This is a genomic window from Gracilimonas tropica DSM 19535 (assembly GCF_000375425.1).
Taxonomy (GTDB): Bacteria; Bacteroidota; Rhodothermia; order Balneolales; family Balneolaceae; genus Gracilimonas; species Gracilimonas tropica.
Map to the genome: position 1 here is coordinate 57,672 of NZ_AQXG01000007.1, position 113,449 is coordinate 171,120.

Here is a 113,449-nt window from a genome sequence, read left to right on the forward strand (position 1 = left end):
TTGTTTGTTTTCTTGCGGGGAAAGCGTGGGACGGCCGAGGTCTTTTCGAGCTCCCGTCCTGGTCATAATCTCCAGGAGTACAGGGCCTTCTGTGCTTATAAACTCATCGAGCGTTTTACCTAATGATTCAGGATCCTCAACACGCATAGTCTTTTTGTACCCACATCCTTCCGCAATTTTTCTGAAATCAATGTTGAAACCGGCTGTTGGCTGTCCTCCTACCGATTCATGCGCCCCATTGTTGACCAAAATATGTCTGAAATTTTTAGGCTTTTGATCGCCAATGATCGCCAAAGCGCCCATGTGCATGATCATCGCCCCATCTCCGTCAATGCAATAGACCGGGCGGCCTTTCTTTTCCATGGCAATTCCCAGGGCAATTTGAGAGGCATGCCCCATACTGCCAACCGTCAGAAAATCACGCTGATGTCCATGGCCATATTTTTCGCGCAACTCGAAAAGCTCACGGGAGGTCTTGCCGGTTGTAGAAACAATGATATCCTTCTCGCCCAGTTTTTGAATGATTTGCTCAAGGGCTTCTTCTCTTTTCAAAGAATAGGAGGCAATCTCTTTTCCCTCAAAACTATACTCCTCAAATGTTTTCGGCGGAACGAGCAGCACATAAGGGGCCGGGTTTGTATTCATTACTTCAAATGCTGTATCTATTTGTTTCTGAGCGAGGGCTTCATCTCCACTTAAAATCGCATAAGGCAACTGCAGCGCCTTCAGTTGTTCTTCCTGCGTTTTTCCCGGTTTGATATGCTGAGGCTCATCTTGTGCGTCAGGATGTCCTCTCCAGCCCACCATGATCAACACCGGAATGGAGTACACTTCTTCATCCACCAGCGATGTAAGTGGATTCACGATATTTCCAAAACCCGAATTTTGAAGATAGATCATCGGGATTTTACCGCTTGCAAGGTGATAACCGGCCGCAATGGCCAATGCGCCACCTTCGTTTGCTGCGATCAGATCGTTGCCTTTATCAAACGCAAAGGAGCCGAAATGCTTGAGCAGGGAATCAGGAACTCCCAGCATGAATTCAACGCCCTTACGTTCCAATAATTCATAAAAAAAAGCAGGTTTCAGCATTTCGATCAGTTTGGAAGTATTTCCAGGATATCTTTGATGGACATGCAGTATTCGTCTGCTTCCAGCGAGCGCTTGTTGGTGAGAATAGACTCAGCGGTTCTTTTCATCGCCGGAAATGCACTTCTCAACAAATGGTTGGCATAGATCACCACATTGAAGCCGGCATCTATCAGCTCTTGTTCCGTAAACTGGTTATATGATGACGGAACAGAGACAACCGGGACTTTGTAATCAAAGTTTTGATATTCTTTCATGAATTCAAGGATCTCTTCCCCGTCTTTTTTCCGGCTGTGGATCATAATGCCATCAGTTCCGGCTTCTATATAAGCCTTGGCGCGTTTCAAAGCCTCTTCCATCCCCACGTTGGCGATCAGGCTCTCAATTCTTGAGATGATCATAAAATCGGAGGTCACCTGGGCTTTCTTGGCACGGGAGATCTTTTCACAAAAAACGGCCACATCTTCCAGTTGCTGCTTTACTTCTGTTCCAAACAGGGAATTTCTCTTCAGGCCTGATTTGTCCTCAATAATTACGGCAGAAACTCCCAGCCTTTCCATATTTCGAACCAAAAGCTCAAAGTGCTCAACCGGCCCTCCGGTATCACCATCCAGGATAATAGGTTTCGTGGTTACATCCAGAATGTCGTTTATAGTCTGAATTCTGGACGTTCTGTCTACGTATTCGGTATCCGGCTTTCCTTTGGCTGTAGAATCTGTGAGGCTGCTTACCCAGATCGCATCAAATTCTCTGAGCTCTCCTTCGGCCTCAACTTTGGTTTCTTCCACAATCAGGCTTGAGATACCGTTGTGCGCTTCCATTACCCGAACAATTGGTTTTGCGGAAATCAAACGGCGTAACATTTTTCTGCGGATGTCAGGCGTAGTCCCAATTTCCCGCAAAGCTTTCCGCAAGCCTGATGAAGATATGCCCTCGGTATAATCCGGTTCAACAAGCTCGCCTCCCCATTCATCCAGAATCCGAATCACTTTCTGGCGAATATGTTTTTGAGGGCCCACTCTCCAATCGGTTCCATGTACCACGTAATCGGGTTTAATTTTTCTGAGGTTCTCTTCATAGTCCAGCGTTTTTTGAAGGACCACCTCACTGACTCCCTTAATATTCTCTAAAATACGTTTGCGTTCTTCATACTCCAGAAATGGGATTCGGCTGAATTTTGTAACTGCTTCATCAGATAGTAAGCCTACGGTGACCTCACCTAACTCCCTTGCTTTTTCAATGATATTGATATGCCCATGATGAATGAGATCCGTTCCCATTCCGACGTAAACTTTCTTCATTTAGTAAGTGATTTAGCTTTTTTTTGATTCGATCCAAAATAAGGGAAGAATGTGTTAATTCGCAGTCTCTTTTTGGGTTTTGATCTCAGTTCGGTTTTAAGCTTTTCGGCTCACCGGGTTGGCCAACAAATGTATTATAAATTCACCTCAAAACACTTATTGATAGAACTTAGGTTTATAAAAACTACCGGTCTTCGGCAAACATCAGAGTATAATTACAGCAATACACTCTCAGGAATCTTGACTAACCCTCATTTATAGCTCAGAAACGACATCCCGAATTTGGTTAGCATTGTATGCTCCCTCTATCGCATTGTGATTAAAAACCATGAAGTAGTGATAATTTTCACCAGATAACTCAGCCCACTTCTTACCTAACTTATTTTTGGCGATGCTATCCGAATTATCACGATCATCTCCTTTGGTCTCAATGATTACCACATTTCCTTTTTCTGTATAAATCAAGAAATCAGGATAGTGATTGCTTTTAAAACCATTGATGGCAAAACCTTTACCTCTTTCAAGATTTCTATGCCAAAATTTTACGTTATCAAGATTGTGGATTTTTAGCAGGATCTCTTCCTCAAACTTATTAATTGAAGCTTCCCTTTCATAAAGGGATCTGCTTATACTGGGGGCTAAATTTCCCGGAGTGAGCTGTTCTTTCAGCTTAAAGTTTGGATGTGCTTTAATCTTTTTCGTATCCACCTTCTTTTGAAATTCTTTCTCAGCGTGTTCATCTGCTAAAGCTCGAATCTTTCGTTTAATTATATCTTTGTATGTGTATTTATTCTGTATGCAATGGATCAGCTGTTCACTGTTCATATCACTCAAAATCCTTTGCACATACACTTTAATGTCCTCCTCAGGGATAGGATATATGCTGCCAATAAGCTCAATTAATGTGTGAGCAACACTCTTTACCTGATTTTCTTTTGGCTGAGACCGGATGTATTCCACCAATGGTTCTCGCACTCGATCATTTTCAATCCTTGCAAAAGATGGAGTAGATTGGTTGTTGCCCGTTTCTTCCAGATCCACTTTATAAAGCTCCGATTCTAACTCAGAAAAATTGATTTCTGCATTTTGGTTACTGAGCCGAAAATCCCCTAACAAATAATTCTGATCCAATGGCACCAATTCAGATTCGGTTCCAAACAATTCATTACCGGCCCCTTTGATCTCAATAAAAAACTGGGGAAGCTCAAGACTCAGGGCTTCTTCCTTAAAGTGGTCTTTCATTCTATACATAGTCACCTTCGCATGTTTGAGGTCGTTGTATTTTTCCGCTTCCGAATCCCCTGTATCCTGAATTTTGCGCTCAAATTCTTCGCTTTCTTTCACGGCTGTTTCCTCAATATCTGAAACAATCTCGTCTTCAATCTCTGTGTCTTCAGCGTTCTCCGAACTGAACCGGATTCTATTCGTTTCTATCGGTTCGTCTTCTTCTGCTACTGGTTTTTGTTCAGACTCACCTAAAACCAATTGCTCCAGTGGATCAGATGATTTTTCCTGTGATTCTTCCTTCCGATCTTTCTGCCGATAGTCTCGTTTACTAAAGCCAGATTCTTGTAAAGCATCAACGATATTATCGAGTGTTTCTGCAAATTGGTTGGAAGCCGTTAGGACATAAGAAAGATTCAGTAGCGGAGAGTTATGTTTAATCACACCAGGCTGCCGTAGAACCCTTCCTAATATCTGCTCCACATCTACAGCAGATGAACGGTTGGCTAATGAAGCTAAGATATAAGCAAACGGACAATCCCAGCCTTCTTTCAGTGCGTTAATGGTAATGATATACCTAATCGGACAGTCCTTTGACATCAAGTCTATGCCATCAAGATCGTTGATATTTGCTGTTTTAATAGCAATCTGTTCCTCGGGAATCTGAAGCTCTAAAAGCTGTTCTTTGATTTTGGTGAAGGTCGTAGAATCATCGTCCCGGTCTGCCTGGGCCTGAAAGAGCACAATTGGCCGAATGTATTTTCCGCCATCTTCATGTTCTTTTTTGGCTAACCGCTCTAATTTACTCTGCAGATGAAGGGCACTGTTTACCACTTCTGTTTTATCATGATGGTTATACACAATCACCGGCAACTTAACCATGTGCTCTCTTTTAAGCGCCATAGCCGAAGCCGTAGAGATGATATTGCTGTTACTTTTTGGAGTTGCTGTGAGATCCAGAATGAAACTTGGCCGCAGATCCTTAAGCATTTCTACACTTAAATCGGTTTCCGCATTATGGCTTTCATCCAAAACAACCACGGGATTTAGCTTTCTGATCACATTAATAAGAGCGGTCTCATCGGTGTCTTCCAACACATGATCGGTTGTTTCAAAAGAATCTGCAAAGCTTGCAAGCTGACCGTTTTCCTCGAATACTTTTCGGTCTTCTTTCCTTCTGGCCCGCAGACTGGCAAAACTCATCACAAAAATACTGAGTTGCTCTTCAACTACTGTAGGGTTGAAATTAGCTCCCTGTAAAAGATCCTCTTTTTTATATACGCCAACCCGATGATTGAATAGTGAATTTAATTTCTGCCGATACGGATGATCCGGGTCCGAAAGTGCTTCATAGGCTTGATCTAATAAATTCCTCCAGGGTACCAGCCAAACTACCGCTTTGGGTTTGTTGACATCAAAAGCATTGAAAATAGTGCGCAGGGCATTTACGGCAATGAAGGTTTTACCACCGGCTGTGGGGACTTTGACACAGGCATGAACCGCGCCGGGTACATTGTTTTTATAGGGACGCATCCCATCACCGGTAACAGGATTGTAAGCTCCAATCTTATCTTCCCAAAACCGGTTGAACGCTTTAGCATAGTCATGATCTTCCTGAACGTATTCTAAGTACAATTCCAGGTCATCCAGCACATCTTGTTGGTAGGGTTTAAGCTCCATTATTCGTCCTTATCTTTTCCCTTTTTGAGCATTTTCTTCACTTCTTTATCGAAATCAGACTCAAATTCCTGGTCCTGAACCACACGGAATTTTGAATACTCTTTTGCTGCTAATTGCTTTGCCACCTTGGAAGAAACCTTGCCCGGATTATCCAATACTTCATAATCATTGAATTTCAAAAAAGCATCCAATCGCTCTATCCAATCCCGCATTTTCATGGGAATCTGTCGCTTGGCTTGGTTTTCTGCATAGTCCAAATACATGGATACAATTCGGTTTAACTCGCTGATCTCATCTTCATCTAAATAGTTTTTGGCTACTTCTGTATCCGATTTCAGGACTTTTCCATCCGGCGCATTTTTCCAGGTTTTCAACCCCATGTTCTTCTTTTTAGCATCTGCCCGATCCTTGATGATTTCGGCTGCGGTTTGATTAGTGATAGCCCAGTGCAATTTATTCTGCACTTTCTGAAAGAAGGTTCGGGTAATTTTAGCATTGGGATCGTAATCAATACTACAGTCTTTATAGATATCCGTAATTTTTTGGTAAAATCTCCGCTCGGAAGCTCTGATCTCCCGAATGCGCTCCAGTAATTCATCAAAATAGTCTTTACCGAAAATTCGGTTGCCTTGCTTCAGTCGCTCATCGTCCAGAGCAAAGCCTTTGAGGATATATTCCCGAAGAACCCGTGTAGCCCAAATGCGAAACTGTGTAGCTTCAGAAGAATTCACCCGATAGCCAACTGATATAATGGCATCCAGATTGTAGAATTCAACATTTCGGGTTACTTCCCGATCTCCCTCCATCCGAACTTGTGCAAATTTTGCACTAGTTGCTTTTTTAAGTAATTCACCTTCTTCATAAATCTTTTTTAAGTGCTGAGTAATATTTTGTGGTGTTGTCCCAAATAATCGCCCCATAGACCTTTGGGTTAACCAAACAGTTTCATCTTCTATAACAACTTCTACATTGATGTCTCCTTCGGGAGAAGTGTATAGTATAAAATCCGAATGGCCTTTTGATATTTCACTCATAACTAATTGAATTTTTTATTCTTCGAACTTGTAAGTAATTCTTACAAGTTGAACAAGTTCTTGTACAATAATCCATAACTAAAACCTCGAAATATCTCGTGGGATTTTCTTGAAGATGATGTTCCGGCTCTGCAAAAATTCTTTGCTTAGCAGACAATTATCGGCATAAATCACATACTGATCGGCCTTTTGTTTTATAGTTGCCAGAAAATCGTGATTGAGTGTGGTGATAGCTTCCTTCTCGTAAAAGAAGTAATAATCGGTTTCATCTTTGGTGCCCAGTAAATGCTTATGGGTATCTTTTGCACGTTCTTTGGGGAAAGCCGTTTTGGTTTCGCTGTACCACACGTATTCCCGAATGCGGGATTCTTCGACTTCTTCATTGAGCTGTTCGTTTTCATCAAACAGGGGTTGGCCTAATTGGTAATAATCGAAACCGCCGCCGGTGCCTTCGGTTTTCTTTTTGCCTTTGCCGTAGCCTTTCATCACCCGCTTTACCCGTTCGGCGGTTATGGAATCAGCATAGTCCTCCATTTCTACTAAAATGAATTTGCGGTTTCCGCCATCTTCTGCATTCAGGTTCTGGACGGCGTGGGCGGTTGTGCCAGAGCCGGCGAAAGAGTCTAATACTACATCATTCTTATCAGTTATTGCTCTTAAAATCTCATTAATAAATTGAATGGGTTTAGGATAATTGAAAGCTTTTTTACCAAAAATCTCATTTATCTTTCCAGTCCCTTTTACAGTAAAAAAATCTTTTTCTGACCATATCGTAGGTACTTGTCCTCCAACCGTTTTATTATCTCCAAAAACTAAAGTTGGTGAGCCATCTTCTGTACCAATAACTTCTAATTCATTATTCTCTAATTTTTCAATGACTCCACTTGGAAGGTATTGAACGCTAAATTTATTTGGATTCTTTTTATATCTGTTTTCCCCAATTTTTATATAACCTTCTCTCCAATCATCTTTTAACCTGTCTGCAATAAGTCTCCAGACACATTTATCTCCTTTACTTGTAATAGGCCATAATGCAACTGTGCCTTCTGGTGCTTCATTAAAGTCAAATTCAAACTCTTTTAGGTCGCCACTATATTCACCCTTATCAATTCTTTCTTGCAATGAAAGCCCAGTACTGTGCAAGGTTCCATCTTTATTATTAACGAAAATTGGATATGTCTGATTGGGCCTCTGTGTTTGGTCAAAAGTTGCCAGTGTAAGTCCTTCAAATGGAGACCTTACTTTACCACCTGAGTATTTTGACCTGCTTGAAGAAAAGTCTTTGGAAACTATAAAGACTATATACTCATGTTGATAATTGAAACCACCAGAAGGTTTTCCTCCAGAAGTCTGGACTGTAACTGGAACTATCTGTTTACTTCCAAAAATTTCTTTGCAAACAAGTAACAAGTTTTGGATTTCATGATGTCCAATACTTATCACAATACTTCCAGATCTCTTTAAAAGCTTATTAAGTAAAACCAATCTCGGATACATCATACAAAGCCACTTATCATGACGAGTCAAATCGTCCCCTTCCTTACCTACAACCTCACCTAACCATTTTTTAATCTTAGGATGATTCACATTATCATTATAAACCCATTCTTCATTTCCTGTGTTATAGGGTGGATCTATATAGATACAATCAATTCTAGCTTCGTATTCCGGCAGCAGACTTTTCAGGGCCTCCAGGTTATCCCCGTGAATAATCTTATTTCCGCTTTCGGTAGGTTCCTGGTGTTCTCCCTTTTCCGCATCAAAACCATATTGGTGTTCCAACACACGGTACGGCACATCCTGATGATGATTTACGACTTTTTCTTTGCCAATCCAGTGCAGTGTAGGCATCTACAAAATTTCCTTTTTTATCTGTTGCAATATCAGTGGATTATAGGGAATGAGGGATTCATTAGAAAGAATTGAATGATAATAATGTGATGAGTTACTGTATTCCTCACCTCTTTATCACGAAAGAAAGAAAAAATAAGATTGAACACCGCTTCCAAAGCCCGTATCTTCAAAGCTCACTGATCGGGACGTGGCTCAGTCAGGTAGAGCACTCGGCTGGGGGTCGAGGGCAGCTTAGACAATAATCCATTCTCAGCTTCTCTAAAGCCCGATTTCCTCATCTTTTCAATTTTCTGGATAGCAATACGATAGTAGTTACTATGGTTTTGGTTTGATTTCTGAAAAATTAAACATTCTGAAAACAAGAAATAATAACAAATTCATCAAGTAAGCGCTTCCATTTATTTCAAATAATCATTATATTGAAGATAGACAACTGCCCTTCATAAGGCGCTACAGCTACACAACAGCGCAACTGACAACTACTTAAGAAAACTCACCTTACAAAGTAGACAACTAAGAAAACTTAATTTAAATCATTAGCCCTATATCTGGCTGTATTTAGGGCTATATTAAATTGAGATAATTATGTCTTATAAAATTATAGATACCCTCCGTTGTCTTGGGGTTAAAATTCAAGAGAAAGACGCAAATGAAGAAGGATGGTTATTAACTAATGCTGTGTACCGAAAAGATGTACACCCATCCATGGGAGTTAACCTAAACAACGGTTCTTATGTCGATTTTGCAGGGAAAGCACCTGGTGGCAGCATCATTGACCTAGTAGTTCTAACAAAAAATTGTAGTCGCCAAGAGGCCTACGAATTCGTAAATAGTAAAGGTAGCTCAAAAGGAATAGCACTTCCTAAAACTGACAGCTTTTGGACTGATGAGAAAAAAGAATGGCTTAAAGAATGCCAGCAAATGCTTAAAACATCTCCAAGCGCCGATGTTGTACAGAAGGCGAAACATGCAGATGCCTTGGAATTCGAAATTCTGGTGAAGTTTAACTGCGGTTTAACTAACCGTTATATAGACGGAGAAAACCAACAGGTAATCGTATTCCCTTATGAAACAGGAGTACAGTATTATACTCGTAATAAAACCGGCAAGCTCATAAGTATGGAAAAAGGCTCTAAACCAAAAGAGTCATTCTTTGGCAAAGAGTTGGTAGCAGGTCGAAAAAAGCTGATCATTGCAAAATCTCCTCGAGAGACTATGCTTTACTATCAAACTCTTGGAGATTCCTACGATGTAATCGGTATAGCCAGTGGTGAAGTGGCCAATCTTTCAGAATTACAAAGAATAAATCTGAAATATCTGCTTCAACGAGTTAGTAAAGTCTTTGTAAGCTTTGACCGAGACACCAATGAAGCTGAAAAAATTGCTTTTGGGTTTGCCAGAGCTGTACGTGATATCGATAATAATTATGGGCTAGATGTAGAGCTACTTAATATCTCTGGAATCACTGGTGGAAAGTGTAAAGACTTTACGGACTTTATAAAGTGTAATGCTAAGGGTAAATTAGATCAACTCTTTTCTCCCGGATTTGAAAACTCTGACTATATTTGGAATTCAACTGCTAAAGAGAATAAGATTTGGCATTCTAACCTAAAAGGCAAAGTAAGCATATCTCAAGTGGGGCTCGCCCAGCAATTAAAAAAGAATGGTTTTGGCAAAATCTACTATAAGGAAAGTAGTGAACCCATAATGGTTCGTAAGGTTGAGAATATTCTTAGCCAACCGAGTAACAATCAGTTAAATGATTTTATCCGAACCAATTGGATTAAAAAGTATTCAAAAATTGTAGACTGCGTTGAGACCGATAAAGGTCAGAAATACTTATATGCATCACAAGTAGAGGATAAATACTTTAGTTATGACTATAAAATTCTCAATCCAAACTATGTAGCTAAACTGGATATTCTGAACGTAAATTTTATGAAGGATACAAAGGATACATCCTACCTATATTACAGTGACAAAGTGGTGAAAATCACAAAAAACACCGTAGAAGAAATGGAATATTCAGATTTGAGTGGTGTGATTTGGGAGAATCAGATTATAGATCGCCCTTTTACATACCAGAATAGAAGTTCAGAAAAAAGTGAATTTGCAACATTCGTATCCAATATTTCTGGTGGGAACCCAAAACGTATTAAATCCTTAGAATCTCATATTGGGTACTATCTACATGCGTACAAGCATCCTGCTCGTACTAAAGCAGCAATTTTTACTGATGAGAAAATGGGGCCGAAAGGATCTGCAAACGGTGGTACAGGAAAAAGCCTTGTAGGTCGTGCTATTCAAAGAATGCGGAAAGTTACCTTTATTGGCGGCAAACAATTCGATCCTTCAAGCCGCTTTGCATTTATGGATGTTGAAATAGGTGATCAATTGGTCATTATTGATGATGTAAAAGAGGACTTCAAATTTGAGGCCCTATTCACTGTCATTACCAATGACATGAACATAGAGGCTAAAGGGGCAGATAGGTACACTATACCTTTTGAGTACTCCCCAAAATTCTTGATCACTTCCAATACTCCTATTGCTGGCAGTGGTAATAGCCATAAACGACGCCAAAGCATTGTAGAGTTTGCTGATTATTACAGTCTAAACTTTACTCCTGAACATGATTTTGGCCATTCTTTATTTTACGATTGGGATAAAGAGGAATGGAATAAATTCGACAACTATATGATCCATTGCTTGCAGATGTATTTGTCAGAGGGATTGGTTACATATAGCATTAATTATGACCGCAAGCAGTTTGGGATGAACACTGCAACTGAATTTGTACAATGGGCGGAAGCAAATCTTGAAGCGGAGATAGAATATGATCTCAGAGAACTTTTTAAGGGTAGTAATATGTTCCCAGATTCAAATGAAGAAAATAGTCTCCTAGATAATGACAATGATCAGGCCGTTGCGTCATTTTATAAATCATATCCTCATGTGTTGGATTATAATCAAGCCCGGACATTTAATAACTGGATAGAACAATTTGGCGAATTCAAAGGCTGGAAGCCGCATCGCAGATCATCCAATGGCAGGGAACTCATAATTTATAAAGAGAAGTAACGATATTTAACCACTTGACCACTGAACCCTGAGTAATATTACTCGGGGTTTTTTATTATCAGGGATATAGCCTAATACACGTAGGAAAAAACAAGATTGTATAATGAGCTGGTATTGATATCAGACACTGCTCATTTCAGTCAACTATTTTTAAAGAAAAGATGCATTAAATTTATTTCGGTGGTATCAAGACTAAAAAAAAACGGCCTTGTATAATTCTCGCACAAAAAGAGATCTTTCACCTATTCTTCAGATTCGCAAAGTCTTGTCAACTGTACACTTGACAGGTTTTTTAAGATGTAGCCAACAAATGTCAGATTCGTTTAAAAGCAATAAAGACGTTTTTTAGAATTTATGTCATTCTTAAACGGACTTGAGGACTCTATAAAATTTATTTTATAAGTTTTTTATTAATGAACTTTTTAACTGGATCTTGAAAACGGAAATGTACATTTAGAAAGCCCTAAGCCTGGGTTAAATGCTAATATTATATTTAATATTATATAATGCATTTCATTTATTAATAAAATTGTTGAGTAGCACTCCCTCTCTCATCTAAAGAAAATCACAAAACGTTAAATAACAGTTACTTAAGTTTTTTAATGCCTTTCTTACACAAAAGATAACAACTACTCGGTTTTTGCACAACTTGTCTCTAACAAAACCGAAGAACATTTTTATTCAATTGAATATTCAGTTCTTCTTCATTTAAAATAAATAAAATGCAAAAACCACACCTTAAGGGTGATACTCACCCATACATATTTTTGAACCTCGATATTGATCCTGATCTTTGTGAACATGACGAGACTTTTGAAGCCATATACAACAAGCTCAAAAAAATTGAGGTCGCCAATCAGTCTGGGCATTTAAACCTAGGACCTGAACTGTATGGGTTGATACTGTACGCATGCAACAGTTTACAGATAACCCACTGCCTTTACTTTTACGAAACCAACACCTGGATACTATTATCCCTACTTAATCAGCTAAAACAGTTCTGCTTTGAAAGCCAACTCATTACTGGAAACTTTAGATATGGCAAAGTAGATACTAACACTATCAATAACCTATCTAAGTATGCCGCTTTTTGTTTTTCGAAAGATGCTTTAAAACTCTCCAATGCTATTCAGCTTAGTAATGAACTTGGTGACATCGAACAGAAAAAAAGGTTGTCAAACCAACTTACTCAACTCTACCGGGATGCTAAATCAGTCGGATTAGAAAATGAGATGGTTGATAAAGAATCCTTAGCTGAGTCTACTTTTCTACCCTCTTTGCAAGAGTGCATATATGGTTCAAAACTTGAAGATGATCCAACCTTAAAATTCTCTGACATCGATGAGTTAATACGGGATTGGGAAATTGATGAGAACCCTCTCTTTCACACCTTATGCACCACACATCAGAATAGGAAAGTTACATTTTCTACTGATTATTTGGAAGCAGATTTTATCGAAGTAGAACAAGCTATATTCCCATACATAAAACTACTACATAAGCAAATTGATGTCATGTTTGCAGCTTTTAATGTATGGAATTGGCCGAAGGTAATTTAACATCTCCTCTTACTATCCAGCAAATTTAAACCTCAAATAAAATTTTATGCACAATTATAAATACGACTTTAATCAAGGACAGAGAATATGCAAATCGTTCAATCATGAAACGGAAACAGAAGACCTACTATTTCAATGTCATAGTTATCTTATAACAGCTAATAAAGTTGTACTAGAAGCATATAACATAGAACCAACCTTGATTTACAGTCGAGGAATGGGGCTATTTGAAAAGCTGAAGAAACATTTTCAAAATCCCCGATTGGACTACAGTAATATTGACCATATAGTGTTCTTTCTCGATTCTTTAAAGAATTGTACAGAGCATCTTGAGAAACATATACAGCAGCTTAATTAGCACAATTCAAGCTCGGAAATGGCATATTTCTGGGCTTGGTTAATTTCAATCTTGCCGATTTAGGTTCCATATCCTACCCCCGGGCCTTCTACCCAGTCTCCCTGCTTTGGGAGTTAATTTTTTCATAGGGTTCTTAGCGTTTTCGCAGGGAAAATCGGATTCTGAAATATTTTTTCCCAAAATTATAAAATCGATCTTATAGGATTACATGAATGAATAGTTCTTATGTCAATTAGTAATTAGGTCAAGTCTTCTATTTCAGCTCTTGGTGCATCTCTTTTAACAGCTGCTTTTCCATTATCTCGAGCAGAAGCGGTTGTATACATTTCACTGGTGCCAATGATCTCATAATTAGAAGCTTTCAAGTTGAAGTAGTGTTGGCCATTTACTGATGTCTTATCTTCATAACGATAATCGTACTGCGAATTTGTCTTAACAGATTCAATCCCGTTTAAACATGATTGCTTGGTCGTATATCCTTCACCGCTCAAAATATTTTCGCCATTTCTTGCTTTGAGTCGATAATAATATTCTCGATTTGATGTGCTTCTGAATACTTGAAACTTAGGATTTTGCATTTTGCTCCATGGTTTAGTTAGTAGTTACTAATAGTTAGAGCGATCTCAAAGCAATCCCTTACAGTTTATTTTAGATTCTAATGTAAAAAGAGAGCAATTGCCCTCCTTTACATCAGTCCTTCATTTCTCAGAGAGGTAAAACCTGAACGGTAGATAATGAGATGATCATCAATATGGATAGAAAGCAATTTTCCCGCTTCTACCGCTCGTTTAGATAGCTGTACATCCGCCGAACTAGGCTTGGGGTTTGAGCTGGGGTGATTATGCGCCAAAATTAGCGACTTGGCTTTGCCCAGCAGCGCAACCTGAAAGATGGAAGCCATATCAACGATAGTAGCTGTGGCACCACCGGAGCTAACAAGATTCCATCCGAGAACTTGCTTCTGATTGTCGAGCAAAATTATTACGAACTCCTCTTTCAATTCCAAGTGATCATCATTCCATATTGATCTCAGGTATGCAGCTGCTTCATCTGGAGAGGTAATAGTAGGCAAGCTATCAATGGGAACAGTTGACTTGTATGAAAGGGATACTTCAGCGATTTTAGGCATGGGTATAAGATTTGGTTGCGGTTTATGAAGGCAGTGCCTTCACTGTTCTTATACCTGAATTCATGGTGCTTTTTTGCGCTATTTATAGCTTCTGTCGTTTTCTCAAACAACTCTAGGAATATTGACATTGCTTTTATGTAGTTGATTTAATTGATGAAGATACTATCTTTCGAAAAGCTGTGATCAAGTTGTTTATAAAAGGGTAACAGAAATTATACTTAGTCTTATATGATGTATCTGGTCGCAGGTTTATGAATTTATGTTTTAAAAATCATGAGTCGTTCAATGAAAATATACAATGATCATAATCTCTATATCTTAGGTGCTGGCTTCTCTTACGAAGCCAATATGCCATTAATGTCTACTTTTATTACTGAGCTTAAAAAAGCATACAATTGGTATCCAAAAGACTCCTATGCAAGGGATTCAATTGAAGCAATATTAAAATTTCGTCAGCTATCAACTTCTTCTGCCTATAGAGTAAATCTAGATTTAGATAATATTGAAGACTTATTTAGCCTGGCAGCTACTGATGGTTATGAAAGTATTAAGTTACTTAGAACGGGTTTATGTGCAACTCTTGAATACTGTAAAAAAACAGCCAAGAGACCAACTTATAGTGTTAATATTCGTGATGATGTTCCTTACTTGAATGCAAAGTTAGAAGGTCTGGATGACGGTATGGGGGGTAGAAAAAAAATAAATATCGACTCCTATGATTATATCTCTTCAGTATTAAGCGGTATTGGCCAACAAAAAAATGACCAGATTAGCTCTATCATTTCATTTAATTATGACACAATCCTAGAAGATTCTTTAGAATCGATCGGTCAAGATTACACATACTGCCTAAAAGAGAAAGTTAGGGACATTGGAAAGCTAGATAAGACACCTCTTGTAAAATTGCACGGTTCCATGAATTGGTTAAATAATGGAAAAGAAATCAGAATTAAATCATTTGATAAGATATTAGAAGACAAAAATACACCCTTTATTATACCACCGATTTGGACTAAAAGCTCTAGCGATGTTACTAATACATTATGGGGCAATGCTTTAGAATTAATTTCTAGTGCTACAAGAATTATTATAATTGGGTTTTCTTTACCGAAGACAGACCTCTTTTTTAGATATTTATTAGCATCTGGTCTTCAGGAAAATATATCATTACAGCACATTTATATTGTCAACCCTAATTACTCAGAAATTGAAGATGATGTAAATGATCTTTTTGCGAATAATAAAACTAAAGAGCTTGTTCATTCAATACCAAATGATACTACGAGGATATTTATTGGGTCAAAATTTAACGATTTAATTAATAGGCCATTCGATGAGCGAATTGATTCATTTACACGATAAAATATACAAAACGTTTTAAATAAGTCGCGGACATGGTGTGATGAAGAATTGTTTCTAAGGAATTTATTTTGCTACTTCAAAAGAAATCTTAATTATTGCTTCCATTATGTGCTAGACGGGTATAAACAATAACTTTAGTAAGAATGTTTAGACTAAATAATTCTTAAAACTATTTCTTTGCTATAATTAATAGTGTATGACAATAAACTAATTTAGAATAAATATGAACAGCATAAATACTATGGTCATTTGGGTAGCCTTTCGAAAGACAGAGATTGTGTATAAAGTCGATCCCATGATTAGAGATGTAATTTCTAGTAATCTAAATATTAAGACTCCTAAATCTTTAAAAGTTTCAATCGATACAAAATCTGATTTAGAGCTTTATTATGGTAAAAATTTTCTTGAATCTCAGATTCCTACTTTACTTTTGGGCTTTCCTGCAAAGGAAATTTTTAAAAAATTTCATACCCAAAAAATTGAGTTTCGGAATTCAGCAGATAATGAATTAATCCATTCTATCAATAAAGATGGGTAAAATAAAGAACTTATATACTGGCTTGGCTGGTGAACTTTCAGTTAGGGCTGAATTTGTACTATTAGGTTGGAATGTGGCTGTTCCAGAAATTGATACAGGTACTGATACATTTGTAATAGATGATGAAAATGATAAATCAGAGAGAGTTCAAGTTAAAACAACATTTATCAATAATTCATCAAGAGGTTGGTCTTGTGGCGTAAATTTCAAGCGTTCTAAACTTCGACCAGGATTATATGATGTGGATTACGCAATTTTTGCGTTGCGAGATGAACAAAATAATGAATGGAAGGCTCATATAGTTTTTAAAATAGATGACTTGTATTCTACTGTTATGGAAGCTGGTTATGACATTTTTGAAAATGACAAAAATCTACGAATCCCAATAAGATATTCAACTAAAGAAAATACCTACTACATTAAAAGTGTAGATATATCATCCAAGATAGATGATTGGTCACATTGGCCTAAAATAGATCATTAGCAGCTTTTTATACGACAATGGTTTTATTGCGGATTTGACGGCTGTTTACTGATTTAAAGTGTGAATACTAAAATTAAATTCTATGCTTTAATTACATTTACAAGCAATAAGCCCAAGCCAGTTGAACCATAAACCGTCAGACTAGCTGAATCAACAATTAAGTTTTCTATACATTAATATATAGATCTACAAAACAAATGGGATTGAATGGCTGAAAATTATCAATCTGATATAAGAGACATTATTCGTCAAATAATTGCCACTGTTCTTGGAGCAGGGGTGATTGCAATGATTGCTTTTCTTTGGACCCCATTCCGCTCAATTCTTTTGGAAACTGTATCAGCTCCGATATATCTATTTCTAATAATACTTGTAGTAATTATCTCTACAATATCTATAACCTATTCATACAGAAAAAAATCTTTTTTTCGGAACTATGAGGCCCGGATCAAAGAATTAAAAGCAAAAGCAGCAACCGATAATTTGACTGATTTACCTGATCCTGAATCATTTCATCAACAACTTCGGGAAGAATACGATATTGCTGTCGAAAAATTTAAGAATGGTCATTCTTATGATCTTACTTTAATTATCGTAGATATCGATAACTTTAAAGAGATTAATGACAATATAAGTTATGATGCAGGTGATGAAATATTGACAAGTTTTGCATCTCTTCTTAAAACAAATCTAAGAGGGGCAAATGATTATGTAGGCAAATACCGAAAAGGCGATGAATTTGGTATTATTTTACCTGATACTACCTTAATCCAAGCTAGAGAAGGTGTCGCCGAAAGACTTAGAGGAAAAGTGATTGAGCCCCATAAGTTTGAAGTACGCAACAATGGAGAACCTATCCCTTGGAGTCTAACAATGAGTGCTGGGTTAACAAATTTAAAACCTAAAGAGTCGCTTGATTCTTTCATTAATCGAGCTGAAGAAGCTTTGCGTTCAGCCAAAAAATCGGGTAAAAATACGGTAAGGCGCTTACCTTAACGCTACATAACTAGAGAACACATTAAGAGGGAAGGCCTCACTTAGTGATGCCAACTATTTAATTTAGTTCCTCTTCTTTAATTGTTTAATAACGCGAGACTCTGCCCAGGAATCGGCGTCTTTTTTTTGATTAAACATTACTTGTTGAAGTGGTAAAGTGATAAACTTTTTAAGAATTAAGTTCTGAGCATACCTTTTGCGTCACCCCTTCCATAGTACACTGTGTGTGATCCTATTCAGAATTAAAAGCATCAAATCCTAACCACTTTACCACTCTCAATTTCCGGTTTTCGCAAAAAATTGACATTTCTTGGCATAAGAATAGTGTTCATATAAACACTAATTCTTAACCCAATCACAATGACTACTCAACTACTCACACAATGCGGTTCCCGACGCTGTTCGCTTGAACAACTTCTTACCATACCGGAGCCCGAAAAAACCAAATCATATACACCGCTAAATCATTATGATTTTGCAGTCAACATACTCACCATTGCCTCTGACCTGCTAAAGGGCTATCGCTTTGATCGGGACTCCTATGCCCTCAGCTCAGACGGGCAAAAAATGTTCGGTGTGATCACATTTCGAAAAATCAATCCAGGCCCTGACGAAGAACTCAAAGTCGCTATTGGATTGCGTAATAGTTACAACAAAACAATGTCTGCCGGGCTAGTTATCGGAAGTACCGTTTTGGTATGTGATAACCTGGTCTTTTCTGGCGATATCAAAGTCATGCGTAAGCATCAAGGCGAAGACATGCACGAAGATCTCCATGATCAGATCGTAACGGCCATCTACAAAAGCCAGCATAACTTCCATCAGATCAGTGAGGATGTTCAGGCCATGAAAAACCGAACCATGACCCAGAAGCAGAAGTACGAGTTCATAGGTCTGCTTACTGGAGAAGGTGTTCTGTCTGCCACTCAGTCCTCAGCAGCTTATAAAGAACTCTGGAAACCCTCTCATGAAGAGTTCAAAGTAGATACCCTTTGGGCGGGCTATAATTGTGCAACGGAAGCTCTGAAGAGCTCACCAGTGCATCAAATCATTCAACGCCACAGCGCCCTTCACAAAATCACAAAGGGGCTGTATCTCAACTAATCATGGCACGAATAGACCGGCTCATTCTCATACTGGGTGAGCTATCTAAAGAGGCAGCTTTATTGCTATTTGCCGCTTGGGTAGAGCACAGGAAAAAGAAAAAATCAAACGACAACAACAAGCCTTCAGACTAAAAACTGGAGGCTTTTTTATATGAGTAAACTTTCACCACTTAACCACTGAATTATGAATCTACAAGAACTAAAGCCACCAGCGGACTTCTCGATACAGAGAAGATCCTACATCGGAGGAAGCGACTGTGCCGCGATTTTGCAAGAGTCTCAGTATTCCACTCCCCTACAAATCTGGATGCGTAAGAAAGGCATCCTGCCACCAATCAAAGATAATCCCATCATGGATTTTGGGCATTACTTTGAACCTCAGCTTGCAGCGCATTTCGAGCAGGTTACAGGCTTAAAAACGCGACAGGTAAATCAGCCATTTACAAGTGAAAAACACAGCTTTTTAAAAGCCAACATAGACAGGCAAGTGTTAGCTGGCAAAGGCTTAGATAGTACAGCTGTGCTTGAGCTAAAAACTTCAACAAGCCAGAGATATAAAACCTTAGAAGGTGGCATCGACAGAGCTTGGTATATGCAAATTCAGCACTATTTAGGAATCACCTTTTATAAAAAATGCTTCCTCCAAGTGTACCTTCGTGATACGTGCGAGTTCTTAGAGCCACAGATCATTGAGCCCGACTACGAGCTAATTGAAGACATGACAGCTAAGCTGGTCGATTGGTGGCAAACCTATATGGAAGGCGACCAAAGGCCGGAACCGATAAATGGCGATGATGCACTTTATCTATACCCGGAAAGCACCCCTGAAAAGGTCGTAGAAATTACACCTGCTGGCTATGCGCTATATCAGGAGCTTACTGAGATCAGAGATCGCAAGGTCGACCTTATCAAACAGGAAGAATACCTGAAGACCAAGCTCAAGGATAAGCTCGGTAAAGCAGAACGGTTGGTCTGTGGTGGCAAGACGCTTGTCTCCTGGAAGAGCCAGTCTACCACCCGGCTTGACTCCAAAGCCATCCGGCGCGAGAAACCAGAATTATTCAAACAATACTCTAAAACCACAAAGACAAGGAGGTTCCTATGTCATTAATAGTTAAACACGACCCCAATCAATACAGCCTATGTCCGGAAGGGTTGCATAAGGCACAGATTACCACCATCGAACCACTCAATGAGGTGGAAACTCCATTCGGAGTTAAAAATCAAATAAGCATTATTGTAGAGACTGAAATCACCGATGAAGAGGGCAAGCCGTACACGCTTGCAACTCGCTTCAATCGGAGTTTGCATGAAAAGGCAAGTTTGAGACAAACCTTAGAACGCTTAAACGGGCGGAGGTTTACTCCCGAGCAGCTTCATGAGGGGATTGATCTCGAAGCTTTTCTGGGAAGGCATTGTAATATACTTGTGGTGCACAACCCAACTGAAGATCGCGTGTATGCCAACATAGACGTGTTTATGCCTTACAACGAAGCCAGTAGCCAAGTGGCGAAGAATGCTAAAAACTCTTCTGGAGAAATGATGAGGTTGAATAACCGGCCTGATTCTATAGAATCAGAAGAGTACTCAGAATTGATGAACAGTCAATAAAAACCAGCTAGCCTAAAAATGCAATGAAGGAGAAGGAGTTTACTCTCCTTCTTTCTTTTCTAGTTCTTTTTCGATGAGACTCACAATAGCAGATGCTTTCGTTTTAAGGGCAGGAGCTAATTTGAGCAATACATCCAATGATGGAAGTCTTTCTCTTCGTTCAGTTCGATCAATCATGCTTCTGCTCAATCCAGATTGGGCTGCCAACTCCTCCTGAGAGAATCCTTTCTCTTCCCGAAGTCTCCGAATGACTATAGAAGTCGCTTCCAATAACTCTGCATCGTATTTCATAAAAGAAAGATGCAGGGAAAACAAACTTGCATTTGCTGTCAACTGTCAGCAAATTAATTCCAAACCAATACTTAACACTATGTCTATACTTAAAATACATTACTCACATTTATTACTTTGTACGGTCTTATTCTTTCAAGCATGTAGCCCATCTGAGGAAGATGTCCAAGCCATGATTACCGGTGAGGACTACCAATCCCTTTACGAATACATAGCTGATGAAGTTGAGAGTGGCTCCGCCAAACTCAGTATCTATGGTTATGAGGAACCTACGATATTTGAGAAGGCAACCCTTACTATGCTAACCACCTCTAATTCTTGGAACGAGGAGGTAGCGAACCTGGTACGAAAGAATCGAAGAGCAATAGCTAATAGCTCCTCATTCCCTGTAGCTATTTGGACAACTATCTTAAACCAAGAGAATGAAATACCCTCCGGACTTCATGAATATTACTACACATGGTATGAATCTAGTGAATCTTCCTTTAAGGGTGGTCTTAAAAATAGAGTTGAAGACAGATTAAAAACAGATTCTGGGTTTCACTCCTCAATAAGAACCAAAAGAGATGAAATTTTATCCGAGGAGAACTTAGGGGTTCCGGAATATCGTGAAATATTTAAGCTTTCGAAGATCATCAACGATACAGAAAAGACTGCCATTCTTGAAAAGGCATTTTCATTACATCAACGAAAGGAAGAATTAGATGATCTTCGCCGTGACATCGATGATGATAAGTTTTCCCTGAACTATGAGACGGAGAAAAAAATACGAGAAGCCGAGGATCAAATTGAAAACATCACGTCAGAGCTTGAAGATTTTGAAGAGTACCAAGATGCTTACATCTTTTCAGGGCTAATGGTCCAGCGGTTAGGTTCTACTGGATTTCATGAAGTATATGAGGTAAAGGATTACAACGGCACTACATACATCTTGGGGACTTCTGAAACCTACTTCTCCTCGCGTGGCACATTTCGCTTACGAGTTGTTGATGGAGGCAGAACTATTGTACGCCTTAAAGAAGATTATGGTGGGTTTGTACAAGGTGTCTCCATAATAAGGGAAGTAACAGATAAGCAATGGAATCAATACAATTCAATTCTTAACGAATTAGGGCATGCAAGAAACCTTCAACGAACCGCCCAGAACTCCATAAAACCTACCGGAGAATACGATTCGAAAATTGCTGAACTGGAAACACAAATAGAAGAGCTTGAGGGACAAATATCGAACCTCTTTGGTCAGATAAAATAAGAGAAGCTTCGGCTTCTCTTTTTACCCTAAATTTTAACCACTTCAGCTATGTTCAAATTCAGAAAGAAAGATACCAAGGCAAAGAAAATTCGTAAGAGCCGGTTCTTTAAAAGCGCAAAATCCAAGGCCAAGGATTACTTAAATTCTCCTGACAAAATTCACAGGTTCATTGATAAGGCCAAGCAGAAAGCAAACAGAACCCAAAATGAATGATAAAAATACCCTACGAGAACAGCTAATGACATCACTAAGAGTCTTTCTCTTTTTGGACACTTACGCGCCCCGGGATCTGGACATGAACCAACCCATTTGTGAAATCAAGATGACTTCCGAAGAGTACCTTGAGGAAGCATTGGTTGGCATTGCTATAAACCGGTGGCAAATCCACCATGCTTATCACATTAAGCAGCCCAATATTACTCGCTTCAGTATTGCTGAATTAGCCGATCTCACACTTGCTTCTGAAAGGCTAAGTGGAAAAGAGTACCAGCGCTTTGTAGATGATAAAATGGATGAGATCTCCGTAATGCTAAGAGAATATTTACAAGATTCTTATCGTGAACAAGGCGTTATTGAAGAAGCTGAATACTTGATGAATTTGAATTAGCTGAATATGTAATACCAATGTAGAATATAGTTGCAGGCTAGTAGCATACATCGAACAAAAATTTGTTTAGAGCAAAGGACAAGCCAGATTTTTTGAGAGGTATATTCAGTGAACTCATAGAAATTGTATTAAAGAATAATTTTGGCTTTCTTTTTGGACAAATCATAGTACAATATTTACGTTATTCTTTTCATCATTTTGGGGGTATTATTGAATGGGCTTGTTAGTTTTTTTAATCATAATTGTAATAGCAGTGATACTAATCAATGCTAATGCAGACACGAAAAATCAGATCCAGCCAAGACAAAATTATAGAAGCTTAGATCAAAGAAATGAACGGGAGAACAACAGTAGATTTATTTCATCTTATGATCATCAAAATGTTGATCTGAGTGATAAACCAGATAAGTTTTGGAGACCTAAAAGCGAACAGGTTGAGGTAAATGGTTACTCTTTTCCGAAAGGATTTGTTTATGTGGGTAACAATCTGTCTTCAGTTAGTAAGAACTACTATGGAAGTAACATTGAGCCTGCTTTAATTGATACAACAAAAAGAATTGACAAAATAAACCCTGACTTAGAAGGGGATAGCCTGTCATACTGGCCATCTTACCAGTCAATTACTCCACAAGCTCGTGCTGCATATTTACATTGGTTAGAGCAAGGTCTAGATACAGCAGATGTACCAATAGGTTATGTGTTTTTATACTTCTATGGCATTGAAAGAAGAATATTAAATGACTCTCAGATATCAGAACTAGCAAAGTCTGAAATACCAGAGCTAGTTGCAGAAGTAAAAAGACTTCTTTCAATCTATGGTGGTAATAACTCATTCAGCAGGTATGCAAATAGTTTAGTGGAGTTTGTTGAACTATCGCAAAATGCAAAGCAATCATTTTTAGAATCATTGTCCAAAGAAGATCTTGATTATGAGAACTATGTTCATCAGTATGAATACTCATTAAACTTCAAAATGGGTTTAGCATATTTTGCTTTGAAAGACATTCCTCTACCAGCTGAGTGGGCACTAAAGTGGGGTATTATAAACAATCATTCAATAAGAACACCTGCAAGACGGTGTAAAGATAAGTTTCAAATACTTTTTAAGAAGAAGTACAAAGACCTATATGAAGAGGGTATTAAACTCAAGCCGAACAAAACATATATTAAAACATCTTATCGGACGGCAAGTCGTAGTTTTGGTAATAATAACTTTAATGCCAAAACTAATATTCCAGATATTACAGCGCTAAGTAGCCCTTTAAACAAAATTAGGGCCCTAATAGATGAATGTACTGAGTTGTTAGATCCATATAGTCGGCATTTAGGTAGAAACCCAGATGATAAGAATAGTATTGACGCATTATCAAAACTGCCAGATGTTCTCATTAATGAAGTAAATGATAGTAAGGTTGAGACTATTATTAATAAGTTGGATAGTGCTTTAGAAGAGAATGAATATACTTTGATTGAGTCCTCTTTTTTTACAGACTTATGGGAGATTGACGGAGTAAATAAGTTTAGAAAAAAGGAGGCTATAAGTATAGCCCAGATAATGCAAGGTTTTGGTTTTGGTATAGAACCAGATATCAGGTTTGGTTATCACAAGATTGATAAAGAGGGAAAGATAGCTGTATTTAATATTGATAAAGAGAATACTCCTAAGAAGCCTACTAAAGAGTATAAGTTAGTATTACCTATCATACATATGACGGCATTGGTAGGCTTGGCAGATGGAATTTTTAAACCTGAAGAGGAAAAGCACTTTGAAGAGTATATAGAATCATTATTGTACCTAAGTGATCAAGAGAAGAAGAGAATCAATGGTTATCTATATTGGCTAAAAAGTGCTGAAGTAAATGTAGCACACTTGAAGAGTAAAATAGAAAGGTTGGCTGATTCTGATAAGACAAAGATCATTGAATACCTTATCTCACTAGCTTGGGCTGATCACCATATTCATCCAGATGAAGTTTCAATGTTACAAAAGGTGGCTGATATGTTTGGAATAGACGAATCCAAAGTACTCAAAAAGTTATATGATCTACAACACGGAGAAGAGGATGAATTAGTAGAGGTAACAACAAAGTCTAATTCAAATGGACATAAAATACCTAAAGAGAAACAAAGTTCTGGTCTACTCAACGAAGAACTATTGCAAGCCAGAATTGACCAAACAAACGAAGTACAGAGTATTTTATCAGATGTATTTGAGGAAGAGGACGATGAAAGTACAAAGAATATTGAATCTAGTAACGAAGAAGACGATTTCACTTCCTATCTAGGTCTTGATAAGCAACATAGCCAGTTGGTAGGAAAATTAATTTCTAAGGAAGTTTGGACACAAGACGAATTCGATAGATTATGCAGTGAAATTGGTCTTATGCCGAATGGAGCTATCGAGATTATAAATGAGAAATCATTTGATAAACATGAGGACGATCTGTTGCTCTTGTACGAAGAACTTGAAATCAATGAATACATATCTGATAAACTATGACTAAGAGAATTAGAGCCAGAGAAAAAGATACAATACTTCAATCATTAAGGGCGGGTGTAGTGCCTAACATCGGTCTTCAGCATATACAAGTTGGCAGGTCTAGTGAAGTCGAGGCATTATTGAATGACATAGAAAGAGTCAAAGATGATGGTGCTTTTATAAGATTCATAATTGGTGAATACGGATCAGGAAAAACGTTCTTCTTACATCTTATAAGAACAATTTCTCATCAGAAAGGGCTGGTCACTATACACGGTGATCTTTCCCCCGATAGAAGGTTGCAAGCTTCAGGTGGGCAGGCCAGATCATTGTATTCTGAACTTATAAAAAACATGTCAACAAAGACCTCGCCAAATGGCGGGGCTATTAAGAACGTGGTTGAGAAGTTTATTGGAAAGCTTTTGTCTGAATCAAGTGATGACAATTCAGTTGATGATCTAATACATAGTACTCTTACTCCAATCAGAGATATGGTTGGTGGATACGACTTTGTTGAAGTGATTAAATGCTATTGGGAAGGACATGATACTGGCAATGAAGAGCTTAAAAGTGATGCAATCAGATGGTTAAGAGCTGAATATAGTACCAAAACTGATGCTAAAAATGCATTAGGTGTGCGGACAATAATTAACGATGATAATTTCTATGACCAGATTAAACTACTGGCCAGGTTCGTAAAAGTTGCAGGCTATCAAGGCTTAATAGTAGGAATTGATGAGATGGTTAACTTATATAAGCTGCATAGTACCATTGCTAGAAATAATAACTATGAGCAGATACTGAGAATTCTTAATGACTGTTTGCAAGGAAATGTTGAAGGATTTGGGTTTTTAATGAATGGTACACCTGAGTTTTTAATGGATTCTCGAAAAGGACTGTATAGCTATGATGCTTTACAAACCAGGTTATCTCAAAACAGCTTTGCTGAAAAAGAAGGTCTGAAGGACTTTAGTGGACCTATTATAAAATTAGATAATCTTCAGCCAGAAGACATTTATGTACTTTTAGTTAATATTCGAAATGTTTTCGCATCATATGATGAAAATAAATACCTCATTTCTGATGAGGGAATTAAGTCCTTTATGCATCATTGCCAGAATAAAATTGGGGCATCTTACTTTCAGACTCCCAGGAATACTATCAAAGAGTTCGTTCACTTGCTGTCAACTTTAGAGCAAAACAAAGATGTAAGTTGGGAAATGCTTATTGATAAAATTGATATCAAAGAGGATGTAGAAAGTGTCCTTGAGGGGGATGAAGAAACCGAAGCTGATGATGATTTGTCAAGCTTTTCACTTTAATGCAAGGACAGGATCAAAACATATCAAGTGCTTTTAATAAGTTAGATGATGGAATAAAAAAGTGGATTTATAAAAGTGGTTGGACTGAGTTAAGAGATATACAAGAAAAGGCAATAAATCATATCATAGATGGAAATGGAGATATGATCATTGCTTCCGCAACAGCAAGCGGGAAAACAGAAGCTGCTTTCTTACCTGTTATTTCTAAGGCTCTAAGTAATGATGTTCATGGTTTATTTTGTATATATATAGCGCCTCTTAAAGCTCTGATAAATGATCAGTTTAGCAGATTAGAAGACCTCTCAAAATATATCGATGTAGATATTGTGCCTTGGCATGGTGATGTTAGTTCATCTGATAAAAAACGACTTTATGGAAGTAAAGATCGTATTCTTCTAATAACACCAGAGTCACTAGAATCACAGTTAATTAATAAAACTGGAGAGTTTGCTGAGCTATGTAATTCTGTTGAACATGTAATTATTGATGAGCTTCACACTTTTATTGGGAATGAGAGGGGCATTCAATTAATGTCTCAGCTTCATCGAATTGATACATTAAGATCAAAGAGAATTAGAAGGATCGGACTTAGTGCTACACTCAACGATAAGAAACTCACATCACGTTTTTTAAGCGCAAAAGTTGATTGTGAATACATAGAGTCTAATGAGTTCACTAAAGGCCTCAAAATGAAATTATACACAGTTATTCGTTATGAAGAGGCCGAGAAGATTCCTGAGAGGCAAATTGCTGAAAATATATATTCAAAATTAAGAGGAAAGAACAACTTAATCTTTGCAAACTCTCGGGCTAATGTCGAATCATATTCAGATTCACTAAGAGAGCGATGTGAAGAACATAAAGTTCCAAATGAATTTTTCCCTCACCATGGTAACTTATCTAAGTCTCATAGAGAGCATGTTGAGTCAAGGTTAAAAGAAGGACAAAGGCCATCAACTGCGGTTTGTACTACAACGCTTGAAATGGGTATTGATATTGGTAGTGTTTCAACAATTGGACAGATAGGATGTCCACCAAGCGTTTCAAGCCTCGTACAAAGAATTGGGAGGTCAGGAAGAAGAGATGAGGACGCAAAATTGAGGTTCTACCTAATAGAAGATGATATCAAGAAAGCTGAGGATATAGAAGACTATATTTACCCACAGCTTGTACAGTCAATAGCAATGATTGATTTAATGTTAGAGAAATGGGTGGAACCTCCTTCTGTTGGGTCATTACATTTATCAACCCTGGTGCAACAAATACTTAGTTTGATTTGCCAGTATGGTAGTATCAGTGCTTTAGATTTATATAAACTGTTGATTGAAAAAGGTGTATTCAAGAACGTTGATCTAGATTCGTTTAAAGAAATACTAACTAGTTTAGGTGAAAAAGATGCTATCCAGCAATTAAATGATGGAACATTGATGCTAGGAATTAAAGGTGAGGTTATTACCAATAACTATAAATTTTATGCGGCCTTTGAAACTCCTGAGGAATTCAAGGTCTTTTATGACAATAAACATTTAGGTCAATTACCAGTGACATTTCCATTGATAGTGGGAGCTGATATAGTTTTTGCCGGGCAGAGATGGTCTATAAAATCTGTTGATAAAGAAAAAAATATAGTAGAGCTAAACAGATCATCTGGTAAAAAAATACCAATGTTTAGTTCCGGGGGAATTTTTGTTCATGATAGAGTAAGAGAAAAAATGTATGAGATTTATCAAGACTCAGATGAAAAGTTATATGCAGATTCATCAAGCTCGAAGTTACTATCCATAGCAAGGCAAAATTTTAAAAAATTTAAGCTTAATAGTTCCCCAATTTATGAGCAAGGTAATTCATTAATAATACTACCCTGGAAAGGAAGTAAGATCATGAATGCATTGTATATGATATTATTAAGTCTAGAATTTAAAGTATCAAATAGAGGTGTGAGTCTAGAGGTGCGAGATTGTTCGGCAAGCAAATTCACTACCAAATTGAATTCTACTGATATACAGAATCTCGATCCAATAATGATGGCCAAAAGAATCCAGAATAAAGCAAATAATAAGTTCGACTATCTTTTATCTGATTCCCTATTGGATCAGGAATATATATCATCTTATATAGATATTAATGGGGCATTCAGGTTTTTGAATCTAATAACCTAAGACATGTTCTCAATTCATAGGTATATATGTATTAAACTGCATGAGGCTACACATATTTGTGTGTCCTTTTTTATTCGTTTTTGCTATTTGTAATTTTTTCAGATACTTCTAATGTGACTGCTCTATAAGATGAGGGCTTTTAGAAATGCTCTTCTTACTAGTTAGAAAGAATTGAATAACATTTCGTCATGTTGCTGCATAAGTGTACCTAACTTATGAATATATGTTATATATATGTAAAACGGCATAGTGTTTGCAGTCGCAAGATCAACATATAATTAACTTAAGAGAAACATTATGAAAGATCTAGCAAAACAACTTGAAAAAGAAGCTCTGAAAGAAGTAAAGAAACTTGAGAAATCATTCACGAAAGAGTTTAATAAATGGATTAATGAATTTGCTGATAAGCACGAGATTGATTCAGAAAAACTTGAAGTAAGTCAGCAAAACCAGAATAGATTTGCAGAGGTATTACACAAAGGTAAGTTGGTTGCATACGTCAATATCAAAAATGACAGACTTAAATTTCATGAACTGATTTAGGGTCTTACAGTGATCAAGTGACTAAATATTCATATTTAATTAAACGAGAGGTTATTATGGCAAAACGAAATAGATACCACATAACAAAAACCAAAGATGGCTGGAAAGGAGCCACAGAAAACGCTAAAAGAGCATCTGTAACCGGGGATACCAAAAGAGAAGTCCAAGAAAAGACCATTAATATTGCTAAGAATAAAGGCAACTCATCAGTTGTAATTCATGGTAGAAATGGTCGAATTCAGGAAGAAAGAACATATCCTAAAGGAAGCGATCCATATCCCCCAAAAGGATAAAGCCTATGTCTAATAAGCCATTTAAAATATTATCAATCGATGGTGGGGGTATAAGAGGTATTTATCCTGCAAAAATATTGTCGAATTTGGAGGAAAAGCTCAAATCATCTGGAAAAGACATAACTGACCTAAACAAATACTTCGATTTGATTTGTGGGACTTCAACGGGCGGTATCATTGCATTAGGCCTGGCTTTGGGAATGTCAAGTGAAAGGATTCTCAAGCTATACTCAGAAAATGCTAATCTTATATTCGGCAAAAAGAGTAGTTGGATTGAAGCTATTTTTAAACCATTCTATAAATCTACAAGTCTTGAAGGGCTTCTTAGAAAAGAATTTTCGAAGTTTACACAAAATGGGGATACAAGACTAGGACATTCTAAAACTAGAGTCTGTATTCCAGTCTATGATGGATACAATGGTAAAGTAAGTGTTCTTAAAACATCTCACCACAAAGACTTGAAACGAGACTATCAATACCCAGCACATGATGTTGCCCTCTCCACTTCCTCAGCACCATTATTTTTCAAACCTCATTCATTCACATATAGAGTTAACAATGAAGCTATTGATATAGAGAAACTTAACTTTATTGACGGTGGAGTGTTTGCAAATAACCCAACACTTATTGGAATTTTGGAAGCTCTAGGAACACTCAATATCTCTTTAAACGATTTAAAGATTCTTTCAATAGGAACTGGAACTCACATGTATAAAGAGGAATCTACAAGAAATACATGGGGTGCATGGTATTGGGGAAATCCAATTAATAAGCAAATTATAGATTTAATGTTTTCGTCTCAAGCTGACGACATCGCTAATACAGTTAAGTTTTTAAATCAAGGTGTTGGTGATTCTGGGAAAGAGCAATTTTACTACAAAAGACTTCAATTTGAGTTTACCGAACATGATGAACCTATAGGTCTTGATGAAACAGATCCAAAAAAACTAAAAAAATTAATGCATAAAGCTGATTTAGAGTTTAAAAAAACAGGACCTGAAATATTCAGAGAATTTTGTTCAACTCTAATTACACCATATAAGCCAGTATATAATTTATAATTAAGAAAACAAGAGTTATGGCAAATTGTAATAAGCTGTTTTTAGATTTTAATAAAGATCTCAGGCCATCCAAAACGAAACGGGGCAGAATGAAAATCTCAAGAGAAAATCTGCGAGATAAGATTCGAGATCATTTTAATGAGAACCACCCTGAATATTCTCCCCATTTCTATATACAAGGGTCAGCAAATAGACTGATAAATACTCAAATTCTATATAAGGATAACACCTGTGATTTAGACGATGGTATTTATTTTTTCAGGGACCCAGATGTTGAAGCTAAGACATTACAAGGTTGGGTAAAGGAAGCTGTGAAAGATGCTACCGATACAGCGCCCCAACATCGACGAAAATGTATTCGAGTAATTTACCAAGACGATTATCACATTGACTTGCCAGTGTACTGTAAGAAAGATAAAGATGATGATTCTACTCCCCCGGAATTAGCCGATAAGGATAATGGATTTTCACCTAGCGATCCGAAAGAGTTTGTGGAATGGTTTCATGATGAGAAGGATGATGACAAACAATTGGTACGAATTGTCAAATATCTTAAGGCCTGGGGAGACAAAATCAGAAATAAAATGCCCACTGGATTAGCTCTTTCTGTTTTAACTGCAGAATGTATTTCATGCAATGAAAGGGATGATATAGCCCTTAAGGAGACACTTGTTTCTATCAAATCAAAATTAGATCGTAGTTGGAAACTAGAGATGCCAACTGTGCCCCATGATGATTTATTTTCAGGATATGATGATGACAAGAAAGATTATATCATTGAAAAGTTAGATGCTTTTATTGATGATGCAAATAAAGCACTGGACGAACCAAATCAATTAAAAGCAAGCAATCTATGGCGTAAACATCTCGGTGACCGATTCCCGAAAGGTAAAGATGAAGACACGGATACAAAGGAAGAAGCATTAAAAAAGAAGGCAGCTATTTTATCCTCAAATGCTTTTGTAGGTAGAGATGGGAAGGTAACCGATGATTCTAAAGCTGGGAAACCAGTACCAGATACGAAGAATTATGGCGGCAAAATATGACAAATCAAGACCTGATTATTTTGCAAGGGTCTACAGACAAAAAGTATTAATTGAACGGAGTTTTGACTGTTTTAGGTGTACTATCAAAGGTCGGGGGTTAAACTCATCCTTAGTTTGTACTGGTAAAATTCAGCCAACTGAACATAGTGAGGTTTATAAAATTCGCTTAAAATATGATGGAGCTAGTTCTCCAAAAGTTTATGTAGTTGATCCTGAATTACCGTTAGATATCAATGCCCATATGTATTCTGATAAAAGATTGTGCTTGTATTACCCTAAAGAAAATCCATGGAAGCATACTAAAAGTATATCAGACACAATAATTCCATGGACAGCAGAATGGTTGGTGTATTATGAACTTTATCAAATAGACGGAAAGTGGCATGGTCCTTTTGTACCACATAAAGGAAGTAAATCTTAAAATTACTCAACCGTTATTTAAGTAATACTGTGAGAATACCTCTCCTACCTGCTCACTAATATCCATATTTATCAATTCCGCGTATTAAAAGTGGCGAAGTGGTCAAATATTCAATAAACTCATTTATAAGTTAAACGGTAAAAACATAATGGGTAAAAAAGCCAGATATAGTAAGACACTTATAGATCTTTGGAGGATATATAGAAAGGGGTATGCCAAACTTAGGTTAGATCCAGATGAGCTCTATCAGCGAATGAAAAGCGATTTATATCAACTTTATCCTCCGCATCAATTTCCAGATAAACATAGTAGTGCTATTGCTGGATTTGAAATGTGGTTTAAAGACTTCTCTCAAGAGACAACGCATTTATATTTCGTAGATAGAGATTTGAAGTACATTCTTCGAGAAATGAAATTGACTGACTTAGAAGGTATCAAGGAATATTTACTTTCAGTTGGGGAGGAAAAAGATGTATTAATAGCTAGAATTAATACCGAAATGACTGTTGTGAGTTATGACTTTGCACTTCATATCCCTTTTGAGAAGTATGGATATTCATTTTCAATGACTCTAACTGAAGAACTTGAATTAGTGCTTCAACTTAATGATGGCAATCAAACTGGCGCAATACCCGAGGATCGCTATTATAGGCTTTACAAAAGCAGCGACCGAGATGAAAAGTATCTAGCATCAGTTTTCAGATTAGCTATCAATACACTAGCCTATATGCAATGCTACCCTGAGTTAATTAAAGATGGTGTGCCAAGCAATATACCCGAAGAAAATGTCGATAGATCATTTCAAGTAGGTTTAGCTGAAAGTCTAAAGGACTCTTCTAGTGATACTGGTAGAAAAAACACACCTCATTTTCGTAAAGCTCATTTTAGAAGACTTAAATCCGATTATTTCACTAATAAGAAGGGGCAGCTTGTATTAATCCAGGAGACTATGGTAAATGGGAAGGCTAGAACGGTTCATACAGCAAGCGATTTATCTAAATTAGAAACTGAAGAAAAAGTCTGAAATTACGCCACTGCACCACTGATCTACTTCAGCACCTTACCCACCTGCTCCGAAATATCCATATTCAGCAAATCCGCATACCGCTGAGTGGTCTTCACATCTGAGTGCCGTAGCCAGCGCTGCACGGTATAAATAGGAACACCGGCACGTAGCAACTCAATACAGCATGTATGCCTAAGGCTGTGAATATTCAGATGAGTTTTCTTTGGCAGAGCTTTCTTTAAATACCGATTGAATAACCGGTTTGTGTGTCTTCTACAGGAGTGACCAAATAGGCGATCATCTTCTGAGCTACATTCAGCAAGTTTGCTTCGGGCAATCCCCTTCAAGGGCTCCACGCTTTCAATAGGTAGTACCTGCTTCTTTTTACTCTTAGTGACGAAGTGAGCATTCCCGATAGTTATTTCCCAGGTCTCCGTGTTAATATCCTCGGCACGCAAATTAAGCGTTTCAGATAGCCGCATTCCAGACAGTCGCTGCCAATGAATGAAATCAACCAGCCATAGCGCGTTCTTTTTTTCTGACTGAAAACCTTTTTGCAGATCTTTGGCCACTTTGCCACTGATATAGCTTGTCAGTGTTTCTATGTCTTCTTTGGTGAAGTAATTGATGGATTCTTCCTGTTCTGCTCCATCATTGTTTACATGTAGTTTCTTTGAGCTAAGCTTTGCGAGGTTATTTTCATCTAACCAGATCAGGAAGGTCTTCAGCTTCTTCTTATGAGATCGCTTGGTCTCATACTTGATATCACTCCTATTTAGAAACTTGTTGAAGTGTTTCACAGTAACTCCACCAACTGGGTGATCATTACCCATCCGGCGCACAAAGTCCTCTAGTACATACTTTGCATTCTGAGCCGTCTTAGGCCGCCAGTCTTTCTTTGATTTCACTTTGATGTACTGATCCAGTGCTTCCTTGATCGTGGAATCCTTGCTTAGCTCTTCACCCTCAATGGCTACAGTGTCATCCAGCCAGGGATCGAAAGCGCCGGTAGCAAACTCATCCTCTAATTTGCGCTTAAGCTTTAAGGCTGTTTGTTTGGTTCTGGTTTTTAGTGGAACACGTTTCTGCTTCGGTCTTCTTTTGCTGTTGTAGAATTGAACATAATAGAGTCCATGTTGCTTGATAAGTGATGCCATCTCGATAGTAATATGATAGTAGTCTACTATCAAAGTGCTCGGAGAAAAGAAAAATTAAGATTGAACACCGTTTTCAAAGCCCGTATCTTAGTTTTCAATTGATCGGGACGTGGCTCAGTCAGGTAGAGCACTCGGCTGGGGGTCGAGGGGTCGCTGGTTCAAATCCAGTCGTCCCGACAAAGTTTAAGGGACGTCATATTTTGACGTCCCTTTTTATTTTTAGCATTTTGTGATGGGAACATTTACAGGCTACAACGGTACCATTTGTAAAGCGAGACGCCATGTATATCATAGACAATAAAAAACAGATCCAGCGCATCAATGAAATGGTGACGCTGCGCAAAAACATGGAAACGTTTGAGGTCTATTACCATGATCCTTCAACCGGAGAATTATGGAAAAGTTTTTTCCCGCGTGGCTACAAAAGTCATGAGGGACCCAAGCTACTCCGAGTAGACCCACTTCCCAAAAAATTAGAATTACAGTTGGAAATGTGTCTCAACAGCCCGGATGATTCGGATGCTATCGGCTTGGGAATTGAATGCTCGGTCAAGCCACAGCAATGGAAAGATATCCTGGAAGTTCTCAATAAAAACCGAAAGCAATATCTTCGTGGCAATCTTAACACGTTCATCAAACATTTAGGGGTTTTAACGCCCAAGGAATCCCTTCATGAAATTGAGACCGACCCTAACGAAGTTGGCCTTTCAGACGAAGATCTGCATCAGCTTACCAAGAAAGCAAAGCGTATAAAACTGAAACGCTTCTTCCGTATTTAATATACTTTTCCACCGATAACTTGCCCTTCTTTTACCTAAAGGATCATAAATATTAAAATCCTTTAATTTCTAATCATTGTAAAAAACACCTTTGATTGGATTATGTATAACTTTTTTGATTGAGTAGTAGGAATTATAGCGTTATTCAAAACATTAAAATTTTTTAATGTTAGAAGATTTTAATAATTTGGTCTCGGTTAATCAAACAGAGAACCATGAGAGCAATAAAATTCATATCCATTCTTGCTTTGGGACTTTTTCTCAGCAATACCTCCTACGCACAGGTCACCGCGGTAATGCAGGCTAAGGTCAAGGTTATTAGCGGCTCGGCGTTAACGGCTCCAAGTCAGTCTCAGATTGCATTAAATTCTTCTACTTCTGAATTCAATGCCCTGAATTTTTCATTAACTGCAGCTCCTTATACCGATGTCGAGATCTCCGTAGACCAAAACACTGCTTTGGAAAACGAGTTTGGGGAAGTGATTGACTTAAAAGATGTATTGGTGAAAAGAGATGAGGAAAATAACGGGAGTTACAGTATTTCGGTGCAGGGGAAAGTAGAAAACGGGCAGACCCTCAAAGGTAAATATCAAGGCACATTCACTGCGGTTGTAGAGTATTTGTAACGTTTATTTTCGAGCCCTGAAAAGGAAAAACTTCCACCAGCCGAACCACCATTCTTTCCTTTCTACGACGTTAAATCCCGCATTCCTAAGCATCACTTCAACATCTGCCGCCGATTTTGTTTTGATGAATTCGGAAGTAAAGAGATCGATGATATAATTGATGAGTTTAAATGGCCCGGAATGGTTCCAATCCAAAATGAGCAATTCTGCCCCGGGTTTCAGCACGCGAGAGAACTCTTTTACTGCTTCTTGCTGGCTTTTATAATTATGAAAAGCATTCAAGGAAATAACGTGATCAAAAGCCTCATTTGGAAACTCAAGTGCGGCTACATCCTGGTGTGTAAATTCAAACCGTGAATCTTCGGAAAACCGTTCTATTGCAAACTCCATCATCCCTTCTGAAAGATCATTCAAGATCATTTTCCGAAAGGAAACCCCATGTTCCACCATATATTGCTGAAACAATCCGGTGCCTGCGCTAACATCTAAAACGACCTCATCGCCTTGCAAATCCAGGTTTTTCAGGGCCGTTGCGTGCGTATGTTGCAGATATCGTTTCCAGGTGCGCTCATAGTCGGCCGCTTGTTGAGAATAGCTTTCCTTTGTGGCTTTATCTGACACGCTTTAGGGCTGAACCGGGAGTTTTTTCTGAACTTTTCCTGCCCGGGCCCATACCATTTCGAGCTGCACCGAATCGCCCTCTGCCAAGGATTTTTCTACATTTATCAGCATAACATGTAATCCACCCTGCTCAAACGTGACCACTTCCCCCGCTTCAACAACTACCGTTTTCCGCTCGCGCATACCCATCATGCCGTCATCTGTTTTATAAGTTTCATGAACCTGAACCAAGTCAGAAACATTCGAGGTAATGGAAAGCAGGGTATCGGGGTTCATCAATTCATTTTCGTATAAAAAATACGCCGCAGATGTCCCACTCTGCTCCACAGGCCGAACACGTTCTATGAATTCATTCTCCTGAACAGAAGCTTGATCTTTGTCAGTGCATGTTGAAAAAATCAACATTCCTAAGATCACCAATAAAAATAAGCTTGGTTTTATATTCATCGGACTTTATTTAGATCTTCAACTACCAACGAAGGAATCATTGGCAAGCTTCCGCCGTATTCAAAAATCACTTCGGCTTGTTTATTGAGTACCATGATCTTGTCAGAATGATTAATAAAATACAGTGCACGCCCGTCCGAGGTGGTATCCCGCATAGAAACCTGACTTCTTACACGTGCGCTATCCATCAATGCAAAAACCTGGGTTGAATCTCCGGTCAAAAACGTAAAGTTCTCATCCACTTTAAAGGGTTTTCCATATTGCTTGAGCCGGGGGGGGGTATCACGCACGGGATCAAAAGTTGCGGCAACGAACTGAACATCTTCCGGGTAATTCAATTCCTTTTGAATTTTGACGAGGTTTTGCGTGATCAATGAACAGATATCCGGGCAGTTGGTATAGATAAAACCCATCACTATATAGTCTCCTTCAAAATCATCAGGAAAAATAACTTCCGTGCTATCCTGATCCAGCAACCGGAAGGAAGCATCTCCCATGTCTTCAATGACTTCAGGGTTATTTCCGCAGGAGATCATCAACAAAGGAAGAAAAAGCGTTATCATGTATTTCATAACTAAAATATATGGATTTTGAAGACAGTTTTTTTGGATTAACACGTACCCAAAAGATCAATGTTCGTGATGATGGTGATGGTGAACGACTTCATGATCCGGTGACCTGCATGGTTCCGTTTCAAACTCAAGAGTGCTGTGATTGATATTAAACCGTTCACGCAAAAGTGTTTTCAGTGATCTCTTGATCTCCTCTATTTGGGAAAGGTCTTCTTTCTCAATAACCACATGACTTTCCAGCAGGTTGCTGTTTTCATCCAGCCGCCACACGTGGATATGGTGAATTTCGCGTACTTTTTCGACATTTTGCATTGCCTCTGCCAGCTCATCAAGATCAATATTATCGGGAGTTGCCTCCATAAGAATCTCAATGGTTTCCCTGAGCATATGATAGCAGTGCCATAAAATGTAGGACCCGATTATAAGGGTTAGGATAGTATCCACAATGTACCACTCATATTTAATAATGAGCCATCCGCCAATAATCACCCCGACGGATGACAGGGTATCGGAAACAATATGAATAAATGCCGCCCTCATGTTGAGATCATCGCGGGCATTCTTCCAAAGCAGGGCTGCCGTTATAAAATTGGCTGTAAGCCCGATCATAGCTACCCAGAACATAGTAAAACCATCGATGGGCTGAGGGGTGATAAAGCGTTCAATACCTTCTTTGATAAGAAAAAGTGCTACGATCACCAAGGTCACAAGATTTGCAAATGCACCGATGATCTCAGCCCGCTTATACCCAAACGTTTTGGAAGAAGTCGCTCCCTTTTTAGCAATCTTCTTGGTTACAAGGGTTGTCACCAGCGACATTGAGTCATTGAAGTTATGTACAGCATCTGATAGCAAAGACAAACTGTTAGCTACAATTCCCCCGACCACCTGCGCCAGTGTGATTACAAGGTTCAAAAACACGGAAACCCAAAGCTTCCAAATTGAGGAATCATCTACATTATGGTGATGATGGTGTTCGTGACTCATAAATTGTGTTGCTTTAGAAAATTATCAACGGGTGATTCCTCCTGCATTTATCGACCGCAAGTGCTGTAAATATCTGCTATAAACAGCACAAATACGTGCACAATTTTGAGGGATCCTTGTAAAATTCAGATGAGTTAGTGATTCCACGGAAATCTGTTATTTTCCATGATTCAACTAAAATAATTTCATATGAATAACGAGACTATTCGTTCTGCTTCCGGCCAGCCATCCATTGAGATCTTTGACATCACCATCATGGAGCCAATGGTGACTTTCACAGACCTTTGGATCACTTCGGTATGTATATATGCTCTCATAAAGTTGAAAAAACTGAACAAGCGGGGCAAAGTACACCAGTATATGCGCTGGTATTTTGGGGTCATGGCCTTAGCTACTTTTTTGGGAGGAGTACTCGGGCATGCGTTTCAATATGCGGTTGGTTTGGAGTGGAAACTTCCGGGATGGCTCATAAGTATGCTGGCGGTGATGGCGGTAGAACGGGCATCGATCATGCACGCACAACCGGTTATCAATGAGAAATTCGGTAAATTTCTGGAGGTGGCTAATGTGGTAGAGTTGCTCACTTTTGCGGTGATCACATTCTCTACCCTCAACTTCTTCTTTATCCAGGTACACTCAGCCTATGGCCTGGGGCTTATTGTACTGCCTCTCCATTTTTTAGTGTATTGGCGAACCCGCAACGAAGGCAGCAGAATCTTTTTTCTGACCGTTATATTTGCTACGCTTGCCGCTTTCTTTTATACCAGTGAAATTGGACTGCACAAATGGTTTAATCATCTCGACCTGGCTCATACCGTGATGGCTATCAGCATGTACTGTTTTTACCGGGGTGCGCGCAAACTGGAAGTACTTAAACCGGAAGATATTCGCGAAGAAAAAGGCTCCTTTGGAGATGCCGTTCGGGATGCTTTAAGCGGATTAAAAAATTGAACGGTCAATCTTTAGATAACAGCTAAGCGTCTGCCCAAAAACAAGTAGTGACTTCGTTTAGTTATTCAGGAATTCCTGTACTTTGTTTTCGATCTGTTCGGTTACCCCGCTTTTTATCGCCTCAGCTATCGCTTTCTCGAGTAACGGCTCCATGACCTCCTGAAGACTTTGCTGAACGGTATTATTGTCCTCTCTGCCCACTCCATTCAGCTCAAACGATTCTATGGAAACGGAAGTCGTACGTTCTTTGTCAATTTCGGTGTGCACCGCTACTTGACCGTTTTCGATCAGCAAATGCTCTATGAGCAACCTTTTTTCTGATGATTCTTCAGATTGCAGATCCATATTATCATTCAGTGTTTTGAGGTTTGCCCCAAAGCCTTGCTGTTCAAAATACAACTCGGGATTTTTCACGATGAGCTCTTCCACGACTATTTGATCAGAAAATAAACTGCTCATCTTTATTTTCACAGATGCTTCCTGAATAGCTATTGCATTCCTCTCACTAAACTTCCCGGGGTTCGCTACTTTGAATCCTTCTATACTCCCTGCCCCATCAAAAAGAGAAAGACTAACATTATCAACCGTTACCTGAGTTTTTAACAGATCTGACCCATTCTTCTCTATTCCATTTTTCACTATGCCATCCAGAGAAAGGGTAAGTATGATGAAGCCAGTTATAAGTATGGCTATAATTCCGCCAAAAACTTTTAATCCAATATGTTTCATTGTGTTATTTCAATTTGTCTTCACGTCTTTTAAGGCTGAGCTACAGAAAAATGTTCCATTTTCTACTTTTTACGAAGCCCGGCTTTACTCCGGCCTCTTTTTTTATAAATTGAGCTCACTAATTTTAACTAACTACTATTCTTATGCAAAAGCTGATACGAAGCTCAGTGCTCGCATTGGTTTGTGTGCTTTTTATTGGGGTGAATGGATTTTCGCAATCCAAACCGCAAGTATTTACGGGCGCACAGATCATCCCCATCTCCGGCGAGCCTATAAATAACGGAGTGCTTGTTGTTGAAGACGGTAAAATCACGGCCGTTGGAAACGAAAATACCCGAATCCCAAGAAATGCTGATGTCCATGATGTTTCCGGAAAAGTAATCATGCCCGGATTAGTGGATACGCACTCTCATATTGGAGAGGGCGATGGTGGCGACCGGTCATCCGCCATGCATCCCGATGTTCGAATTATGGATGCCATTGATCCTCGCAGCGATACTTTCTATAAAGCTCGGGCCGGAGGAATTACATCTGTAAATATCATGCCGGGTTCCGGTCACCTGATGAGCGGCCAAACCGTGTATCTGAAACTTCGCGAAGCCAATACCATTGAAGATATGCTCATCTACCTGGATGATGAAAAGACCATTTATGGAGGATTGAAAATGGCTAACGGAACCAACCCTTTAGGAGGGTCTGGATTTCCCGGTACAAGGGCCAAATCGGCCGCAATGGTGCGTGAGTTATTTGTGAAGGCGCAAGAATATAAAGCCAAAATTGATGCTGCTGATGGAGATGAAAGTAAAATGCCTTCTCGCGATATCGGCATGGAAACCTTGGTTGAAGTACTGGAAGGAAAACGAACTGTACACAACCATACCCACCGCCATGATGATATTCTGACAGCCATCCGTCTGTCTGAAGAATTCGGATACGACCTGGTGCTGCAGCATGTTAGTGAAGCCTGGCGAGTAGCTGATGAAATCGCAGAAGCCGGTGTGCCCGCCTCAATCATTACACTGGACTCGCCCGGAGGCAAACTGGAAGTGATGGATTTCAGTAATAAGAATGGTGCCGTTCTCGAAAAAGCCGGCGTATTAACCGGGCTTCATACCGATGACGGCATTACGGATTCCCGATTATTTCTCCGTTCGGCCGCATTAGCCATCCGCGAAGGAATGAGCCGGGAAGCAGCACTTGAATCGGTCACCATAGCTAATGCAAAGATGATGGATATTGCCGACCGAACCGGCACCCTTGATAAAGGTAAAGATGCAGATTTTATCATTCTTTCGGGGGATCCATTCAGCGTATATACGCATGTGGAACAAACCTGGGTGGAAGGACAAAAAGTATTCGATCGTTCGAATGAAGACCAAAAGAAATATGCCACCGGCGGTTATCAAGTATATCGCGGAGAAGTTCATACGCACCACGAACATGGAGGACAACAATGAGATCATTGAAGTATTTATTTTTGATACCCGCACTGCTGATCGCTTTCAATTTTAGTTCAGCAGAGGCACAAATAGCCGTAAAAGGCGAAACCGTTTATACCATGGCCGGAGATCCGATCACTGATGGCGTGGTACTCATCAAAAATGGTAAGGTAGAAAGGGTAGGCTCTGCTTCAGGCATCAGAATTCCTTCTAATTACGAAGTTTATGAAGCCAAAGTAGTAACCCCCGGATTGATTGATGCTCATTCGGTAGTGGGTTTGGCCGGTTATTTAAACCAAGATCACGATCAGGATCAACTGGAAACTTCCAGTGCAATCCAACCCGAATTGAGGGCGATTGATGCGTATAATGCCCGTGAGAAATTGGTGCATTATTTACGGGATAATGGAATCACCACCGTACATACCGGCCATGGTCCCGGAGCTTTGATCAGTGGCCAAACTATGATCGTTAAAACAGCAGGAGAAACCGTAGAAGAATCTGTGGTGGTTCCTGCTAAAATGCTGGCTATGACACTTGGCAATAACATGAGCCGTGCCATCAGTAAACCGGGTACGCGTTCCAAAGGAATTGCGATGTTGCGTCAGGAGTTCATTAAAGCGCAGAATTATCTGGAAAAGAGAAATGGCGATGAAGATTATTCCAAAGATCTTGGCATGGAAGCTCTTGCCGATCTGCTGGAAGGAAAACTGACCGCGTTAGTTACGGTTCATAAAGCCAATGATATCATGACGGCCTTGCGCCTTCAGGAAGAATTTGGGTTTCCTATGGTGATTGACGGTGCTGCTGAAGCTTACCTTGTAATGGATGAGATCAAAGCATCCGGCTTCCCGGTTACCATTCATCCCACAATGACCCGCACCTATGGTGATGCCAAAAACGCCTCCATGGAAACAGCCGGAAAGTTATACGAAGCAGGAATTCCTGTAGCTTTCCAAAGCGGATATGAAGGGTATGTACCAAAAACGCGCGTGGTGCTTTTCGAAGCCGGCGTTGCTGCAGCAAATGGCTTAGGCAAGGAAAGTGCCCTCAAGATGTTGACCATCGACGCGGCCAGAATCCTGGATATCGATGATCGTGTTGGATCACTTGAAGCCGGAAAAGACGCTGATATCGCTATGTTCGACGGAGATCCCCTGGAGTATGTAACTAATATTACCGGAGTGATCATCAATGGTCGGAAAGTGAAATAAGCATTTTGCTGATTTAACGTCTGTTCGATATAAAAAAAGCCTTCCTGGTTTACTTCAGGAAGGCTTTCTTTTTGGCAATTTCTTGGGTAATGCTACCCTTTCTCTTTGATCAGATCTAAGGCTTTATCCAGTGTGAACTCTTCCGGAGCTTCTCCTTTTGGCAAGCTGATGTTCTTTTTTCCATGCTTGATGTACGGGCCGTACCGACCGGTCATCACGCGAATTTGCTTGTCTGTATCCGGGTGCTTTCCGAGGTCTTTGATCTCATTACTGCCGCGGGTCGATTTCTTTTTCTGCGCCAACAATTCCACCGCCCGGTCTAATTCGATGTCTAAAACACTATCCGTTTTTGGGATGGATTTGAATTTCCCATCATGAACTACATAAGGTCCGTACCTACCAACACCGGCTCTCACCACTTTGCCATCTTCGGGATGCTCTCCCAATTTGCGAGGTAATTCAAGCAGTTGAAGTGCTAAGTCCAGATCAACGTCACTTGGCTCCATATTCTTCAGCAAAGAAACGCGTTTGGGCTTTTTGTTGTCTTCGGTCACTTCACCACGCTGCACATACGGACCATATCTTCCCGAGAGTAAAAAGATCGGCTCACCGGAATCAGGATCATGTCCAATTGGCTTATCCTGTTCTTCGGAGATCTTGATCAGCTCCTCAAGTTTCTCTGAGGAAATGTCACTCGGATCCATGTCATTAGGAAGTGAAGTAGTTACCTCCTCCCCATTTTTGGTCATTCGTGCATAAGGGCCAAATCGCCCCACGGCCACTTTAATTCCTTCCAATCCTTCCAGCGGCAAGTCCAACAACTTAGCTTCCTGCGGATCGATCTTATCTTCCTGCGTATCCACTTTGGCTTTCAAGCCATTCTCGCCTTTGTAATAATCTTCGAGATACTTCACCGGATCCTGCTTTCCTTCAGCAACGGCATCCAGTTTGTCTTCCAGTTCGGACGTAAAATCACTATCCACCAGATCAGGAAAATGTTTTTCAAGGAGTGATGAAACGGCGAATGCTGTAAAAGTCGGGATCAAAGTCTTACCTTCGCTTTTCGCATACCCGCGATCCTGAATAGTACTGATAATAGATGCGTAAGTTGAAGGCCGGCCCACGCCTCTTTTCTCTAATTCTTTAACGAGCGTTGCTTCTGTGAATCGAGCCGGCGGTTTGGTTTCGTGGCTAACAAAATTCAGGTCATCCAAACCAGTGCTGTCGCCTTCTTTCATTTCAGGAAGGAAATTCTCCTGATTTTCCAGCGCTGCTTCCGGATCATCACTTCCTTCTACATAAGCCCGGAAATAACCAGGAAATAAAATTTTCTTACCACCCGCTCGGAAATCTGCGTCGGTTCCGTTATTGGTAGCGCGGATCGTCACGTTGGTAAATTCCAGCTCGGCTTCAGCCATTTGGGTCGCAATGGTTCGCTTCCAGATCAAATCATAAAGCTTAAATTCCCGGCCGCTTAAACCGGCTTTATCAGGCTTCACAAAACGAGATCCCGAAGGACGAATAGCCTCATGCGCTTCCTGTGCGCCTTTTCCTTTTTTGTTGTAATTCCGAACGCGCTCAAAGAGATAGTCATCGCCATACTCTTCGGTTACTGCATCTCTTGCTGCACCGATCGCCTGACTAGAAAGTCGGGTAGAATCGGTACGCATATAGGTGATAAATCCTTTTTCATACAATTTCTGAGCTACACTCATCGTGTCACGGGCAGAAAATCCAAATTTACGGTTGGCTTCCTGCTGCAGTGTTGATGTAATAAACGGAGGCGCCGGGTTTCGTTTCTGCGTTTTCACATCCACGTTGATGACCGACCATGTAGCCTCTTTCAGATCATCGACCAGGGAACTCGCTTTATCCTCGTCCAGCAATACCACTGATTTTGGTTTTTTGAGCTTACCGGTGTTTTCATCAAAATCTTTACCGCTGGCCAAACGCTTTTCATTGAGATGGGTCAGGTCTGCATCAAACTTGTACTCATCGCCTTCTTTATGAAGCTGAGCCTTCAGATCATAATAAGTCGCACTCTTGAACTTCATGCGCTCTCGTTCGCGCTCTACCAAAAATTCTACGGCTACTGATTGAACCCGGCCGGCCGACAATCCCGGAGAGATCTTCTTCCATAACAATGGCGAGACTGTATATCCCGCCAGTCGATCCAAAATTCGGCGTGTTTCCTGTGCATGAACCAGGTTCATGTCGATATCGCGTGTGTTTTCAAGCGCATCCAAAACAGCCTGCTTGGTGATCTCCCGAAACGCCATTCGCTTCACAGGGATCTTCGGCTTCAGAATCTCCTTTAAGTGCCATGAAATAGCCTCACCTTCGCGGTCTTCATCCGTTGCGAGGATCAACTCATCCGCATCTTTCAATAACTTTTTGAGCTTGGATACTACCTTCTTCTTGGAAGATGGAATTACATAGAGCGGGTCAAAACGATCATCCACATTGATCCCTAAATTTGACCATTCTTCCTTTTTATACTTTGCCGGAATCTCTTTGGCCGAGGAAGGCAGGTCACGAATGTGACCCATAGAAGAATCTACTACATATCCTTTAGGAAGGTACTTCTTAATGGTTTTAGTTTTTGTAGGTGACTCTACAATGACGAGACTTTTCATGCAATAACAGGTATTAATTCAGTTGTTCGACCAGCTCTTTTAACTCTCCGGCGTGGTCTTTGGTATTCACTTTTTCGATAGTCCCCAAAATAGTACCATCTGTATCAATAACAAAGGCCGAACGAGAGGGGGCCTCATACTCTTTTCCATACATCTTTTTCTGCACGATGGAATTGGTGGCTTCGGCAAACTTGTAGTCCGGATCAGAAACCAAAGTAAAGTCAATGCCTTGCTTTTCCGCATACCGTTTGTGTGAACCGCAAGTGTCTTTACTAATGGCCACCAGGTTATATCCTTTCTCTTTGAACCATTCAGCATGGTCCGCAAGATCTTTGGTTTGGCGATCGCAGCCACTGGTGTTATTCTTCATGTACACCGATACAATGGTTGGCTTATCCAGCAGATCTTTGAAGTTGATCTCTTTTTCTTCTCCATTCTGAACCGCTTTTACGGTAAAATCAAAATTGGCTTTAGCTCCTGTGTCAATCATGATGGTTAGTTTAAATTCTTTGGGTTGATGGATTCTGATAACTGAAAGTACGAATGGATTCGTTCGGTTTCAGTGAATTCACGATCTGATTTGTTGATGTAGGGGATTTATTTGTTTGATGAAGCTTCTAAACACAACGGAATGGAACACTGATGACACGGATAGAACGAATAGGCACTGATTTTTTTCATTCAGATTAGAACCCAAACTAAGGAGATCTTTTCAGTCTTGAGCGAAGCGGTGACTGAAAAGTAATAGCAATTCAAGTCTTCAGACTTGAGGGTACCGGCTATTCCTCTTAAGTCTCCGCTCGGCAAGCACCTTTGTCAAAATTAAAATTTAGGCTCACTCAAGGCTTAAGAGATCCCTGGGTTGGTTTACTTTTTCCAAAGTAGAAACTTTGCCACAGCGGCTACCACCAAAGAATGATGTACCGTTCCGTTATTCACCATCTCCAGAAAATCATCCAACGGAATTACGTGTACGTTGATGCGTTCATTTCCATCCAATTGCTGATCCTGAATTTTGCGGCAGTTTTTAACTACATGCAGGTGCGTGTAATTCGTCAAAAATGCCGGATTAGAACTTACTTTCCCCAGGTAATGCCATTTATCTCCCGTAAAGCCTGTTTCTTCCAATAGCTCTCGCTTCGCGGTTTCAAAGTGCGTTTCGCCGGCATCTACCATTCCACCTGGTAGCTCAAGCGTGGGTCCCTCAATCCCGTAGCGAAATTGTTCTACCAATACAACCTCATTATCTGAAGTGAGCGGAATTACATTCATCCATTCGGGGGCATCCACAATGGAAAACGTTGCCTTGTGATCTTCCGACTTTAACTCCATATCACGACTTAAAAGTTTGAAGATATTCGTCGTATATTTGACCTCTTCACGAGTGGTGATCCACGGTTCAATCGAAAATTTAAATTCACGGGTATTCATAGATGTCAAATACGCTCAAATTAGTTAATGATCAGTTTTCTTCGGAGGCAGAACTTAAAAAAGCTATCGATAAAGCGTTGGACCTGATGGAGGAAATTTATGATTCCGGACAGTATCCAAAAATGATCGTTGAGCGTACCTGGAGCAAACATAATCCCGTCATTGACGGTGAACTGGCTCAACCCAAAGCCTACCGATGGTACCTAAAGCGAGAAATCGAGCGATTGGTAGAAAATGGAGCTACGGTTTTCATCAAACCTTCCCGAGACGTGCTTGCTCTTCATGAACCGGAGCTTTTTGACAACCTGGATGAGAACGACTGGAACATCACCCAGAAAAAGCTATTCTTGTTTCGGGCAGAACGCATTGATATCTCGCTCGATCGATTACAACATTACACGGGTACCAAACCCGAAGACTTTCAGCGCTACATCCTGTTTACCAATTATGATATGCATGTGGAGGTTTTTCTCGAGATGTTTCCCGATTGCGAAAAACCGGCTCGCGAAGGAGTACAAATGCCGGCCTATCATCACAAAATGGATAACAATTCTGGACTAACATTGGTGAATATTGGTGTCGGCCCTTCAAATGCAAAAACCATTACCGATCACGTAGGAGTATTAAGGCCTGATGCCATGGTGATGGTGGGTCACTGCGGTGGACTTCGAAACCACCAGGATATCGGCGACTTCGTACTCGCCAACGGCTACTATCGCGCCGACCAGGTACTGGACGACCTCTTCCCGATTGGCATTCCCGTGTCTCCTAACTTCATCCTGAACCGATACATGCAGGAAGTGCTGGATCAAAATGATATGAAGCATCGTATAGGAACTGTATATACCACCGCCAATCGAAACTGGGAATTCTCGAAGGCCAAAACGGTGGAAGAAATTCATATGAGTCGTAGTGTCGCGGTAGATATGGAATCATCAACGGTAGCCACCAATGGATTTCGATATCGTATTCCTCACGCCACCCTTCTTTGTGTGAGTGATAAGCCGCTTCATGGTAAACCCAAACTTTCTCAAGCCGCTCAATCGTTCTACCAAAATTCCAAAGAAATGCATCTGAAAATGGTGATCGATGCCCTACAAATGGTGAAAGATAATTACCCGGAAGGACTACCGAACTCCAGCATCCGTGCGTTCAACGAACCACTGATGGGCGGAACGGAGTAGAAGAATATCGAATATTCAATATTGAACATTGAATGTTGAAGTTCTTTTTCTTTACGCGATAAACTTCTCTTATCCTCCTACCCAACTCGATGTCATTCCCGCGGAGGAGGGAATCTAAATATTGCCACTAAGAATAATTTTACTAGCTCCTACGCTCTGCGTTGGAGCTTTTTTTGTTCGCACAACCCATGAACAATTTCTTTATTCGGTAACTATTTATTGTTTATCAATAAAAAATTGTTGCTTTTCGGAATTTACTTCTTTTTCTTGTTGGGAGAACAATAACTCATTTTAAAGATCATGAAATTCAGAAAAGATTGGTCACTCGCTTACTTTTTACTCTACCTTTGTCAGCTCAGTTACTGGCTGATCATTCTCGGTGTTGTCGTAGAGATTATTAGTTCGATAGGATATTTAACTAACGGACGGGTCGTGATCAGAGACATCCCGGTCAATATGGAACTTGAACAATTTGATCCCTATAAGGACATAGAGTTCGCCAATTCCTACATGAACATCCCCGAACGAATGACTTCGGAAATTCATATTTCCGGCGATTATGAAGAAGTTAAAAGTGCCTTTTTCTTTTATAATGGGTTGAAGATCTATGAAAATGCCGTGTTTTTTATACTTCTATACCTCTTTTCCAAAGTACTTAGAAACGTAGCTGAAGGGAGCCCTTTTCATTCAAAAAATTCAACCTACCTTTCACAAATTGGGACCATATTGTTTGCAGTGGGTACGGTTAATTTCTCCTTTCTGTTTTTGAATAGTGGCCATTTTATTTCCCTGCCTATTTTAAATAACCTTGGCTTCCCTGAGGGTATTGACATCACTTATCTAGATCTATTTGGGAAGGACTTCATTTTCGCAGGTATCTTTATGATCGTGCTGGGCTACATATTCAAAGAAGGAACCCGCATCTACGAAGAACAAAAACTGACGGTGTAAAATGAAATCTTTTAAAGACAGAAACGCAGTGTATTATTCATATGCCATCATCAACTTTTTTTGGTATGTGCTGTGCGGTACCGCTATTCTTATCATTGGCACCCTGTTCACCCAACATACTTTTGGACTTTTGTTGAACGAGATTCATTTAGGAATTCCGATAGAACCTGATCAACTCACGCTTCAAACCGCTATTGATTCCTCCATGATCTCCATCGATTCCGCAACCGCTTCTTTAAATGCGGATTACCTTATGAATAACCATTTTGGTTTATATGTGGGAATATTGGTTTCATTTATTATCGGCATGGGATTATTCCTATTCGGATTCTTTCAGCTCCGCATGATGCTTAAATCTGCCTGGAATGACAAAGTGTTCACACAGAAAAATATTACGAGGCTAAAGATCATCGCCGGGCTGATCATCGCTTTCAAACCCTTTGAATGGCTTATTTATCAGCTTTTTGTGGTTCCTATTGATGAAATGCTGGTCGCCAATGAGATCTCGGTAACCCTGGATTTTGAACCGGGAAGTTTCGTATATGGGCTCCTCCTTTTTGCGCTGGCCGCTGTATTTGAAAAAGGCCACGATATGTACCAGGAATTAAAACTGACGGTGTAAGATTATGGATCTGAATAAAAAAATTTTACCTGACTCCCTTTTTCAAAAAGTAATTATTGGGTTGATGATTGTTTTTGCAGGGCTCAGTCTTTGGGGAGGTTTCTGGGCATTTCAGAATATGCAATCTATCATTGAGAAAGATCTTACGCCTGAATCTAAAGAAGGAATGACATCTTACGGATCCAGCTTCAAAGCTACATTTGGTTCTTTTGAATTCAACCAAATAGCTAATATGGATACTTCTTTTACTTATGTAACTCTGACCGACCTTACATTCTCTCCCTCAGGAGATAAAACCATGGATATTCTCTCTTCATCTTCTAAAGATGATAGAATTTTAGGACTATCCAGCCACCCTTCATTTTTAGTATCTGATGACCACCGGTCATTTTGGATCTCACAAATCTACCTGGAAATGGGTTTTCTCATTGGTGGTATCTTCATAATCATTTTAATAGTGATATGGATCATTTCTGCTAATTTTGAAAGCTATAAGAAGCTTTTCAATAAGGAAATATATCATAGGGTCATGACACTTTTCTTTGTAGTATTTGCTGGGTTTTTGATTAATGCTTTGCTCTATGCCAGGAGAATTAATTTCCTGAATACCGAGTTTAATCTGGACTTATCGTTAACCGATGGAGTATCTATGACCATGCTGTTCATCCTATTCCTTCTTCTGTTTCTCATTATCTTCGTGAGAAAAGGAATTCCTCTACAAAACGAACAAGATCTTACGGTGTAACCATGGCCATAATCGTAAACCTGGATGTAATGCTGGCTAAACGAAAGATGAGCCTCACTGAACTTTCGGAGGAGGTTGGTATTACCATGTCGAATCTTTCTATCCTAAAAACCGGCAAAGCCAAAGCCATTCGTTTTTCTACTTTGGAAGCCATTTGCGAAGCGCTCGATTGTCAGCCCGGGGATATTCTGGAGTATTCAGAGGAGTAATTTCTCTGCGAAACTCAGCGCTTCATCTGCGAGCCTCTGCGTGAGCCCCTTTGTAGCTATGCCCCAAATTCAACCCTTCTTTTCTCGCGGATTTTCGCAGAGTTTGGCGCAGAGTTTTTAAGTCACTCAAAAAAATTCTGTAAGGAATCCCTTTTTCATCGCTCTAACTAAGAAAGAAAACAAACCTTAGATCATATGAGCCATGAAGAATCCTTTTCTATAAAAGATTTCCACAAACGAACCGTCAAAGAGATGCTTCCTGATGAGCAGCCTCGCGAAAAACTTATGAATTATGGTGCCGACTCGCTCTCCGATTCTGAGTTACTCGCTATCCTCATAAGAACCGGAACCAAAAAATTGAATGTAATAGATACCGCCAAAGCCCTGCTCGATCAGTTTGGCGGATTGCACAATTTGGTCCGCAAAGATTGGCAGTCGCTAAAAGTGATTCCCGGCATCGCCAAGGTAAAAGCCATTACCCTGGAAGCTGCTTTTGAACTTGCAAGACGATTACAAGTGGCCGCCTTGGGAGAAGAAATTCAGATCACCAGTCCGGAAGATGTGAACGCATATTTTGCTCCCAAACTCCGTCATCTTACCAAAGAAACCTTCCTGGTCGGTTTTTTGGATAATGCTAAGAAACTGACCGGCTTCTCCAAGATCAGTAATGGAGGAAAAACAGCCACCATCGTAGATACGGCTGAAGTGATGCGCCAGGCCGTGCTCAATGAAGCCAATTCCATCATCCTTATTCACAATCACCCATCCGGACATAACAAGGCTTCCACAGCCGATATTCAACTCACCAAACGCATCGCTGAGTGTGGCAAATTATTCGGCATTCCGGTAGATGATCATGTCATTATTGCCGGATATAATTTTGTGAGCTTGAGAAGCGACGGGTTGTTTTAGCTATCAGCTTCAGCTTTCAGTTTATCTTGAGTATAACTGAAAGCTGGTAACTGACTGCTTAAAGCTTCCTCACAGGTGGATATTGAACTTCTTTTCTAACTTAGTCATTACTTGATAGATGTTTCCCTTACTCTGTTTGCCTACGATCCCGCAGTTTCTTCAGGGCATATCCCCCTCCCGCTGCCGCCAACAGTCCCAGCCCGCCATCAATTGGCGCCTGACTTGGTGTAGCCGGCAGCCCCGGAGGCTGCGCCATCAGGATCGTTGTTAATAGTATGGTAAATGCTATAACAAGTGTAATTGTGATCAGTGTTTTCATAGTCGGATAGAACTTAAGTGAGAATTACTTGATGAGGGTCATTTGACGGGTCAGGACCTGTCCGGCAGACTGCAGGCGGTAGTAGTAGATCCCACTTGCCATGCCAGAGGCATCCCAGCTAGCACGGTAGGTGCCGGCCGATTTGGTCCCGCTGACCAGGGTTTCCACCTGCTGGCCCATCACGTTGTAGATCGCCAGTTCCACTTCCCCGGTTTTCCCTACACTGTACTGAATACTGGTGGTCGGGTTAAACGGATTCGGGTAGTTCTGCTCCAGGGCGAAACCTTCCGGTGTATCAGCCGGCTCGGTGGAAGTGGTGGTGTTAGCTATGACCGTTATCGTGAATCTCGGAGTTTCATTTCCCTTGGCCATCCGTTCGACTTGTGGAGGCTGTGGATTCAGGATCGTCATAGAAGGCCCAGCTTTTGACTTTCCGCTATTTATAATCTCAAAGGAATAGCTCTCGGAATTTTTCATATCAACCGATACACCTGTTTCTAAATCAGTCAGTGTCATTCCCCATGCTTCAGGAATGTTCGTTAAAGCAGGCCAGCTCAGGGTTACTTCACCACCCATCTCAATCCATGTTCCATGCTCGGTATCGGTAGTATAGCCTTGTACAGAAACCGGAATAGCCAATTCTCCTTCAAAAGAAACCGGCAGATTGTTGATGTCCAGTTTTGTGCCACCGGTAACACTGGCCACGCTTAAATACGGGCGAAAATCAAGTGGGGATAATTTTAATCCGTCAAAATCATCTTTCGCTATTTCGCCGTTTTCAGTGAAAGAAAGAAAAGCCTCACTCATCATGTTGTTCATGACTCCGCGTAGTTTAATGCTTACCTGCTGCTCAGATGCCTTATAAAAAGTAGCTCCAGTAGTTTGGTCTGCTTCTTCAATGGTGAGCGCTTCAGACGTTGCAGATGCTGAATTTTGCACCCAGAACCCCTGGAATGGAGCAATCAGTCCATCGGTAAGTGAGCCTGTAGAACCATTCCACACGCGATAGCTTCCGGCCGATCCGCTTGCCGCTACATCGTCTTCGGAATCGGTAGGTGTTCCATAGCTGTGATCGTACACATAGACCGTTCCGGTGAGTTCGGTTTTCGAAAGTTCATCCCAATCAATGGTAGAGGCATAGGGATTTCCTACCAATGTCCATGCATCAGCTCCCGAAGTAAGTGTAGGGCTTACTGAACCTGTATTCTCTGTACCGGATAACGACAAGGTTTTAGGAAAACCTTCTGCATTGCCATCATAATCATCATCACTGTAAATGTAGGTAATGAAACCTACTCCTGGGCTCATTGTAGCCGTAAGGTCATTAACAGTAGCAAAAGAAGACCCGTTGTAGGTTTTAACATTGGCATCTCCATTGGTAACATCCGCACCGGTTGTGATGCCTTGCGTCCAAATAGTGTTTAGGAAATTACTATATGAGGTATTAGAAGTTGGAGAAGCAAACATTCTCCAGCCATCAGAACCATTTACATTTAATTCATAATAATCAGGTGTAATTCTAAAGTTATTAAAGTATGGTTCATAATTACCATTATTAGCATCGGTACCTGTTCTCTCATGATATAAGCTAAATCCCTGTGGTGCAGAATTAATTGTTGTTGTAATTGAATTTGACTCACCATCATGACTTGCAGAAACAGTTAAATTGTCTGTATCTCCACCATTCCATGTGAATGTTAATGTGGTTGCTTTATTAAAAATATCTGATAGAAGTTGACCAGCAGAAGATTCAAGAGAGTTTGTACCGCTGTGTTCTACATTAAAAAGAAAACTGCTCCAACTATCATCAGACCATAAATTTATACCTCTTTTACCTCCGTTCCATGAAAATGAAAATTCAAAAGTAAAAGATTCACCAGGGATTAAACTTCTAGAAGCACCTGATTCATCAGCAAAGTTTCTTTTAGCAACTGCATATACAGTACTTCCGTCATTTGAATTTGCATAAATCCCAAAAATCTTACTTGTACCATTTGCAATTGACTGTCTCCCATTCTGTGTTGGATTAGCTCCAATGTAATAACCAGCAAATTTATTATTACCATCATTGTTATTATCATTGAGATTCCAAGCAGTGAATCCTGAGCCTTCATTATCTCCATTATTCCATGTTGAATAATTTCCAGCTGAATCATATCTGGCAACTTGATTAGTCACTTGCCCCAAAACTGTAGCTGTCCCCAACAGCAAGACGCAAAGCGTGCCTGTTAATAATCGTATCATTTGTTTCATTATTATTTCCTTCCTAATTGTTTTTTTAATTCTTGCTAATAGCTGCCCACAACTGTATCCCAAAAATATGTAAGCGCTTTCATTTTAGTAAAATCAATTCGCATTTTCAACCCGTAAATTTCACGCTAACGAATTCTAATGCGTAAAAATATCTTTAAAGGGCCTTATCCTTCCTCCCTACTTGATAAGCGTCATTTTTTTAACTTCCAGGAAAGGCCCCGCCTCCATTCTTATCATATAAATTCCACTTGCCAGGTTGCCTGCATCAAATACAACCCGATACCTGCCGGCTGTTTTACGTTCATTCACTAACGTTTGAATAAGCCTTCCCGAAATATCATAGACTCGAATCCCTACATCGCCGGCCGTTTTTAGATCATATTGAATATTAGTAACCGGATTAAAAGGGTTTGGATAGTTTTGATGTAAAGCGAATTCATCCGGCAAGACATCTCTTTCAACTGATGTAAGCGTTACTGTTTTAAAATCATGCATGGCAGACCAGCTTCCGGCGCCGGCCCGGTTCACCGCGCGAACCCGCCAATAGTATGTAGATCCATCCTTCAATCCGGAAATCTCAGCTACAACCTGTTCAATTCCGGAAGAGTCTACTGTCAGGGAATCAAAATCATCGCGGGTAGAAACCTGAAGATCGTAGTTTTGCGCATATACAACTTCATTCCATCCGAAGCGAACCGGGAAATCCGTTTCTGATCCTTTTTCGGGGTTCACCAACTCCGGCACTTCCGGAATAGGAACAATAGTGGAGAAATAGTGAACTTCGGTCCATGGTCCGCTTCCGGCATCATTGATTGCCCTTACTTGCCAATAATATTCCGTGTCAAAGTCCAAACCGGAAAGTGTTAGTGTAGTATCGGAAATATTACTACTGTCGATAGCTATACTGAAATTCCGCTGCTCAGAGAGTCTTACCTGATAGTGATTAACCCCTTCCCCGGGATTCCATGAAAGACGAACAGGAAGCTCAACATCTGCTGAACTGTCGGCCGGGAGATTGACCTTAACAATGCCAGGCACCTGAGACTGGGTAGTAAAAGAGCGAACAGATGACCATGCTGTAGACCCTTTTGCGTCATGTGCTCGAACCCGCCAAAAGTAACCCGTTTCTTTCTTTAACTCCGACAGGTCTAATGTAGTAGTTTTGACATTGGATGTATCTATTTCCACTATATCAAAATTTTGAAAAGCTGACACCTGAACCTGATAATAGTCTGCACCACGGACCGCGCTCCAGCTTAGCTCAAGTACAGTACCCATACCGTCTTCTTCATCATTGGGAGCAGTAAGCAAAGGCCCGGGAAAACCGCCCACTCCTGTTTCAATAGATCTTGAGTGTGTCCATGCGGAGTTTCCTGCTCCATTTGCCGCCCTAACACGCCAATAATATTTGGCTCCGGAATCCAACGCTTCCAATAACAATTCGGCAGAAGTAACGGAAGTATCCGCCTTAAATGTAAAGTCCGGATTTTCGGAATACTGAAAATCGTAATGTGAAGCCAATGAAGAGATACTCCAGGTAAAGTGAACCGGGATCCCGGCATCGCTTGTTGAATCAGCCGGAGTTAAAAGGGTAACCGTTTCAGGAAGAAGTGGTAATGTTTTAAATTCTCCCGGTAAAGACCATTGTCCCGCTGTGCCTTCACTGTTGAATGCCCGAACCCGCCAATAATAAGAAGTGCCATTTTCTAATCCTGAAAGGAGATAGTCCGTATTTTCATATCCGGTCGTATCCAGAATAAAGCCGGAATCAAAAGCCATGCTTTTGGAAACCTGTATCTCGTAGCTTACGGCATTGGCCGGAGCCTCCCAAACCAAGTTGGGCTCAAGGCTAACATTTACAGCACCGCTGTCAGGGCTCACCAATTGAGGGAGAGCCGGAGGGTTCGCCTTCACTGTAAAGGAAAACGGCTCTGACCATTCACTTTCAATGTCATTTACCTGAACCTTAACTCTCCAGTGATACGTGCTATCAAAACTGAGTCCTTCAGGTATAAAAGAAGTATCACTCAATGCTGTAGCTTCTGAAGCTATTTGTGTGAATATTTCATTCGATGCTATTTGTACAGCATAGTGTTGAGCCTTCTCAATATTACTCCACCTCAAAATGGGATTCACAGGGGTTGATGTGGATTGATCATCCGGAGAGGCCAATACCGGTACCGGAGCAGAGGTTGTAAATTTCAGAGTATCTGACCAAAAACCGGTTCCTGCTTTGTTAGATGACCGAACCCGCCAATAATAACTTTTTGCATTCTCCAGTTCATCAAACTGAAGTAAGGAGTATGTGTTTTGACTTAGATCCGGTTTATCGAGCACTAAATGTGCTGTTGAATCAAAGTTCTCTGTTGAGGATGAAATCTGCAGCTGATACGCGGCTGCAGACGCCTGTTGCTCCCATTCAAACGTTGGCATGATAGAAATCCCTGTAGATTCATTCTCAGGCGATAACAAAGTCACTTTTGACGGTGGATCACCAACGGTTACAAAAGAATACACATCCGACCATGGACTACTTCCGGTAGTATTTACTGCACGTACCCTCCAAAAATATTCTGTTTCTTTGCTTAGCGAGTTTCCCTCATCAACAGAATATGTGTTTGTACTAAGACTACTTTCTTCAATCACTGCCTGCATTCCATCTGCAAATGACTGATCGGTGGATATTACAAGTTCATAACCGGTGGCATTAATCCTTTCATCCCATTCAAAATCAGGAGTAAGCGAGGCTCCAACTGCACCATCAACCGGTAATAATAGGTTTACTTTTTCAGGTGCAGGAGGAAGAGTAGTAAAAGACCGAACTGAAGACCATCCGCTGGATGTCGTATCGTAATCGGAACGAACTCGCCAATAATAGGTAGTTTCGTAGTCCAGAATTCCGGAAGCAATATCATAGTTATTCGCCGCTGCCGGCAGTGCTGCCTCATTTACGATCTTTGTTTCAAAAGCTGAACTTTCTGAGACCTGCAAGCTGAAACCCTGAACGGAGGCATCAGCCGCAATCCAGCTGAGCGCAGGAGTAAGTTCAACACCTGATATGCCATCTTCAGGAGATGACAATGCAGGAATATCCTTGATCACAAGCCCTCCCAATGTTTGATTGGTATCAGCCCAAAAGCCGCCTATAGTACCGTACACATAATTTTGGGTCTTATACTTATACCGATAAGCATAATAATATGTCCCGGGCTCAAGGCCAGAACCCAGAGTTCCAGCATATTCATCATTATCTCCGGCTGTGGTTGAAGAAGCATTATATTCAGCAGTCTTCCAACTTGACTCCATCCAGTTGGATGGATTTTCATTTATTGTACTAATACCGATCCAGGCCGATATATCCGTGCTTTGCGCTTCATCTTCCGTAATACCGGGCACATAAAGCTGACCATAAATGGTAAGGTCATTGCCTTCATCCATCATATGCGATTCCGGAAACTGAACATTGCCAAATGTAATCTCCGATTCTGTTCTGAAATTAAATGTGCTTGACCAGGTATTAGCCGTATCGGGTTTGAACCGCCAGAAATACCTTGTATAAATATCTAATGGTGTGCTTAGCGTATATGAGGTATCGGCTAAATCGGTTTCATTAACAATTGGACTTGAAAAATCATTGTTATTGTCTAATTGCAGATCATAACCGGAAAGGTTGTCTACCGGATACCAACTTATGCGAGGTGCTCGTTGCACATTATTAGCGCCGTTAAGGGGAAAGACATCAGCCTCATAATGATAAATGTAATTGCTCCCATTGTTGTTTTCAAAGCGTAGAGTAGCAAGATCCACTTTACCATCCCATTCGGATTGATCTATGGTTGTAGAGAGCACATAAAATTCAACGGCTGCATTTTTTGGTTGTCCGGGAATTTGTGCTGTTCCGGTTGTACCTGAACTGAAATCAGTGATCTCAATCGAATAACTGGTTGTAAAGTTATCCGTTGAGTAGCGAAGGTAGATTTTTTCTTCCGGCGATTTAGGTTGATCTAATTCCACTGAAATGGTAACGGGATCATATTCAGGCACCTCAGTTGTAGGCACTCCGCTTACAGAAATGAAATCCACCGGCGATGCGCTTGTTTTTAATACTGCAGCCTCAGAATCAGCATATCCATTATCTGTAATAATAACGGTGTAATAGTATCCATTTTGCAAGGATATAGAGTTATCGGTTCCTCCCTGATATATCATACTATTGAACCCATCAACATTTACTGGAGACGCATTGGCCCATTTGTTATTGAATTCATTGCCATCAGGTCCACTGGTAAATAGCCAGGCATAGGTTCCAGCTGAAGTATCTGCTCCCGATGCGTCAACGTTAATGGTCGTAATGTACTGACCGCCGGCAAAATCTCTTTTGACCATTCTGAAATTACCCATCTCGTCCGGATCGTTAGTGTTTTCCCAGGCATTCCATTCACCCGGCAGATTAACTCCCTCCGGTTCGTATACCTGCTGTCCAAATATCAATGTTGGAATCATTAAGATCCCAAGCAAAATCAGTAGTATTTTATTGTGTTTCATTTTTTATCAGTTCCAAATTATTTGATCAGCGTAAGCTTCCTGACTTGTACATAATCACCTGCTTTAATGCGGTACAAATAGAGTCCACTGGACAGACTTTCTGCATCAAACTGCACCGTGTGGTAACCGGCTGATTCATATTTCTTCACAAGTGTGGCCACTTTTTGTCCGGTTATAGTGAATACTTCCAGTAACACCTCACTGCCATGAGGCAGACCAAACATGATGGAGGTTGTCGGGTTGAATGGATTTGGATAATTTTGCATCAATGTAAATTCTCTTGGCACGCCTGTTTCTTCTATACTGGTAATGAATTTGGTTTCAATCTCCTGCACCTCACTCCAGTTACCGGCACCTCCCCGGTTTGCTCCCTGAACCCGCCAATAGTACCTGGTTTCTTTTTCGAGGTTTATATTTTCAAGCTTCTGATCGGTAATATTTACTGTATCCACTAACGGGGTTTCAAATGTTGCATCGGCACTTAGCTGAAAACGGTACGTTGAAGCACGTTCTGCTTTCACCCAAACAAAGCGGTTCTCAAGTGGATGTACCAGGTCACCCTTCAAAGGCTGTACAAGGATAACAGGTTCCGGTTTACTTATCACCGTCTTGAAAACGTTTACATCACTCCATTTACTATTCCCACCTGTATTAACTGCCGAAACCCGCCAGTAGTAGGTTTGATTGTTTTTTAAAGAAGTGATAACAAGTAAGGTATCCGACACACCTGATGTATCAAATTTTTGCGTAAAGCTGCTATTTTCAGCAAGCTGAAAACGATATTTAGTTTCTTCTCCGGAAGATCTCCAATGAAAGGTTAAGTCTATTTGAGTATCAGTGAGACTATCAGAAGGAGATGCTAATAATGGAGCATTGGGAGCAACCGGCAATGTGTTGAATGACTGAACTACCGACCACTCGCTTTCTTCGCTCGGATTAACTGATTTTACCCGCCAATAGTAGGTTGTATTTCGAGATAACAGCTCAACTACTTCAAAGAAAGTGCCCTGAATGTTTGCAGTGTCAATTTTTACTTTTTCAAAAGACTGGTCATCGGAAATTTGTAATCGATAGGAAGTTGCTAAATCTACCTTAGTCCATTTTATAGTCAGCTCATCCGGGATGTTGATAGCACCGTTATCCGGGGCAACTGGGGCAGGGATCGAAGGTTCATCAAATACCGTGGAAAAGACTCCTTTTGCAGACCAATCACTTTCAAAATCAGTGCTTGCTGATTTAACCCGCCAATAATAGGTTGTATTCCGTTCAAGAAATCCCGGAGTATAGCTTGTATCGGTAATGCCATTTTGTTCTGCCTGAGTACTGAAATCCGGTTTTTTTGAGATCTGTATCCTATAAGAATCCGCATTGGTTGAAATTCTCCAAATCAAAGTGGTATCTGTGGGAATATTAACTTGACCAATTTCTGGATAATGAAGTTCCGGGGTGCCTATAGCACTTGTTCTAAATGACCAAGCTTCCGACCAACTGCCTGTACCCACTTTATTTGAGCCACGAATTCGCCAATAATATTTCTTATCTGCATTCAGCCCAACCACCTGTACTGCAGTTTCTTGAAGATCGGAATCAGAATAAACAATGTTCTCAAATTGCTCCTCTTCAGCTACTGCTACCTGATATTCTTCCGTATACTTGTCTTTAATCCAATTTAGTTCCGGGCTGGTAGACACCCCTTCGGCAGCGCTATCTGGAGCGGTGAGCTTTATTTTACCGGGAATGTCCGGAGTGGTAGTAAAGGTAAAAGGCTCCGTCCATTCACTTTTACCAAAACTATTTACCGCTCTAACCCTCCATGAATACGAGGTTTGAAATTTAAATTCTGCATCTCTGTAACTCGTAGACGTATAATTATTTTCTACTTTAATGAGTTCTCCTCCAGAGCGAATTTCAAGTTCATATGCATCTGCCGTGCTAACTTCAGTCCATTTTAATGCTGTTTTTATAGCAACCCCTTCCGATTGGTTTTGAGGCAACAGTAAAGTTGGTTTCAACGGTACTGAGCTAAGCAACTCACCTTCAACTGAGAAAGTTTTATCTGAAACTTGTAAAGACTTGATTGTAAAAGTATCGTTATAACTTCCAACCGTAGGCGGATCAAATGTAATTGACAGCTTGAGCGCTTCTCCCGGAGCAATGGTTCCTCCGGTAGGTGATACTGTGAATACCGAACTAAAACCCGAAATATCTGTAATATTCAACGGAGCGCTTCCTGAATTCGTAATGGTTAAGCTCTTTTGATAAGGGGGGGTGTTTTCACCCTGAATTTCTTCGAATTTTATGGAAGTTGAAGAAAGTGAAATACTGGGAAGTGTTTCATTCAATAAACCGGAGGGTGCGGGTCCAATTTTTTGGGTAGAATACAATCGGAATTCACCGGGAGCAAGGTTCACTGAAGGAGGTGAAGACTCATTAATCTGCAGAGAATCTCCGCTAAAATATTCATACCACCATTTCCCGGACCCTGAGTTGTGGGTAAAAGGCTGTACATTTGCATCGACCACATCAAAGTTCCCGATCAGCTGTACATCATTTGAAGATCTTAGAAGTATCTTTTTTTGTTTACCTCCAACATCGAGAGCAAAATCCGTGGTTTTAAATGCAGGCTCTGTTGTTTTAAGCTTTATTAATTCACGCATTGTCCGATATAAGCGATACCGATCCGTGTCCCTTCTATATTCCCATAAAATAGGTTTCTCTCCGGTTCGCCCATTCACACTTATGCTAACATCGTAACCCAATTCACCAAATTGCCAGATCATTTTTGGGCCCGGAACTGCCAGCAAAAAAGCGTGAGCTAATTTCATCCGGTTCAAGGCTGTTTCTTCATTCTTAGTATCATATCCACCTACAGAGTTTCCATAATTACTAAGCTCATACATGATCCGCTCTTCATCATGACTCTCCATGTAGCCTACTAAGTGCGGCTCATTCCACCCTCTGCTTTGATAGGATGTCCCTGTCAGGTCACCATCGTACCCCATTGCAGCTTCTTTAAATGGATCATGCATAATCCCCCAAAGCATAAACCCATTATCAGCCAATACTTTCTCTTCATCGTTATTTCCCAGATGCTCTAAGATCAAATATGCACTTTGGTCATATTCCCTAATCTTATTTTTCATTCTTAACAAGAGGTCTATACGCGACTGATCGTATTGATTCCAGGCCCCCACATCACCGGAGTAATTTTGAGTAAATCCCTTACTAAGGTCATACCTAAATCCATCTATTCTGTATTCTTCCAACCAGTATTTATTGACCCGGTCTATGAACCGTTGGGTATATATACTCTCATGGTTAAAATCGTACCCCACATTAAAAGGATGGCGTGCCGTTGAGTTAAACCAAATATTTTGCGGTGTCGGCTGACCATAATTTCCTTCATTATATAAACGAACCATCGGTGACTGGCCAAAGGAATGGTTATAAACGGCATCCAAAATAACTGCAATACCCCTTTTATGTGCTTCATTTACCAGTCGTTTCAGATCATCTTCAGGACCATAATAGCGATCCGGGGCTAAGTAAAAGCTTGGATTGTATCCCCAACTGCTGTTTCCCTCGAATTCATTCACCGGCAAAAGTTCTATCGCATTGATTCCAAGTCGCTGAAGGTAATCCAGAGAATCGATCACTGTCGCAAAATCGTGGCTCTCGCTAAAATCACGTACTAAAAGTTCATAAATCACCAGGTTATTAGGGTCCGGTCGTTCCCACCCATCATCCGTCCAATTGAAATCTGGCTTATTGGTTTGGATAATGGATACATATTCTGTGGTCTTACCATTTGGGTAGGGCTTCAGGTCAGGATACACCTCCGGTTGTATCCATGAGTCATCGGGGTGAAGTACTTTCTCTGAATATGGATCAGCAATACGTATTTTTTCATCAACCAAATACTGAAATGCATATTCTTTTTCGGGCGTCAGGCCATTGATTTCGAGCCACCAATATACTTCCTGATTACCACGGACATCTCTCTTCATCTGATACTCAGGACGAACTTGCCAATCATTAAACTCTCCAATAACATACACCCTGCTTTTGTATGGAGCCAGTAACGATAATGTTACTTTAGTGGGGTCACTTTCATCATAATATATTCCTTCTTGAACTCCTCCGGGTCTCGGCATATCGACCACTTCATCCGGAACAAGATAATAAGCATATGCTGAGTCAGACACTCCCAAGGAATTTGATGAAACCGCCAGCATCTCGGTGAGGCCTGTAGAAGATGCTGATACTGTATATGACAATGACGTACTATTGCTTTCGGCTACTTCTATGCCGTTTTCATACAGTTTCATGTTCTGAAACCCCGACCCTATTGCCGCTCCTACAACTTCCACATCCAAAGATCCATTTAGATTCAGGATCGTTGTTTTTTCCCTTGGTTTCTGGAACCGTACATGTACACCTTCATCATATATATCTATGAAGAGATCGGTATCATTTTCCCCTTTCCCTTCTAACTCACCATCTGCGCTTCTGAAAACCATTGCTAATTTCAGAATCTCTTCTCCAGAAGGTACACCGTAATATTCCCGAATTTCAGGAATGGTTAGGCTATATAAGTCTGAACCAATCCTGGTTAATTTTGCTTTTGGAATATTCTCGTCCCATTCAGCGATCACATATTTCCAATCGGAAAGATCACCCTTCGCGCTTTCATCAGTGATCACTCCTGTATGGGCATAGACCTCTCCTGAGAAGCCCTTTAAACCCGCACTCCCCTCAGCTGCATTGAAATAAATGGTAACGGAACTTCCTTCCTCCGGAAATGCTGGGTCAGTGCTTATCTGCGCTTGAACACCGGCAGTTAGCAGCAATACGATTCCCGAAAAACCCACTAAAGTTCTTAGGAAATATCTGAGAACACCCCAAACCCCATAGCCTAAAACATTTTTACAATCCTTCATTAAACCTAAATTATTCGTCTTTTAACTTGATCCTAAGGAATATACCTGAGATAATGTAAGCGCTTACAATTAATGAAGCAAGTTTCTTATGAACAAGCTTTTTCACTTGTTCAGTGAAACTCTTGGTAACAATACATTCTCCTGAAATTTGATTATTTTTCTTTTTTATAAAACTTAATTTATCTCATGATCTACGAATTCTTAAAACAAACTCCCCAATTTGATGAAACCGTTTTTGTGGCTCCCAGCGCCGATATTATCGGAGATGTTACCCTTGGCAAAGAAAGTAGTGTTTGGTTCAATGTGACCATTCGGGGAGATGTGAATTACATTCGGATCGGAGATAAAAGCAATATTCAGGATAATGTTTGCATACATGTAATGAATCAAACCGGGCCGACCGTTATTGGGAATGAAGTGACGATTGGCCATGGAGCCGTAGTACATGGCTGTACCATCAAGGACCGGGTATTGATCGGTATCAACGCCACTATTTTGGATAAGGCTGTGATTGAGCCTGATGTGATCGTAGCTGCAGGCTCTTTAGTTCCTCCCGGAAAAAAGCTCGAAAGTGGTTATATGTACATGGGCTCACCCGTGGAAAAGGTAAGAAAATTGACCGTAGAAGAACTCGCTTCTATCCCAAAATACGCGGCCAATTACGTCAAATACTCCCGCGCCTATCAGCAAAAAGATCAGTACGACGAAAACCCTTTTTATAGTAAGTGACTGGAAGTGTTGAATTATAAATCGATCCAATTCAAAATTTCATATTGACTCAAGAACAACCTCTCAGATTGTCATCCTGAGCGCTTAAAATATCCTCCAAGTCTAACGATATCATCATATAACACAGACCAGTGGCTTAAACTTTGAGACCCTTCGCGGAATACAGACTAACCTGTTAGAAAATTGAATCTCTCAGGGTGACAACCAATGGCTGAATTGGTTGTTTTACAAACATCAATCAAAATCCTAAAATCAAAAATCCAGTGAGCGGACTTTATATTCACATCCCCTTTTGCAAACAAGCCTGCTCGTACTGCGATTTTTATTTCGTTACCCGACAAGAATACAAACAAGATTTTGTGGACGAACTGATCCGCGAAATACATTCCAAAAAAGACACCCGATTCACTGAAGAAACAGTAAGAACTATCTATTTCGGTGGAGGCACCCCTTCCCTTTTAACACCCCAACAGGTTGAATCTATTTTAGATGCCATACAGTATGTTTTTAAGGTTGAACCGGAAGAGATCACCTTCGAAATGAATCCCGATGACGTGACCAAAGAATTTCTTTCGGGGCTAAAATCAGCGGGTATAAACCGGGCGAGTATGGGCGTTCAGTCTTTCAATCCGGAGCTTCTCAAATTCATGCATCGGGCTCATTCTTCGGAAGAAGCTTTCCGCTGCCTTGAATTATTACAAGCTTCAAAATTCAATGTATTTACGGTTGATTTGATCTATGGGAACCCGGGTCAGTCGCTGCAATCGTTAGAGCAAGATATAGATACTATTCTTCAATTTGACCCTCCTCATATTTCGGCGTATTCACTTACAATTGAACCTCAAACCCGTCTCGGTAAGCAGGTTAAGTTAGGGCGAATTGTTCCTCCGGAAGATGATACGGTTGCCCGACATTTTGATCTGGTTGTGGAAAAGTTGGGAGAAGCCGGTATTCTTCAATATGAAGTAAGCAACTACGCCAAGCCGGGGAAAGAAGCGCTTCATAACTCAAACTACTGGAGCCATGTGAATTATTTGGGATTAGGTCCGGGCGCGCATTCTTTTTGGTGGGATGAAGACGGAAAATCAGCCAAAAGATGGAGCAATAAAGCGGACCTGAAAAGCTATTTTACCGGAAGCTGGAATGAACCGTTTGAGGAAGAACATCTGGATCACACAAATTTGGCTGAAGAGCGCCTGATGCTCGGACTTCGTACCCGCTCCGGACTTTCTCTTCAGGAACTTGCAACCCGTTACGATTTCTCATTCAACCCAAAACAGCAGGAGTATTTGCAACAGCTGGAAATTCAGGAAAAAGCAAAAATTGGAGATCGTATTCAGCTTACAACAAAAGGATTGAAAATTGCGGATGCCATTTTACTCGACCTTATTACTATATAGGCTGAGTTAATCTTTAGCCGCCATTTCCCAGTTTCGGGCATAACGGGCATATTCAAAAGCCTTGCCTTCCTCTCCGGCATTGTGATAAGCTTTAGAAACCATCATGCCCGCCTCAAATAGCCGCTGATAATCTGCTTTGGTTAGATTTTCGGCAGTCCCCTCTAATACCGGAACCGCCAATTCGATGTATTCTTCAAGCGTATCGGGGTTTTCATTCGCATCAAAGTTTTCCTGAAAAATGAGTGGCCAGAATTGCGCCTTCCCATACACTTTTTTGGAGATCACCCAATACCATTCATTCTCTTTGACGGTATAAACCTGAAGCTCTGAGTTATCATTATCTGATGCTTGTTCTGCCGTGTTTTGTGTCTTAGAACTTTGCTGAGGCTCAGGTTCTGAAGCAGATGCCAACTGTTTATTCTGCACCTCCTTTGCTTCCTTTGTCTCCACCGGAGCTTGAGCTGGTTGTACGTTATCTGAACGAGTTTGTATCTGGCTGGCTGCAGTTCCTTGCTCACCGGGACTCATCAAAAACCAGGCGGAAGCAATCGCTATAATTGCTACTACAAGTACCGCCGCAATCATGACTACCATATTATTATTAGCTTTCTCTCGCTTTTTGGGTGGAGCGGGCGTAACGGTTTGATCGGAATCATGGCTTTTTTCAGCCGCCAATTCCGTCCCTTCTGACGATTCCTCCTCTTCCCCCTCAATCAATTCACTTTCAAGATGTGCATACTTTGCATTCACCGTTTCCCGAAGGGCTTTGTAGGGAGTAAATGTAACCCGTTTATGGGCCGGAATCGTGATCGGCTCGCCGGTTTGCGGATTCTGTCCCTGCCGCTCGGCCACCTCTTTTACTTTAAATCTTCCAAAATTAGTTATTGAGGCTTTCCCATTTTCCTGCAGCTCTTGTTTTACCTTTGCGATAAGTGCCTTCGTAAAAGCCTCGCTCTTATTTTTACTGAAGCCGGTTTTTTGTGAAAGCGCATCTACAATATCACCATATGTAACTTTATCGCTCATTTTATTCTCCGTTCATCTCGTCTTTAAGCACACGGGACTGATTAAAATGCACTACTTTTTTTGGAGGGATCTTCATCATTTGCTCGTAATGCGGGTTATAGGACTTATGCTCGGGCCTGATTTCAGCATGAAAACTCCCAAAACCGGGCAGTGTGAACCCTTTATTTTTTGAAAGCAAGGTCGTTAGGCCATTTACAAAACTATCGTAAAGCTGCTCGGTCTCGGCCTGAGTGAGGTCAAGTTCTTCCGCCAACTCTTTCAATACCTCCGATTTCGTCATAATAGCATGTGTGATATTATATTAGCTGTTTGAGGTGGAATAAATGCTAAAACAGGCAAATAAGCAATTCCAACAGCCCAATGTACGCTCATTGTGGTTTCACTGCTGCTCCAGGATGCGTATTATCCGCTTTAAATAATTTACCGCTATGCTAAGATCATTCATCCCTACAGCCCCGGATTCACACTTTCCTATTCAAAATTTACCTTACGGAGCCTATCAAACGGAATATGGAGATATCCATCTCTGCTCTGCCATTGGCGACTTCGTCATTGACTTGTTTGTTTTGGATGAAGAAGGACTTTTTGATGGCCCTTTGTTAAAAGATCAGTTTGTCTTTCAGGATTCAAGCCTGAATTATTTCCTGAGTTTGGGACAAGCCGCCTGGACAGAGGCCAGGGAAACCCTTCAAGCCTTACTGCACAAAGACAACCCCAGGCTCAGAGATGACGATTTGTTGCATAGCCGGGTGTTCAAAGGCCGGGAAGAAGTTGAAATGGTTCTTCCCTGTGATATCGGAGACTACACCGATTTTTATTCCTCCGAACAACATGCACGCAATGTAGGCAGTATGTTCAGAGATCCGGAAAATGCATTAATGCCTAACTGGAAATATTTGCCGGTTGGCTACCATGGCCGGTCAAGCTCTATTGTTTTAAGCGGAACCGAATTACACCGTCCCAAAGGTCAGATATTACCGGATAATTCGGAAAGTCCTGTATTCAAAGCTTCAGAACGCATCGACTTTGAGTTGGAAATGGGATTTATCACCGGCACTGGCAATAAACTTGGAGAACGAATTCCTGTAAATGAAGCGGAATCCCACATTTTTGGTTTGGCCCTGCTCAACGATTGGAGCGCCCGGGACATACAAAAGTGGGAATATAAGCCACTTGGCCCCTTTTTAGCCAAAAACTGGGCTACATCAATATCACCCTGGATCGTTACGCTTGATGCCCTTAAACCCTTTCGGGTGGAAGCACCGGAGCAATCTCCTGCACCGCTGGAATACCTGGCTCAAACCAACCCAACCACTTTCGATATACAGCTCGAGGTTTACCTGAAGACTTCGAAAATGAATGAACCGGAAAGAATTTGCACCACTAATTACCGGCATCTTTATTGGACCATAGCCCAGCAACTGGCCCATCACACGGTAAATGGTTGTAACATGAGACCGGGCGATCTTTGTGGGTCAGGAACTATCAGTGGAAATGAAAAAGGTACGTTTGGCAGTTTACTCGAATTAGCATGGAATGGCACAGATCCCATCCGACTGCATTCCGGCGAAAGCCGTTCATTTTTGGAAGATGGAGACGAACTAATACTTACCGGATCGGCTCAGGGTGATGGATACCGCATTGGCTTTGGGGAAGTAAAAGGAAAAATTCTTCCGGCTATCAGCTAATAAACCAGATCCCGAAACTGCCGGCCAGTGATATCACAAATAAAAGGTAGGCTTGCTTTACAGGCTTATCGGGAAGGAAATTATAAAGCGGGTTTTCCGTGAAGAATTCTTCAAGTTGTTGGCGCCGGGATTTTTCTTCTTCATCCAGTTCTTCTTCTTTCTTCACCAGAACCTCTGCATCTCCTCCCACCTCTTCCAATCTTTCATTCAGGAACCCGGCAATGGTGTATTGGTCAACCTTTCCAAGATTACTTGCTATCAGGTAAGCAGGCGTACCCACCATAAAAATGGCAATGCTTACGATCGTCTTGTCAACAACCGTAAGTTCAACAAACACGCCCAAGGCCATACTGATAAGTGCCGCTAAACCCATAATGCATAGAAGCGCGCTCAAAACCAGCCTTAATTTCCAGTTTTGAATGCCCTCCAATAAAATCTCAGATCCTTTCATTGCCATGTCCATTGTAATTTCTTTTTAAACGAGAATATGAGTATCCCCGGGTTAGTTTTCAATAGTGGATTTACTCCATTCATCCAACAAAATATTCATCAAAGACCGGGCTGCAGAGCGTGAAACTTGCTCAAGGGTGTCCGGTGCTATTTGGTCATCAACTTCATACGTTACCGCATCAATACCGAAAGTGTGATATAACCAATTTTTTGCAATAGGTGAAGAGGTGTCAAATTCCTCTACGTTGAAAACAACATCCGGGTTTTCTGATAATAATTCTTTGTACCAACGTTGTGTGATATTATCAGGAACGGTCTCAACTTCTTCATCTATCGGGTAGAAAATATTTTCATTGGTTGAATGAAAGTCAATCCCATAAAACATTTTTCTCTCATCGTCATCCGCTAAAGGGCTCAATGCGTCCCGAACCACTTGTGTTTCAGGCTGATTAAAATTTTCCCAATCCCGGTTCAAGTCAATTCCACCGGCGTTGTGCCGCCAGTGTCCCATTGCCACTCCGTCAGGGTTTATCATCGGATAGGCTTTAATCACAAATGTTTCCCTGAATTTTTGAGCCAACTCTGTGTCAGAAGTCAGTTCCTCTAAAAACAACAAAGAGGCAATATACCCGGTTACTTCAGGCGGATGTTGCCGGCCTATTATTGCCAATACGGGAGCTTTCTCACCGGGTGAGGTTTCGGTGATATTCAATTCCCAAATAGGTCGGCCCATTTTGGACGTTCCGGCTTCCTGAATGGACACATACTCTCTGCCCAGGATGTTTCGCCGTTTTAACTCATCTTTTAGACTTGAAGGAGTTTTTAAAGGCTGTGCACTGAGGATGATCGGCTCGGGAGCAAGAAGCACCTCTATGGTCCCTGTTCCGGTGAGTGAATCATATTCTGCCGGTAATTCCATCTGCTTTTTCCAGCGGCTGTCGTTTGAACTGCGACTTAACAACTTTGGAACATATCGGTGCTCCGCATCTTTATAATCGATACGGATCTTCGCCATTCGAACCGTGTCGCTCCATACTTTAAAAGCATACCAGGGACTGTTATTAATTGGTCCATTTTCCGGCTCAATAAAAACCTCAAACATGCTGTCATTTACCGCATAGAAATCGTTTAATCGTGCACCTTCAAATTCATTACTGACCCAAACCCTGGGTTCTCCCGCCCCAATTATTCTTTTGGGCTGAATGGTGATCTCCTTATCCTTGGTATTTGTTACATCAGGAGGATCATAAGAGAAGCCGGTAAATTCTTCCGAACTTTTGCAGGATATCAACAGAAAAGAGCAAACAAAGACCAATCCAATGTATTTAATCATAAAAGAAAAACTGCTTAAACTTATGTTTTAATGAAACCGCACATTCGCTTATACTTGGCTAACGCAAATATATATTAACGGCTTGATTACTTCTAATTTAAAACTTCTAATTTGGTTGCCCTGTTTTATACTCTTCTGGGGCTGGATGACACCTTCCGGTTTTGCTCAGGATGATGATGTTGCAATATCCAGGGTTTGGAAAGTCAGTATAGAAGGTAATGAAACATTTGAGGATATTGTTATCAAGAATGTGATTTCCAACGAGGCACCATCTCCCCTTAAAAAGCTGATATTTTGGAAGATGGTGGGGCACCGGCTTAATGAAAATGAAGTAAAGCGGGACGTTATACGAATAGAGCGGTTTTACCAGCGCCGGGGCTTCGATGATGTAAGAGTGAGCTACCGGATCGAAGAACTGAATAAGACCTGGCGCAAGGAAGTGATCTTCGAGATCATTGAAAATGCCCCGATTCGAATTCGGTCTGTTGATTTTACTCTTTCTGTCTCTGACAGGGACAGTGCCTTCATCAAAACCAACGATGAGATCAATGAACTGAAAAATGATCTTCCCTTTAAAACCGGGCAACGCTATGAGACTGCAAATAAATCAGAGATCGAAGGACGGCTTGTAGGTTTATTCAAGAATCAGGGCTTTCCCTACGCACAAAGTACCATTCAGGCAAATGTAGACAGTTCTGCTAAAACAGCCGATGTAACCTTCCTGAACGAACTTGGCCCACGAGCCCGTTTCGATTCTGTTTTAGTTGAAAATGCAGATAACTTTGAAGAGAAATATGTGGTCAGAGAAACCGGAATAAAACGAGGACATGTATTCAGTGAACGCAAGATCAGGGATGCACAGCGAGAAGTTTTCAGCCACCATATGCTACGGTTTGCATTGGTATCCATACCGGATCAACCCAAAGACTCCACCATTAACGTGCTTATAAGAGTGCGTGAAATGCCGCAGCGGTCGGTCGAACTTTTAGGAGGTATTGGAAACCTCACCCGGCTTGATGATGGTTTTGCGGATGCCTATAAACTTTTCAGAGGGCAAGCTTCATGGACGCATCGTAACGTGCGCGGCCGGGGCGAACGTTTTAATATCACGGGAAGAGCCTCCGCAATCGAGCAAAGGCTTTCGATGAATTACCTGTTTCCTTACCTGTACAATACCAAGAGTTCATTGAATATTTCCCCGTTTTGGGAGCATAAACTTGAACCATCCTATGAGATCTATCGAGGCGGTGCCACGACGAGTTTCCTTTATCAATACAGTTCTAATTTTACGAGCGCAGTTTCATACGAGTATTCACAGAATAATGAGACCACTCAAAACTCACAAGTTAGCTTACCCGACTCCATAGTTGCCTACAATGTATCTTCATTCAACATGAATGCCTATTACACAAAGAACTTCCGAAGAGGACGTGAGGGATGGTCGCTTCAGCCATTTTGGGATCTCTCCGGTTTATTCGGTGAATCATCCTTTAGCTTTCAGAAAGCCGGGCTGGATACACGAAAGTTCACAATGCTCACAGATTATCTCGTACTGGCAAAACGCCTGAACTTCGCCGGCATTTATTATTCCAAACAGGATTCCCTGCCTTCCGATGTACGCATTTATAATGGAGGAACCAATTCCGTTCGGGGATGGAACCGCCATGAACTGGGACCCAAGCGAGCCATCCTGAATGAAGACGGAGCATTTGACCGATATGTCCCGATTGGAGGACGCGCCACCCTTAGCTTTACAGCGGAGTTGAGATTAGATCTTAGCGACCTTCTCAAACGATTTGGGATCGCTGTTTTTTTAGATGGTGGGCAGGTTTGGCGTAATTTCATGTCCATGGGCACAACGCCTTTGCAATACGGTGCTGGCGGAGGTTTTCGATATCAATCCCCCATTGGGCCAATCCGGATTGATATTGCCTATAAACTAAATCCTACGGATGAGGATCTGAGAATTTACCAAGGGGTTAACTATGGGAGTGCCTGGAACCGCTGGGGACTTCATTTTAGCATCGGGCAAGCATTTTGACTATGAGTGAGCAAAAACCACATATCATAGTACGATTGCTGAAATCAGCCGGATGGCTTGTGCTTACTTTGGCAGTATTAGCCTTTGGTTTTCGCTATTCTCTCAAAACGGATGCGGTACACAAACTGGCGAAAAATAAAGCCGTTTCTTTTGGGAATGACTACTTGAATGGCAAGCTTGGCATCGGAGAGATCAAGGGAGATCTATGGAAGGATTTTCGCGTTCAGGATCTGTATATCACCAACGAAAAAGACACGGTTGTTTCGCTGGAAGAACTTCACCTGGAATACAACATCTGGGATCTGCTGAACCAAACTTTTACGGCTTCTAATCTTGAACTTTCGGGACTATATGCCAATATCCGGGAAACAGAAAAAGGCCGTTTTAACCTTCAAGACCTGGTTAAAACTGATACAACTATTCAAGATTCTACATCATCCTCCTTTGGTATCAACCTGCAGCACATCGCAATTCAACATAGCGAATTGGATGTCTGGATGCCCTCTTATCTCCCCGACAGTACACTCAAAGTAAATGAGCTGAATGCAACGGCCGGCTTTCAACTGATAGATGAGATCTCAGGCTCCCTTCATTCCCTTTCATTCCGCCTGAAAGAAGGTCGCCTGCCCCAACCTATCTCGCTGGAAATGGCCGCTTCCTATGACAACAAACTCATTACTTTAAATCAACTGGTGCTGGAAACCGGAAAAACCCTTATTCGGGCAAATGGACAAACGAATCTCGCCGATTCTACCCTGAACGCGGAAGTCAACACTCAACCTTTCGCCATCAAGGATATTGAATCGTACCTGGATATGCATGCGCCCATTCCTGACGATCAGCTTCAACTTTCGCTAAAAGCAGGCGGCCGGCTAGACTCCCTGAACCTGGAACTTACCGGCGAAGGCACCGGCTTTGATGAGCTTCTGATGATCTCCAACCTGTCGTTAAACACATCTCCTTCTCTAAACAAGTTCGGGTTTTCCGTAAAAAATATAGATCTCGGCTATTTCACACAAGATTCCGTTAACGCACAATTTGGAGAGATCCAGGGTACGGTTGAAGGAAAAATGTCACAGAACCCAGAACAGATGGATGTAACCTGGGGCGCAACCATTCATGAAATAGTTTATGAAGACTATCAGCTTGAAATGGTATATGGCAGCGGAACGGTAAAAGACGGCGTCGCCCAGGCAACCATTGAGGCAAAAGACGGAAAAGACCACATTGCTACTTACACAAACATTTATGACTTGTTTTCTGAAAAACCCGACTGGGACCTTCGCTTAAATGTTGATCACATCGACCTTGGGTGGTGGCTTCGCGATGCGGACATAAATGGCCGACTCAGCTTTGTATCAGAGTTTAAGGGAAAGGGCTTTTCCTTAAGCGAAGACCCCTGGACTTTTTCGGTTTCAAAGCCCATAAGGCCTGTTTTCAACTTTCCTGAGGGCATTAGTATGTTGACCGCTTCCAGGGAAGAAGTGCAAAAATACAGGAGTTACACACGAGATACCCTTATCATCAATGACCAGAAATTTGCAAACATTGATGTTAATGGAACCATCAGCAGGGATCAGGTCACCGCAAAAGGCTTTGTGCAGCTTATTGAAAATAAGATCGAATTGGATGCACTGGTCCAAAATTACCTGGAAGAAACGCCCTCTTATGAATACCGTATCACTACCAAAGAATTCAATGCTTCCGAGATTCACGCCGTTGAAGACCTCCCCACCTCGATCAATCTCAAACTTACCGGGAATGGTTCTTCTTTCAACCCGGATGACATCGAGCTGCAAACCCGGCTATCCGTTGACTCCAGCTTTGTGAATGGAGCTGTTCTGGATTCCCTCAACATTAAAGCAGGTTTGAACGGGAATATCTTCACCATAGAACAGGGCCGCCTTGCCAGTGAAGCCATTTCAGGAACGTTCTCAGGCCGCCGTAACATCACGGATGTAACCGATCCCAAAAACGATATTGCCCTGAATATGGAAGTTAAAAACATCCAGCCCCTTGCTCGTACCGTTGGGGTAGAAGTGCTGAATGCGAAGGGGAATATCTCGGGTAACATCACCAATGAAACCGAAGAACAGCTTAAATTTTCGGGAAATGTAGACCTTGCTGATGTCCGCTACGATACGCTGTTTTCTGCCCAAAGCATTTCCGGGAAAACTACCGTTATGATTGGTTTGCAGTATGGATATGACCTGTCATTGGACATTAATGAGCCTGCCTTCAACGGCCTTAGTCTCGAAGATGTCCGGCTTCAGACCACGGGAATTGCTTCTCCGGATTCGGTTTTAGGTTCTTTCAATTTTGAGGTCATAAGCTCCGATGCCGGACGCATATCGCAAACCGGAAGTTATCATATTACTCCCAAAAGCTGGCAAACCGAGATGATGTGGAGCAGCTTTGAGTTTGAAACTCCCGCCCGAACCCTCACTCTTCAGCAGCCTTTTCATCTTTCCTATAAAAATGCTTCTATCCAATCGGATACGCTTAAACTAGAATCGAAAGAAGGCACCTATCTCGATCTTGCCATCCCTTATGCCGACTCCACTTCGCAGGATATTTGGGTAGAAGGGCAGGATTTTGATTTTGGGGTGATACAGGAGATTCTGTTTGATGAGCGTTTCGTTGATGGGGTGCTTTCCGGACAACTGGTAGTTCACAATAATAGTAATGAACTCACCGGCAGCGGAGCACTTTCTTTTACAAGATTGGCTTATCAGGGAACAAATTTCGACCGGCTGAATCTGGGTTTTGATCTCAGGGAAGAGCGGCTGAAAGCCAACCTTAATGTCACCATGGAAGGGGAAGAAAAAATGGTTGGAACCCTTGATGTCCCGTTCATCCCCGCCGACCCAAATACGCTCAGCGATGAATTTTTTATGGAGCCGGTAAATGGAGAATTGATTATTCATCCTGTGGCTTTGTCGGAATTCAAAGACTTGCTGGCTAATTTCAATATCACAGAAACCGAAGGCGTTCTGAGTTTTAACGGAAATTTATCCGGCACTGCAGGCGAACCCGATATGAGCGGGGTATTTCGCTTGGCAAATCCTACATTATCCGGAGTAAAGATAGATTCCGCTTTTGCAGATCTCAGATACCATCACCGGCAAAAGAAAATAACAGCTACCGCAAATATTGACGCAAAAGGCCAAAGGGCAGCCTCCATAAATGCAGCATTTCCCGTTTCCATGGATTTCCGCACGTTCGCCCTCACTATGCCTGAACCAACCGACTCCCTGCATGTAAATGTGGTGACTGACCAGTTTAATATTTCCGTATTCAATGATTTCCTCGATAAAGAATACACCCGAAACCTGAGAGGTATTCTAAATGCCGAGCTTACCATTGACGGCCCTTTCAACCAGGTTCAGCCCACCGGATTTATGAGCCTCCATAGTGGCCATTTGAGCATTCCCATTGCCGGAATTTCCCTTAATTCGATCAACTCGGAGCTGGAATTTACCGAAAACGGCCTCTTGCTAAACAGTTTTAGCATGAAAAGCGGTGGAGCTTTTACCGCAAATGGAACCATCAAACTGGACGGACTTACCCCCTCCGGTATGGACATCAACGCGAAGGCAACTCGCTTCCAGGCTGCCAATACCGATAATTACAATTTCACGATCGACCTCGACAGCCGTTTGTCCGGAAACCCGCTGCGCCCAAAAGTATCCGGGAGGCTGGCTGTTAAAAATGGATTCATATTCTTGCAGGACTTTGGTGAAAAATCGGTTGAAGCGGTTACCCTGGAAGATGAAGAAGTATCCTCTTTTAGTCCTTATGACTCTTTGGCTATTGACATGCAGTTTGTCATCGAACGAAACTTCCTGGTACGCAACCGCCGCTACCTGGACATGGAAATCGCACTCACCGGAGAACTTGATGCCCAAAAATCAACGGATGAAGAACTCGAACTCTTTGGTACCTTAAATGCCCAGAGAGGGTATGTTCGTCCTCTTGGCAAACAATTTAATCTTGAGGAAGGAACTTTTACTTTCAGCGGGCCGGTTGCTGAACCGGATATTTTTATCAGAACCAGCTACATCCCACAAACCGCTCAAAAACAAACGGGCAATCCCATTACGCTGTTTTATATAATTGAAGGAAATGCACAAGACCCTGACTTTAGGTTTGAAAGTGAACCTTACATGGAGCAGCAGGACATCATCTGTTATACCTTGTTCAATAAACCATGCTACGCGTTGGAATCATGGCAACAAGTGGTAAGCGGTGGAGGCAGTTCTGCGCCTACCGACCTTTTGGTTGACGTGCTACTCAATGAAGTTGAAACACTGGCAACTCAACAGCTGGGGATCGATGTGGTGCAAATTGATAACTCCAGTTCCGAAGGCAAGACTTCCATCAAAACCGGTTGGTATTTGAACCGAAGAACCTTCTTTGCCGTCATTAATGAGATCAGCGGTTCAACCCCTGAAACCCTCTTCATTTTGGAATATCTGCTGAATGAAAATCTTGACCTCATCATCACCCAAGGCGACGATAACCGGCAGGGAATTGATCTCCGCTGGCAGTATGATTATTAATGGTGTTTGAGTGCTACAGTGTTGAGACAATCACTGTAACACCATCGCACCAAATCACTAAAAATCACAAGTCTCGCCTCGGCAGCATTCTTCGGCATTGATTCCGCAAGCGGCGCATTGTCCGTGGCCATGTACCCAAACCAATTCTGCGATCTGACCGCAAAACTGACACCGACGCTGTTGTTTTTGGGTTGAACCGGATTTGGATTCAGGCCGGATTTTAGAATCAGTTGTCTTCGGTGAGTTCGGCATAAGCTACTTCTATGTTAGCGCTGAGCGGGAGTCGCCATCCCGGTGCTTTAAATTCCTCAAAACCGTCAAGAGTTTCAACAGCTTTCAATTCTTCGAGTGATTTACCAGCTGAAATTCCCTTTTCGGTATAATTTAGCAGCGCAGTCAAAAAATCTCGTTTCAACATCAAATCACTTTTATCGCCGGTGATTCCATAATCTGTATTTCCATGGCCAAAAATATAGATCACATCTGCAGGATATTCATCAGCTACTGTTTCCAGCGTAGTGATCCAGTTTGAAATAGAAGCGCCCGAACCCCGATCGATAAATGGATGTGCCCGATTGAACATCAGATCTCCCATGTGAATCACGTTGGCCTTCTCAAAATAGATCACCGTATCTCCACCGGTATGCGCCGGCCCATAATGAGTGAGCCGAATGGTTTCATCGCCTACATCGGTCGTCCATGTTTTGGAATATGTGGTATCCGGATAAACCTGAGCATCCAATGCTTCCTTCCCATTTCTTTCCGCTGCTGCTTTTTGTAAATCAGGTACGTTTTCATGAGCTACAATGCGTTTCACTTTACCTTCAAAAGCCGGGTTACCTGCGGTGTGATCTCCGTGATGATGGGTATTGATTAGCATATCAAAAGCAGCATCTCCCATGTCTTCCAGGCCGGAAATACAAGTCCGCGCTGATTCCGGAAATTGGGAATCTATAACCACAATGCCATCCTTATTTACCAGCCAGCCGATGGTTCCACCTGAACCCACAAAAGTACCCACATTTCGGCGCAGTGTGGTGAAGGGACTTTCTTGTCCCAGCGCAAAAAGTTTATGAAAAGGAAGCGTAGCAGCGGCTCCCATTAAAGCAGATTTTAGCAAAAATTCCCGACGATCCATAGTCTTTAAGTTAGGTTATAAAATGAATTTTATGCCGTAATTAACGAAAAAAATCGAAGCATTCATTCCCGGTTGAATATGGGAACATCCAACAAGGAACATCGAATATTGAAGGGAGAAGTTTTTTTCTTGCCAACGCAAAGCATTTGATACGAGGGACGAATTTATCCTTTTCAGGTCTTTTCAGATTCAGCCTCGTTCCTACGCTCTGCGTTGAAACGAAAATGTTGCAATGATGTTACTGTCACTAGTCAACCCTCAGCTCATTCCGCGGTAACGGCCGGGTTTGTGGTTGATCGCCAGAATGATATTCAACGCCACAGCGGCCAGCACTGAAAAAGCCAGTGCTTTCCAATCCACGATAAAGAACGCCGCAGATATGATCAGCGTATCGGCTACCATCTGGAATTTACCGGCACTGATCTGAAAATATTCCTGCACGTAAATAGAGAGAATGTTCAGCCCGCCCAAACTGGCCTTGTGACGAAACAGCATCAGCAAACCACTACCGATCAGAAATCCCCCGAAAACAGCCGCAAACCAGGGGTTGATGTAGCCAAACTCAAAGATCTTCGGAATATATTCGGTGAGAAATGAAACGCCGGAAACTGCCAAAAAGGTCTTTATGGTAAAATCCCAACCCAGTTTTTTGATCGCCAACAGGTAAAACGGAATATTGATCACAAAGAACACAGAGCCAAAAGTAAGATCTGTAGCGTACTGTGTGAGAAAAGCCACACCGGCCGTACCGCCGATCAGGAAATTCATGTGCGAAAAGATCGAAATACCAAAAGCGGCCAGCAGTGAGCCAATAATAATGCCTTGCACATCATCCAGAATGCTGTGTTTTTGGGTCTCTTGTTCTTTAGAAATGGATGGTTTTGATTTCTCTTTTTGAGGGGAATGAGTGGTATTCTCTTGGGTCATTTAAGTGGTTGGTTCATCCCGGATAAGCAGTAAAATAGCTGCATGAGGGACGATTAGATATTTTTCGTTTTCAAATTCAATTTCGTAAGCCTGCTTTTTCAGGAAGATCGCCAGATCACTTTCCTGCGCCTGCATGCCAATATATTTGGTGTCGGTGCTACCCTTCCAGGTCTCCTCGATATCGGTATTTGGGATGGGATAACCGGGCCCGGTTTTCACGATATAGCCGCTTTGAATTTCTTCCTTTTCTTTCACCGAAGCCGGAAGCACCAGCCCACTGCGGGTATGGGTTTCCATGTCCCGGGGTTTGATGAGCACGCGGTCGCCCACCACTACAAATTTCTCAATGGAGTTCAGATATTCCTGGATCATACTGTCTTGATTTTCTATGGTGAAAGATACGGAATTTGAAACTTTGAAAAACCGTTAGTGTAAATCAGCAAATACATTTACTCATCAGAAATATCATGGAAAACAAACTTTGTGTTATTACCGGTGCCAACTCAGGAATTGGATTTGAAACCGCCAAGGCCCTTGCTCAAAAAGGGGCGTATGTGGTGATGGTCTGCCGTAATGAGGAAAAAGCAAAAGCGGCGATGGAAGAGATCATACAAGAAACCGGTCATGCCGGCATCGAGATCGTGTTGTGTGATTTTGCTATCCAGGCTGAAATTCATCAGGCCGCCGATACCATCAAACAAAAATTTGAGAAGATCGATGTACTGATCAACAACCACGGCTTTTTAGCTTCAGAACGTAATGAAACGGTAGATGGACTAGAAGAAACCTTCGCGGTAAACCACATCGGCTACTTCTTGTTCACCAACTTACTGCTGGATCACCTGAAATCTGCTGATCATGCCCGCGTTATCAATGTAGCTTCCGAAGCTCACCGCGCCGGAGAGTTTGATCCCGATAACCTTCAGCTGGAGGATGGCTTTAAACCGTTCAAGGCGTATGGCAATTCAAAGCTTTTCAATATCCTCTTCACCAAAGAACTGGCTCATCGTTTAAGGGATACTTCCGTAACCGCCAACTGCCTGCATCCAGGACTGGTTGGGTCGAATTTTGGTCAGAGCGGAAATTTGTTGGTTTGACTGTTTTATACCCTGGGCAAACCGTTTATGACGTCGAATAAAGAAGGCGCTCAAACCTCCATCTATCTGGCCAGCTCCGAGGAAGTGCGAAATACCAGCGGCCAGTATTTCAAAAACAAAAAAGCATCCACGCCAAGCAGAATTGCCCGGGACATGGATGCCGCAAAAAAATTATGGGAGATCAGCAATAAGCTATGTGGGCTTTAACCCGGTTCATTCAAATTAAAAACCCCTTACTCATTTAATGTTCAGTTTCGAGACTACGATACCGGCAATCATAACCACTGCTGAAATAATAATTGGCGTATAATCTCCGGTGCTGATGGCTACATCTGCACCAAAAGCTTCAAAAGATTCTGACTCCTGAAAATATTGATAGCCAAAATAAATCACTCCCAATAAGCCTCCGGCTGTCAGTATGCTTCCTATCGTTTTTTTCATAATGTTTAATTTTATTACGATTGAATTATTGAGAGTACTTTTTTTGAATTTTGTTTCAAAGGCCGTTAAAAAACTCTATAAAACAAAAAAGCCCGGCTGTTACCGGGCTTGTGATCTCAAAAGAAATTACGATCAGTATGAAGCATACACACTGGTTGTGCCATCTTCCTTAACCAGCAGCACATCATAATTATCCGGTGTGCGGCCGGGAGTTTCCATTCCGGGTGAGCCGATAGGCATTCCGGGCACCGCAAGGCCTACAACTCCTTCCGGACGTTCTTTCAGCAGCCGTTCCACTTCCGCACGGGGCACATGCCCTTCTACCACGTATCCATCAATAAGTGCGGTATGACAGGAGGCCAGTTCCGGGGTGATCCCATTATCTCTTTTCACCTGCATTAGTACGGGCACGGGCACTTCTTCTACGGCAAATTCTCCTTCCATCATGTGAGAGCCCCAGCGAGTACAACACTGACAACCTTCGTTTTTATACATGGTTACCTGGGTCTTATCAGATAGTAAGTTATTGGATGAATTGCCCGGCCAGAATAAAAAGGCAGCAACGCCTGCAGTTACCAACAGGCCTATGATCAAAATTTTGTTGTTATTCATGTTCTTTACAGTCGGATTCAAATTTGATGTGCGCCAAGATAACCCGTTTGAGGTACATTTGTTATATCCAACCCGGGGAAATTTTGTCTGCCAAAAAAAAGAAGCCCTTAAGAGCTTCATTCTTTTAATACATAATGAGCATTCGAGATGAAATTATCTTTGGATGTTCAATATCACTTGCCCGAAGTTCTACCGCTCCTTCAGTACGCCCGACAAATTCAGCTTATGGATCGGGATCAAATACGAGGACAACATTTCATCTTTGTGAATCCCGAGTTCCCCTGTTCCCCGAAAATCAACCATACACACTTTTTCTGCGGTTTGAACCACTTCCCCGATGCCGTAGTACTCCGGACTGGGCCCGTAATACACCAAGTCGCCCGTCTTCAGCACGTTATTCGCCCTCCGGTGATACGGCATGATCACCGGTAACAGATCCAGTCGGTAAGGAAGTCGTCGTTTCTTGGAGAGTGCCATCACTCTTGCTTGTTCTGATGAATAATAATTTCTCTTTCTGAGCCTGACCGATGGTTAATTTCGACCTCAAAGGCATCTTCGGGGATCAAAGACGATATCTTTTCCGGCCACTCGATCAGGCAAACGCCGTCACCGTAAAAGTATTCTTCGGCTCCAATTTCCAGGGCTTCTTGTTCGCGTTCTAAACGATAGCAGTCGAAATGATACACCGGAATGCGGCCGGAATATTCATGGATCAAAGTATACGTAGGTGAACTGACTTTTTCAGGTTTGATCCCAAATGCCGAAGCCACGCCTTTCACAAAATGTGTTTTTCCGGCACCCAGATCGCCTTTCAGGCAAATGATATCGCCCGGTTTCAGTTGCTTACCAAACTCATATCCGGTACGAATGGTTTCCTCAACCGAATGGCTTATGATGGTTTTTGATGTAGACACGTTCTTCTGCAAAAACTTCTTTGAAAATTGACCTCAAAGATACCACGCTTTTGATTCAAAGTTTATTCCCAAAAAGGGAAGGTCCTGCGAAACAAAGATGTACCGCGTCTCTCCAGAGTCGCGTGTTTGTGCTTTCGTCTTTGGAAAGGAATCGTTCCGTGAACTTGTCTACAAACAAGAGAAAGAAAAAACAGCGATAACGGTGCGGAAATACGCTCCAACGCAGATCGCAGGAGCGAGGTAGAAAAGAACTTCAGCATTGAATGTTCAATGTTCTGTAATCATTGTTCTTTCCTATTTCGGCCGTAAGGTAGCAATCGGCAAGATCACCTCTTCCATGGAAGCCCCGCCATGCTGAAAGGTATCCCGGTAGCGGTTTTGGTATTTGTGATAGTTGGTAGGATATACAAAATAATAGTCCTCCCGGGCAATCATATAATTGTTGATGGAACCCACTTTAGGAAGGCGATAAGCTTCCGGGTCGTCCATAAAAATGACTGTTTCAGGCTGATCGGCTTTGAGGTTCCGGCCGTATTTATAGCGGAGGTTGGTGGCGGTATCTTTGTCACCATATACTTTGGTGTCGCGCAGGGCGCGCACTGAGCCATGGTCGGTAGTGATCACCAGTGTAACGTTTTCTTTGGCCAGGCCTTTGAACATTTGAAGCAGCGAAGAGTGCTGAAACCAGGCTTCCGTCACCGATCGAAACGCAGATACATCGGGAGCCAGCTCTTTGATGACATCCGAATCGGAACGGGAATGGACGAGCGTATCCACAAAATTGAACACAAAAGCGGCAAGTTTTGACTGTGCATAACTGCCGATCTTGTCGGCTACTTTACGCCCGGCATCTGCATTCAGGATCTTTTCATATTTGAAATTGATATCAATGCCATGGCGCTCCAGCTGCCGTTTCAGCAACTCTTCTTCATGTCGGTTCAGTGAAGATTCATCCTGACCTTGTTGCCACAATTCCGGGTACATGCGCTCGATATCAGCCGGGTATAATCCCGAAAAAATGGCATTCCGCGAATAGGGCGTTGCTGTTGGTAGAATAGAATAATAAAAGTCGGTATCGATGGAAAAGTAGTTAGAAAGAAACGGCTCAAAGATCAGCCATTGATCGTACCGCATGCAGTCGATCACGAAGAACATAACGTGCTCATCATTTTTCAGGTGTGGATTCACATACTTCTCAAAAACCTCCGGCGAAAGCATCGGCCGGGCGTCATCCGAGCGCATCCATCCCAAATATTCCTGATCTAAAAACCGCCCAAATTCTTTGTTAGCCTGCTGAAACTGATCATCAAAAACCTGCACCAATCCTTCGTCCGAAGAACCCAGGTCAATTTGCCAGTTCGTAAGTTCTTTGTAGATGTCGATCCATTCTTTCCAATGTGTACCGGGATGAATGCGGGACGACAATTCATTGAATTGCTTCAGATAGGTTTGAGCCGATTTCTCAGATTGAATGCGACTCCGCTCCAACAGTCGTTTGGTGGTCAGCAGGATTTGATTGGGATTCACCGGTTTGATGAGGTAATCGGAGATCTTACCCCCGATGGCATCCTCCATGATCGATTCTTCTTCACTTTTGGTGATCATAACCACCGGAAGCGATGGCTGTATAGCCTTGATCTTTTCAAGGGTTTCAATACCGCCCATGCCCGGCATTTGTTCATCCAGATATACGATATCAAACGGCTCGGAGGCGATCAGGCTGACCGCGTCATCCCCGTTAGAGACCGGGGTGATCTCAAATCCCTTTTTCTCTAAAAAAATAATATGCGATTGCAGATGATCGATCTCGTCATCTGCCCAAAGTATTTTAGGCATGAAATAATAGTCTTTAAATTTGCCACGAAAGCTCAAAAGTGATAAAACTTTAAGCGGACAATTTTTGTGGTTTAGTGATTTAGGGGCTGCAAAATAATTTAATCCTCAAGCTTGATGTACGGCCGGATGTTTTCCAACCGCTTTTCTCCGATACCCTTAACATTAACGAGTTCATCGATGGAATCAAAGCCGTTGTTTGTTTCCCGGTATTCAATGATACGTTTGGCATAGGTAGGACCAATACCCTTAAGAGTCTGTAGCGTTTTCAGATCAGCCGTGTTGATATTGATGATTTTTGGTGCGGTCGTTTTCGGAGTTGAGGATGGCTCTTCACTGGGTGATGCTGCCGGTTCCGTTTCCTCTACTTTTTCCATACGATTAACTTCCGGACCTGGAGAATATTTTTCAATTAGCGCAGCTTTTTCTTGTTCTGCGGCTTCGTTTCTTTTTTGAAACTCGGCCAGTATTTGGTCATAGTTTTCCTGACTATAATTGTAGGAACGCCGAAGAAATAGATTTGCAGCCAAAAGGAGTACAATGATCCCCAGCAGCAGCGCGATCCCAATGCGTTCGCCCCGCGATATCTGAAGTCTCTCTACCCAGAAAAAAGCTTTACGTTTTAGCTCATTGAAATTCATAGGTCTAATATGATAGAGGCGCACCAAAAATTCAACGTCTTTAATGTGTTACTGTGCGAAGGTGTTACGGTGTTTACGACAAATTTCACGTAAACACCGTAACACCTAAACACTGAAGCACCTTGACACAAAAAATAAGGTTGTTTAGTAAAGCAGGATGTGAGATTTTTGGCAAAATTCAGACTATGGCAGACAATCAGACATTTACATATCAGAACCAGGACATCATCTACCAAAAAGTGGGAGAAGGAAAGCCGCTCGTTATTCTCCACGGCTGGGGAAGCAGCAAACGCGTGATGATGCCGGTAGCTCAAAACTTGTCAAACCTCCGAACCAGTTATGTACTCGACCTGCCCGGATTTGGTGATTCCCCGGAACCCTCCCGCGCCTGGAATATTGATGATTACGCGGATGTAGTCCAAGCTTTTATTGAATCCTTAGGAAAAGAAAAAGTGGATGTGCTGGTGCACTCTTTTGGCGGGCGGATCATCCTGAAATTGTGCGCCCGTGATTTTGGTAAAAACCGCATCGCTAAAGTACTGATAACAGGCGGAGCCGGAATGAAACCCAGGCGGTCGATGAAATATTATATCAGAAAGTATACGGCCAAGATCCTGAAAGCTCCATTTATGCTGCTGCCCGGTTCACTCCGCGAAAAAGCATTAGGATGGTTGCGTACAACCTCACTTTGGAAAAGTCTCGGCTCTTCCGATTATTCCAAACTTTCGGGGGTGATGCGGGAGACCTTTGTGAAATCAGTGACCGAATACCTGGAATCCTGCCTCCCAAAAATTCCCCATGAAACCTTGTTGATCTGGGGAAGAAATGATGATTCTACGCCGGTTTACCAAGGACAGCGAATCGAAAAGGGAATCAAGAATGCTGCATTGGTCATTATCGAAGACGCCGGTCATTATGCCTTTCTCGATAAACCCAAGCAGTTTGCACGGATTGCAGAGGCGTTTTTTAAAGCCGGATAGTCATAAATCATCGATTCACTGTTTGCCTCGCTCCGGCGCAGAGCTTCAGGAGCGAGGGTAAACAGCTAATTACTATTTAGGATCAGCAGAACTCAGCGTTTCATCTGTGCTCCTCTGCGAGAAAATGAACGCCGAACCCAGAACCTATTCCCGAATAGTTATAACCAAAATGGATTACGATCCTGTTTGGTTATGCTTTTATTTCAGGAAGAGATGCTTTGCAGCCATTCCCCAGGAAGACCCAACTCCCATTTCACCCCAAGTTCCTCAATTTCCAGCCCGGCATTAAGCAGACTGATTCCGGTTTTTTGAGCTCGTTTGCTGCTCTTATCGCCGTTGATTCCGTAAATAGGATCATCAATAATTGGAAATCCCCACTGCTCTAAATGCAGTCGAATTTGATGTGTTCTTCCGGTTTTGGGGCTGCATTTTACGATGGCTGAATACTCACCCCTCTCCACCACTTCAAAACAGGTGATGGCTTCTTTCGCATGCTTCAACCCTAATTTACTTTCGAATACAAATCCGGTTTTACGACGAATGGGTGTATCGATAGTAATCGAATCTTCCTCCGGTTTTCCGGCGACCATCGCATAATAGGTTTTCTTTACTTCAGATCGACTGAAGCACTTCATAGCCTTTTGAGCAAAAGCCTTGTTTCGGGCAAAAAGTACGAGTCCGGAAGTGACAGCATCCAGCCGGTGGACAATTCGCAAATTGGAATAACCCCTTTCTTCCAAAATAGCCGTGAGTGAATTTTTGTTGTACCGCCCGCCGGGGTGCATGGGCAACGGCGCTGGTTTGAAGGCGATCAAATACTCTTCGGTTTGCTGAAGGATTGAGACTTCATCCGGAACAGAGGGCTCTTTTACCTTGGGGTTGTGGTGATATACTTCATCTTTAGCAGAAAGAGTGACACCCTCAGAAGCCTCCTCTCCATTCACCCCAACAAGCCCGTTTTGGATCTTGGTTTTCCACACATTGGAACCGTGAAAAGGAAACCGTTCACTCATCAGATCCAGCAGCGTTCTTCCCTCAAACTCCGATTTTACCTTAAACCGATACGTAATCGGATAAGGCTTTACAATGCGTACTTTACGAGCATCCAACGGGACGTTCCTTAAAATCCTCTCCAAAATAATTGTACCATTTCCTGAATGGTTTGAAGGCATTTTCCGGATCAAACGGGCGCTTGTATTCACTTTGCCTGCACTCTTCACTGCAGCAACCGTCCATTTGGCGGGCGCCTTCCTCACTGCAAACAAACAGCTTATTGCATTCCATATTCGCGCAATTAATGTAAGTATCGGCAGGCTTTCCGGTGATCTCACATCGGGCAATGGGCTCCAGGTCTTGCGGATTCACGGGTACTACCAGGCGGTCATCAAACACAAAACACTTGCCTTTAAAATGCTCTCCGCCCTGTTCTTTACCGTAACGGATGATGCCTCCGTGTAGCTGATTAACATCCTCCCAGCCATTTTCTTTCATCAGCACGGAGAACTTCTCGCAGCGGATACCGCCGGTGCAGTACATCAATACTTTCTTGTCTTTGGGGATGTTGGCTTCTTCCAGCCATTGGGGGAAATCGTAGAAGTTTTCAACATCCGGCTTAATAGCTCCCTTAAAATGCCCAATTTTGGATTCATAGTTATTGCGCACATCGATCATCACGTGATCTTCTTCTTCGATGACACGACGCCATTCTTCCGGTTCCAGGTAATTTCCACCATTCCTGGGATCAACATCATCCATATGCAGTGATACGATTTCTTCCCGAACTTTTACGGTCAATCGGGGGAAAGGAATGTACTCGCATTCTTCCTGCTTAAAGGCGGTATCATCAAAACCGGGAAGCGACCATACATAATTTTTGTATTCTTCAATTTGCTGATCCGTTCCGGCGGCCGTTCCGTTAAGGCCTTCTTCTGAAATATAAATTCGTCCTTTTAGCCCGATCTCTTTACAAAAATTTTTATGGGCTTTGCAAAATCTCTCCGGCTCTTCGATATGCTCGAAATTATAATAGAGTATAACTTGGTACATTTTTTCTCTTAAATTATAAGAACAGTTGTGTTTCGGCGTTTATTGATCGCGAACCTGAAAGTTAAGGAAAATCCCAATAATGAATAACCCCATCCGGCAATTTAAATATGCTCTGCTGATATGCGTGGCTTTGTGTTTCTCATTACCTGCAGCTGCACAGGAGCAATTGCCCCCTCCTACTTTACTGGATATACAGGATTCCTATATCCGGGGCGAGATCGAATTGGACGAAGCCGTATTGGAACAATTCAAAGTTCTTTTTGAACCGTCGAATGAGCATCAAATTCATAAATGTGCAACTCCTGCGCTAATGTTTTACAAGGAGCATGAACAGGAATTGGCTCCCATCACTAAAGAGAAGGTGGCGGCTTTAAAACAAGAAGCAATGGCATCTTCCCTGGTAGAGCAAAGTTACATTTCACCGAGCGGGAAATTTGAGATCTTTTATCATACTTCCGGTTCGGACTCTGTTTCTGTAGTTGACGAAGATGGAAACGGTATTCCGGATTATGTGGATTGGGCTGCAGAATCGGCGGACTCAACCTATCGGCATGAAGTTAGCAATATCGGTTTCACCGATCCCATACCTGCCGGCACGCGATATAATATCTACATCATAAATACAGGCGGGGCATATGGTTACACCGAGCAATCTTCATCAGGAGGCCCGCTTACTGAGATATTCATAGAAAATGATTTTGAGGGTTTTCCTCCCAATACCCATCCTGAAGGAAATGTGAAAGGCGCGTTGTATGTAACTATCGCTCATGAGTTTAAGCACGCCATTCAGTACCAACAAAACAATTGGCGGTCGCCTTCGGGAGCGTTTAACTGGGCAGAAATGGATGCCACATTAATGGAAGAAGTGGTTTACGATGACGTCAATGATTACTACAACTACATCAAGAATGACCTGAATGGGTCCACTCCGTATTTCGAATCTATTTTTTATGGTCCTGAAAATGGCACTCCCGGCGCCTATTGGCATGTAAGCTGGATGATCTTTTTTACAGAGCACTTTGGAAATCAAATATGGAAGGATGCCTGGCAACTGATCGAAGATCAAAATAACCTGCCGCTGGATGAAGCTCTTACCGAAGTAATTCCCGATTATGGAGAGGACTTTCCAACCCTGTTTGTACGCAATCACCTTTGGCATTTTGCCTCCGGTTCAAGGGCCAGCCTGGATAGTTACGGGTTTGAGGAGAAAGCAGATTATCCCTATTCCAATATGGAAGAGGAATTATCCATGGTGCCTTCGCAATCCTTGGCAGTTGGAGACATAAAGCCTCTGGCAGCAAGATACTATGAGATCGTCCCCTCTTCCGGGGATAAGGGATACGTGGATGTGGCGGTAGACTTTGACAGTTCCCAGGTAGGGATCGGTCTTCTGTTTTATTATGAAGACGGGTCTGTGGAAGAAGTCATCTCAACCGGGGCAAATAAAAGTCAGGTGTACATTCCTACGGAAATTTATTGGGAAGATATAAGCAGGCTGGGAATTGTAATAGCCAATTTCAGCAACAGTACATCAAGCAGGGAGCTTAGCTTGCTTATGGGGAAAACAGGCAATGCCATTCCAATTCGCGATCCGGAGTTTGCTGATCTTCCAAAAGAGATAAGGGTATATCAAAATTATCCAAATCCCTTCAACCCGGTTACCAATATAGATTTTGAGTTACCAAGAGTGGCAGAAGTGAAGCTGGAGGTATATGATTTGATGGGAAGGAAAGTTCAAACCCTTGCAGATGGAACCTTCCGCCTCGGAGCATATTCCATCCCGTTTGATGCTTCAGGACTTGCCTCGGGTACCTACCTCTATCGTTTGCAGATCGACGACATGAGTTTCACCAAGAAGATGCTGTTGGTAAAATAAACCGATAGGAATCAGAATCAGGGATAGAATTACGGGCACATCTTAAACAGGTATTAATTATCATTGGCTTGGTATGCATCAATTTTAGAAGAATACGATAAAGGCCTATGTCGCACCATCAAATTAAATCTCCCAAAAAACATCCATTCTGGCTTAAGGCTACGCTCATTTTGATTGGTTTGAGTTTACTGTTTGTAGTAGTCAGTTACGGCAAGTTCATACTGATGCCAATCGCTTTCTCTGCTTTTTTTGCGATGCTTCTAAATCCGTTGGTTGAAATTTTTGAAAAATGGAAATTAGGTCGTGCCGGGAGTATTCTTCTTACACTTTTGGTGGTCTTGGTAGTATTGGCCGGCGTATTTTCGCTTATTTCTGCACAATTCATCCAGTTTTCGGAGCGCGTGCCGGAAGTCACCGAAAAACTGAAAACCACAACCAATACAGCAATCACGTTTTTGGAAGAAAGCGTGGGAATATCACAGGAGGAGCAGAGCCAGTATGTACAGCAAGGTATTAATAACCTGATCGACCAAAGCGGAAACTACGTGAGTTCTATTGTGAGTGCTACCACCAATATGTTTACGGTGATGACACTGATGCCCATCTTCATTTTTTTTATGCTGTACTACCGCGAAATGTACCGCACTTTTTTCCGCAAGCTCGTGGATGTAAAGAAAGGAGCCGGCTCAAATATTGATGGCTTACTGGATCGTATTCAAGGCGTAACTCAGGATTACCTGGTAGGCATGCTTACCGTGATCGGCATTTTAGCCGTTCTAAATACCACGGGATTATTCATTGTTGGATTAGAACATGCTGTTTTCTTTGGTGTTTTTGCTGCACTTTTAGCGATCATTCCCTACATCGGAATCATTATTGGAGCATTGCCTCCGCTGCTTTATGCCTTGTTGTTAACCGATTCATTCTTGACTCCGGTTTTTGTGATCGCCGTTTTTGGGACGGTTCAATTTCTGGAAGGCAATTTTATCACTCCAAGGATCGTCGGTTCCAAAGTATCCATTAATCCATTCGTGGCCATGGTAGCATTGATCATAGGCGGGGAGTTATGGGGAATTTCCGGAATGATCCTATTCGTTCCTTTGATCGGAATACTGAAAGTCATCTTTGATCAGATCGAAGAATTAAAACCTTATGGATATTTATTGGGAAACACTGTTGAATATCATGAGGATAAGTAGAAAAGTAACGGTGGTTCAGCCAATTGTTATTGGTTTACTGTGCCTTTTGATGACAGGATGCAATTCCAAACAATCAGACCGCCGGGAGCACTACTTCCTGAGAGGATATGATGAATTAGAATTCCGAGACAAAAATGGAATAACCGTCCCTTCCGATTTTTATATAGGCACCATTCAAATAAATGGGCAGAGATCCTACCAAATTCGCGATACCTCATTAACGCTGGTTAATAAGTACACGGGCGAACCATATAGCGGCTACATCCGAACTTTTCATCGGGATCGGTTCAACCTAAACCTGCAGGGCGAGTTTGAAGACGGAAAAATGTTCAGGTTGAGGTATTGGCATCCCAACAGAACGTTGGGAATGGATGCTGATTTTATGCATCAGTCGTGGCGAATTTGGAATATTGGCGGCAATATCATGGCAGAGTCGAATGAAGACGAAACGTATTACTACTATCCTGAAAAGGACAGAAATTTGATCAAAGAAATCATCAGCGACACCATGCGCAGTTATTTTGACCGGGAAGGAAATTTAGAACGCTACACCAAATATTCCGATTCAGCCAGTATTCACTACTATCCGACGGGACAAAAACGAGCTGTTTTTCCTTTCAGACGAAATGGAGGGATGAACGGACTGGTGCAAGAGTGGTATCCTAACGGACAGCTTAAAGTGCAGGGCCTTTACGAAAATGGAGAGCAGGTCGGCACATGGGTTAAATTCGACAGCCTCGGAAATGTTGAAGAAAAGATCAAATATTGATGAAGAACAGACTTGTCAGGTTTTGGAAATCTGCAAGGCTTGTTGATAGTTTTAGATCTTATCCCCCGGGAAAAAAAGATCGCGAACGTGGGTGTAATTAGCGGCCATGCGTCCAATGGGATCATATTTTGCGTAATTCACTTTTTCGCCATCCAGATATACCTCATCATTCATGTGATAGCAAACCAACTCTCCGATCACCTGGTTGAAGTCGCCGATCTGCATCACCCGATCTAATTTACATTCCATGCTGATGAGCGCTTCTTCCACCCTTGGAGCGGTAACCAATTCACTTTTGGCGGGCGTTAATTTTGCTTCATCAAACTCACTGACATCCTTTGGAAAAATTGTGCTGGAAATCTGCATTTGCTCAGCCAGCGAAGCGGAGACCATGTTGATCACAAAATCACCGCTTTCCTGAATGTTGGCAAGTGTGTCTTTGTGGTCTTTCCCGATCTTTTCTCCCAGTCCTATCGATATGATAAACATGATGGGATCATGCGAGATCACATTGAAGTAGCTGTAAGGTGCCAAATTCGGAATACCACTTTTTCCTACTGATGATATCCAGGCAATAGGGCGTGGAACCACAGTTCCTTTTACCAGTTTCACCACTTTACGCTCAGAAAATTCAGACTGCTTTATGATCACGGACATGCATTTTTAGGGTTGAAAGATCAGCTCCAAAGGTAGTGCTTTTTGGAAAGTTTGCATAATAAAGGCGGTTGCGGTTGGTTATCAGAATAAACAAATTCCTTACAAATCATAGAAAAAGTAAGAATTATGCCAACAGCAACACTCACATCCAAGGGACAGGTTACCATCCCCAAAAAGATCAGAGACAAGCTTGGATTGAAACCCGGAGATAAGCTCAATTTTGAAGTTGAAGATAATCGAACAATCAGCCTAAAAAAGAAGAAAAGCATTGATGAAGCTTTTGGAATGCTTAAGAGAGAGAATCAAGAGGCTTTAACAATTGAAGAAATGAATGAAGGGGTCGCTGAATATTTTAAAAAGAAATATGGTGTTAAATGATAGGGGCTGATACGAATACAATTATACGTTTTTTGGTAAGAGATAATGAGGAACAGGCTCAAAAAGTGAAGCAAATATTGGAGCAAGGGGAAACACTTTACCTTAATCAGGTAGTACTCTCAGAAATCTATTATGTTTTAACTACCGCTTATAAATTCTCCGATCCTGAATTCATCAAGGCTATAGATAAATTATTAGAGATAGAAGGATTTGAGTTTTTTGATGATCAAGTAGTTAAAAACATAATAAGAGACTTTATTAAATCTAACGCTGATTTTGAGGACTGTATGATACACCAAATAAACGCTTCTCAGAATTTACAAACTCTCACCTTCGACAAAAAAGCTTCCAAACTAAAAGGCATGAAATTGTTGGAATAATCTGCAATTCGTAGGGGCAATTCATGAATTGCCCCTACGAATTTTTTGTAGCTATCGTGCTTCAAAAAATGCCTTCACTTCGTCAGCACTCTTCGCATTCAGCACCCGGTCTGGACCATACTTCCCTTTCCGAGCAATGCGAACACCGTATTTTATATCATCGATGCCTTTGATGCTATGCGCATCGGGGTTGATGGAGGTCATCATGCCAACTTCACGCGCCTTATTCCCAAAGCGCCAATCCAGGTCTAACCGGTGCGGACTTGCATTGATCTCGATGGCAGTATTATGCTCAGCGGCTAAGGCTACCAATTCGTTCAGATCAAGATCGCTGCCATTGCGCTGGAGAAGTAAACGTCCGGTAGGGTGACCCAAAATCCGGGTGTATGGATTCTTGATAGCATTCTTCATTCTCTCCATCATTTTCTCACGCGGCATGTTTAATGATTGATGCACACTGGCGATCACAAAATCAAAACCTTCCAGAATATCATCCTCATAATCCAGCGAGCCATCTGCAAGGATATCAGATTCGATACCTTTAAAGATCACGAAATTGGTTCCTGCTTCCTTGAATTCTTCATTCAGCTGATCGATCTCTTCCCACTGTTCTTTGATCTCATCTTGCGTAAGTCCACCGGCATAAGCAGCCGTTTTGGAGTGATCAGTAAGCCCCAAATACTCGTAACCTCGTTCTATGCAAGCTTCAGCCATTTCTTTGATGGAGAACTTTCCATCACTCCAGGTACTGTGGGCGTGAATGACTCCGCGAATTTCTTCATCGGTTACCAGCGGAAAGTCTTCCTGCTTTTCGTAGATGGAAAACTCATTGCGGTCTTCCCGTAATTCCGGCGGCACAAAATGCAGGTCCAATTTTTGATAGATGTCAGATTCGCTGGAGTAATCGATTGGCTGGTCAAAATCCGTGTTGCCTTCTTTATCCAGTTTGAACAATCCGTATTCATTCAGGCTCATTCCATGGTCACGTGCTCGCTGACGCATCACCACATTATGCTCTTTGCTACCGGTGAAGTACATCAACGCTGCTGAAAATTCTTTGGGTTTCACGATACGAAGATCCACCTGTCGGCCTTCTTTGGTGCGAACCGAACTCTTGGTATCACCCCGGCCTAAGATCTCTGTCACGCGATCATGCGAAGTAAATACATCAAAAAGCTCCGATATGCGATCTTCATCTGCGGCAATCAGAATGTCAATATCGCCAATGGTTTCAAGTCCACGCCGAAAGGAACCTGCGATCTCGATCTGCTGTACGCCGTCCAGATCTTTGAGACTTTCAAAAATGGGAATGGCAATTTCTTCGGCTTCATCCAGTCGGCAACGCTCATCAAATTTTTCCATCCATTCAATGGATTTTTTGATCTTCTCTGCCGATTTCTGTCCCAATCCCGAAAGCGAAGCCACCGAGCCATCATCGATTTTCTCCTTCAATTCCTCAATGGTACTGATGCCCAATTCCTTGTGAATTTTATAGGCATTCTTGGGCCCCAAACCAGATATGTCCAGCCATTGGATCAACCCTTCCGGAACTTTTTCTTTGAAATCTTCCAGCACCGGCATTTCTCCGGTGTCATAAAGCGTGTAGATATCCTCGGCAATCGACTTTCCAACGCCTTTAATGTCCGTTAAGTTCTTGTTCTGAATGTAGTCGTTGATGTCCTCCTGAAGTCCTTCGATGGTTTGAGCCGCTTTATCAAAAGCGATCACTTTAAAACGGTTTTCTCCGGCTAGTTGCATCAATTGGGACACTTCGCGGAGCTTATCGGCAATATCGTTGTTGGTAAATGGCATGATTGGCTGCGGTTTGGTTTTTGGGAATGATAGGGAGCGAAATCATTGCATTCAAAAGGGAATTTCCTGACAAATTCGTTCTGTAGATAATAGAATTATAAATGAAGGACTTTATATGGTGATTCGTTACTTCGCAAAGCATAGGAACGAGATAAGAGGGACAGCTTGTCCGTCCATGTTCAATCTGGGAATGTTGTTTAAGGTCGGCAACTTTCGGGCAAGCTTCCCGACCTACGTATAACACTCGCTACTACGCTCTGCGTTGGAGCGAAAACAATAAGAAGCAAAATTGTATAAATCATCATCATGATTCGGCATTCGGGGGAGAAGCAGAATTGGTAAATTTGGTCAACCCCCAAAAAAAAGTATCAAGTATCATGAAATCAACCGTATTAAATATTGAAGGAATGGGATGCAGCGGATGTGTAAACACCGTAGAAAATGCAATTTCAGCGCTTCCGGGAGTCAAATCCGCTATTGTAAATCTCGAAAAAGAAACGGCAGAAGTAGATTACGATGAAAACGAAGTAAAAGAAGCCGACTTCAGGCAGGCCGTGGAAGATGCCGGCTATCAAATGACCGGGATTCAGTCCTGATAAGAAATAGGATTAGCTATCATCAGGGTCACTCCGAAGTTGTCATCCCGAGTGGCTAATAAAAAAACAAAGAGATCACTGCTGAACACGAGGGATCTCAATGACTACTTCAGCTCGCTGGTTCAAACCTTGAGACCCCTCGCGAAATACATCGTCACCCCTTTTCAAATTCCTAAGCGTCTCGGGGTGACAACATTATATACTTAATCATCATTTTATAACATCCATGAAAAAAGTAACCCTACAAATTGATGGCATGCATTGTGCCGGCTGCGCCAATGCCGTAGATAAACAGCTGGAATCACTGGAAGGTGTACAAACAGCGCAAGTGAACCTTGCCACAGAATCGGCGGTAGTGGAATATGAGGGAGATATCTCAATGGAGGTGTTTTCTGATGCCATTTCCAAAGCCGGATACACGTTGGTTCAGGATGAAACAGAAACCAAATCAAAAGCCGATCAGGTAGAAGAACGCGAGCAGAAAAAGCTGGAAACGGCTCGTCAAAATATGATCCTGTCTTGGGTGCCTACGGTGATCATGCTCGGTTGGATGCTTCCTATGTGGTTGGCAGGTTATATGCTGTTGGGTCCAGTTGGGATGGAGCTGGGGATGATCATCCTGTCAGGTTTTGCCATTTTTGTACCCGGCTGGGAAACCCTGAAAAGTGCATGGAAATCCACAAAGAACCTAAGTCCAAATATGGATGTGCTGATCGCGATGGGAGCATTGGCTTCGCTTTCAACAGGAATCGTCGTACTGCTGCATCATCTGGGAATTGGGCCCGAATTCCATAGCTTTGCAATGATCGGCGGGATGATCATGGCGTTTCACCTGACCGGTCGCTACATCGAAACAAAAGCAAAAGGAAGTGCTTCTCAGGCCATCCGAAAATTGCTGACATTGGGTGCGAAAGAAGCCTCCGTGATTCGGGATAAGGAAGAAGTGAAAATTCCGGTTAGTGAACTCAAGATCGGTGATATCATGGTAGTTCGACCCGGAGAAAAAGTACCTACCGATGGGGAAGTGATCGAAGGCGAAAGCAGCGTGGATGAATCTATTGCAACGGGAGAATCAATGCCCGTAGAAAAATCAAAAGGCGATGAAGTGATCGGCGCTACGTTAAATACCAATGGTGTGTTGAAAGTGAAGGCCACAAAAGTGGGCAACGAGACTTTCCTCAACCAGGTTATCAAAATGGTAGAAGAAGCGCAGGGATCAAAAATTCCCATTCAGGATTTTGCCGATCAGGTGACCAAAGTATTTGTGCCAATCGTACTCCTCTTATCGGGATTGACATTGGTTTCCTGGTTAGTATTTCCGGGATTTTTTGGCGGTTTGGTGGAATGGGCATCGAATTTCATTCCTTGGGTGAACCCGGAGATGAGTTCGGTCTCCCTGGCCTTTTATGCGATGATCGCTGTGCTTGTGATTGCATGTCCATGTGCTTTAGGGCTTGCCACTCCAACCGCTTTGATGGTTGGTTCCGGATTGGGTGCTGAAAACGGAATTCTCATCCGAAAGGGAGAAGCCATTCAGCGCATGAAAGATGTGGATGCCATCGTGCTGGATAAAACGGGCACCATCACCAAAGGAAAACCGGAGGTAACCGATGTGATCACATTTGGGGATGTGTCCGAATCTGACTTGTTGAAATGGGCTGCCGCCGTTGAAAATAACTCAGAACATCCGTTAGCACGAGCGGTGGTAAATGCAGCTTCGGAGCGAAATATCGACATTAGAAGTTCAATCGGCTTTGAAGCCATCACCGGAAAAGGAGTGAAAGCCATTTTGGATGACGGAGCAGTTGGCATTGGCACGTCATCGCTGATGGAAGAGCTTGGAGCGGAGATTTCCGATGACAAATCATCCCAAAAACAACAATTGGAGGAACAAGCGAAAACTGCGGTATTCGTGAGCAAAGCCGGAAACCTGATCGGAATTCTGGGTATTGCGGATGAGGTAAAGTCGGACAGTAAGGAAGCGATTGCTGCATTCAAAAAACTGGGGCTGAAAACCATTATGCTCACCGGCGATAATGAGAAAACGGGACGGGCTATAGCTGCAAAAGTAGGTATCGATGAAGTGATCGCAGAAGTACTTCCTGACCAAAAGTCTAATGAGATCAAAAAACTGCAGGAAGCCGGGAAAGTCGTGGCGATGGTAGGTGATGGTATCAACGACGCACCGGCGCTTACGTTGGCGGATGTGGGCATCGCCATTGGAACGGGGACAGATGTGGCGATCGAATCTGGCGATATCGTGTTGGTGAAAGGCGATCTGCCGGGCGTGCTTCGGGCTATTAAGCTCAGCAAGGCGACCTTCACCAAGATCAAACAGAACCTATTCTGGGCTTTCTTCTACAACCTTATCATGATTCCACTCGCAGTAATTGGATTATTGCATCCGTTACTTGCTGAGGCTGCCATGGCGTTCAGTTCTATTAATGTAGTATTTAACTCGAAGCGATTGTCAGCGACCAAGTTGGACTGATCTGGAGTGTTTCATTTACATGGAACCATTTCAACTTGGATGACGGTTAAGGCTCCGTAATTGAAGAACAAACATTAAACCAACTTAGCATGAGAAAATTTATTTACCTGGCATCTATTTTATTTTTGATGGGTGCTTGTACACAATCTAAAGAACAAAATATGGTAGCTGAAGGGCCTTCGGTGAAGGGAGAAGAAGTAAGCTATTCTACGGATGACATCACCATGAATGGCTACATCGCTTATGATGAAAACCTGACGGGCAAACATCCCGGAATTTTGGTAGTTCACGAATGGTGGGGACATGATGAACACGCTCGCCACAGTGCAGAAAAGCTGGCCGAATTAGGCTATGTAGCCTTGGCGGTAGACATGTACGGAAATGGAAAGATGGCTACGCATCCTGAAGATGCCATGCAGTTTTCCGGTGAAGTGATGGGGAATTTTGAAAATGCCAAAGCCCGCTTTAATGCAGCCATGGAAACTTTGAAGAATAATCCCAAGGTAGATCCTGAAAAGATCGGGGCAATCGGTTATTGCTTCGGCGGAAGTGTGATTCTTGCAATGGCTCATTCCGGCGCAGACCTTGACGGCGTGGCTGCTTTCCATGCAGGACTTCAACTCCCGGTGATGCCACAGCAAGGAATGAGCTCCCGAATCCTGATCATGAACGGAGCCGCCGACCCTATGGTCACTCAAGAACAGGTAACAGCTTTGACCGGTGCCTATGAGGAATTGGGAGCGGATTATCAGTACATCAGTTATGAAGGTGCCCAACATGCGTACACCAATCCCGGTGCAGATTCTTTGGGACAGAAATTTCAGCTTCCATTGGCATACAATGCCGAAGCCGACAGTCTTTCCTGGGAAGAGATGAAAGCTTTTTTTGCCGAGACGTTTGGCGATGGGGAGATGTAAATGATCTTACTGTAACCTTGGTTCGAGATTAGAGCTTTGATGTTGTCATCCCTTTAGAAGTTAAATAGGACGTGGGCCTGCCTCACCAGCAGGCAGGCGGCGTGTGCAGGAAACTTGTTTCCAGTTATTTAATTTCGCTACTTCAACCAAGTCATGATCTCCGAGCAGTATAAAAGCCGGGTTGTTAGCCAAGCCATACTTTACAGATTATCTCTTCTTATCTTGTCCCTTCAATTTTAGTTTAACGAACTTCTTATTCATGGAATACATCATTGACGGGATCATAAATGGCATCATGCAAACGAGTCTGCCGGAGTGGATTGCAGTAGCTACAGGATTGGCCAGTGTATGGTTTTCTATGAAAGAGAATTTATGGGTCTATCCAACCGGTATTGTCAGCGTATTGATCTATGTTTATCTCGCTTTTCAGTATAAGCTGTATGCCGATATGGGCGTAAATTTCTACTACTTCGTGATGAGCGTATATGGCTGGTATTATTGGATTCACCCCAAAGATGAAAATGAAAAACAAGTGCCTGTAACCGTAAACAATCAAAATGAAAACCGAGTCACCGCAGCTTTATTGATCGGTTCTTTTGCCCTGCTATATTTTGGCTTAGCCAACTTCACTGACAGCGATGTGGCTTTCTGGGATGCAGCTACTACCAGCTTCGCTATCGCCGGTATGTACCTGATGGCTCGTAAAAAACTGGAAAACTGGGTTGCCTGGATAATCACCGACCTTATTTCAATTCCACTTTACTTTTATAAAGGATTGGTACTGACGAGCTTTCAGTTTCTTGTATTCACCATTCTTGCTTTTGCAGGATATGCGGCCTGGAGAAATTCCCTCAAAAAACACGAAGAAGCCCAGGAGAACTGGGCGGTTGTGGGTTAGTAGTGATGAAGTTATGAAGTGATAGAGTGAGAACGATTCTGATTGGCCTGTTCCTAATTTAACATTGCAAGGCGAACGCTTAACCAGCACTGTTAAGTTCCAATGACTACTTCATCACTTTATAACTTTGTCACTTCGTAACTACCCCCTTTCTACAAAAACGATGAGGTCGCCGCTTTCGATTTGGATTGAGAATTCGGGATCGGTGGTTTCGTTTGAGGTACCGTCGCGCTGACCGTTTTCCAATTTTTCTCCTGATAGTTTATATCTCAAGCCGGTGGTGGTAATGCCATGTACTGCCCCGGAAAGAGGAAACAAGGAGACGATGTTTCCCACTTCACATTTCATTGAAAACTGTTGCTGTACCATGAAAGCATCGAAGGTCTCATCCCGGTATAGCAAGGTCTCAAACCGGTCGTGAAATTGCTTCAGTACCGAAAGGTTTTTCAGAGAGTGATCCATACGCAGGCCGAAGGCACCAAGTACGTGGCAGGTTTCAACTCCTTTATCCAGGGCAAGCCGGAGTGCTTTTTCGAGATCGTTGGTTTCCTGGTCCGGTTCATAAATAACCTCAAATCCAGGGTTTTCAGGTTTTTCGAAACTGTCCATATCCCCGATCACAATATGAGGCCTTAGTCCTTTTTCGAGAATGCGGTTTCCTCCGCCGTCAGCACCTATCAGGAGGTCAGAATGTTGTGCTTCTTGTTGTAATAATTCGGTTTTTGGCGGAAATCCGTTGCTAACTATAACTGCGTGCATGCTTGTTTTTTATGCTGAAATCTTTTCCTGTAAAATACATGGATTTGTGGCAATGTTCGCCTATTTTTGGCGCTATGAAGACTTTTATATTCAACAATTTTATTTCAAAGATCACAAAACATCAAACCGTAGCGGTATTTTCGCATGTTCGTCCTGATGGCGACTGTCTGGGAGCCCAGGTAGGTTTTAGCTTATGGCTGCAAAAGAACGGAATCAAAGCTTCTGCTTTTAATGAAGATGAACTTCCTGAAAACATGCATTGGCTGCAGGAGTTCTTTCCCATCCGGAAACCTTCTGAGGCTCAACTCTCGGAATTTGATGCCTTCGTGGTGCTGGATGGAAATGCCTTGCACCGGTTTGGGGACGTCGCAGAAAAAATCGCGGACCTTGGAAAGCCAGTTTACATGATCGATCACCACCCTGATCCGGAAGATATTTATGAGGAGCCGATCTCGGTCGTTTCAGCATCCTCTACTTGTGAACTGGTGTACCGGCTCTTTGCTGAACATAACATCGATCAAATTGATGAACCCGTAGCCAAAGCGTTATACCTGGGGTTGGTCACCGACACCGGTTCATTTCAGTTCGATAGTGTGAAGCCGGCCACGCTACACGCAGCAGCAGACTTACTGGATCGCGGTCGGTTCACCCCGAATGTGATTACCAATAAAATTTACGCGTCCCGCCCGTTAAAGCAACTGAAACTGCTGAGTATGGCATTGGAAACAATTGAAACTCACGCCCAGGGCAAAATTGCAACCATCACCATTACGCAGGAGATGTTTACCAGAACCGGGACAACCAACGAGGATACGGAAGGTTTCGTGCAGTATCCGCTGAGTGTGGAAGGCGTGCTGGCTTGTGTTCTTTTTCGGGAAGATGAAGACCGAATCAAGTTAAGCCTGCGTTCACAAAGTGATTCTATTGACGTCAATAAATGGGCCCGAAAGTTCAACGGAGGCGGGCATAAAAAAGCAGCAGGGGCTCACTTCGTGGGAACCCTGAAGGAAGCGAAAAAGGCCGTTTTAAAAGTGGGAGAGGAACAATTATAGTGACTCTTCAAAGATTTTTGCTATTATGGGCTAACGGTTAGTGTAGTGAGTGCTATGGAAAATAAATACAATTTGTTGGTCATTGATGATGACGCGCCGATCCACATCATGATGGATAAAATGCTGGGTGCAGAGTACCGCATTCTGAAGGCGCATTCGGCCCAGGAGGGAATTGATATGCTTGCCAAAGAGCCCATTCATTTCATCCTCAGTGACATTCATATGCCGGGCATGTCTGGCCTGGATTTCCTGGAAGCTTTAACCATGGATGCCGAACGGCGAAATATCCCCATCCTCATTATGACCAGCCTGCCAACCGTTGAAAAAGAGAAAGCAGCACTTGGGCTTGGGGCTTCCGACTTTATTGATAAGGCATTGTTCAATGAAAACCGGGAAGAGGTGCTGAACCGGATCAGGATGAAGCTGGTGGCTCATGTGGAGATCCCCGATCTTCCGGAAGCTCTTGTTCTTGATAAGAAGGAGATCATCAAAAAACTGCTGTTTGATGTGTCTTCAGGCGACTTTGTGACTACCGTCCAAAAACTGTGTAAGATCCTCGGGCAAAAACTAAAAGCCGATCACCTCTCCTTTTGGACCATCAATGATGAAAATGTTCAGATGCTTTTGGCTAACGGCATTCAGCCTCCACGGCGTTACGGTCCCAGGGAATTGAAAGAAGAGGATACCTTTCAGCGGGTGCTTGAGCAAAAACGCCCCTATCTGGTAAACAATGTCATGAATTCCCAAAAAGGGATTTTACGGGAGCTTTCAAAACAAGAGAAATTAACCGCTGAGATAGGAATCCCGCTTTTTGCGCTTACCGACAAGGAACTGGTTAAAAACAAAATGAAGATCCCTCCAAAAACACCGCTTTTCGGATTTGTGGTTCTTAAGCGGCGACGTGTTTTTACCAGTACAGAATATAAGATGACCTCGGTGCTTATGATGAACCTGGGAACCATCCTTTGGCGCCTGTACAAAGACATGTGATGATATTTATGAACAATGCATAGGCTTATCCCTCGTTAGCCTCATGTTAGCTGAAGAAGGACAACATTAAACCGGTTTCTATGACAAGAAGCGTTACTATTTTCTTTTTTATAAGTATTCTTTTTTGTGGGTGTACGTTCGATAAAAAACCCTCTTTTCAAAACAGCTCTGCTGAACCGATCGCCGCAAAAGGCAGTTTATCATCTGCCTCTTCCGAATCTCTCTCAGCTGCCACTCAAAGTAACCAACAAACCGATGCAGATGAAGCGGTTTCATCCATCGAACTCTCCCGACGAACAGCTATCACCAATGCTGTAGAAAAAGCCGGTCCGGCCGTGGTTAGCATAACTGTAACCGAATTGCAACGTGGCTATAAACGGGAATTTGATTCCTTCTTTTTCCGCTATTTCGATGTCCCCATTCAGCGTGAAGTGCAAAGTGTAGGCTCCGGATTCATCATCAGTGAAGACGGGCTTGTGGTGACCAACGAACATGTAGCCAGCAAAAACTCAAAAACCATCATGGTGGCGCTTTCGGATGGCAACAAGTACGAGGCGGAATTAATTGGATCTGATGAGTTGGCTGATCTTTCTTTACTCCAGATCAAAGGAGATCGTGAATCTTTTCCTTATGTCAAATTCGCTGACTCAGATGAAATCATGGTCGGCGAATGGACCATTGCGATGGGCAACCCATTCGGGCTTTTTGCTGACGGACAACCTTCTGTTACCGTGGGTGTGGTAAGTGCCAAAGAGCGGGATTTCCGTCCTGACCCTCAGGACCCCCGGGTATATGTGGAAATGATACAGACCGATGCCGCTATCAACCGGGGTAACTCCGGTGGCCCTCTTGTGAATAGTCAGGGCGAGGTGATGGGAGTTAACACTTTTATTTTTACCGGCGGAACCAGTTCCGGTTTTGTGGGATTGGGCTTTGCCATTCCCAGCAACCGGGTTAAAAAGATCACCAATCAGCTAAAAGAATCGGGTACTGTGTCCTTAGATTATGACCCGGGCATGAAATTCGTTCCGGTTACCCGAAATCTTATTATGCAGTATCCTAACATCCCCCGCGTGCTTGGACTATTTGTCACAGAGGTCAATAAAAGCGGCCCGGCCTACGAGTGTGGCATCATGCCCGGAGATGTGATCGTTGAGATCGGTGACGAACGCGTAACCAGTGAAATGCACGCCTGGGCTTTGATGCGGGAATATTCTGAGGGCGAGAAAATGGAATTGCACTTAGTTCGGGATGGCAAGACCTATAAAACAAACATGACTCTCAGAAAGAGGGTACAAGGCCGTTAACCATACTTGTTTTACGGCTCCCATTTGGTGAAAAGTATCCCTCTGGCTCGTCCATTTGAAGCCGTAAATCCCGTTATATTTCCTTTTTCGTCCCGAATGAATTGGACTTCTGCAAGGGGGAATTCTGCTCCGAAATTATCCGGAGCGCCGGGTTCTAATGTAAGTCCATCTTCCATTTGATAATGCCGGATCTTCAAACTGCTGTCGGCTATCACCACTTTATATACTGTTTCTATCTCCTCACTGTAATAACGGCCGATATATTCCTCCATGCCTTCGTAACTGAGCTCGAATTTAATTTTTCGTGCAATATGGTTTCCATTTTGATGCAGGGTCAGGGAATCGGCTGTTCCGTCTTCATTCAGGTGAAAAGTGATACCGGCTGGCACGCCCACCAAGTCGAATGTTGAATCGGATGTTGCCCTAATGTTTACCTCGGGCTGACCCGTTGCTTGCGTATATAAGCGGTCATCATCTCTTGAGAAACTCAAAATAAAGCCCGGCATGATGCTCAGCTCATATCTTCCGGTAAGCAGATCAAATTGCTCCGGATCATAGACAAACTCTTCGGGTTCTCTTTCTTCTGTCACCTCTTCTTGCTCTGCCGGTTCCTTCATAGCATCGGAGAAATATATTTCTGCTATTTTATTACCTATGTCTCCACGGAATCCGCCAAAATTACTTTGTGTGATCACAGCGGCATTGATCTCGGGGAAAACCATCAAATTGGAACGGTGAGCCATATCTGCTCCTCCATGATGTATTCTTTTCAACCCGTTGTATTCATCTATAAAAAGCCCCAAGCCATAACCGGTTTTACTTCCGTTTATCAATGTAAATGATGTAGTCATTTCCTCTATCATAGCCTTTGTGCCAACTTTTGGATCCAATAAATTATCCACCCATAAAGAAAGATCGTGCAGGGTGGAATGAATGCCCCCTGCCCCCATGGCTCCTCCCAGATCCGTTACTTCCTGAAGCTGCCCATCTTCACCAAACTGATAGCCTAACGTTCGGTTCTCAATTATTTGATGCGGATTCCATCTTACCGAGGTATGCTCCATCCCGATCGGTTTGAACACATTATCCTTCATCCAGTTTGGAAACGTCTCTTCCGTAACTCGCTCTATCACTTCCGTGGCCAATGCATACCCGGTATTGTTATAATTGAACTCTGCCCCGGGCATATTTTGTAATTCGGGCTGACGCTGAACGATCTCGATGATCATCTCCTGAGATACCGGGCTGCTTAAATTACGTCCGGTCATGGCCAGCAGGTTCACAAACTCACGGTAGCCACTCGTGTGGTTTACTATATTTCTTACCGTTACCACCTCTTCGAATTCAGGAAGCTCCGGTATGTATTTGCGAATATCATCGCTAAGATTCAGTTTTCCTTCTTCCTGCAGCAGCAACAATCCAAAAGCCAAAAACTGCTTGGAAGTAGAGCCTATGTTATGGACTGAACCCGGATTCATTTCCACCTCATAAGCCAGGTTCGACCTGCCATAGTACTTCTCCAGCTCAACTTTTCCATCTTTCATTACCATGACTGCTGCGCCGGGGACATCTCCCGCATACTCACTCATAAGCTGATCCACTTTGCCCTCCGGATCTTTGGCCTCCGGCTCTACCTTCACCACCTGTATTGAATACTGCCCTGCAGCCCCTTCGAATGAACGAACTTCAATGGTATAGACGCCTGATGCTTCGGAAACAAACTGAAACGCTTCTCTTCCGCGGGCCGGGCCATCAAAAGTACCGATCACGTTCCCGGCCGGATCTTTTATAGTCACCACAACATCAACCGATCTTTGGTCTGCTTTTCCAAAAACATATTGCCCATCACTGATATCCAATTGGTAGGAATGAACCGACTCCGCCTGAAGCTCTCCTAATATTTCATCCCCTGATTTTATGGGTTTTTGATAAGAACTTTCTGTTTGAGCCAAAGCGATATTTCCGGCTAAAAGGAAAATTAAGAGTACTGTATTGAATAATTTCATTGCATGATATTTAGATGTTCTGACACTGGATCATTCGAGACATCTTTGTCAAAGTTGCTTTGTTTGATGACATCCCTTTTTATCTCTTATTATTTACGGAGACTTTTTTAAAAAAACATAAATGTTTTTATACCTTTCCCGTTCTAACTCACTCACACTTATAATCCATGACCAACCAAACCGATCTTTCTTATCCCAAAGACAACATCAAAGTTCTCCTGTTAGAGGGTGTCCATCCGACCGCTGAGGAGAACTTCAAGAAACATGATTTCATTAACGTAGAAACCTATAGCGAAGCCTGGAGTGAAGAACAGCTTCTGGAACGCATCGCAGATGTACACCTGATCGGTATTCGTTCCAAAACCAACATCACCAAGAAGGTTCTTGAGCATGCCCCCAAGCTAAAAGCGGTTGGCTGTTTTTGTATTGGCACCAATCAGGTTGATCTTGAAGCGGCCATGCAAGCAGGCGTAACCGTTTTTAATTCCCCCTACTCAAACACCCGTTCCGTTGCTGAGTTGGTGATCGCAGAATCCATTATGCTGAAGCGGCGTATTCCTTTGCGCGACAAAAAAGCCCATGAAGGGGTTTGGCTGAAGGACGCTAAAGAAAGTTATGAAGTTCGCGGCAAAAAAATGGGAATCATCGGGTATGGCCATATTGGCTCTCAGGTATCTGTATTGGCTGAGAACATGGGCTTTAACGTTCTATACTATGACATTGAACCCAAACTTCCCATGGGGAATGCAACCCGTATGGATTCGCTGGATGACCTGCTGGCTCAATCAGACATCGTAACCCTGCATGTGCCGGCCACCCCAAGTACCCAGAATATGATGGACCGGGAAACCATCTCAAAAATGAAGAAGGGCAGTGTGCTGTTAAATCTTTCAAGGGGGTCAGTAGTAGATATTGCAGCCCTTAAAGAAGCACTACAATCCGAACACTTATCCGGAGCCGGAATTGATGTATATCCGGAAGAGCCGGAATCGAAGGGAGAGAAGTTCAATACTGATCTGCAAAATTTACCTAATGTTATCCTTACCCCGCATATCGGAGGTTCTACCATAGAAGCCCAGTATAACATTGGCATGGATGTGTCTTCCAAACTCATCAACCTGATCGATGAGGGGACTACGGTTGGTTCACACACCGTTCCCCCGCTAAATCTGCCAAAACAAAAAGATGCTCACCGAATTCTGCATATTCACGAAAACAAGCCGGGTGTTCTTTCGGAGATCAACCAGCTGCTGTCTGATATGGACATCAACATCCTTGGGCAATATCTGAAAACCAACGAGCATATCGGTTATGTAGTGCTGGATGTGGACAAACAATACGATGAAGAGATCCTCGAAGCCATGCAAAAAGTAAAGCATACCATTCGAACCCGAATTTTGTATTGATTTTTCAGGATTATTTGGCTTTTAATCAGGTTTTGCTTGATTAACAAAAAGGAGATTTTCATGCTTTCTAATTCTTGGAATTAAGAACCTGAATTAAGGATTGGAGTAGGGCGCTTCTCCAAAATCGCCAGATTGATGCTATTCCATATAAAACCCAAATGCATTTGTTCTTAATTCAGATAGAGCGTTCTTGATCCTTATGGCGAAGTAAACCGACTCTGGAGAATCAATTTTACTTCGCAGCCTTCACCAACTCCTTGAAAATATTCCGCTGCCTTGCTATCTGAATTAGATATTCCGGATGCCATTGCACCCCGATCATAAATGGAAAGTCTTTATGCTCAATGGCTTGAGTGATTTTTGTATTCAGCTCCCTTGCTGCCACTTCGATTCCTTCTCCGGGCTGATCGATAGCTTGATTGTGTAGGGCATTCACGTTGCAAATATCCGTTTGCAAAAACTCACATAATTTGGTGTGATCCTTTATCACAATTCTTTTCTTGGGAAAGATGGAAGAAACCTGGGCTTTCTCAGCATAGAAACCTCGAATATCCTGATGGAGTGTACCCTTGAAATGCACATTCATCAGTTGCATACCCCTGCAAATTCCCAACACCGGCAATCCTCGTTCTATGGCTTGTGAAAGGAGTCTCAATTCCAGCTCATCTCTTTCGAGGTCAATGGGTGAACGCTTTGTATGTTGAAAGTATCTTACCAGCCAATACACCGGAAAAAACAAGACCGATAGGATCCATTCAAAGACAGTACGCTTATTTCGAACCAAGACCGCTCGCTCAATGCGTTGCTGGCCATATTTCATAGGCTCTACATCTGCTCCTCCCCCAATGATGAGCCCGTCTACCTGATCTATGCTTCGTGGTGTTTCCGTATTAATTCTCAAGGGTTTTCCACCCGCCAGGATCACCGAAAGTGCTGTAAATATCCACGCTCCCGTACCCCCTTCTACCGGACCTGTAATTCCGATCACCGGTTCTCTATCTAACATCCTGCACCCATCTTTCCATTAGTTTGATCCACTTCTTTTTCATCCCAAAAACCGATTTATCATCCATGTTTAAAAATGCCCGCGCGTATTGATCTAAAGACTTCTCATCGTTCGCCAGTTCTTCCACCAAAACCCATCGATTCCATTCCTCTGCCAGCGACCAATTTTCCTTTTCAATAGAACAGTTTGGTAACCGGTAATGAAATGTAGGTCGTGCTGAAGTGAGTTCTTCTTCAAGCAATTTGGTGGTTAGTTCTTCATTCATAAACTTGAAAATCGGCAGCATGTCGAGCGGGCGATTACGGGAATTTTCAAACTTAAAATAATCCCGGATCAACGTCTCCAGGTCCGGTTGATAATCATCCCGTAGTATGTACCGAATATAATCCATCTCATATTCATTTATATAGGGTGTCAGTTTTCTGGAAATATCGATATCGGCATCTTTACGGATCCAGGCATCCAGCATTACATAAGCCTTTAAATGACGGGTCAAACTCTCTGCTGACAATTCGGGAACTTCGGGATTCAGGTGAAGCCCAAAAGCATAAAAAAAGGAGCTTCCCGTGCCTTTGGCTTTCCATTCCCGAAGTTTATCTACCAGTTTATTCAGGCTCCACAATTTTGATAATGGAATAGGTGGGGTGATGATCTCGAAAGGTACTACAGTGGAAGCCATCCCGCGTAAAGTATCTTCAAGCTTTTCTTTATTCTTGAGCTTATCGACATCCAGTCCGACACTTTTCAGCACTTTCTCATATTTCTTGTTCAGGAAAAGACTGGCATCCAGCTCCAACGAAAAATCCCCAAATTCACAATCGCTGACTTCATACTCATATCCGCTTTTCTGGTGAATAGTGCCGCCATACAGGTTCTTGAGCATGTTGGCAGCATCCTGCATTTCCACTCCGGTGAATTCAAATTCAAATCCAACTGAGCGCTCTTTGCCGGTTTCATTTGTTTTTAAAGGGGGATCTTTAAAGTTCAAGAGCATCTATTTTAAGTTACACAACCTTAAACAGATGACAGACCATATTCAATCCTGATTTTAAGATAAGAATGGAGAAGTAAAAAATGACCCCGAAAAACCCAGAAGGACTAGTTCGAAAGATGACTGATTCGAACTTTTATTAATAATGATTTCTGCCCATCTTAACACATTATCTTTAATTGATGAATTTGTTTTATGAACCGGTTCAGAACCATGCTTATTAAGGCGTCTGTGAGCCTCTTTTGGGTTGCTATTCTATTTTTGAACCTGTTCATTTCATTTGAAGCAAAGGCCCAGCATCACCCCCAACCCATTCTGCCGACAGACACTCCTTTGTTTGCCGACTTCGATACCACCAATCAAAAAGTATATGTTTTCCTGAAAAAGGAACTCTGGACTTATTATTTACCGGACCAAAGCTGGTCCCTCGAAACTCAGTTAAAAACTCTTCCTAAAAATCTTTCTGATCTGGAGTTTGGCTTCAACCCCTTCACCGGAAAGCCGGCTTTTTGGTCTCGCGGTGTTGGTTCCGTCTATGAAATCGACCCTTCTATAGATACTTTAGTTCGTAAAGACCTTTCCTTCGACCACAAAAACCAGTTTGGCCACATTCCGTTTTTTCGGGATGGGAAATTGTACGCATTTGGTGGATACGGTCTATGGACCTACAAAAACTTCATCTCGGTCTATCATCCCGAAATTCAGGAGTGGAATCTTCATGCTCCGAAACCGACCTCCCGGCTGCCCGACCCCAGGGAGGCCAAATTTGGCTTCTACCAAGAGAGTGACGATGCGCTATACATCTATGGAGGCACCCTTACAAAAAATAACCGTCCGGACGACCGGTATGTGGAAAAAATCAAAACGGAAGAGCTGTGGAAATATTCATTCCAAGATCAGGAATGGCAGTACATTACCTCTTTCGGCTTCAACGAATGGGAAGGCTATAAATCTACATCCCTATCAAAAGTTGGACGCGTAAACTCCATGTCAACAACTGCTTTTAGTCCACACCGTAATTTATGGTATTTGCCCTTCCGCAACGAGCGTACAACAGACATGGTATTCCATTTTGTACCTTTCAATATTGAAACCAAAGAAGTTTTTAGGCCGATTGAGATCAGATTTCCTAATGAGTCTACTTTTTTCATCTCGAATTACTTTTATAACCCAAAAACTTCTTCCTTTGTATTTGTGGGAATGGATCATCTCACCAATCAAAAGACCTTTCCGTTACGAATAGAAACTCTTTCGGAAGATTCTCTTTTAAAAGCTATAGAAGTAAAAGAGCCAGTACTTTCAAAATTAGGCATCTTTCTTTCATTCGGAGGCATTCTGTTAATCTGTTATCTGCTTTGGTACAGATATAGCTCTGCTGAGAAAGAGGAGGATTCAAACGTGATGGGTGAAAAAACAGCTTATAAAGAATTATTCACCAAATTGAATAATCAGGAAAGAAGACTATATCACATTTTGAAAGAACAAAATGGATACACCGAATCTCATGAACTGGAAGAACTGGCCTGGCCTGATATCAAAAACTACGATTACCACCGGAAATTGCGAAATGAAACCATCAATTCCATCAACGAGAAATTCAGGGAAATAATAGGAGAAGAGCAACTGCTTATCATTCGCAAAAAAGATCCTAAAGACAATCGCCGATACTTGTATGGGCTGAACCCGGATGCCGTTCATTTTAGAGCCTAAAGTCAGTTTGAGACTTGGCTTTTGTGTATGAGCCGAAATACCAAGTTCCAACAATTGTAACGCGTCTCTCCAGAGTCGCGTGTTTGCGCTGCTTCTTAAATGAAAATTCTGATAAGACGATCACCAAATCTCGCTTAATACTTTTTCCATGATCGGCTCTGGAGAGTCGACTTACTTATTTCCGATGTGCAGTTACTCGTCCTTTTCTTGCATTCTCTCGCCCTTTTTCAATTTCTTCTTGCACCTCTTTGGCAAAGCATCCCAATCACCCTAACCTAAAAAGTTAAGTAAACTTTACTTTTTGTAAAGCATACTGTATTCTTTAGCAAATGCAAACGAGCCCATTTTTTATGGAAAAAGAACAAGGATTGCTACCTGGCAATTTTAAATTCATTGGCGGATTTATCTCAATACTGTGCTTTATTTATGCCTTAGTACATCATTTTGTAGAACCGAATCTTTTTTTCGAGGGGCTTCGCACCCCAAACCTCCTTTTTTGTTTTGGGTTAATCCTGATCATAGGTTCCAAAGAGCGCATTGAAGATGAGTACGCTAACCAAATCCGACTTTATGCCCATTCACTCACCTCGATCTTTTTCATCACCTTTATTTTTTTGGATGAAATTGAAGGCGAGAAATATTCCTTTCTAACCGAGTTAACAGGATTACTGCTCATCTATATTCTGATCTTTTACTATAGCTTCAAGAAAGGAGTTGAATGGATCAGGAGTCCGGGTTCTAAAGAATATTTTGTAGGCGTTATGGTTGGTATAGTCATATTAGTCAGTCAAGAATTCCTTTGGACGCCATGATCTCCAATAACCTGAAAGTTGAACGCGCCAAGGTTTCCATCACCCAAAAAGATCTTGCAAAAGAGATCGGGGTCAGCCGGCAAACCATTCATTCCATTGAAAGCGGAAAGTTCACCCCTTCCGTTGAGCTCGCATTAAAACTGGCTGCTTTTTTTGAGATCTCTGTTGAAGAGCTTTTCACTCTGAAGAAAGGCTGATCTATATTTCTACACACATCTTAAATACCGCGATAAATTCCTTAATTTAAGGTTCATCAAAAGAGCTTTAACGGACTTCCATACATGACCTACCTTTCCACCGAAAATCTATCCAAAAATTTTGGCATCAAGCCGCTGTTTGAAGATCTTACCTTTGGTATTTCGCAAGGCGATAAAACCGCACTCATTGCTCCAAACGGAACCGGAAAATCTACGCTGCTTAAAATTTTGGCCGGAGAAATGGAGCCGGATTCCGGCAAGGTGATGACGCAAAAGGGAATTCAGGTGGGCTTTCTGGCACAGGAACCGAAGCTGAATGAAAACATGACTATCAGCGAGTTTATCGCCCACGGAGATTCCGAGAAGATCAAAGTAGTGCAACGATACGAAAGAGCCGTTCAAGCGCAAGCAGCTGATTTCAACCCGCAAACCCAAAAGGAATTCGAAAAAGCATCCGGTGCTATGGATGCTGCTGAAGCCTGGGATGTAGAACAGCAAATGGAGCAAATTCTGGGCGTGCTGGATATTCACGATCTCGATCAGTCTATTGCCTCTCTTTCCGGGGGAGAACGCAAACGGGTGGCACTCGCTTTTGTGCTTTTAGATGAACCGGATCTGCTAATTCTGGATGAGCCGACGAACCACCTGGATGTGGAGATGATCGAGTGGCTTGAAAAATATCTGGCAAGCAGTAAAATGACGCTGCTTATGGTCACTCACGATCGCTATTTCCTGGATCGCGTGTGTAATCATATACTGGAGCTGGATTATGGAACGCTCTATCATCACAAGGGGAATTACGAATATTATCTGCAAAAGAAAGCCGAACGGGAAGAAATTGAAGCGACGGAAATTGCAAAAGCCGGCAAGCTCATGAAGAAAGAACTGGAATGGATGCGCCGTGGCCCAAAAGCCCGAACCACCAAGTCAAAATCCAGGATCAAGGCCTTTTATGATACCAAAGAAAAAGCGGAATCCGGGCGGGAAGAATCGGAGTTGCAACTGGATGTGAACATGAGTCGCATGGGTGGCAAAGTGCTGGAAGTGGAGCACCTGTCGAAGTCCTTTGATGATACCGTGATCCTCGATGACTTCAGCTACCAGTTTTTGCAGGGTGAACGTATCGGAATACTTGGAAAAAATGGAGTCGGAAAAAGTACTTTTCTCAAAATTTTATTGGGTGAAATGAAACCCGATTCCGGCACCATCGAAACCGGTGAGACCATTGTATTCGGGCACTATCAGCAGAAAGGCATACAAATTGATGAGAGCAAACGAGTGATCGAAGTGATCAAGGAAGTAGCGGAAGTAATCGAACTTGCCAATGGCGACAAGATCACGGCTTCCCAGTTCCTGGAGCATTTCATGTTTCCCGGAAAAATGCAGTACACGCCCGTCGAAAAACTCAGCGGGGGCGAAAAGCGCCGGCTTATGCTAATGATGGTGCTCATCAAAAACCCGAATTTCCTCATTCTGGATGAGCCCACCAACGACCTTGACCTCCTCACCCTGAACAAACTGGAAGACTTTCTGCAGAACTTTGGCGGCTGCCTCATCATCGTATCACATGATCGCTTTTTTATGGACAAGCTGGTGGATCATTATTTTGTGTTTGAAGGACAGGGCGTGATCAAGGATTTCCACGGAACCTATGACGAATACCGCGATGAAATTCTGAGCCGGATGTCCGATTCATCGAAAAAGGAAGTTGCTGTAAAAGAATCTGCTCCCCAGCCGAAAGCAGATCCGAAAACGGATCAACCCAAAAAACTCAGCTACAACGAACGGCGGGAATTCAACAAATTAGAGAAAGAAATAGCCAAGCTGGAAGAGAAGAAGTCTGAACTTGAAACAAAAATGAGTAAGGCTAGCTCGGATTACGGAGAGTTAAATGAGCTGTCCAAAGAGTTTGAGGAACTGAAAGAAGAGATCGAGGAGAAGGAATTGATCTGGCTGGAAATGGCGGAGCGGGCGTAGATAAGAAGCTATCAGCTGTCAGACTTCAGCCCTCAGCTGCTGACTGCTGACTGCTGACTGCTGACTGCTGACTGCTGACTGCTGACTGCTGACTGCTGACTGCTGACTGCTGACTGCTGAAACATATTTTCCAAAAGGCACTAATTCCTAATACAACTTCGTATCTTATTCACAACAATTCATTTCAAAAACCATCATGGACATTCAAAGCAATCGGGGACTCACTATCATTGGTGCTGCCATTTTTCTT

The 113,449-nt window shown here is 42.1% G+C and carries 99 protein-coding genes and 1 tRNA gene (1 of these 100 running past the window's edge); 58 read left to right on the forward strand and 42 right to left on the reverse strand.

Features of this window, described 5'->3' with window-relative positions:
* The 5 genes from aepY to B151_RS0111785 all read right to left on the reverse strand — a co-directional run.
* Positions 1-1,092, reverse strand: partial view of a phosphonopyruvate decarboxylase gene (gene aepY / locus B151_RS0111765; protein WP_020403837.1) — the 5' portion only. 30 nt of this gene lie to the left of the window's left edge; 1,092 of the gene's 1,122 nt are visible here — the first part of the coding sequence; the start codon lies at positions 1,090-1,092; its stop codon lies beyond the left edge, outside the window.
* 5 nt (positions 1,093-1,097) lie between these two features.
* Positions 1,098-2,390, reverse strand: coding sequence for a phosphoenolpyruvate mutase (gene aepX / locus B151_RS0111770; protein WP_020403838.1), 1,293 nt, complete (start codon positions 2,388-2,390; stop codon positions 1,098-1,100).
* A gap of 255 nt (positions 2,391-2,645) precedes the next feature.
* Positions 2,646-5,294: a DEAD/DEAH box helicase gene (locus B151_RS0111775; RefSeq protein ID WP_020403839.1), complete on the reverse strand. Its 2,649-nt coding sequence runs from the start codon at positions 5,292-5,294 to the stop codon at positions 2,646-2,648.
* Positions 5,294-6,328 carry a virulence RhuM family protein gene (locus B151_RS0111780; RefSeq protein WP_020403840.1) on the reverse strand — a complete coding sequence of 345 codons (1,035 nt, stop codon included), beginning with the start codon at positions 6,326-6,328 and terminating at the stop codon, positions 5,294-5,296. Before B151_RS0111780 ends, B151_RS0111775 begins: the two co-directional genes overlap by 1 nt.
* 78 nt (positions 6,329-6,406) lie before the next feature.
* Positions 6,407-8,179, reverse strand: a complete 1,773-nt coding sequence (locus B151_RS0111785) for a site-specific DNA-methyltransferase (RefSeq protein ID WP_020403841.1) — start codon at positions 8,177-8,179, stop codon at positions 6,407-6,409.
* Between the two features lie 588 nt (positions 8,180-8,767).
* Between B151_RS0111785 and B151_RS0111790 the strand changes: the two genes are divergently transcribed.
* A complete protein-coding gene (locus B151_RS0111790; protein ID WP_020403842.1) occupies positions 8,768-11,263 on the forward strand; it encodes a primase-helicase family protein in 2,496 nt (831 codons plus the stop codon).
* 722 nt (positions 11,264-11,985) lie between these two features.
* Positions 11,986-12,822, forward strand: a complete 837-nt coding sequence (locus tag B151_RS0111795) for a hypothetical protein (RefSeq protein ID WP_020403843.1) — start codon at positions 11,986-11,988, stop codon at positions 12,820-12,822.
* 597 nt (positions 12,823-13,419) lie between these two features.
* On the opposite strand, the gene B151_RS0111805 is transcribed toward B151_RS0111795, so the two are convergent.
* Together B151_RS0111805 and B151_RS0111810 are read right to left on the reverse strand one after the other, a co-directional pair.
* Complete coding sequence (locus B151_RS0111805) at positions 13,420-13,758, reverse strand: YegP family protein (protein ID WP_020403845.1); 339 nt, start codon at positions 13,756-13,758, stop codon at positions 13,420-13,422.
* Positions 13,759-13,865: 107 nt separating this feature from the next.
* Positions 13,866-14,309, reverse strand: a complete 444-nt coding sequence (locus tag B151_RS0111810; protein WP_020403846.1) for a JAB domain-containing protein — start codon at positions 14,307-14,309, stop codon at positions 13,866-13,868.
* Between the two features lie 273 nt (positions 14,310-14,582).
* Here B151_RS0111810 and B151_RS0111815 point away from each other — a divergent pair, with 273 nt between their 5' ends.
* The 8 genes from B151_RS0111815 (at position 14,583) to B151_RS0111850 (ending at position 20,406) form a co-directional block, all read left to right on the forward strand.
* A complete protein-coding gene (locus tag B151_RS0111815) occupies positions 14,583-15,671 on the forward strand; it encodes an SIR2 family protein (RefSeq protein ID WP_083909911.1) in 1,089 nt (362 codons plus the stop codon).
* Between the two features lie 223 nt (positions 15,672-15,894).
* Complete coding sequence (locus tag B151_RS0111820) at positions 15,895-16,209, forward strand: hypothetical protein (protein WP_020403848.1); 315 nt, start codon at positions 15,895-15,897, stop codon at positions 16,207-16,209.
* Entirely contained in the window at positions 16,202-16,693 is a 492-nt protein-coding gene (locus B151_RS0111825; protein WP_020403849.1) for a hypothetical protein, read from the forward strand. The genes B151_RS0111820 and B151_RS0111825 overlap by 8 nt, the downstream gene beginning before the upstream one ends.
* Before the next feature lie 207 nt (positions 16,694-16,900).
* Positions 16,901-17,689 (forward strand): GGDEF domain-containing protein, encoded by a 789-nt coding sequence (locus B151_RS0111830; RefSeq protein WP_020403850.1) that lies wholly within the window; start codon positions 16,901-16,903, stop codon positions 17,687-17,689.
* A 360-nt stretch (positions 17,690-18,049) separates the two neighbouring features.
* Positions 18,050-18,793, forward strand: coding sequence for a DUF932 domain-containing protein (locus B151_RS0111835; RefSeq protein WP_020403851.1), 744 nt, complete (start codon positions 18,050-18,052; stop codon positions 18,791-18,793).
* A 2-nt stretch (positions 18,794-18,795) separates the two neighbouring features.
* Complete coding sequence (locus B151_RS20410; protein WP_020403852.1) at positions 18,796-18,927, forward strand: hypothetical protein; 132 nt, start codon at positions 18,796-18,798, stop codon at positions 18,925-18,927.
* Positions 18,928-18,979: 52 nt separating this feature from the next.
* Positions 18,980-19,906, forward strand: coding sequence for a YqaJ viral recombinase family nuclease (locus tag B151_RS0111845; protein WP_020403853.1), 927 nt, complete (start codon positions 18,980-18,982; stop codon positions 19,904-19,906).
* Entirely contained in the window at positions 19,897-20,406 is a 510-nt protein-coding gene (locus B151_RS0111850; RefSeq protein ID WP_020403854.1) for a phage replication initiation protein, NGO0469 family, read from the forward strand. The genes B151_RS0111845 and B151_RS0111850 overlap by 10 nt, the downstream gene beginning before the upstream one ends.
* Before the next feature lie 39 nt (positions 20,407-20,445).
* On the opposite strand, the gene B151_RS0111855 is transcribed toward B151_RS0111850, so the two are convergent.
* On the reverse strand, positions 20,446-20,697 hold the full coding sequence (locus tag B151_RS0111855; protein ID WP_051069747.1) for a helix-turn-helix domain-containing protein: 252 nt from the start codon (positions 20,695-20,697) through the stop codon (positions 20,446-20,448).
* Positions 20,698-20,776: 79 nt separating this feature from the next.
* On the opposite strand from B151_RS0111855, the gene B151_RS0111860 reads away from it, so the two are divergent.
* The 11 genes from B151_RS0111860 to B151_RS0111915 all read left to right on the forward strand — a co-directional run bounded on the left by B151_RS0111860 (position 20,777) and on the right by B151_RS0111915 (position 32,904).
* Positions 20,777-21,949 (forward strand): hypothetical protein, encoded by a 1,173-nt coding sequence (locus tag B151_RS0111860; protein WP_157470963.1) that lies wholly within the window; start codon positions 20,777-20,779, stop codon positions 21,947-21,949.
* A 205-nt stretch (positions 21,950-22,154) separates the two neighbouring features.
* Positions 22,155-22,556, forward strand: coding sequence for a hypothetical protein (locus tag B151_RS0111870; RefSeq protein ID WP_020403858.1), 402 nt, complete (start codon positions 22,155-22,157; stop codon positions 22,554-22,556).
* A 220-nt stretch (positions 22,557-22,776) separates the two neighbouring features.
* Positions 22,777-25,056, forward strand: coding sequence for a tellurite resistance TerB family protein (locus tag B151_RS0111875; protein ID WP_211207853.1), 2,280 nt, complete (start codon positions 22,777-22,779; stop codon positions 25,054-25,056).
* The gene (locus tag B151_RS0111880; protein ID WP_020403861.1) at positions 25,053-26,357 is read left to right on the forward strand and encodes an ATP-binding protein; all 1,305 of its coding nucleotides are present in this window, start codon (positions 25,053-25,055) and stop codon (positions 26,355-26,357) included. The genes B151_RS0111875 and B151_RS0111880 overlap by 4 nt, the downstream gene beginning before the upstream one ends.
* Positions 26,357-28,516 (forward strand): DEAD/DEAH box helicase, encoded by a 2,160-nt coding sequence (locus tag B151_RS0111885; protein WP_020403862.1) that lies wholly within the window; start codon positions 26,357-26,359, stop codon positions 28,514-28,516. The genes B151_RS0111880 and B151_RS0111885 overlap by 1 nt, the downstream gene beginning before the upstream one ends.
* Before the next feature lie 297 nt (positions 28,517-28,813).
* The gene (locus tag B151_RS0111890; protein WP_020403863.1) at positions 28,814-29,059 is read left to right on the forward strand and encodes a hypothetical protein; all 246 of its coding nucleotides are present in this window, start codon (positions 28,814-28,816) and stop codon (positions 29,057-29,059) included.
* A gap of 56 nt (positions 29,060-29,115) precedes the next feature.
* Positions 29,116-29,352, forward strand: coding sequence for a DUF2188 domain-containing protein (locus B151_RS0111895; RefSeq protein ID WP_020403864.1), 237 nt, complete (start codon positions 29,116-29,118; stop codon positions 29,350-29,352).
* Between the two features lie 5 nt (positions 29,353-29,357).
* Positions 29,358-30,413, forward strand: coding sequence for a CBASS cGAMP-activated phospholipase (locus B151_RS0111900; RefSeq protein ID WP_020403865.1), 1,056 nt, complete (start codon positions 29,358-29,360; stop codon positions 30,411-30,413).
* Between the two features lie 17 nt (positions 30,414-30,430).
* Positions 30,431-31,459: a CBASS cGAMP synthase gene (locus tag B151_RS0111905; protein ID WP_020403866.1), complete on the forward strand. Its 1,029-nt coding sequence runs from the start codon at positions 30,431-30,433 to the stop codon at positions 31,457-31,459.
* On the forward strand, positions 31,443-31,880 hold the full coding sequence (locus tag B151_RS19620; RefSeq protein ID WP_020403867.1) for a type II CBASS E2 protein: 438 nt from the start codon (positions 31,443-31,445) through the stop codon (positions 31,878-31,880). The genes B151_RS0111905 and B151_RS19620 overlap by 17 nt, the downstream gene beginning before the upstream one ends.
* A gap of 148 nt (positions 31,881-32,028) precedes the next feature.
* Positions 32,029-32,904, forward strand: a complete 876-nt coding sequence (locus B151_RS0111915; protein ID WP_020403868.1) for a hypothetical protein — start codon at positions 32,029-32,031, stop codon at positions 32,902-32,904.
* 23 nt (positions 32,905-32,927) lie between these two features.
* Here the strand turns inward: B151_RS0111915 and B151_RS0111920 are convergent, their stop codons facing one another.
* Entirely contained in the window at positions 32,928-34,043 is a 1,116-nt protein-coding gene (locus B151_RS0111920) for a tyrosine-type recombinase/integrase (RefSeq protein WP_040516993.1), read from the reverse strand.
* Positions 34,044-34,146: 103 nt separating this feature from the next.
* Between B151_RS0111920 and B151_RS0111925 the strand changes: the two genes are divergently transcribed.
* From B151_RS0111925 to B151_RS0111935, 3 genes are all read left to right on the forward strand, one after another.
* Positions 34,147-34,220 (forward strand) — tRNA-Pro (locus tag B151_RS0111925).
* A gap of 104 nt (positions 34,221-34,324) precedes the next feature.
* Positions 34,325-34,822: a hypothetical protein gene (locus B151_RS0111930; protein ID WP_020403870.1), complete on the forward strand. Its 498-nt coding sequence runs from the start codon at positions 34,325-34,327 to the stop codon at positions 34,820-34,822.
* Positions 34,823-35,037: 215 nt separating this feature from the next.
* Entirely contained in the window at positions 35,038-35,448 is a 411-nt protein-coding gene (locus B151_RS0111935; protein ID WP_020403871.1) for a DUF4402 domain-containing protein, read from the forward strand.
* A 3-nt stretch (positions 35,449-35,451) separates the two neighbouring features.
* Here the strand turns inward: B151_RS0111935 and B151_RS0111940 are convergent, their stop codons facing one another.
* The 4 genes from B151_RS0111940 to B151_RS0111955 are packed head-to-tail and all read right to left on the reverse strand — an operon-like array spanning position 35,452 to position 38,075.
* Positions 35,452-36,069 (reverse strand): class I SAM-dependent methyltransferase, encoded by a 618-nt coding sequence (locus B151_RS0111940; protein WP_020403872.1) that lies wholly within the window; start codon positions 36,067-36,069, stop codon positions 35,452-35,454.
* Positions 36,070-36,072: 3 nt separating this feature from the next.
* On the reverse strand, positions 36,073-36,516 hold the full coding sequence (locus B151_RS18640; protein ID WP_020403873.1) for a copper chaperone PCu(A)C: 444 nt from the start codon (positions 36,514-36,516) through the stop codon (positions 36,073-36,075).
* Positions 36,513-37,088, reverse strand: coding sequence for an SCO family protein (locus B151_RS0111950; RefSeq protein ID WP_020403874.1), 576 nt, complete (start codon positions 37,086-37,088; stop codon positions 36,513-36,515). Before B151_RS0111950 ends, B151_RS18640 begins: the two co-directional genes overlap by 4 nt.
* A 57-nt stretch (positions 37,089-37,145) precedes the next feature.
* Positions 37,146-38,075, reverse strand: coding sequence for a cation diffusion facilitator family transporter (locus tag B151_RS0111955; protein ID WP_020403875.1), 930 nt, complete (start codon positions 38,073-38,075; stop codon positions 37,146-37,148).
* 189 nt (positions 38,076-38,264) lie between these two features.
* On the opposite strand from B151_RS0111955, the gene B151_RS0111960 reads away from it, so the two are divergent.
* Positions 38,265-39,026: a DUF6962 family protein gene (locus tag B151_RS0111960; RefSeq protein ID WP_020403876.1), complete on the forward strand. Its 762-nt coding sequence runs from the start codon at positions 38,265-38,267 to the stop codon at positions 39,024-39,026.
* A gap of 57 nt (positions 39,027-39,083) precedes the next feature.
* On the opposite strand, the gene B151_RS0111965 is transcribed toward B151_RS0111960, so the two are convergent.
* Complete coding sequence (locus tag B151_RS0111965) at positions 39,084-39,755, reverse strand: DUF748 domain-containing protein (protein WP_020403877.1); 672 nt, start codon at positions 39,753-39,755, stop codon at positions 39,084-39,086.
* Between the two features lie 143 nt (positions 39,756-39,898).
* On the opposite strand from B151_RS0111965, the gene B151_RS0111970 reads away from it, so the two are divergent.
* Together B151_RS0111970 and B151_RS0111975 are read left to right on the forward strand one after the other, a co-directional pair.
* A complete protein-coding gene (locus B151_RS0111970; RefSeq protein ID WP_020403878.1) occupies positions 39,899-41,212 on the forward strand; it encodes an amidohydrolase family protein in 1,314 nt (437 codons plus the stop codon).
* Positions 41,209-42,408 (forward strand): amidohydrolase family protein, encoded by a 1,200-nt coding sequence (locus tag B151_RS0111975; RefSeq protein ID WP_020403879.1) that lies wholly within the window; start codon positions 41,209-41,211, stop codon positions 42,406-42,408. The genes B151_RS0111970 and B151_RS0111975 overlap by 4 nt, the downstream gene beginning before the upstream one ends.
* A 92-nt stretch (positions 42,409-42,500) precedes the next feature.
* Here the strand turns inward: B151_RS0111975 and topA are convergent, their stop codons facing one another.
* From topA to B151_RS0111990, 3 genes are all read right to left on the reverse strand, one after another.
* Positions 42,501-45,044, reverse strand: a complete 2,544-nt coding sequence (gene topA / locus B151_RS0111980) for a type I DNA topoisomerase (RefSeq protein WP_020403880.1) — start codon at positions 45,042-45,044, stop codon at positions 42,501-42,503.
* Positions 45,045-45,057: 13 nt separating this feature from the next.
* Positions 45,058-45,534 (reverse strand): peroxiredoxin, encoded by a 477-nt coding sequence (locus tag B151_RS0111985; protein WP_020403881.1) that lies wholly within the window; start codon positions 45,532-45,534, stop codon positions 45,058-45,060.
* A 377-nt stretch (positions 45,535-45,911) separates the two neighbouring features.
* Complete coding sequence (locus B151_RS0111990) at positions 45,912-46,475, reverse strand: NUDIX hydrolase (protein ID WP_020403882.1); 564 nt, start codon at positions 46,473-46,475, stop codon at positions 45,912-45,914.
* 2 nt (positions 46,476-46,477) lie between these two features.
* Between B151_RS0111990 and B151_RS0111995 the strand changes: the two genes are divergently transcribed.
* From B151_RS0111995 to radC, 6 genes are all read left to right on the forward strand, one after another.
* On the forward strand, positions 46,478-47,659 hold the full coding sequence (locus tag B151_RS0111995; RefSeq protein ID WP_020403883.1) for a phosphorylase family protein: 1,182 nt from the start codon (positions 46,478-46,480) through the stop codon (positions 47,657-47,659).
* 300 nt (positions 47,660-47,959) lie between these two features.
* Positions 47,960-48,610: a DUF2975 domain-containing protein gene (locus B151_RS0112000; protein ID WP_020403884.1), complete on the forward strand. Its 651-nt coding sequence runs from the start codon at positions 47,960-47,962 to the stop codon at positions 48,608-48,610.
* Position 48,611: 1 nt separating this feature from the next.
* Complete coding sequence (locus tag B151_RS0112005) at positions 48,612-49,232, forward strand: DUF2975 domain-containing protein (protein ID WP_020403885.1); 621 nt, start codon at positions 48,612-48,614, stop codon at positions 49,230-49,232.
* A 4-nt stretch (positions 49,233-49,236) separates the two neighbouring features.
* Positions 49,237-49,977 (forward strand): DUF2975 domain-containing protein, encoded by a 741-nt coding sequence (locus B151_RS0112010; RefSeq protein ID WP_020403886.1) that lies wholly within the window; start codon positions 49,237-49,239, stop codon positions 49,975-49,977.
* Between the two features lie 2 nt (positions 49,978-49,979).
* On the forward strand, positions 49,980-50,186 hold the full coding sequence (locus B151_RS0112015) for a helix-turn-helix domain-containing protein (protein ID WP_020403887.1): 207 nt from the start codon (positions 49,980-49,982) through the stop codon (positions 50,184-50,186).
* Between the two features lie 195 nt (positions 50,187-50,381).
* On the forward strand, positions 50,382-51,098 hold the full coding sequence (gene radC, locus B151_RS0112020; protein WP_020403888.1) for a RadC family protein: 717 nt from the start codon (positions 50,382-50,384) through the stop codon (positions 51,096-51,098).
* Between the two features lie 127 nt (positions 51,099-51,225).
* On the opposite strand, the gene B151_RS0112025 is transcribed toward radC, so the two are convergent.
* The 4 genes from B151_RS0112025 to B151_RS19630 form a co-directional block, all read right to left on the reverse strand.
* A complete protein-coding gene (locus tag B151_RS0112025; protein ID WP_020403889.1) occupies positions 51,226-51,417 on the reverse strand; it encodes a PID-CTERM protein-sorting domain-containing protein in 192 nt (63 codons plus the stop codon).
* 24 nt (positions 51,418-51,441) lie between these two features.
* A complete protein-coding gene (locus B151_RS19625; RefSeq protein ID WP_169332214.1) occupies positions 51,442-53,661 on the reverse strand; it encodes a T9SS type A sorting domain-containing protein in 2,220 nt (739 codons plus the stop codon).
* A gap of 186 nt (positions 53,662-53,847) precedes the next feature.
* Positions 53,848-58,215, reverse strand: coding sequence for a T9SS type A sorting domain-containing protein (locus tag B151_RS0112035; protein ID WP_026166639.1), 4,368 nt, complete (start codon positions 58,213-58,215; stop codon positions 53,848-53,850).
* 17 nt (positions 58,216-58,232) lie between these two features.
* Positions 58,233-63,155, reverse strand: a complete 4,923-nt coding sequence (locus B151_RS19630) for an alpha-amylase family glycosyl hydrolase (RefSeq protein WP_020403892.1) — start codon at positions 63,153-63,155, stop codon at positions 58,233-58,235.
* 186 nt (positions 63,156-63,341) lie between these two features.
* On the opposite strand from B151_RS19630, the gene B151_RS0112045 reads away from it, so the two are divergent.
* Positions 63,342-63,884, forward strand: coding sequence for a gamma carbonic anhydrase family protein (locus B151_RS0112045; RefSeq protein ID WP_020403893.1), 543 nt, complete (start codon positions 63,342-63,344; stop codon positions 63,882-63,884).
* Between the two features lie 263 nt (positions 63,885-64,147).
* Positions 64,148-65,284 (forward strand): radical SAM family heme chaperone HemW, encoded by a 1,137-nt coding sequence (gene hemW / locus B151_RS0112050; RefSeq protein WP_020403894.1) that lies wholly within the window; start codon positions 64,148-64,150, stop codon positions 65,282-65,284.
* A gap of 6 nt (positions 65,285-65,290) precedes the next feature.
* On the opposite strand, the gene B151_RS18655 is transcribed toward hemW, so the two are convergent.
* Together B151_RS18655 and B151_RS0112060 are read right to left on the reverse strand one after the other, a co-directional pair.
* Complete coding sequence (locus B151_RS18655) at positions 65,291-66,310, reverse strand: HU family DNA-binding protein (protein WP_020403895.1); 1,020 nt, start codon at positions 66,308-66,310, stop codon at positions 65,291-65,293.
* A gap of 1 nt (position 66,311) precedes the next feature.
* Positions 66,312-66,590 carry an HU family DNA-binding protein gene (locus tag B151_RS0112060; RefSeq protein ID WP_020403896.1) on the reverse strand — a complete coding sequence of 93 codons (279 nt, stop codon included), beginning with the start codon at positions 66,588-66,590 and terminating at the stop codon, positions 66,312-66,314.
* Positions 66,591-66,738: 148 nt separating this feature from the next.
* Here B151_RS0112060 and fahA point away from each other — a divergent pair, with 148 nt between their 5' ends.
* Positions 66,739-67,998 carry a fumarylacetoacetase gene (gene fahA, locus B151_RS0112065; protein WP_020403897.1) on the forward strand — a complete coding sequence of 420 codons (1,260 nt, stop codon included), beginning with the start codon at positions 66,739-66,741 and terminating at the stop codon, positions 67,996-67,998.
* Here the strand turns inward: fahA and B151_RS0112070 are convergent.
* Both B151_RS0112070 and B151_RS0112075 read right to left on the reverse strand, forming a co-directional pair.
* Positions 67,991-68,449, reverse strand: coding sequence for a hypothetical protein (locus B151_RS0112070; protein WP_157470975.1), 459 nt, complete (start codon positions 68,447-68,449; stop codon positions 67,991-67,993). The two genes, fahA and B151_RS0112070, sit on opposite strands and share 8 nt — an antisense overlap.
* Before the next feature lie 51 nt (positions 68,450-68,500).
* Complete coding sequence (locus tag B151_RS0112075) at positions 68,501-69,781, reverse strand: M14 family metallopeptidase (protein WP_020403899.1); 1,281 nt, start codon at positions 69,779-69,781, stop codon at positions 68,501-68,503.
* A 115-nt stretch (positions 69,782-69,896) separates the two neighbouring features.
* Between B151_RS0112075 and B151_RS0112080 the strand changes: the two genes are divergently transcribed.
* Complete coding sequence (locus B151_RS0112080) at positions 69,897-71,822, forward strand: BamA/TamA family outer membrane protein (protein WP_026166640.1); 1,926 nt, start codon at positions 69,897-69,899, stop codon at positions 71,820-71,822.
* A 2-nt stretch (positions 71,823-71,824) separates the two neighbouring features.
* Positions 71,825-76,384, forward strand: a complete 4,560-nt coding sequence (locus tag B151_RS0112085; protein WP_020403901.1) for a translocation/assembly module TamB domain-containing protein — start codon at positions 71,825-71,827, stop codon at positions 76,382-76,384.
* A 226-nt stretch (positions 76,385-76,610) separates the two neighbouring features.
* Here B151_RS0112085 and B151_RS0112090 read toward each other — a convergent pair whose 3' ends face one another.
* The 3 genes from B151_RS0112090 to B151_RS0112100 form a co-directional block, all read right to left on the reverse strand.
* Positions 76,611-77,522 carry an MBL fold metallo-hydrolase gene (locus tag B151_RS0112090; RefSeq protein WP_020403902.1) on the reverse strand — a complete coding sequence of 304 codons (912 nt, stop codon included), beginning with the start codon at positions 77,520-77,522 and terminating at the stop codon, positions 76,611-76,613.
* Positions 77,523-77,780: 258 nt separating this feature from the next.
* Positions 77,781-78,449 (reverse strand): YitT family protein, encoded by a 669-nt coding sequence (locus tag B151_RS0112095; RefSeq protein WP_020403903.1) that lies wholly within the window; start codon positions 78,447-78,449, stop codon positions 77,781-77,783.
* Positions 78,450-78,821, reverse strand: a complete 372-nt coding sequence (locus tag B151_RS0112100; protein WP_020403904.1) for a co-chaperone GroES — start codon at positions 78,819-78,821, stop codon at positions 78,450-78,452.
* A gap of 95 nt (positions 78,822-78,916) precedes the next feature.
* Here B151_RS0112100 and B151_RS18660 point away from each other — a divergent pair, with 95 nt between their 5' ends.
* Entirely contained in the window at positions 78,917-79,546 is a 630-nt protein-coding gene (locus B151_RS18660; protein ID WP_020403905.1) for an SDR family oxidoreductase, read from the forward strand.
* Positions 79,547-79,573: 27 nt separating this feature from the next.
* Complete coding sequence (locus B151_RS20270; protein WP_020403906.1) at positions 79,574-79,753, forward strand: hypothetical protein; 180 nt, start codon at positions 79,574-79,576, stop codon at positions 79,751-79,753.
* 30 nt (positions 79,754-79,783) lie between these two features.
* Here B151_RS20270 and B151_RS0112110 read toward each other — a convergent pair whose 3' ends face one another.
* The 6 genes from B151_RS0112110 to B151_RS19635 form a co-directional block, all read right to left on the reverse strand.
* Positions 79,784-79,987 carry a hypothetical protein gene (locus tag B151_RS0112110; RefSeq protein ID WP_020403907.1) on the reverse strand — a complete coding sequence of 68 codons (204 nt, stop codon included), beginning with the start codon at positions 79,985-79,987 and terminating at the stop codon, positions 79,784-79,786.
* A 132-nt stretch (positions 79,988-80,119) separates the two neighbouring features.
* Entirely contained in the window at positions 80,120-80,599 is a 480-nt protein-coding gene (locus tag B151_RS0112115) for a DUF411 domain-containing protein (protein WP_026166641.1), read from the reverse strand.
* A 189-nt stretch (positions 80,600-80,788) separates the two neighbouring features.
* The gene (locus tag B151_RS0112120) at positions 80,789-81,076 is read right to left on the reverse strand and encodes a hypothetical protein (RefSeq protein WP_020403909.1); all 288 of its coding nucleotides are present in this window, start codon (positions 81,074-81,076) and stop codon (positions 80,789-80,791) included.
* Positions 81,076-81,513, reverse strand: a complete 438-nt coding sequence (gene tsaE / locus B151_RS0112125) for a tRNA (adenosine(37)-N6)-threonylcarbamoyltransferase complex ATPase subunit type 1 TsaE (protein WP_020403910.1) — start codon at positions 81,511-81,513, stop codon at positions 81,076-81,078. Before tsaE ends, B151_RS0112120 begins: the two co-directional genes overlap by 1 nt.
* Before the next feature lie 294 nt (positions 81,514-81,807).
* The gene (gene porX / locus B151_RS0112135) at positions 81,808-83,349 is read right to left on the reverse strand and encodes a T9SS response regulator signal transducer PorX (protein WP_026166642.1); all 1,542 of its coding nucleotides are present in this window, start codon (positions 83,347-83,349) and stop codon (positions 81,808-81,810) included.
* A 98-nt stretch (positions 83,350-83,447) separates the two neighbouring features.
* Positions 83,448-83,987, reverse strand: a complete 540-nt coding sequence (locus B151_RS19635) for a ComEA family DNA-binding protein (protein WP_020403913.1) — start codon at positions 83,985-83,987, stop codon at positions 83,448-83,450.
* A gap of 185 nt (positions 83,988-84,172) precedes the next feature.
* Between B151_RS19635 and B151_RS0112145 the strand changes: the two genes are divergently transcribed.
* The gene (locus B151_RS0112145) at positions 84,173-84,967 is read left to right on the forward strand and encodes an alpha/beta fold hydrolase (protein ID WP_051069748.1); all 795 of its coding nucleotides are present in this window, start codon (positions 84,173-84,175) and stop codon (positions 84,965-84,967) included.
* A gap of 203 nt (positions 84,968-85,170) precedes the next feature.
* On the opposite strand, the gene B151_RS0112150 is transcribed toward B151_RS0112145, so the two are convergent.
* Positions 85,171-86,076 (reverse strand): pseudouridine synthase family protein, encoded by a 906-nt coding sequence (locus tag B151_RS0112150; RefSeq protein WP_020403915.1) that lies wholly within the window; start codon positions 86,074-86,076, stop codon positions 85,171-85,173.
* Positions 86,063-87,013, reverse strand: a complete 951-nt coding sequence (trhO, locus tag B151_RS0112155; RefSeq protein ID WP_020403916.1) for an oxygen-dependent tRNA uridine(34) hydroxylase TrhO — start codon at positions 87,011-87,013, stop codon at positions 86,063-86,065. The genes B151_RS0112150 and trhO overlap by 14 nt, the downstream gene beginning before the upstream one ends.
* A 79-nt stretch (positions 87,014-87,092) precedes the next feature.
* On the opposite strand from trhO, the gene B151_RS19640 reads away from it, so the two are divergent.
* The 3 genes from B151_RS19640 (at position 87,093) to B151_RS0112170 (ending at position 90,857) form a co-directional block, all read left to right on the forward strand.
* The gene (locus tag B151_RS19640; protein WP_020403917.1) at positions 87,093-88,889 is read left to right on the forward strand and encodes a T9SS type A sorting domain-containing protein; all 1,797 of its coding nucleotides are present in this window, start codon (positions 87,093-87,095) and stop codon (positions 88,887-88,889) included.
* Positions 88,890-88,996: 107 nt separating this feature from the next.
* Entirely contained in the window at positions 88,997-90,088 is a 1,092-nt protein-coding gene (locus tag B151_RS0112165; protein WP_020403918.1) for an AI-2E family transporter, read from the forward strand.
* On the forward strand, positions 90,075-90,857 hold the full coding sequence (locus B151_RS0112170; protein ID WP_157470969.1) for a toxin-antitoxin system YwqK family antitoxin: 783 nt from the start codon (positions 90,075-90,077) through the stop codon (positions 90,855-90,857). The genes B151_RS0112165 and B151_RS0112170 overlap by 14 nt, the downstream gene beginning before the upstream one ends.
* Positions 90,858-90,908: 51 nt before the next feature.
* Here B151_RS0112170 and B151_RS0112175 read toward each other — a convergent pair whose 3' ends face one another.
* Positions 90,909-91,514: a flavin reductase family protein gene (locus tag B151_RS0112175; protein ID WP_020403920.1), complete on the reverse strand. Its 606-nt coding sequence runs from the start codon at positions 91,512-91,514 to the stop codon at positions 90,909-90,911.
* Positions 91,515-91,640: 126 nt separating this feature from the next.
* On the opposite strand from B151_RS0112175, the gene B151_RS0112180 reads away from it, so the two are divergent.
* Positions 91,641-91,892 carry an AbrB/MazE/SpoVT family DNA-binding domain-containing protein gene (locus tag B151_RS0112180; protein WP_020403921.1) on the forward strand — a complete coding sequence of 84 codons (252 nt, stop codon included), beginning with the start codon at positions 91,641-91,643 and terminating at the stop codon, positions 91,890-91,892.
* Complete coding sequence (locus tag B151_RS0112185; protein WP_020403922.1) at positions 91,889-92,272, forward strand: type II toxin-antitoxin system VapC family toxin; 384 nt, start codon at positions 91,889-91,891, stop codon at positions 92,270-92,272. The genes B151_RS0112180 and B151_RS0112185 overlap by 4 nt, the downstream gene beginning before the upstream one ends.
* Before the next feature lie 51 nt (positions 92,273-92,323).
* Here the strand turns inward: B151_RS0112185 and polX are convergent, their stop codons facing one another.
* Positions 92,324-94,084 (reverse strand): DNA polymerase/3'-5' exonuclease PolX, encoded by a 1,761-nt coding sequence (gene polX / locus B151_RS18675; protein WP_020403923.1) that lies wholly within the window; start codon positions 94,082-94,084, stop codon positions 92,324-92,326.
* 377 nt (positions 94,085-94,461) lie between these two features.
* On the opposite strand from polX, the gene B151_RS0112195 reads away from it, so the two are divergent.
* The 4 genes from B151_RS0112195 (at position 94,462) to pnuC (ending at position 98,986) form a co-directional block, all read left to right on the forward strand.
* Complete coding sequence (locus B151_RS0112195) at positions 94,462-94,680, forward strand: heavy-metal-associated domain-containing protein (RefSeq protein WP_020403924.1); 219 nt, start codon at positions 94,462-94,464, stop codon at positions 94,678-94,680.
* A gap of 226 nt (positions 94,681-94,906) precedes the next feature.
* A complete protein-coding gene (locus tag B151_RS0112200; RefSeq protein ID WP_020403925.1) occupies positions 94,907-97,171 on the forward strand; it encodes a heavy metal translocating P-type ATPase in 2,265 nt (754 codons plus the stop codon).
* A gap of 89 nt (positions 97,172-97,260) precedes the next feature.
* Complete coding sequence (locus B151_RS0112205) at positions 97,261-98,088, forward strand: dienelactone hydrolase family protein (RefSeq protein WP_020403926.1); 828 nt, start codon at positions 97,261-97,263, stop codon at positions 98,086-98,088.
* A gap of 259 nt (positions 98,089-98,347) precedes the next feature.
* Positions 98,348-98,986 carry a nicotinamide riboside transporter PnuC gene (gene pnuC, locus B151_RS18680; protein ID WP_020403927.1) on the forward strand — a complete coding sequence of 213 codons (639 nt, stop codon included), beginning with the start codon at positions 98,348-98,350 and terminating at the stop codon, positions 98,984-98,986.
* 141 nt (positions 98,987-99,127) lie between these two features.
* Here the strand turns inward: pnuC and B151_RS0112215 are convergent, their stop codons facing one another.
* Positions 99,128-99,745, reverse strand: coding sequence for a thiamine diphosphokinase (locus B151_RS0112215; protein ID WP_020403928.1), 618 nt, complete (start codon positions 99,743-99,745; stop codon positions 99,128-99,130).
* Positions 99,746-99,819: 74 nt separating this feature from the next.
* Between B151_RS0112215 and B151_RS0112220 the strand changes: the two genes are divergently transcribed.
* The 3 genes from B151_RS0112220 to B151_RS0112230 all read left to right on the forward strand — a co-directional run bounded on the left by B151_RS0112220 (position 99,820) and on the right by B151_RS0112230 (position 103,094).
* Complete coding sequence (locus B151_RS0112220; RefSeq protein ID WP_040517012.1) at positions 99,820-100,797, forward strand: DHH family phosphoesterase; 978 nt, start codon at positions 99,820-99,822, stop codon at positions 100,795-100,797.
* Positions 100,798-100,851: 54 nt separating this feature from the next.
* A complete protein-coding gene (locus B151_RS0112225; RefSeq protein WP_040517013.1) occupies positions 100,852-101,787 on the forward strand; it encodes a response regulator in 936 nt (311 codons plus the stop codon).
* Between the two features lie 80 nt (positions 101,788-101,867).
* Complete coding sequence (locus B151_RS0112230) at positions 101,868-103,094, forward strand: S1C family serine protease (protein ID WP_020403931.1); 1,227 nt, start codon at positions 101,868-101,870, stop codon at positions 103,092-103,094.
* Between the two features lie 11 nt (positions 103,095-103,105).
* On the opposite strand, the gene B151_RS0112235 is transcribed toward B151_RS0112230, so the two are convergent.
* Complete coding sequence (locus B151_RS0112235) at positions 103,106-105,100, reverse strand: serine hydrolase (RefSeq protein ID WP_020403932.1); 1,995 nt, start codon at positions 105,098-105,100, stop codon at positions 103,106-103,108.
* Positions 105,101-105,267: 167 nt separating this feature from the next.
* Here B151_RS0112235 and serA point away from each other — a divergent pair, with 167 nt between their 5' ends.
* Entirely contained in the window at positions 105,268-106,506 is a 1,239-nt protein-coding gene (gene serA / locus B151_RS0112240) for a phosphoglycerate dehydrogenase (protein WP_020403933.1), read from the forward strand.
* A 232-nt stretch (positions 106,507-106,738) separates the two neighbouring features.
* Here the strand turns inward: serA and B151_RS0112245 are convergent, their stop codons facing one another.
* Together B151_RS0112245 and B151_RS0112250 are read right to left on the reverse strand one after the other, a co-directional pair.
* A complete protein-coding gene (locus B151_RS0112245) occupies positions 106,739-107,512 on the reverse strand; it encodes a gamma-glutamyl-gamma-aminobutyrate hydrolase family protein (protein WP_020403934.1) in 774 nt (257 codons plus the stop codon).
* Positions 107,502-108,500 carry an amidoligase family protein gene (locus B151_RS0112250; RefSeq protein WP_026166644.1) on the reverse strand — a complete coding sequence of 333 codons (999 nt, stop codon included), beginning with the start codon at positions 108,498-108,500 and terminating at the stop codon, positions 107,502-107,504. Before B151_RS0112250 ends, B151_RS0112245 begins: the two co-directional genes overlap by 11 nt.
* A 198-nt stretch (positions 108,501-108,698) precedes the next feature.
* Between B151_RS0112250 and B151_RS0112255 the strand changes: the two genes are divergently transcribed.
* The 4 genes from B151_RS0112255 (at position 108,699) to B151_RS0112270 (ending at position 113,199) form a co-directional block, all read left to right on the forward strand.
* Entirely contained in the window at positions 108,699-110,213 is a 1,515-nt protein-coding gene (locus B151_RS0112255; RefSeq protein ID WP_020403936.1) for a Kelch repeat-containing protein, read from the forward strand.
* Between the two features lie 350 nt (positions 110,214-110,563).
* Positions 110,564-111,025, forward strand: a complete 462-nt coding sequence (locus tag B151_RS0112260; RefSeq protein ID WP_020403937.1) for a hypothetical protein — start codon at positions 110,564-110,566, stop codon at positions 111,023-111,025.
* Positions 111,022-111,222, forward strand: coding sequence for a helix-turn-helix transcriptional regulator (locus B151_RS0112265; RefSeq protein ID WP_020403938.1), 201 nt, complete (start codon positions 111,022-111,024; stop codon positions 111,220-111,222). Before B151_RS0112260 ends, B151_RS0112265 begins: the two co-directional genes overlap by 4 nt.
* Before the next feature lie 84 nt (positions 111,223-111,306).
* Positions 111,307-113,199, forward strand: a complete 1,893-nt coding sequence (locus tag B151_RS0112270; protein ID WP_020403939.1) for an ABC-F family ATP-binding cassette domain-containing protein — start codon at positions 111,307-111,309, stop codon at positions 113,197-113,199.
* Positions 113,200-113,449: the final 250 nt, after the last annotated feature.

Coding starts and splice junctions, on each gene's coding strand:
- aepX (WP_020403838.1), bottom strand. CDS start 2,390: ATGAAGAAAGTTTACGTCGGAATGGGAACGGATCTCATTCATCATGGG.
- B151_RS0111775 (WP_020403839.1), bottom strand. CDS start 5,294: ATGGAGCTTAAACCCTACCAACAAGATGTGCTGGATGACCTGGAATTG.
- B151_RS0111780 (WP_020403840.1), bottom strand. CDS start 6,328: ATGAGTGAAATATCAAAAGGCCATTCGGATTTTATACTATACACTTCT.
- B151_RS0111785 (WP_020403841.1), bottom strand. CDS start 8,179: ATGCCTACACTGCACTGGATTGGCAAAGAAAAAGTCGTAAATCATCAT.
- B151_RS0111790 (WP_020403842.1), top strand. CDS start 8,768: ATGTCTTATAAAATTATAGATACCCTCCGTTGTCTTGGGGTTAAAATT.
- B151_RS0111795 (WP_020403843.1), top strand. CDS start 11,986: ATGCAAAAACCACACCTTAAGGGTGATACTCACCCATACATATTTTTG.
- B151_RS0111805 (WP_020403845.1), bottom strand. CDS start 13,758: ATGCAAAATCCTAAGTTTCAAGTATTCAGAAGCACATCAAATCGAGAA.
- B151_RS0111810 (WP_020403846.1), bottom strand. CDS start 14,309: ATGCCTAAAATCGCTGAAGTATCCCTTTCATACAAGTCAACTGTTCCC.
- B151_RS0111815 (WP_083909911.1), top strand. CDS start 14,583: ATGAGTCGTTCAATGAAAATATACAATGATCATAATCTCTATATCTTA.
- B151_RS0111820 (WP_020403848.1), top strand. CDS start 15,895: ATGAACAGCATAAATACTATGGTCATTTGGGTAGCCTTTCGAAAGACA.
- B151_RS0111825 (WP_020403849.1), top strand. CDS start 16,202: ATGGGTAAAATAAAGAACTTATATACTGGCTTGGCTGGTGAACTTTCA.
- B151_RS0111830 (WP_020403850.1), top strand. CDS start 16,901: ATGGCTGAAAATTATCAATCTGATATAAGAGACATTATTCGTCAAATA.
- B151_RS0111835 (WP_020403851.1), top strand. CDS start 18,050: ATGACTACTCAACTACTCACACAATGCGGTTCCCGACGCTGTTCGCTT.
- B151_RS20410 (WP_020403852.1), top strand. CDS start 18,796: ATGGCACGAATAGACCGGCTCATTCTCATACTGGGTGAGCTATCTAAA.
- B151_RS0111845 (WP_020403853.1), top strand. CDS start 18,980: ATGAATCTACAAGAACTAAAGCCACCAGCGGACTTCTCGATACAGAGA.
- B151_RS0111850 (WP_020403854.1), top strand. CDS start 19,897: ATGTCATTAATAGTTAAACACGACCCCAATCAATACAGCCTATGTCCG.
- B151_RS0111855 (WP_051069747.1), bottom strand. CDS start 20,697: ATGAAATACGATGCAGAGTTATTGGAAGCGACTTCTATAGTCATTCGG.
- B151_RS0111860 (WP_157470963.1), top strand. CDS start 20,777: ATGTCTATACTTAAAATACATTACTCACATTTATTACTTTGTACGGTC.
- B151_RS0111870 (WP_020403858.1), top strand. CDS start 22,155: ATGAATGATAAAAATACCCTACGAGAACAGCTAATGACATCACTAAGA.
- B151_RS0111880 (WP_020403861.1), top strand. CDS start 25,053: ATGACTAAGAGAATTAGAGCCAGAGAAAAAGATACAATACTTCAATCA.
- B151_RS0111885 (WP_020403862.1), top strand. CDS start 26,357: ATGCAAGGACAGGATCAAAACATATCAAGTGCTTTTAATAAGTTAGAT.
- B151_RS0111890 (WP_020403863.1), top strand. CDS start 28,814: ATGAAAGATCTAGCAAAACAACTTGAAAAAGAAGCTCTGAAAGAAGTA.
- B151_RS0111895 (WP_020403864.1), top strand. CDS start 29,116: ATGGCAAAACGAAATAGATACCACATAACAAAAACCAAAGATGGCTGG.
- B151_RS0111900 (WP_020403865.1), top strand. CDS start 29,358: ATGTCTAATAAGCCATTTAAAATATTATCAATCGATGGTGGGGGTATA.
- B151_RS0111905 (WP_020403866.1), top strand. CDS start 30,431: ATGGCAAATTGTAATAAGCTGTTTTTAGATTTTAATAAAGATCTCAGG.
- B151_RS19620 (WP_020403867.1), top strand. CDS start 31,443: ATGGCGGCAAAATATGACAAATCAAGACCTGATTATTTTGCAAGGGTC.
- B151_RS0111915 (WP_020403868.1), top strand. CDS start 32,029: ATGGGTAAAAAAGCCAGATATAGTAAGACACTTATAGATCTTTGGAGG.
- B151_RS0111920 (WP_040516993.1), bottom strand. CDS start 34,043: ATGGCATCACTTATCAAGCAACATGGACTCTATTATGTTCAATTCTAC.
- B151_RS0111930 (WP_020403870.1), top strand. CDS start 34,325: ATGTATATCATAGACAATAAAAAACAGATCCAGCGCATCAATGAAATG.
- B151_RS0111935 (WP_020403871.1), top strand. CDS start 35,038: ATGAGAGCAATAAAATTCATATCCATTCTTGCTTTGGGACTTTTTCTC.
- B151_RS18640 (WP_020403873.1), bottom strand. CDS start 36,516: ATGAATATAAAACCAAGCTTATTTTTATTGGTGATCTTAGGAATGTTG.
- B151_RS0111950 (WP_020403874.1), bottom strand. CDS start 37,088: ATGAAATACATGATAACGCTTTTTCTTCCTTTGTTGATGATCTCCTGC.
- B151_RS0111955 (WP_020403875.1), bottom strand. CDS start 38,075: ATGAGTCACGAACACCATCATCACCATAATGTAGATGATTCCTCAATT.
- B151_RS0111960 (WP_020403876.1), top strand. CDS start 38,265: ATGAATAACGAGACTATTCGTTCTGCTTCCGGCCAGCCATCCATTGAG.
- B151_RS0111965 (WP_020403877.1), bottom strand. CDS start 39,755: ATGAAACATATTGGATTAAAAGTTTTTGGCGGAATTATAGCCATACTT.
- B151_RS0111970 (WP_020403878.1), top strand. CDS start 39,899: ATGCAAAAGCTGATACGAAGCTCAGTGCTCGCATTGGTTTGTGTGCTT.
- B151_RS0111975 (WP_020403879.1), top strand. CDS start 41,209: ATGAGATCATTGAAGTATTTATTTTTGATACCCGCACTGCTGATCGCT.
- topA (WP_020403880.1), bottom strand. CDS start 45,044: ATGAAAAGTCTCGTCATTGTAGAGTCACCTACAAAAACTAAAACCATT.
- B151_RS0111985 (WP_020403881.1), bottom strand. CDS start 45,534: ATGATTGACACAGGAGCTAAAGCCAATTTTGATTTTACCGTAAAAGCG.
- B151_RS0111990 (WP_020403882.1), bottom strand. CDS start 46,475: ATGAATACCCGTGAATTTAAATTTTCGATTGAACCGTGGATCACCACT.
- B151_RS0111995 (WP_020403883.1), top strand. CDS start 46,478: ATGTCAAATACGCTCAAATTAGTTAATGATCAGTTTTCTTCGGAGGCA.
- B151_RS0112000 (WP_020403884.1), top strand. CDS start 47,960: ATGAAATTCAGAAAAGATTGGTCACTCGCTTACTTTTTACTCTACCTT.
- B151_RS0112005 (WP_020403885.1), top strand. CDS start 48,612: ATGAAATCTTTTAAAGACAGAAACGCAGTGTATTATTCATATGCCATC.
- B151_RS0112010 (WP_020403886.1), top strand. CDS start 49,237: ATGGATCTGAATAAAAAAATTTTACCTGACTCCCTTTTTCAAAAAGTA.
- B151_RS0112015 (WP_020403887.1), top strand. CDS start 49,980: ATGGCCATAATCGTAAACCTGGATGTAATGCTGGCTAAACGAAAGATG.
- radC (WP_020403888.1), top strand. CDS start 50,382: ATGAGCCATGAAGAATCCTTTTCTATAAAAGATTTCCACAAACGAACC.
- B151_RS0112025 (WP_020403889.1), bottom strand. CDS start 51,417: ATGAAAACACTGATCACAATTACACTTGTTATAGCATTTACCATACTA.
- B151_RS19625 (WP_169332214.1), bottom strand. CDS start 53,661: ATGATACGATTATTAACAGGCACGCTTTGCGTCTTGCTGTTGGGGACA.
- B151_RS0112035 (WP_026166639.1), bottom strand. CDS start 58,215: ATGAAACACAATAAAATACTACTGATTTTGCTTGGGATCTTAATGATT.
- B151_RS19630 (WP_020403892.1), bottom strand. CDS start 63,155: ATGAAGGATTGTAAAAATGTTTTAGGCTATGGGGTTTGGGGTGTTCTC.
- B151_RS0112045 (WP_020403893.1), top strand. CDS start 63,342: ATGATCTACGAATTCTTAAAACAAACTCCCCAATTTGATGAAACCGTT.
- B151_RS18655 (WP_020403895.1), bottom strand. CDS start 66,310: ATGAGCGATAAAGTTACATATGGTGATATTGTAGATGCGCTTTCACAA.
- B151_RS0112060 (WP_020403896.1), bottom strand. CDS start 66,590: ATGACGAAATCGGAGGTATTGAAAGAGTTGGCGGAAGAACTTGACCTC.
- fahA (WP_020403897.1), top strand. CDS start 66,739: ATGCTAAGATCATTCATCCCTACAGCCCCGGATTCACACTTTCCTATT.
- B151_RS0112070 (WP_157470975.1), bottom strand. CDS start 68,449: ATGAAAGGATCTGAGATTTTATTGGAGGGCATTCAAAACTGGAAATTA.
- B151_RS0112075 (WP_020403899.1), bottom strand. CDS start 69,781: ATGATTAAATACATTGGATTGGTCTTTGTTTGCTCTTTTCTGTTGATA.
- B151_RS0112085 (WP_020403901.1), top strand. CDS start 71,825: ATGAGTGAGCAAAAACCACATATCATAGTACGATTGCTGAAATCAGCC.
- B151_RS0112090 (WP_020403902.1), bottom strand. CDS start 77,522: ATGGATCGTCGGGAATTTTTGCTAAAATCTGCTTTAATGGGAGCCGCT.
- B151_RS0112095 (WP_020403903.1), bottom strand. CDS start 78,449: ATGACCCAAGAGAATACCACTCATTCCCCTCAAAAAGAGAAATCAAAA.
- B151_RS0112100 (WP_020403904.1), bottom strand. CDS start 78,821: ATGATCCAGGAATATCTGAACTCCATTGAGAAATTTGTAGTGGTGGGC.
- B151_RS18660 (WP_020403905.1), top strand. CDS start 78,917: ATGGAAAACAAACTTTGTGTTATTACCGGTGCCAACTCAGGAATTGGA.
- B151_RS20270 (WP_020403906.1), top strand. CDS start 79,574: ATGACGTCGAATAAAGAAGGCGCTCAAACCTCCATCTATCTGGCCAGC.
- B151_RS0112110 (WP_020403907.1), bottom strand. CDS start 79,987: ATGAAAAAAACGATAGGAAGCATACTGACAGCCGGAGGCTTATTGGGA.
- B151_RS0112115 (WP_026166641.1), bottom strand. CDS start 80,599: ATGAATAACAACAAAATTTTGATCATAGGCCTGTTGGTAACTGCAGGC.
- B151_RS0112120 (WP_020403909.1), bottom strand. CDS start 81,076: ATGGCACTCTCCAAGAAACGACGACTTCCTTACCGACTGGATCTGTTA.
- porX (WP_026166642.1), bottom strand. CDS start 83,349: ATGCCTAAAATACTTTGGGCAGATGACGAGATCGATCATCTGCAATCG.
- B151_RS19635 (WP_020403913.1), bottom strand. CDS start 83,987: ATGAATTTCAATGAGCTAAAACGTAAAGCTTTTTTCTGGGTAGAGAGA.
- B151_RS0112145 (WP_051069748.1), top strand. CDS start 84,173: ATGGCAGACAATCAGACATTTACATATCAGAACCAGGACATCATCTAC.
- trhO (WP_020403916.1), bottom strand. CDS start 87,013: ATGTACCAAGTTATACTCTATTATAATTTCGAGCATATCGAAGAGCCG.
- B151_RS19640 (WP_020403917.1), top strand. CDS start 87,093: ATGAATAACCCCATCCGGCAATTTAAATATGCTCTGCTGATATGCGTG.
- B151_RS0112165 (WP_020403918.1), top strand. CDS start 88,997: ATGTCGCACCATCAAATTAAATCTCCCAAAAAACATCCATTCTGGCTT.
- B151_RS0112170 (WP_157470969.1), top strand. CDS start 90,075: ATGAGGATAAGTAGAAAAGTAACGGTGGTTCAGCCAATTGTTATTGGT.
- B151_RS0112175 (WP_020403920.1), bottom strand. CDS start 91,514: ATGTCCGTGATCATAAAGCAGTCTGAATTTTCTGAGCGTAAAGTGGTG.
- B151_RS0112180 (WP_020403921.1), top strand. CDS start 91,641: ATGCCAACAGCAACACTCACATCCAAGGGACAGGTTACCATCCCCAAA.
- B151_RS0112185 (WP_020403922.1), top strand. CDS start 91,889: ATGATAGGGGCTGATACGAATACAATTATACGTTTTTTGGTAAGAGAT.
- polX (WP_020403923.1), bottom strand. CDS start 94,084: ATGCCATTTACCAACAACGATATTGCCGATAAGCTCCGCGAAGTGTCC.
- B151_RS0112195 (WP_020403924.1), top strand. CDS start 94,462: ATGAAATCAACCGTATTAAATATTGAAGGAATGGGATGCAGCGGATGT.
- B151_RS0112200 (WP_020403925.1), top strand. CDS start 94,907: ATGAAAAAAGTAACCCTACAAATTGATGGCATGCATTGTGCCGGCTGC.
- B151_RS0112205 (WP_020403926.1), top strand. CDS start 97,261: ATGAGAAAATTTATTTACCTGGCATCTATTTTATTTTTGATGGGTGCT.
- pnuC (WP_020403927.1), top strand. CDS start 98,348: ATGGAATACATCATTGACGGGATCATAAATGGCATCATGCAAACGAGT.
- B151_RS0112215 (WP_020403928.1), bottom strand. CDS start 99,745: ATGCACGCAGTTATAGTTAGCAACGGATTTCCGCCAAAAACCGAATTA.
- B151_RS0112220 (WP_040517012.1), top strand. CDS start 99,820: ATGAAGACTTTTATATTCAACAATTTTATTTCAAAGATCACAAAACAT.
- B151_RS0112225 (WP_040517013.1), top strand. CDS start 100,852: ATGGAAAATAAATACAATTTGTTGGTCATTGATGATGACGCGCCGATC.
- B151_RS0112230 (WP_020403931.1), top strand. CDS start 101,868: ATGACAAGAAGCGTTACTATTTTCTTTTTTATAAGTATTCTTTTTTGT.
- B151_RS0112235 (WP_020403932.1), bottom strand. CDS start 105,100: ATGAAATTATTCAATACAGTACTCTTAATTTTCCTTTTAGCCGGAAAT.
- serA (WP_020403933.1), top strand. CDS start 105,268: ATGACCAACCAAACCGATCTTTCTTATCCCAAAGACAACATCAAAGTT.
- B151_RS0112245 (WP_020403934.1), bottom strand. CDS start 107,512: ATGTTAGATAGAGAACCGGTGATCGGAATTACAGGTCCGGTAGAAGGG.
- B151_RS0112255 (WP_020403936.1), top strand. CDS start 108,699: ATGAACCGGTTCAGAACCATGCTTATTAAGGCGTCTGTGAGCCTCTTT.
- B151_RS0112260 (WP_020403937.1), top strand. CDS start 110,564: ATGGAAAAAGAACAAGGATTGCTACCTGGCAATTTTAAATTCATTGGC.
- B151_RS0112265 (WP_020403938.1), top strand. CDS start 111,022: ATGATCTCCAATAACCTGAAAGTTGAACGCGCCAAGGTTTCCATCACC.
- B151_RS0112270 (WP_020403939.1), top strand. CDS start 111,307: ATGACCTACCTTTCCACCGAAAATCTATCCAAAAATTTTGGCATCAAG.